Here is a 104,389-nt window from a genome sequence, read left to right as displayed (position 1 = left end):
TCATCGGTCACCACCAGCACAGCCTTCGGCCGACCCGTCCTCGCCATCCAGCAACCCTACAACTTAAAACACGAATTCCTGACTCAGGACACTAGAGGGTCTTGGTCATGACGCAGTGGTTCTTGCCTTTGGGGCGTTGGTAGGTGAAGCCGGCTTGTTCGAAGAGGGTGCGGGTGCCGTTGTAGAGGAAGGAGGCGGTGACCTTCTTGCCGCCGGTGTCCTGGGGGTAGGCCTCGATCAGGCCGCCGCCGGCGGCGGTGATCAGGGAGAGGGCACCCGACAGGGCGACGGCGGAGACGCCTTGGCGGCGGTAGTTGCGGTCGGTGAAGAAGCAGGTGAGGCGGTAGTCGGGCAGCCGTTCCAACCCGGCCTCGTACTCCTTGCGGTGGTAGATGTTCGGCAGCTCTGCAGGCGTGCCGTACTCGAGCCACCCCACCGCACGCTCCCCGTCGAACACCAACGCTGCATGCGCCCGCCCCTCGTCGACCAACTGCTGCTTCACCGAGCGGTTGCTGGAAGCATCGAACGTCTTCTGGTTGTGCAGTGTCTGGAACCACGTGCACCAGCACCCGCCCCACACCCCGTTGTGCCGCTCCGCGAGTGCCGCGAACGCGTCCCACGTCTCGGGCGACAGCGCCCGGACGGTCAGCCCTTCGACCATGAGCCGAGCGTACGACGGCATCCGGACGATCCGCGTCCGGAACGCAACCAATTCAAAGGATCGCGTACGTCGCCCCAGGCTCCGCGTACTCCACCGGCCCCTCGTACCGCGTCCCAGCCCGCGCAACAGCCTCGGCAGGCGTGATCCCCGGACCGACATGCGTCACGATCAACCGCCCCGCACCAGCCGCGCTCGCTCCAGCCTGCTCCGGTGTGTGATGCGCGGGATCCGCCCCGTCGGCCTCGCACAGCAGTACGTCGCACCCGTCCGCCAGCTCGGTCAGCGCCGCACACGGCGCCGTGTCGCCCGAGTACACGAGCGACCCGCCGCTCTCCATCCGCACCGCGAACGCAGGCAGCCCATGCTCCACAGCCCGCGACGTCAACCGAACAGAACCGACCGCAGCCGAATGCCCGTCCGACAGTTCGGTGACCGCGAACGCCGACTCGATCGGGCTCCGCGTCGGCCCGTTCGTCAGGAACCCGGCGAGCCGATCCGCGATCCCCGGCGGCCCGTACAACGGGATCGGCGCGCGCAGCGTCAGGTCGGCGTACAGCAGTCCGTAGTACGCCGTCAGCAGGTCCGCGCTGTGGTCCGCGTGCAGGTGTGAGATCCAGATCGCGTCGAGCTCGTCCAGCCGGGTATGGCGTTGCAGCGGCCCGAGCGTGCCGGTGCCCGCGTCCATCCAGATGCGCGTGTCGCCGGAGGTCACCAGGTAGCCGGAGCACGGGTTGTCGGCGGACGGGTACGGCGTCGCCGACCCGAGGACGGTCAGCCGGAGGTCGCTCATGGCTGCGATCGTAGGTCAGCCTGGAACGCACAGGGCCGCAAGCGGTTTGCTTGCGGCCCTGTGGGGGAGTACGGCGTCAGGCGGACGGGTTGTCCGGGATGTCGTCGTTCTGGCCGTCGAGGTTGTCCAGGCCTTCCTTGGCCTTCTCGACGCCCGTGTCGATCTGGTCGCCGTACTTGCCGCCGGTCTTCTCGTCGACGAAGTCACCGGCCTTGTCCAGGCCTTCGCCGACCTTGTCACCGTGGCCGTCGACCAGGTCGGCGGCCTTGTCCTTCAGGTTCTCGGCGGTGTCCTTGAACTTGTCGAAGATGCCCATCGCGGGGCTCCCATTCTCGAGTAGTGATGTGACTACTCTATGTCGCCACCGCTGTCCGTGGTCTCCCCACCGGACTCGATGTCGCCGCCGGACTCGGTCCCGGGCTCCGTGCCGGGCTCGGTGTCGGCCGCGAACTCGATGTCGCCACCGCTCTTGCGGGACTCGATGTCGCCGCCGCTCTTCTTGGCGGCGGTCAGGCCCTCGGCCTCTTCGGGCTGGTCCTTCGCCGACTCTTCGTCGAACGGATTCGTCACTTGGTGTCCTCCCGTAGAAATGTCACGAACTCACAGCAACTGACATGGTTACTACCGAACATTCCGGGTCATCCACAAGACCGGTCTGCACCTCTTGGCGAACTCTGAATCCGGCACTGCCAGACTGGAGCGATGCCTGCACCACTCGTCGTCGCGGTCGTCGGCCCCACCGCGGCCGGCAAGTCCGACCTCGCCGTTGTCCTGTCCGAGCGCCTCGGCGGCGAGGTGGTGAACGCCGACGCCATGCAGGTGTACCGCGGGATGGATATCGGTACGGCGAAGATCACCGGCGCCGAGCGCCGCGGCGTACCGCATCATCTGCTGGACATCCTGGACGTCACCGAGACCGCGACCGTCGCGGAGTTCCAGGAGCTCGCCCGCGCCGCGATCGACGAATGCCTGAACAGGCAACGAGTCCCCGTACTGGCCGGCGGTTCCGCCCTGTACGTACGGGCGATCCTCGACGACTTCGTCTTCCCCGGCACCGACCCGGACGTCCGCGCCCGGCTGGAGGCCGAGCTCGAGGCGCACGGCTCCGGCGCACTGCATGCGCGCCTCGAGGAAAGGGATCCGAAGGCGGCCGAACAGATCCTGCCCAGCAACGGTCGCCGGATCGTCCGGGCGCTCGAGGTCATCGAGATCACCGGCGGCCCCTACGTCGCGACGCTGCCCGAGCACCGCTACGTGTACGAGGGCGCGATCCAGCTCGGGCTCGACGTGCCGCGGCCGGTTCTCGACGAACGGATCGACCGCCGGGTGGACCGGATGTTCGACGCCGGGTTCGTGGCCGAGGTGCGAGGTCTGCTGGACAAGGGTTTGATTGAGGGGAAGACCGCCAACCGCGCACTCGGATACTCGCAGGTGATCGCGTTGCTGAACGGTGAGATCGACGAAGCCCAGGCAAGGGAGCGGACCGCGCAGGCCACCCGCCGGTTCGCGCGCCGGCAGGACTCGTGGTTCCGTAAGGACCAACGCATTGCCTGGCTGCCGTACGACGCGCCCGATCTGCTCGCCCGGGCACTCGAAGTGACAGCCCGAGGCAACCGCGAGCCCGCCACCGGCGTAGTCGAGGTGAACACCGGGATTGTCGATGCGAGGGGGTGACCGTGAGGCCGAGTTCCGCGAGTACCTGATCGCGGACCGCACCCGGCTGATGCGTACGGCGTTGCTGCTCACCGCGGGGGATGTGCACACCGCCGAGGATCTGGTCCAGACCGCCTGTACGCGCGTCTACGTGCACTGGCACCGGATCAAGCACGAAGGCGCCGGCCCGTACGCCCACCGGATCCTGGTCAACGCCTTCCTCGACGAACGCCGCCGGGCCGGCCGCCACCCGGAGGTGGTGACCGCGGAGACGCTCGAGCCCCGACTGAGCGACGTACCGGACCAGGCGGACACGCTGGCGATCCGGGGCGCGCTGCTGGACCTCGCACCGCGGCAGCGGGCGGTCCTGGTACTGCGGTACTTCCAGGACCTCGACGTCGCGACCTGCGCGCGGATCCTGGAGTGCACCGAAGGCACCGTGAAGAGCCAGACAGCGAAGGCGCTGAAACGCCTCAAGGAACTGATGACGGAAGAGACGGGGAGTAGCTGAGACCGCCGATGGACGAGGTCAAGAAACTGCTGGAGGGGTTCGCGGACCGTGCGGCCGAGGGGCTGCCGGACGCGGACATCGACGCGGACGTCACCCGCGGCCGGCGCGCGCTGCGCCGGATCAAGCGCCGTCGCCGGGCCACGGGCGTGCTCTGTGTGGCCGCGGCGTCGGCTCTGGTGCTCGCGATCGGCAACCAGGTGAACTGGTGGCGGAGCAGCGGTGAGGTCGCCGACGGACCGGTCGGCCAGGAGACCGCGGCCTCGGCGTCGGGTCCTTCGACGATGCCACCGGCGACGCCGCGGTCGGGCCACACGTTCTCGGAGTTCGGCGCGCCCGTCGTCCAACTGGTCGCCAACCAGCAGGCCTGGAGCACGATCGACTGCAGCCTCGCCCCGAAGGGCTGGTCGGCCGAGGCGCCGATCGCGGCGAACCACGTGGTGCTGTCGCAGCCGCAGATGCGGACCGCGGACACCGCGGCGAAGGTGATCCTGCAGGCGTCCCCGCAGGCGCGCGCCCTGTCCAAGCCGCGGGTCACCGACGCCGGCGGCAAGACCTTCCACATCGGCACCCTCGACGGTCGCCTGACCGCCCAGGTGCAGCTTTCGAACCAGTGGCTGCTGGTGTCGTTCCCGTCCGGCACAGTCGAATGGCCGGACGATGCTGTCAGACGCTTCCTAGACTCCTGCGCGGTGCGGTAGGAAGAGTCCGTGAAGAAGCTGATCGCCTCTCTGTCCGCAGGAACCCTCGCTCTCACGGCCTTCACCGCGACCACCAGCGCCCAGGCCCAGGCGCCGACCAGACAGCCGACCGCGATCGGGTACGGCGGCGCGGTGTCGTCGGTCGACCCGGACGCGACCAACATCGGCCTCGACGTACTGCGCCGTGGTGGCAACGCGGTCGACGCGGCGGTGGCGACCGCCGCCGCGCTCGGCGTCACCGAGCCGTACTCGGCCGGCATCGGCGGTGGCGGGTACTTCGTGTACTACAACGCCAAGAGCCACCGGGTGACCACGATCGACGGCCGCGAGACCGCGCCCGCGACGATGCCGTCGGACGCCTTTGTCGACAAGCAGACCGGCAAGCCGTACCAGTTCGCGAACGCGGTGACGTCCGGCGTCTCGATCGGCGTACCGGGCACGCTCGCGACCTGGAACAGCGCGCTGAAGCAGTGGGGTTCGTTGTCGCTCGGCAACGCCTTGAAGCCCGCCGCGGACCTGGCCGAGCGCGGATTCGTGGTCGACCCGACCTTCCGCCTGCAGACGCTGGAGAACAAGAGCCGGTTCGCGCAGGTCGTGCCGACCGCCAAGCTGTTCCTGCCGAACGGCGACGCGCCGCAGGTCGGTTCGTTGTTCAAGAACCCCGAGCTTGCCGCCACGTACAAGCTGATCGGGCAGCAGGGCCCGTCGGTGTTCTACAACGGTCAGCTCTCCGGTGAGATGGCCGCGGTCGCGAAGAACCCGCCGAAGGCCGCGGACGCGACGCTGCCGTTCTACCCGGGGTACCTCCAGACCAGCGACCTCTCGTCGTACCGGGCGATCGACCGCGAACCGACCAAGGTCCGGTACGACGGTCTCGACGTGTACGGCATGCCGCCGTCGTCCTCCGGCGGGATCACCGTCGGCGAGGCGCTCAACATCCTGCAGCCGCAGCACATCGCACGGATGTCCACCACCCAGGCGCTGCACACGTACCTCGAGGCGTCCGCGCTCGCGTTCGCGGACCGCGGTGCGTACATCGGCGACCCGGCGTACGTCGACGTACCGCAGAAGGAGCTGCTGTCGAAGGGGTTCGGGGCCGAGCGGTCCTGCCTGATCGACCCGCAGAAGGCCGCGACGAAGCCGGTGCCCGCGGGATCGCCCGACGGTTCGTACTCGCGGTGCGGCAAGGGCAGCGCCGTCGAGCAGCGCCCGGACACCGAGGGACGGTCGACGACGCACCTGGTGACCGCGGACAAGTGGGGCAACGTGGTCTCGTACACGCTGACCATCGAGCAGACCGGCGGCAGCGGGATCACGGTGCCGGGCCGCGGGTTCCTGCTCAACAACGAGCTGACCGACTTCTCGTTCGCGCCCGACCCGAAGGACCCGAACATCGTCATGGGCGGCAAGCGGCCGCGGTCCTCGATGTCGCCGACGATCGTGCTGCGCGGCAGCAAGCCGTACATCGCGATCGGCTCGCCGGGCGGTTCGACGATCATCACGACCGTCCTGCAGACGCTGACGAACCGGCTCGACCGGGGGATGACGCTGCCGCAGGCGATCGCGGCCCCGCGGGCGTCGCAGCGCAACACCGCGTCGGTGACCGCGGAGCAGTCGTTCATCGATCAGTACGGCGCTGCGCTGGCGCCGTACGGGCACACGTTCACGCCGGCCGGTGCGCCGGGGAGCTCGGCCGCTGAGATCGGTGCGGTCGCGGCGCTCGAGTTCCTGCCTGGTGGTGCGATCCTCGCGGCGGCCGAACCCACCCGGCGTGGTGGGGGAGACGCGGGGGTAGTCACAACGCGGTGATGATCGCGGCGACCAGGGCCGCTCGTTCGGCCAGGGTCGCCGCGACCACCTGTTCGTGGACGGCGTGGGCGCCCTTGCCGACAGGGCCCAGGCCGTCCAGCGTTGGGACGCCCAACCATCCGGTGAGGTTCGTGTCGGCGGCGCCGGACGCGGGCGCGCCGCCGATCTCCTGACCGACCTCCCGCCCGGCCTCGATCACCCTCGCCAGTAGCTCGTCCGTTGCACCGGACGGCTCCCAGGCAGGCCGGTTCGACAGGATCCGCACGGTCAAGCGGGCGTCTCGGCGCGGCTCCAACGCCTTCACCGCGGCCAGCACCGCATCCTCGGTCGCCGGATCCACGAAGCGGAAGCCGATCTCCGCCGACGCACTTCCCGGTACGACGTTCGTCCGCCCGCCGCCGCTGATCGTCCCGACGTTGCACAGCACGTTCGCGTGCGCCTCGACCACCCGCCGTACGGCGATCAGCTGGTCGACCAGCTCGTCGATCGCGGACACGCCACTGTCCGGATCCAGCGCCGCATGCGCCTCGCGGCCGGTGACCTCGACGCGGACCCGCGTACTTCCCCAGCGCGACGTCTTCAGGTCGCCGTTCGGATGCGGCGGCTCGAAGCCGAAGGCGGCGTACACGCCCTCGGCCTCGGCGGTCACGAGGGCGCGCGCCGACGGCGAGCCGATCTCCTCGTCGGCGACCACCACGATGCGCAGCGGCCGGTGGTCGCGGCCGGCGATCTGTTCGAGCGCGGTCTCCAGGACGACCAGGCCGCCCTTCATGTCGAAGGCGCCCGGGCCGTGGATGATCCCGTCCTGCTCGCGCCACGGCATCGCGCCGGCGAGCTGCCCGGTCGGCCAGACGGTGTCGTGGTGGGCGAGGAAGAGCAGCGGGGCGTCCGCGCGGCCCGGGAAGTCCGCGATCAGGTGGTCGCCGGTCGGGTGCGGGTCGCGCCGTACGGTCGCGCCCAGGCCGGCGTACCGCGTCGCCAGCCGGTCGGCGAACGCGTTCAGCGCGGCCGCGTCACCGGTCGGCGTCTCCACGCCGACGTACTCCCGGAGTCGCTCGATCATCATAGATAGTCAACGTATCATCAGCTGATCCACGGTTGGCCAGAGTTCACCGAGTGCGGCTATGGTCAGGATATGAATCGTATCTCTGAGGTGAGCTTTCGCGCGGTGTCGCTCACCACGGCGTCCCGGTTCGCCGAGGCGTCGGCGCTCTACCGGGAGGTTTTCGGGTACCTCGACCCGGCCTACGGGCTGAATCCGCGGCTGCTCGGCGCGCTCGCCGGCAACGGCGGTTCGGTGGTCGGGATCCTCGACGAGAGCGATCAGCTGGTCGCGTTCGCGTACGGCTTCTGCGCCACCGACCGGCGCGGGTTCTACCACTACTCGCAGTCCGCGGTGGTCGCCGCCGGGCAGCAGGGCCACGGCCTCGGGCGGATGCTCAAGCACGCCCAGAAGGAAGTTGCCCTCAGCCACGGGATGTCGCGGATGCGCTGGACGTACGACCCGGCGCAGATCCGCAACGCGCACTTCAACCTCGACGTGCTGGGTGCGCGTGGGCGCTGGTTCGCGCCGGACATGTACGGCCCCGGCACCGACCGGGTCGTGGTCGAGTGGGACCTGACCCGCGAGCAGCCGACTACGCCGACCCCCGTGGCTGAGTTGGCGGTGCCAACGACCGACCTGCGCGGCTCCTTCGAGGAACTGCTGGGCAAGGGGCTCGTTGCCGTGTCGTGCCGGCGGCGCCCGGACGGTGCGGGCGTCTACTACTTCGCGGCGGCTGACGATGCGTGACAACCGCGAGCTCACCAGCCCCCAGGAGCGGTACGACGCCCGCCTGCAACGCCGCTCGTCGACGCTGCTGCAGCGCCGCGTGGTCGAGCAGGAACGCGCCTCGATCGACGAGGCGCTGGACCAGATCCTCACCGACGGAGCGATCGCCCAGGCGGCCGCCCGGATCGTCGCGGCCCGCCGGCGGTTCATCGTCGGCTCCGCGAAGTCGTTCTCGTACGCGTCGCTGCTCGCCTTCGACCTCGGCGCGGGGCTGTCCCAGGTGACGCTGGTCGACGGCACCGTCGTCCGCGGCGTCGACGTACTCGCCGACGTCCGGTCGAACGACCTGATGGTGGCGTTCTCGTTCCGGCGGTACCGGCGCGACACGGTCGAGATCGCGCACCGGTTCGTCGAGGCCGGCGGGGAACTCGTCGCGATCACGGACTTCGAGGACGCGCCACTGGCGAAGGTCGCCGACCAGAGCATCTACGTCGCCACCGGGAGTGCGTCGTACGTCGACTCGCCGACCGTCGTCGCCTCCGTGCTGCACGTCCTCGCGACCCTCACCACCGCCAGCGCGAAGGGCGCCCGGCGACGGCTGGTCGAGCGGGACCGGCTGAACACGGAGCTGGGGCTGTATGTCAACTGAGCTGCAGGTGGTCGCGGCGCGGCTGCACCGGGTGCGGATGCCGCTGGTGCACGCCTTCCAGACCAGCTCCCACCGCAAGGCGTACCTCGACCACATCCTGGTCGAACTGGAGGACGCGTCGGGCGCGGTCGGCTGGGGCGAGATCGCGTCACCCTCCGACCCGTACTACGCGCCCGAAACCGTCGAGACGTGTTGGCACATCGCCGCTCGCTACCTCCTGCCCGCGATCATCGGCCGCCGGTGGACGCATCCCGACCAACTCCAGGCGGACAAGATCCGCGGCAACCAGTTCGCGAAAGCCGGAGTGGACGTTGCTGCCTGGGCCCTCTGGTCAGAGGCCCAGCAACTGCCTCTGGCAACAGTTCTGGGCGGACAGCGCACCGAGGTCGTCGCGGGTGTTTCGCTGGGTGTCGAACCGACCATCGACGACCTGCTCCTACAGGTTCAGCAACAGGTCGAATCCGGGTACCCGCGGGTGAAGTTGAAGATCGCCCAGGACTGGGATGTAGAACCGGTGCGGGCGGTGCGTACGGCGTACCCCGGGCTGGATCTGCACGTGGATGCGAACGGGATCTACACCGCGGACGAGCTGGATCGGCTGGTCGAGCTGGATGCCTTCGGGCTGACGATGATCGAGCAGCCGTTCGCGCCTCGTGACCTGCTCACGCATGCGGAGCTGCAGCGGCGGATCAGTACGCCGGTGTGCCTCGACGAGAGCGTCGAGACGCTCGCGGACCTGGAGACCGCGCTTGCGCTGGGAGCGCTGCGGGTGCTCAACATCAAGGTGTCGCGGATGGGCGGGCTGACCGCGGCGCGGGTGGCGCACGATCGGGCCCGGGACGCCGGGATCCCGGTCTGGTGCGGTGGCATGCACGAGTTCGGCGTCGGCCGGCTCGCGAACGTCGCGCTATCCAGCCTCCCCGGCTTCACCCTCCCATCGGACGTGTCCGCCTCGGAGAAGTACTACGCCCGGGACATCGTCGAGCCCGCCGTGACCGCCGTCGGCGGGGTCGTCCAGGTACCGGACGGGCCGGGGCTCGGGCATCAGGTCGACCGGGAGTTCGTCGTCGCGAACACGGTCGAGGAACTGGCTCTCGGCCCAGAACAGGGTCTCCGACGCCGAGGTGATTGATGCCACGGGCAACATTGTGGCACCGGGGTTCGTCGATCCGCACGCTCCTGCGGATTTCAGTCTCGGCACAAGTCCAGGTCGGTTATCGCTTGAAGCGCTTGGGCTCACTCGGAAGTGGAGGCGCCGGCGCAGGCGCCACATCGTCCGACGGCTCCAGCCAGCCGTCGTGCTCCGCGAGCAGTTCCTCTAGGTCGGTCCGGTCCACGTCCGGCAGTACGACGCCCCATGGGTGGTCCTCGTCGTCGTCCTCGCCGTGGAAGCGGCCGCGGCGTACCTCGCCACCGAGCCGCTCGGCGACGGCCGTGGCGTCGTCCCGCTCCCAGAAGTACGCGATGAGCTCCACAACCGCACACCGTACGCTGTGCGCATGAGTACGTTTCCCTGGCTGAAGGGCCACGGCACGGAGAACGACTTCGTGATCCTGCCCGACCCGGACGGTTCCGTGCACGGCGACCTCGACACGGCCGTCGTCCGGTTCCTCTGCGACCGGCACGCGGGCCTCGGCGCCGACGGCGTACTGCGGGTGATCCAGGGCGGCAAGCAGTCGTACGTCGAGGACGGCGGCGACTGGTTCATGGACTACCGGAACGCGGACGGTTCGATCGCGGAGATGTGCGGGAACGGCGTCCGGGTGTTCGTGAAGTACCTCGCCGAGGCGGGCCTGATCGACGGCAAACCGGTCCGGGTCGGTACCCGCGCCGGCGTCAAGGAGGTCGCGCAGAACGACGACGGCACGCTCACCGTCGACATGGGCGCCCCGAAGCTCCCGGACGCGGCCGGGATCGTGGTCGAGGCCAACGGTCACCAGTGGCCCGCGTTGCACGTCGACATGGGCAACCCGCACGCGGTCGCGTTCGTCGACAGCCTGGACGAGCCGGGCAACCTGTGCGACCAGCCCAGCTGGACCCCGGCGGCCGCGTTCCCGAACGGCGTCAACGTCGAGTTCGTCGTACGACGGGACGCGCACGACGTGCAGATGCGGGTGCACGAGCGTGGCGCGGGGGAGACCCGCTCCTGCGGCACGGGGACCTGCGCCGTGACCGTGGCCGCGGCGCGGCAGGCGCGGGACGAGCTGCCGGTGACGTACCGGGTCGGCGTACCGGGCGGTGAAGTGAGCGTGACCTGGCGTGCGGACAACCATCTGGAACTCACCGGGCCCGCGGTACTACACGCGCGGGGTGAGTTCGATCTAGCCTGGTTGCCTTAAACGAGTCGCCGGAGTTGGTGGCCCGTGCCACCATGGAAGGCATATGACGACCCATTCACATTCTTACGACGAGACCACCGACGTCGAACTTGACCTCATCGAGGGCGAGGACTCAGGCGATTCGTTGACGGGTCACGACTCCGAGTTGGGCACCGACGGTCTGGAGCTCGAGGAGCGGCAGGCGCTGCGACGTGTCGTCGGTATGTCGACAGAGCTGACCGACATCAGCGAGGTCGAGTACCGGAAGCTGCTGCTCGAGCGGGTGCTGCTGGTCGGCGTCTGGACCGAGGGCAGCGCCGAGGACGCGGAGAACTCGCTGGCCGAGCTGAAGCTGCTCGCCGAGACCGCCGGCTCCGAAGTACTCGACGGCGTGATCCAGCGGCGGAAGAAGCCGGACCCGGCGACCTTCATCGGCTCCGGCAAGGTGGCCGACCTGCGCAACCTGGTCGCGTCGCTCGGCGCCGACACGGTGATCGCGGACGGCGAGCTGGCGCCCGCGCAGCTGCGCAACCTGGAGGACAAGCTCAAGGTCAAGGTGGTCGACCGGACCGCGTTGATCCTGGACATCTTCGCGCAGCACGCGAAGAGCAAGGAAGGCAAGGCCCAGGTCGAGCTGGCGCAGCTGCAGTACATGAAGCAGCGCCTGCGCGGTTGGGGTGGAAACCTGTCCCGCCAGGCCGGTGGACGCGTCGGCGCCGCCGGTGGCGGTATCGGTGGCCGTGGTCCCGGTGAAACCAAGATCGAGACCGACCGGCGCCGGATCAACACCAAGATCGCCAAGCTCCGCCGCTCGCTCAAGGACATGAAGAGCACCCGCTCGACCATGCGCCAGGAGCGTCGCCGGAACCTCGTGCCCTCGGTCGCGATCGCTGGGTACACCAACGCCGGCAAGTCCTCGCTGCTGAACCAGATCACCGGTGCGGGCGTGCTGGTCGAGGACGCGCTGTTCGCCACCCTGGACCCGACGACCCGGCGTACGACGACCGCCGACGGCCGCGTGTACACGCTGACCGACACAGTCGGGTTCGTCCGGCACCTCCCGCACGACATCGTCGAGGCGTTCCGCTCGACGCTGGAGGAGGTCACCGACGCGGATCTGCTGCTGCACGTGGTGGACGGTTCGCACCCGGACCCGATCGCGCAGATCCAGGCCGTCCGCGAGGTGCTGGCCGAGATCAACGCGACCGACGTACCGGAGATCGTGGTGATCAACAAGGCCGACGCCGCCGACCCGCTCGCGCTGGCGCCGATCCTGCACCGCGAGCCGCACGCGATCGTGGTGTCGGCCCGGACCGGCGAAGGCCTCGACAAGCTCCGCGAGCTGATCGAGGGCGCGCTGCCGCAGCCGCACGTCATGGTCGAGGTCCTGCTCCCGTACGAGCGGGGCGACCTGGTCTCCCGGATCCACTCCGAGGGCTCGGTCGAGCAGCTCGAACACACCGCCGACGGCACCCGGATCACCGGCCGGGTCCACCCGGCGCTGGCCGGCGACCTGACGCCGTACCAGGTGGCCGCGGCCTCGTAGTAGCAATCTGTGAGAGGGCGTCGCCAAGGTCTTGGCGGCGCCCTCACTCTGTGTCATCCTCCGATCCAGGGGTGGGGGATGGCGATCACGATCGGCGTCGTCTGGGCGACGCATTTCCAGCGGCAGGGCCTGAACAAGCTCTGGTACCGGCGGTTGCGGTACGCGTACCGCGCGCCGTCGCTGTTCCTGGAAGGCATGCTGGCGGCCGGTGCGGAGGCGCACCTGGTGACGTTCGACGAGAACCTCGACGATGCCGACCTGGACCCGGGCGGCGGCGCCCAGCAGGTCGACATCCTGTACGTCGCGACGCACGGGATGCGCGGTGCGAGCGGATTCGAGCTCGCCCTGCACGCGAACGATTGGCCGTTGCTGGGCGGTGGATTCGGCGACCACGGCCCGGCGATCGTGATCTTCGACTGCTGCGACCTCGTCGACCTGACCGCCAAGGACTGGGATCGCCAGTGGCGGACGGACCGGCTGGGGCCGGAGCTGCGGCTGATCCTCGGGTTCGCCTCACCGGCGTCGGTCTCCCTGCAGGCGTCGATCCGCGGTACGGCGTTCGCGCGGGAGCTGGCGACCAAGCCGGTGACGGACGCGTGGTTCGTGTCGATCCAGGCCGGGAGCTACGCCGGCACCGACAAGCCGGTCGCGATCGCGTTCGGCGACGACGACCAGGACGCGCGGCACGTCCTCGACCAGCTGAGCATCGGCTCGCTGCCGGGCCCCCGGACCAGCGCGGTTCCCGGCATCGCGTGGAGGTCGTGAGATGGAGTGGGAAGACCTGTTCCTGCCGGACACGGCCGAGTGGGCCGCCGAGCTGATGGGCCGGTACGACCTGCCGCCGATCCTCACCTACGCGCCGCCGGCGGTGCAGGACGCGGAGGCGACGCGGAGGCTGCGCGACGTCTCGCTCGAACCGTTCGACCTCTCCGGGGGACTGACCCGGATCCGCCTCGACCAGGACCCGTACCGGCTGTGGGAGTCGGCGCTGGTCTACCTGTACCGGACCGTTCCCGAGCGGCAGGTGTACTCCGAGGAGGACGGGCCACCGTCGTACGTCGACCGCCAGGTGCTGACCCGGATCGCCGGTCTGCCGTCGATCGGCCCCGGCGGCCGGATGATCTGGTTCGACCTGCCGAGCGGTCCGTTCATCGACATCGGTGTCCGGCCGCTCGCGTCGCTGCGGCCGTCGGCCGGCTGGCGCGCTCCGGGGCAGATCCAGACCGCTGTCGACGGGCTGGTCGGCGCGGCCCGGGGGTTCACGCTGCGCGGCGCACTCGGCTACACGGAACCCTCGCGGTACGAGCCCGCGCGGGCGGCGCGGCCGATGTTCGTGTTCGTGCTGGACGGTCCGCCGCTGGACGGCGGGCCGCATTGGCGGGTGAGCATCGCCGTACCGGCGACTCTGGACGACGGCGACGGCAACGGCACGCAGGATGTGGATTGGTGCGTTTGAGGGGGTTGGAATGGAAGCGTTCCTGGGAATCGCGTTGGGGGTCCTGATCGCGATCGTGTACCCGGTGCTCAAGGGGTACGTGAAGAAGCAGTTCGGCCCGACGGCGAGACTCGGTCTGCCGGCATGGGTGCCGAAGTACGCCGCACTGCTGGTGTTCTGCGCGGTGAGCGCGCTGATCCTGCTCGCCGTCGTCAAGGCCGCGAAACCCGATCTGCGGATCACCTTCTGGCCGGCGCTCGTGATGGGCTTCGGCTACGAGGCCGCGATCGAGAAGATCTTCGCCAAACCGCTGACCGCCTAGACGACGAGTGGCCCGGGAGCGTCTGCTCCCGGGCCACTGGTTGGTCAAGGCATCACTTGCGCTTGCTGACCTGGACCTTCATCGAGGTGCCGGTCTTCGCGAGGACCTTGATGTTGACGCCGTTGTTCGGGACCTTGACGCTGCTCGCCGGCAGATCTGCCGACCAGTACGACTTGCTGTCGTTGAACGTCGGTACGGCGTTCTGGCCGCGGACGTAGCTCGCCTGCCCGTTGACGTGCAGGGTGAACGAGTCCGCCCGCTCGAGGCCGAACGTCGCGTCGTACGCCGACACGCGCGGCCGCCACAGGGTGCCGTCGATCCGGTTGATCGGCACCGGGTGCGCGTCGATCGGGAGGACCAGGCCGGACCCGGGGTGGGTGCTGGTGTTGTTGTCCGACTGCGAGGTGTCCCAGTACCAGATCAGCAGACCGTCCTGGTACGGGAAGTGCTCGACCTTGTCGCCCAGCGTGTTCAGCCAGCCGAAGTTGTACGGGCCGGTCTGCAGGAACTTGTCGTGGTCGACGTAGTTGATGTTCGACGCCAGGTAGTAGTTGTCGTGCTGGCTCGTGTACGACGACCCGACCGAACTGAACCCGTTCAGCGTCCAGCCGTCCGGCGAGGTCTCCGCGCCGGAGTCGAGCACCGTGGTGGAACCCGACGTCACCTTGATGTCGTCGGCGAAGAACCCGAACCCGCCGGACGCCGGGTCGGTGGCGTAGCGGAACTGCAGCGTGATCGTCTTGCCGGCGTACGCCGACAGGTCGAACGTGGCCGGCTTCCAGCCGTTGCTCTTGCCGTCGATCCCGTTGCCTTCGGCATCCTTGGTGATGTTGCCCTTGATCGGCTTCGCGCCGGAGCCGTCGTTCACGTCGACGTAGGCGTAGTCACAGGCGTCCGGACCGCAGTCCTCGATGTCCCAGTTGGCCTGGAACGTGAGGCTCGCGGGCTGACCGGCCGGCAGCGTGACCTGGCGGCTCATCGTGTGCGTGAAGTTGTTGCCCTGACCGCTCCACCAGTCCTACCAGCGGTGCGACCAGATCGCGTCCTCGCCCTGCCACGGGTCGCCGTCGGCCTGGTCGCCGCCGGCGTGCACGATCTGGAAGTGGTCGATGTAGCCGTCCGGCTCGTTGAAGTTGCCGTCGCCGTCGTAGTCGTAGCGGTCCCACTGGTCGAACGACTTCAGGTCCGCGGTGATCTCGGCCTTCGTCCGGCCCTTGGCCTCCTGGTCGGCGACCCACTGGTTGACCGCGTCCTGGATCAGGTTCCAGGTGTTGCTGCAGACGTTTCCGGCGCACGGGTAGCCGTTCGACCGGCCGTAGCGGGCCTCGTTGTACTTGACCTTGACCCAGTCGGTGACCTCACCGGACACCGAGTAGCGGCCGGACGACTGCTTCTCGTAGTAGCTCTTCAGCGAGTTGCCGGTGCCGAAGTACATGTCCTGGTAGTGCTGCCGGCTGTAGTCGGCCTGCCAGACGGTCGAGTTGTCGACCGAGCGGTCCGGAGCCGGGATCTGGTTGCGCACCGGTCCGTCGAACCGCGCCGGGCCGGGCGTGGCCGGCGACGTGTCCTGGTCGGGGTAGTTCGGGTGCCGCTCGTTGCCGAACTCCGCGAGTACGACGAAGATCCGGTCGGTCTTCTCGCGGGACAGCTCGACGTACTGGTCGACCTTGCCCTTGGCGTTCTTGGTGCCCTTCGCACCGGCCGCCTTCGCGCCGAGGTTGACGACCGTACTGCCGTTGCGCTGCTCCGGGGTGGCCTGCCCGTTGATGACCTTGGTCAGCGCCTCCTGCCGCAGCTCACGCCGCTTGTCCTCGAGCGGGCTGGACAGCTCGTCGGGCGCCGGGGCAGCTTCGCCGGCGATCGGCGCCGACCCTGACGTGGGCGGTGTGGCGGCGTTCCCGGCCGAGGCGGCGGTGATGCCGAGCCCGGTCGTCGCCGCCAGGGCCAGGCTGAACAGCCCGGCGGGTAGCTTGCGCACGATTCCCCTCCGTGTGTGATGACGCTGTGTGATCGATGCTCCCCCGAGCGTGAATTGCAGCGAGAGTACGGGGAAAATCCGGCGAGCTGAAGTGGAAACTGAGCAAAACCTGTGAATGGGCGGGGAAACCTGCATCGCTGAGTAGAAGGGCTCACGCGTGGGCGAGGCCGGGCTTGGCAGACTGTTCCGCGTGGAGCGCCCGACCGTCGACCTGCTGCAGCCGTTGTGGCGTGCGCTGGTCGTCTTCCGGGTGCTCACCTGGGTGTTCGCCTGCCTCGGCGTGTGGACCCGGTGGGACGGCATCGTCCGGCCGTACGGCGCGGTGCTGCAGCTCGCGGTGATGGGCGTGTGGACGCTGATCTCGTCGTACGGCTACAGCATCCGCTGGGGACGGCGGAACACGCGGCTCGCGTTCGCGGACCTGATCGTCACGGTCGGCTGCATGTACGCGACGCTCTGGGCGCAGCCGTTGCTCGACATCCGTGCGGGTGCCTCGGTGCTGACGTCGGTGTGGGCGGCCGGGCCGGTGCTCGCGCTCGCGATCTCGCGCGGGCGGGACGGCGGGCTGCTCGGAGCAGTCACGATCAGCCTCGCGTTGCTGTCGCTGCGCGGCGTGGATCACGTGCCGAAGATCCTCAGCAACGTGCAGTTGCTGCTGGTAGCCGGGCTGGTGGTCGGGTACGCCGCCACCACGATGCGTCAGGCGGGGGAGCGGCTGCGGTCGGCGATCACCGCGGAGGGCGCGACGGCGGAAAGGCTGCGGCTCAGCCGGTCGATCCACGACGGCGTACTGCAGGTGCTGGCGCAGGTCCAGCGGCGCGGTACGGCGATCGGCGGCGAGGCGCTCGAACTCGCCGAACTGGCCGCCGAACAAGAGGTTGCCCTGCGCACCTTGATGTCCACGCGCCCCGCCGTCGGCTCGGACGGCGACCGGGTGGACCTGTGCGGGCTGCTGTTGCCGTTGGCCACAACGCGCGTGGACGTCGTCGTACCGGCCGGTCAGGTCTTGTTGCCTGCGGCGACAGCCGCGGAACTGGTTGCCGCGGTCAAGGAAGCGCTGAGCAACGTGACCAAGCACGCCGGCGCGGATGCCCGGGCCTGGGTGGTCGTGGAGGAGCTGGGGGAGGAGGTCGCGGTGTCGATCCGGGACGACGGCCTCGGTACGACGCCCGCCCGCCTCGAACAGGCCCGCGTCGACGGCCACCTGGGCGTCAGCCAGTCGATCCGCGGCCGCATCACCGACCTCGGCGGCACCGTCACCGTCCGCACCGCCCCCGGCGAAGGAACCGAATGGGAGCTGAAAATATGACGCGGGTCATGATCGTGGACGACCATCCGATGTGGCGCGAAGGCGTCGCCCGAGACCTGGGCAGCCGCGGGTACGACGTGTGCGCGACCGCCTCGGACGTCGCGTCCGCCGTGAAGATCGCACTGGCGACGCGGCCGGACGTGGTGGTGATGGATCTGCAGCTCGGCACCGGATCCGGGGTCGACGCGACCCGGGAGATCACCACGGCGCTGCCCGACACGCGCGTACTGGTGCTGTCCGCGAGCGCCGAGCAGGACGACGTACTCGCCGCGGTCAAGAACGGGGCGTCCGGCTACTTGGTGAAGTCCGCGTCGCTGGACGAGTTCGACGACGCCGTACGACGTACCGCGGAAGGCGACGCGATCTTCAGCGCCGGGCTGGCGGGGTTGCTGCTGGGGGAGTACCGCCGGCTGGGTGGGACCGGTCCGGAGGTTCCTCAACTCACCGACCGCGAGACGGAAGTCCTCCGCCTGGTAGCCCGAGGCCTGACTGCCAAGCAGATCGCCACCCGCCTGGTCCTCTCCCACCGCACGGTCGAGAACCACGTCCAAAACACCCTCCGCAAACTCCAACTCCACAACCGCGCGGAACTCGTCCGCTACGCCATCGAACACGGCCTGAGCGAGTAAAGCCCCGCATGCTCCGCGACTCGGCGGAGCTGGGAGGACTGTTACGGTTGCGACACGGTCGCTTGTGTGATTGTGGGGCGTTCGTACACTGGGCGTTCCACGGCTGCGTGGATGCTCTGTGTCATGACACCTTTACCTTGGGTGCCCACCTCCGGAGGCTTCGGTGAACCGGTCGTCCCTTGTCCGTGCTCTGCTCGCGTTCCTGGTGCTGGCGGCGTCGACGTACGTCACGCTGACCGCCAAACCACAACTCGGTCTCGACCTGCGCGGTGGGACGCAGATTGTGCTGGAGGCGAAGGATTCGCCGACGGTGAAGGCGACCAAGGAGACCACCGACAAGGCGACGCAGGTGCTCCACCGGCGGATCGACGCGCTGGGGGTGAGCGAGCCGAACGTCACCCGGCAGGGTGAGAACCGGATCATCGTCGAGCTCCCCGGTGTCCAGGACCCGCGCGAGGCCGCGAAGGTGATCGGCAAGACCGCCCAGCTGACGTTCCACGAGGTCCTCGACCAGGTGGCGGCCAAGCCGGCCAAACCAGCGGCCGGTGAGACCTACCTGCCGCCCGATCAGGGCCAAGGCTTCCTGCGCCTCGCGAAGCCCGCGATGACCGGTGAGCTGGTCAGTGGTGCCGAGGGGATGCTCGACCCGCAGCAGGTCGGGCAGGGCTGGTTCGTCGAGATGAAGTTCAAGGGCAACGGCGGCAAGACCTGGGCGAACATCACCGGCAAGGCGGCCTGTAACCCGGTCGGTACGCCGCAGCGCCTGATCGCGATCGTGCTCGACAACGAGGTGATCAGTGCCCCGCAGGTCGACCCGAACGGTGGCAGCCAGCTCTGCAACCTGGGCATCTCCGGCGGTACGACGACGATCTCCGGCTCGTTCACCGAGGAAGAGGCGAAGGACCTCGCCGCACTGATCTCCGGCGGCGCGCTGCCCGTACCGGTCGAGGTGATCGACCAGCGCACGGTCGGCCCGTCCCTCGGGCAGGACGCGATCCAGGCCAGCGCGCTCGCCGCGATCATCGGCCTCGCGCTGACGGCACTGTTCATCATCGTGGTCTACCGCCTGGTCGGCCTGATGGCGGTCCTCGGCCTGATCGGGTACTCCGCGATCTCGTACGCCGCCCTGACCGCGATCGGCGCCACCCTCACCCTGCCCGGCCTGGCGGGTTTCGTCCTCGCGATCGGTATGGCGGTCGACGCGAACGTCCTGGTCTTCGAACGCGCCCGCGAGGACTACATCGCCGGCCGCACCGACGGTCTCCGGCGTTCGCTGCGCAGCGGTTTCCAGAACGCGCTGTCCGCGATCGCCGACTCCAACATCACCACGCTGCTCGCCGCCGGCCTGCTGTTCTTCCTGGCCGCCGGCCCGGTCCGCGGCTTCGGCGTCACGCTGTCGATCGGTGTGATCGCGTCCATGCTGTCCGCGCTGGTGGTGACCCGCGTGTTCGCCGAGTTCGTGGTCTCGCGCGGGTTCGTCCTGCGGCGTCCCGGGCTCAGCGGGATCGCCGGTCACGGTCGCGTCCGTACCTGGCTGGAAGCCCGGCAGCCCGCACTCATGAAGCACAGCAAGCGCTGGCTGGTGATCACCGCGGTTGCGATCGTGGTCAGCGTCGCCGGTGTCGCGGTCCGCGGCCTGAACCTCGGCATCGAGTTCACCGGCGGCCGGCTGCTCGAGGTGAGTACGGCGCAGCGGATCACGCCGGACCAGGCGCGCGCCGCGGTCGCCGAGGCGGGCTACCCGACCGCCGTCGTCCAGGCGTCAGGTACCGATGACTTCACCGTCCGGACCGGGACGATCAGCGACGACGAGGCGGAGAAGATCCGCGAGTCGATCTCCCGGACCGCCGGCGACACCGAGGTGATCCGGAACGAGAGCATCGGCCCGTCGCTCGGCAAGGAACTGCGGAACAAGGGCCTGATCGCGCTCGGCATCGCGTTGCTCGCCCAGCTCGCGTACCTCGCCGTACGGTTCCGCTGGACGTTCGGTGCCGGCGCCGTCCTGGCGTTGCTGCAGAACGTCGCGGTCGTCGTCGGGATCTTCGCCTGGACCGGGAAGCCGATCGACGGCATCTTCCTGGCCGCGATCCTGACGATCATCGGGTACACGGTGAACGACTCGGTCGTGGTCTTCGACCGGATCCGCGAGACCCGCAGCGCCCGCGCGACCGGCAACCTGGGCACCACCATCGACACCGCGATCGTCAACGTGCTGCCGCGGACCATCAACACCGGTATCTCGACGCTGTTCATCCTGGCCGCGCTGCTGTTCCTCGGCGGCGACTCGCTGGCCGACTTCGCGCTCGCGCTACTGCTCGGCATCCTCGTCGGCACGTACTCCTCGAACCTGACCGCCGCACCGCTGCTGCTCGAGCTGGAACGCCGCTACCCGGCCCCGCCGCCGCGCCCGAAGCGCGCGCAGGTCGACCGCGACGCCCAGCCGGACCGCGGCGCGGTCGTCTAGGTTATCCACAACCCCGCTCGCCGGAGGGAAATCTGTCCGCCCTCCGGGCTAGGGTGTGGCGGTGGGTGTTGATGTGCGAGAACTGCTGGAAGCTGCCGTGTCCGGGATCGCCGGACAGACCCGGCCCGGGCAGGTGGAGATGGCGCAGGCCGTCGACACCGCGATGCACGAGGGGTCGCACCTGCTCGTCCAGGCGGGCACCGGCACCGGCAAGTCACTGGGGTACCTCGTGCCCGCGCTCGTGCACGCGATCGAGGACCGCCGGGTGGTGGTCTCGACGGCGACGCTGGCGTTGCAGTCCCAGCTCGTCGACCGCGACGTACCGGCGCTGCTCGACGCGACCGAGAAGCTGCTGCCGCGGCGGCCGAAGTACGCGATCCAAAAGGGCCGGAACAACTACGCCTGCCTGCACCGGATCCGCGAGGGAGCGCCGGACGACGACGGCATGCTCGTCGACGTGCCGCCGGCCGGCGAGGTCGGCCGGCAGGTGGTCGAGCTGCGCGACTGGGCCGAGCAGCAGCTCGCGGACGGCGAGGCCGGTGACCGGGACCACGCACCGTCGCACCAGTACCAGGCCTGGCAGCAGGTCGCGATCGCCGCGCGCGAGTGCCTCGGCGCGCAGAAGTGCCCGTACGGCGAGGAGTGTTTCGCCGAGAAGGCCAAGGAGCACGCCCGCAAGGCCGACATCGTCATCACCAACCACGCGCTGCTCTCGATCGACGCCTTCGAGAACCGGACCGTCCTGCCCGAGCACGACGTGATCATCGTCGACGAGGCGCACGAGCTGCCCGCCCGGGTGACCGGCGCGGCCGGCGACGAGTTGTCCCCGCAGCTGGTGGAGCGGGCCGCCAGGCGGGCCCGCCGGTTCGTCGACGACGACAAGGCCGACGACCTGATCGACGCCTCGGACGCGCTCCGGGCCGCCCTCGACGGCACCCGCGAGGGCCGGATCGAGCCGGCCAACACCGCCGTCCTGGAGGCCGCCGGCCTGGTCCGTGACGCGGCCCGCGGGCTGTACTCGGACCTGAACAAGAAGTCCGACGACAAGGACGACGACCCGGACGGCGCCAAGCGGCAGTCCAAGGGTGCGGTCAAGGAGATCTTCGACGTCGCCGAGCGGGTCGCCGCGCTGAGCGACGCCGACGTGGTCTGGATGATCGACCGGGACCGGTTCGGCCGCGAGCTCCGGATCGCCCCGCTGACCGTCGCCGGCCTGCTCCGCGAGCTGGTCCTCCGGGACCGTACAGCGGTGCTCACGTCCGCGACGCTGACGCTCGGCGGCGACTTCGACGCGATCGCCCGCCAGGTCGGGCTGAAACCCGCTGACAGGCTCGACGACGACGCCGAGATGCCGGACCTCGACGAGGCCGACGAGCGCGGCCCGCTGCCGTGGCGCGGCCTCGACGTCGGCTCCCCGTTCGAGTACGAGAAGCAGGCGATCCTGTATGTCGCCAAGCACCTGCCGGCGCCGCACCGCGACGGGCTCGGGAAGAAGCAGTTCGAGGAGATCGTCGACCTGATCACCGCGGCCGGCGGCCGGACGCTCGGGCTGTTCTCCTCCCGCCGCGCCGCCGAGGCCGCGACTGCCGCCGTCCGCGAGGCGACGGAGCTGAAGGTGCTCTGCCAGGGCGACGCGCAGCTCGGCGAGCTGGCCCGCGAGTTCGTCGAGGACCCGGAGACGTCGCTGTTCGGCACGCTGTCGCTGTGGCAGGGGATCGACGTCCCCGGATCCACCTGCAACCTGGTGATCATCGACCGGATCCCGTTCCCGCGGCCGGACGAGCCGCTGATGGCGGCCCGGCAGCGCGCGGTCGACGAGGCCGGCGGCAACGGGTTCATGTCGGTCGCCGCGACGCACGCGGGCCTGCTGCTCGCCCAGGGCACCGGCCGGCTGATCCGCCGCAGCACCGACCGCGGCGTGGTCGCGATCCTCGACCCGCGGATCGTCACCCAGCGGTACGGCGGGTTCCTGCGCGCCTCGCTGCCGCCGATGTGGCCGACCGCCGACCGGGAGAAGGTGCTCGGCGCGCTGAAACGACTGCAGTCCTCATGAGCCCTGTGACCGGCCCGCCGGTGCTGCCGATGATGGCGTCGCTGGGCGAGCTGCCGTCCGGCGCGGGCTGGTCGTACGAGCTGAAATGGGACGGCATCCGGGTGATCGCCGACGTCGACGACGGCGTCTGCCGGCTGTGGTCGCGGAACAGCCACGACGTGTCCGGCGGATACCCGGAGCTGATCGGCCTGGCGGAGGCCGCCGGCCTGCGGCTGCCCGCCGTACTGGACGGGGAGATCGTCACGCTCGACGAGCACGGGGCGCCGTCGTTCGGCCTGCTGCAGCGACGGATGCACGTCCGCGACCCGCGTCAGCTCCGGCACCTGATCACCGAGGTGCCGGTGTCGGTGCGGCTCTTCGACGTGCTCCGCTTCGACGGCAAGTGGTTGCTCGAGGCAACGTACGACGACCGTCGCGGGCTGCTCGACTCGCTCGACATCGGCGACCCGTTCTGGGAGATCCCGCCGGCGCTGACCGACGGGGCCGCGGCGCTCGAACTCTCCGCGGAACAAGGGCTCGAGGGCGTCGTCGCGAAGCGCCGCAAGTCGCGGTACCTGCCCGGCAAGCGGAGTTCCGACTGGATCAAGATCAAGCCGGTGCGGACCCGCGACGTGATCCTCTGCGGCTGGCATCCGGGGGAGGGCAACCGGGAAGGCAAGATCGGCTCGTTCTACTGCGGCGCGTACGACGGCGACGAGCTGGTGCTGATCGGCAAGGTCGGCTCCGGCCTGGACTTCGCGACCCTGGACATGCTGAGCGCCGAGCTGACCGGTCTCGAGGTCGACCGGCCCGCGTTCGACCCGGCGACGATCCCGCTGACCGACCGGCGCCGGGCGCACTGGCTCGACCCGGTCCTGGTCGCCGAGGTGACGTTCTCCGGGTGGGGCGGCGACGGCCGGCTGCGGCACCCGGTGTGGCGCGGTCTTCGGCTCGACATCGACCCGGATTCGGTCCTTCTGGACCGCACCTGAATACATTTCACGACATGCAGCCGACCCCGAATTGTTCGGAATGCGGAGAATAGCGCGCGCCGCTGCGACAATTGCTGTTCAACTGTCGCAGGAATTGACGAATGTCAGTCGTTCGTTTTCGGCGACGGTGCCGGAACGGCGAGTGCGGCCTCGATCTTGTCGGCCAGCTTCTCGGGCGCGTGGGTGGGCGCGTAGCGGGCGATCACACCGCCGTCGCGGCCGACCAGGAACTTGGTGAAGTTCCACTTGACCCGGCCGCCGAGCAGGCCGCCCTGCTCGCGCTTCAACCAGTTGTACAACGGGATCGTCTTCGACCCGTTCACGTCGATCTTGGCGAACATCGGGAACGTGACGTGGTAGATCGTCGAGCAGAAGTTCGCGATCTCGTTCTCGTCGCCGGGCTCCTGATGGCCGAACTGGTCACAGGGGAAACCGAGCACTGCGAAGCCCTGCCGGCGGTAGGTCCGGTAGAGCTTCTGCAGGCCGGTGTACTGCGGGGTCTGGGCGCACTGCGATGCCACGTTCACCACCAGCAGCACCTGATCGCGGAAATCGGCAAGAGACTGTTCATTGCCTTCGATCCGCCGCGCGCTGAAGTCATAGACAGTCGTCATGACTCAATGCTGACACGTCACGCCGGACTTCGCTCGCCGTCCGATATGTCAGACTCGGCGCAGAACTGTTACGACCTTTCCGAGAATGGTCGCGTCCTTGCCGTCGATCGGCTCGAAGGCGGGGTTGTGCGGCAGCAGCCAGATCTCGTTCTTGGTCTTCTTGAACGTCTTCACGGTGGCCTCGCCGTCGATCATCGCGGCCACGATGTCGCCGTTCTCCGCGGTCGGCTGCTGCCGGACGACGACCCAGTCGCCGTCGCAGATCGCCGCCTCGATCATCGACTCGCCCTTGACCTTCAGCATGAACAGCGTGCCCTCGCCGACCATTGCCTTGGGCAACGGGAAGACCTCCTCGATCTCCTGCTCGGCAAGGATCGGGCCACCGGCGGCGATCCGGCCGACCACCGGCACGTACGCCGCGTCCGGGTGCGCGTCACCGGCACCGGTCTCGTCGTACGCCGTCTGCCGCACCGGGCCGAGTGCCGACCGGCGGGCCGCCGCGTCCACCTCGCCGGGGTAGCGGACCTCGATCGCGCGCGGACGGTTCGGGTCGCGGCGGAGCAGGCCCTTCTGCTCCAGCACGCGGAGCTGGTGCGACACCGAGGAGGAGCTGGTCAGCCCGACCCGCTCGCCGATCTCCCGCATCGAGGGCGGGTAGCCGCGGCTGTCCACCGAGTCCCGGATCACGTCCAGCACGCGGCGCTGCCGCGGCGTCAGACCGGTCGCGTCGGCCGGGCCGTCGGGAAGCTCGGCGACGGTCCGGTCGGCGTCCTTGGCCGGCTTGCCCGACGACTTGCCCGCTGCCTTGTCCACGCTGATTGCTCCTCGGGTCGGGCCGGCGAACCCGCACCGGCCGAATGCTTGCTCGACTGAGACGACGGTAGACCGAATCTTGAGATTCTTCAAACATCTGTTCGAAGGCGTGTCGGTTCGCAAATTTGTTCGGGTGTCGGGTTATAGGGCGTACGCGGGCCGCTTCGGCGTCAGGAATTTTCTGGGCGTGTCGTGGTTGGAAGTGGTTGCGCGACGGGCGGCTGTCGGTTAATCATTCGTACAGACGTTCGATCGAACAGGTGTTCGGATCGGTCGGACTGGTTGCTTCTCCAGAAACTGTCGGAGGCGGCCGATAGACAGGAACCAACACCGTAGAACGTGCACCAACCGAGGTCTGGAGGACTGATGAGCACAGCAGCCGTTGCGGCCGACGCCCTGGCCCCGCGCCGCTCGACGAAGGCCGAGCCACACCTCAAGCTCGTCCCGGCGGAGCGCCAGGTGGCGCCGGCCCGGCGCCGGATCGAGGGTGCGACCACCGACCGGATGCCGGTGCGCGGCTGCGCCGGTGAAGCGGTGGGCCTCCGGGTGCACGTCGAGCCGGCGACCCTCCGCCTCACCCGCCGCGGGCGGATGCTGCTGACGGCGGTCTCAGTGCTGGTCTTCGGTGCCGCCGTGCTGGTCCTCGGCCTCCGGGTTGCTGGCGTGCTGGAGCCCGGCCCGCACTTCACCCACACCGTCCCGGTCCAGGTCGCCCCCGGTCAGACGCTCTGGTCGATCGCCGAGTTCACCAACCCCGGCCAGGACCCGACGATCGTCGTCGAGAAGATCGCGAACCTGAACAAGCTCGCCACCCCCGCCGACATCACCCCCGGTCAGACGCTGCAGATCCCGGTCGCGGGCTGAGCCCGGCGCGCCACTCGTCCGCGAGCAGCGCGTACACGTACTCGTTCGCCCACTCGCCCTTGAACTGCAACGCCTGCAGGTGATGTGCCTCGCGCCGCATCCCGAGCCGTTCGAGCAAACCGGCGGACGCGGTGTTCCGGTCGTCGAGCACCGCCACGATCCGGTGCAGTCCGAGTTCCTCGAACCCCACCCGCAGCATCTCCCGCGCCGCCTCCGCCGCGAGACCCTTGCCCTGGTAGTCGGTGTGCAGCGCGAACCCGATCTCGCCCTGGCGATCCGCCTCGCTCGCCCACTTCAGCAGGACCTCGCCGATCACGGTGCCGGTCTCGCGCAACTCGATCGCCAGGACCAGCCACTGGCCGACCTCGGTCAGCTCGCCCTGCGGCAGCTTCCGCTCCAGTGCGACCCGCGTCTCCTCGCGGTCCCGTACCGGCCACGGCGTGTACCGCACCACCTCCGGCCGCGAGTGGAACGCGAACAGGTCGTCCAGGTCGTCCATCCGGTGCGGCCGCAGCTCCAGCCGCTCGGTCAGCAGGGGATACGTGGGTCGGAATCCGGTCACGGTCCATTATCGGCCGGAACCACGGTCCCCGCTCGTGGGTTCCACGCCAGCCATCCCGGACTAGCCGGCCTGACTCTTCCTGTACGGCGTTCGCGGGCGGCTGGTCAGCTGACGGTGGTCAGCCAGAGGCCGGCGTACCGCTCGGCGTCGACCGCTGTCGCGACGTGGATCACCGGCGCCGGACCCTGGACGTCGTTCGCCTGGTCGGACGCGGTTCGGGTGTCGACGATGGTCCGACCGCGCGACCAGCCGCCGGACAGTTCGACGCGGACCGGGTGCCGCTCGGTGGTCAGCCCGGACGGGTCGATCACCGCGCAGACCGCGCCGCCGTCGCCGATGCTTCCGCCGTCCGACTGGTACCGCTCGCTGCGCTTCTCGATCAGCTTGCGGGCCAGCTCCGCCGACGTCGACCCGGTCAGCTTGCGCGCCTGCTCGAGCGTGACCACGACGTCGTAGAACACGTCCAGCCCGTACATGGTGACCGTGATCCCGAGGTCGTTCGCCGCCGCCAGCACGATCGCCGTCGCCTCCGGATCGCTCCAGACGTTGAACTCGGCGGACGCCGTCGCGTTCCCGATGCCCGCCGAGCCGCCCATGAAGACGATCTCCCGCAGTCCGGCCGCGGCTTCGGGATACGTGCGCAGCAGCAGTGCGATGTTCGTCATCGGGGCGAGCGGAATCAGCGTGACGAGCTCACCCGTCGCCGCCGCGTCCCGCAGTACGTCCCGCAGCAGCTCGACCGCGTGCCGCGGATCGGTCGGCCGGGTCGACCGCGGCCAGTCGAGGTCCCCGAGCCCGTCCTCGCCGTGCACGTGCCGCGCCGGACGCACCGGCTGGATCAGCGGTACGGCGGCCCCGCGGCCGACCGGTACGTCCGGACGGCCCGCGGCGTCGAGCACCGTGAGCGTGTTGCGGACGACGTCGTCGATCCCGACGTTCCCGCCGGCGCAGGTGACCGCCTTCAGGTCGAGATCGGGATGCCGGGCCGCGAGCAGCAGCGCACAGGCGTCGTCCAGGCCGGTGTCGACGTCGAGCACCACCGGCTTCCGGGTGGTCACGAACGCACCAGCCGGGCGATCGCGGCGGACGCCTCCTTGATCTTCGCGTCGGCCTCGGGTCCGCCGGCCGCGGCGGCGTCGACGACGCAGTGCGCGAGGTGGTCCTCGAGCAGGCCCAGCGCGACGGATTCGAGGGCCTTCGTCATCGCCGAGACCTGCGTGAGGATGTCGATGCAGTACTTCTCGTCCTCGACCATCCGCTGCAGCCCGCGGGCCTGCCCCTCGATCCGCTTCAGCCGCCGCAGGTATGCGTCCTTGTCGCCGATGTAACCGTGCTGCGCATGCTCAGCGGCCGGTTCTGCCACGCTCACCACATCCTCCCGGGTTCCCGTTGAACCCTACCGCCCACGGACCGGTCTTGTGTTTCCGTGGATACCCCCCTATGGTATCCGCCGATACCCCATACCGGTAAGGAGTTCGAAATGAGTGAGACCAAGGCGTCCCGGCGGTGGTGGGCGCTGGCAGTCATCGCCACGGCGCAGTTCATGGTGATCATGGACACCTCGATCGTCGGCGTCGCGCTGCCGAAGATGCAGGCCGAGCTCGGCTTCGCGCCGGGCAACCTGTCGTGGGTGTTCAACGCGTACGTCGTCGCGTTCGGGGGACTGCTGTTGCTCGGCGGCCGGTTGTCCGACCTGCTCGGGGCGCGCCGCGTGTTCGCGGCCGGGTGGGCCGTGCTGCTCGTCGGCTCGCTGGTCGCGGGCCTCGCCACCGGTGCCGGCTCCGAGCTCGCCGGCCGCGCGGTCCAGGGCGTCGGCGCCGCGCTGATCGCACCGTCCGCGCTGACCCTGCTGATGATGCTCTTCGGGTCGAACCCGCGGGAGCTGACGAAGGCGATCGCCCTGTACGGCGCGGCCGCGCCGGCCGGAGGTACGGCGGGCGTGTTCCTCGGCGGCGTGATCACGGAGTACCTGTCGTGGCCGTGGGTGTTCTACCTGAACATCCCGATCGCGCTGGTCGCGCTGGCCGCCACGCCGGCGCTGATGCCGCGGGCCGAGGCACGCTCCGGATCGGTCGACCTGTTCGGTGCGCTGACCGTGACGATCGGGCTGGCCGCGGGCGTGTACGCGATCGTGCGTGCTCCGGAGGCGGGCACGGCGTCGACGGTGCTGGTCGGCGCGCTGGCCGTCGTACTGCTGGTGGCGTTCGTGGCGGTGCAGGCCAGGCGACGCGAGCCGTTGATGCGGCTCGGGATCTTCCGTGCGCCGAACCTCGCGGCGGCCAACCTGGCGCAGTTCCTGCTCGGCGCCGCGTGGATCCCGATGTGGTTCTTCCTGAACCTGTACCTGCAGCAGGTGCTCGGCCTCGGGGCGTTCCCGAGCGGCTCGGCGCTGCTGCCGATGACCACGCTGACGATGCTCGGCATGATCGTGGTCGCGCCGCGGGTGATCGCCAAGGCCGGCCCGAAGCGGACGCTGGTCGGCGGTCTGGCGGTCCTCACGGCCGGGCTCGCCGTACTGTCGTTGATCCGGCCGACCGGCTCGTTCTGGGTCGACGTACTGCCGGGATCGCTGCTCGCGGCGGGCGGGATGTCGCTGGCGTTCATCCCGAGCCTCGGGATCGCGCTGTCGTCGGCGCGGCCGGAGGAGGGCGGGCTCGCGTCGGGTCTGGTGAACACCAGCTACCAGATCGGCTCGGCGCTCGGGCTGGCCGCGATGACCGCGGTCGCGGCCGCGAACGGGGCCGACCTGCTGACGGACGTGGTCGCGTTGACGGACGGTTACTCGGCGGCGGTCGCCGGTGCCGCGGTGATCGCGGCGGCAGGCGCCGTACTGGCCGCGGTGACCCTCCGGACACCGGGTGTGAAGGCCCGCGAGAAGGTTCTGGAGAGGCCGTAGTTTGCGCTTCCGAGGGGCCTTCGTGGTGGCGCCACGCGGGAGTACACGGGGTCGCGCGGGTGTTGGAACAAGGGACACGCGCGGGCAATCGGAGCGTGCTTGCAAACTGTCGGAGCAGGGATCTAGGATCCCTAGATGTAGTGGTTACAAGGGTGTAATTTTCCACAGGTAGTGGTTAGTTGCACACAGGTTCTACACAGGTTGTCCCCAGGCTGATCCACATGCCATCCCCAGGATGGCCCACGGGAGGAAGTGATTCGTCGTGCACTGTCCGTATTGCCGGCATGCCGACTCCCGGGTTGTCGACAGCAGGGTGGCCGAGGACGGCGGAGCGATCCGCCGCCGGCGGCAGTGCCCGGTCTGCGAGAAGCGCTTCACCACCGTCGAGCAGATGCAGCTCACGGTCGTGAAGCGCTCCGGCGCGACCGAGCCGTTCAGTCGCGAGAAGGTCATCAACGGGGTCGGCAAGGCGTGCAAGGGCCGGCCGGTGAACGCCGACCAGCTCGCACGGCTCGGCCAGAAGGTCGAGGACGCGCTCAAGGGCGGCGGCTCGCCGGAGGTTCCCGCGCACGAGGTCGGACTTGCGATCCTCGGGCCGCTGCGGGAGCTGGACGAGGTCGCGTACCTGCGGTTCGCGAGCGTCTACCGGCAGTTCGAGTCGGCCGACGACTTCGAGACCGAGATCGCGCTGCTGCGGGCCGAGAAGGAGCCGCAGGGCACCGAGCCGCCACAGCCGGCCCAACAGACATAAACCGGGGGAACGGAAGTTCCAGGTAGTAACCAGCAGCACCCAACGGGGCGGTCCCGACAGACCGCGGTAGCAGACACAGGGCGAGGAGCAACCATGACAGAGACGGTGACCGGCCACTCGGGGTCGACCAAGCGGTCGACGGCCGGGTTCCGCGGGCGGAAGAACGCGCCCACGGGACTCACCATCGAGCGCGTATTCAGCACCGAGGGCGTGCACCCCTACGACGAGGTGACGTGGGAGCGTCGCGACGTCGTCCAGCAGAACTGGAAGACCGGCGAGACCGTCTTCGAGCAGCGCGGGGTCGAGTTCCCCGACTTCTGGAGCGTGAACGCCTCCACGATCGTCACCACGAAGTACTTCCGCGGCGCGGTCAGCCACGACAACCGCGAGTGGAGCCTCAAGCAGCTGCTCGACCGGGTCGTGAAGACGTACCGCAAGGCCGGTGAGGAGCACGGCTACTTCACCACTCCGGCCGATGCGGAGGTGTTCGAGCAGGAGATCACCTGGCTGCTCCTGCACCAGTACTTCAGCTTCAACTCGCCCGTCTGGTTCAACGTCGGTACGTCCTCGCCGCAGCAGGTGTCGGCCTGCTTCATCCTTGCCGTGGACGACTCGATGGAGTCGATCCTGAACTGGTACAAGGAAGAGGGCCTGATCTTCAAGGGCGGCTCCGGCGCCGGCCTGAACCTGTCCCGGATCCGCTCCTCGAAGGAACTGCTCCAGTCCTCCGGCGGCACCGCGTCCGGCCCGGTCAGCTTCATGCGCGGCGCGGACGCGTCGGCCGGCACGATCAAGTCCGGCGGCGCCACCCGGCGGGCCGCGAAGATGGTCGTGCTGGACGTCGACCACCCCGACATCGAGGAGTTCGTCGACACCAAGATGCGCGAGGAGGAGAAGATCCGGGTCCTGCGGGACGCGGGCTTCGACATGGACCTCGGCGGTCGCGACATCACCTCGGTGCAGTACCAGAACGCGAACAACTCGGTCCGGGTTTCGGACGAGTTCATGCGCGCGGTCGAGGAGAAGGGCGAGTTCGGGCTGCGGGCGCGGCTGGACAACTCGGTGATCGAGACGGTCGACGCGCGGAACCTGTTCGACAAGATCTCCCAGGCGGCGTGGGCCTGCGCCGACCCGGGCCTGCAGTACGACGACACGATCAACGACTGGCACACCACGCCGGAGACGGGCCGGATCACCGCGTCCAACCCGTGCTCGGAGTACATGCACCTGGACAACTCGTCCTGCAACCTGGCCTCGCTGAACCTGATGAAGTTCCTCCGCGACGACGACCTCTTCGACTCGAAGAAGTTCGTCCAGGCGGTCGAGCTGATCATCACCGCGATGGACATCTCGATCTGCTTCGCGGACTTCCCGACCGAGGCGATCGGCGTCACCACCCGCGCGTACCGGCAGCTCGGCATCGGGTACGCGAACCTCGGCGCGCTGCTGATGGCGACCGGGCACGCGTACGACTCCGACGGTGGTCGCGCACTGGCGGGCGCTATCACCTCGCTGATGACCGGTACGTCGTACAAGCGTTCGGCGGAGCTGGCCGGCATCGTCGGCGCGTACGACGGCTTCGAGCGGAACAAGGACGCGCACACCCGGGTGATGCGCAAGCACGCCGCGGCGAACGACGCGATCCGCACCGTGCACGAGATCGACAAGGACGTCCAGGAGCACGCCACCGCGGCGTGGGACGGCGTACTGAAGATCGGCGCCAAGAACGGCTGGCGGAACGCGCAGGCCTCGGTGCTCGCGCCGACCGGCACCATCGGCTTCATGATGGACTGCGACACCACCGGCATCGAGCCGGACTTCTCGCTGGTCAAGTTCAAGAAGCTGGTCGGCGGCGGCTCGATGCAGATCGTCAACCAGACCGTCCCGCGGGCGCTGCGGCAGTACGGCTACACCGAGGAGACCATCGAGGCGATCGTCGAGTACATCGCCGAGAACGGCCACGTCGTCGACGCCCCGGGCCTGAAGCCGGAGCACTACGAGATCTTCGACACCGCGATGGGTGAGCGGGCCATCAAGCCGATGGGCCACGTCCGGATGATGGCGGCCGCGCAGCCGTTCCTGTCCGGCGCGATCTCGAAAACCGTGAACCTGCCGGAGACCGCGACGGTCGAGGAGATCGCCGACGTCTACTTCCAGGGCTGGAAGCTCGGCCTGAAGGCGCTCGCGGTCTACCGCGACAACTGCAAGGTCGGCCAGCCGCTGGCGGACGCGAAGGCGAAGAAGTCCGCCGAGGCCGTCGAGGCCGAGGCTGCCGTCGCCGAGAAGATCGTCGAGAAGATCATCGAGTACCGGCCGACCCGCAAGCGCCTGCCGAAGTCGCGCCCGTCCCGGACCACGTCGTTCACCGTCGGTGGCGCCGAGGGGTACATGACCGCCGGCTCCTACCCGGACGACGGTCTGGGCGAGGTCTTCCTGAAGATGGGCAAGCAGGGTTCGACGCTCGCCGGTGTGATGGACGCGTTCTCGATCGCGATCTCGATCGCCCTCCAGCACGGCGTACCGCTGGAGACCTACGTCCAGAAGTTCACCAACCTGAAGTTCGAGCCGGCCGGTCTGACCGACGACCCGGATGTCCGGATGGCGCAGTCGATCATGGACTACATCTTCCGCCGGCTGGCGCTGGACCACCTGCCGTTCGACGAGCGGGCGGCCCTGGGCATCTACTCGGCGGACGAGCGGTCCCGGCAGCTCGACACCGGTTCGTACGAGCCGGTCCCGGTCGAGGTGTCCGAGGCCGAGTCGCTGAAGACGGTCGAGCCGGTGGCGGACGCCGCCGACACGGTCGAGAAGCCGGTCGACGCGGCCGCCGCCAAGCCGGTCAAGGGCGAGGCCCACACGACCGCGGAGATGCTGGAGCTGATCACCGGTACGTCGGTCGACGCCCCGCTCTGCTTCACCTGCGGCACGAAGATGCGCCCGAGCGGCTCCTGCTACGTCTGCGAAGGCTGCGGCAGCACCTCCGGCTGCAGCTGACCAGTAGCTGATCGCACTACGGCCCCCGGGAACTTCCCACTTCCCCCGGGGGCCGCGGTGCGTCTAGTGGCCTGACCTGTCCGAGTCAGCGGCGGCCTTCAGCCCCGCCTCGCATCGCGGTTCCGTCACTCAGTGTGACTGTCGGCACATGGCTCATCCGTGTCCTCCTTCGGCGTGCGCTGCCTTGCCACCGTAGGCCGATCACGGTCCGCACCCACGGTTTCCGGCCGTACGACGTACGGCCGTCTCACCCTGGCGATACCCCCGCGCGAACTGTCGGAGGTGTGGTTCATGATGGGTTCCGCGGGTCGTGAGGATTTGCTGAAAAGCGTTGGAGGGGTGGGCTTGTGAAGAATCGCCTGATCACTCTGGTGGACCTTGGTCTGGACAGTTCGTTCGACGCGTCGATGACCTTCGTGCAGGGCATCACCGGCAACATCAACGCCGGCTGGGACCGCCCGTACCTCGACGTGAACTTCGTCCGGACCCGGGACCACGAGACCGCCTTCTCAGCCCTCACCACCCCCTCGACGGTCCTGCACGTGATGGCACACGGTGATCACAGCGAGGAGCCGTCCTTCCTCTCCACCGACGGCGAGACCCAGGTCTCGCTGAAGTCCCTGGCCGACTGGTTCCTCGACCACCAGTGGGGCATCGCCAGCGGCGTCGTGATCGCCGACGGCTGCAAGACCGGCATCGGCAAGTGGCAGCGCGCCATCCGCGACTGCATCCAGGACGACATCACCTACATCGGCACCAGCAACGTCATCGGCTGGTACGAGGCCACCGTCTTCTGCTCCGCCTTCTACGGCGCCCTGGTCCGCAACCGGGGCCTGGGCCGCACCCCCGCCGAACAAGGCTGGGACGCCGCCACCCGAGCCATCAAGGCCTACGAAACCCTCACCGACCAACGCTGCCCCTACAAACCGGTCCTCCTAACCCCCTCCCGCCAAGCCCTCCGCTCCCTCACCGGCTAACCCGACACGCACCGCCCGACCACGGTTAGTGATCTATGTGAGGCTTTCCGTGGCGAAATTGGACGTTCGGTGGCGGCGGGGGCGACGATGGCTGATGCACGGCACGACTCGTTCAGCGATCTGATCGGTGCGGTGCTGTGGCGAGAGCTGCTCGCTCGCGGGTCCCTTCGCAGCTTCCACCCCGGACGCACAATCCTCCGCCAGGGCGGGCCGGGCGGCTTCGTCTACGCGCTTGAGCATGGCCGCGTGAAGCTCCTTGCGCATGCCGAGGACGGCGCACGGCTCATGCTCACCGTTCGTGGCAGCGGCCACCTGCTCGGTGAACTCGCCGGCGACGAGTCTGGTCGTCGTACGGCAGACGTCGAGGCGATCGATCGCTGTACCGCGCACTACTTCTCCCGACCGATCTTTGACCGCTTTGTCCGCGACCACCACCTGCGCGACGTTCTCGATCAGTATCAGCGGATCAAGTTCGGCCAGGCTGTGCACCGCCAGGTCGACCTTGCCCACCGACCGGCCGTACGGCGCATTGCACGGCTCCTGTACGACGTTGTCCGCGCGGCGCCTCCGGGTCTGCCGGACCCAGAACGTGTCCCGTTCACGCAAGAGGACCTGTCGGGATCGCTGGGTTTGGCTCGCAGCACGGTAGCCGAGCAACTCGGCAAGCTTCGGGCAGCTGGGGCGCTCGCTCCTGGGCCGCACCTCGTTGTCGCAGACCTCAAACGGCTCGGCGAACTCGCCGGTCTCTGACCGCTGCGTGCCTCAGCTCACGCCCGCACTGTCCGATTCCGGACAAACGGGCTGATCCGATCCCGGGACGCTGGTGTCACCGGAACCCGCCAACCAACTTGGAGGTTACTTTCATGACCAGACCACAACGCCCCGGCCCCGGAGTCAGCCCGCTGCCGCCGTACCGCTCGATGCTGGTCGTCGACATGAAGGACTACAGCGGCGCGCCCGGTCGGCACCATGCACACCTGAACGCCGTCATCCCGGAGATCCTGCAGAGCGCGTTTGCCCGCTGTGCGCTCGCGACCCTCTGGACAGAGATCTCCTTCTCCGACTCGACTGGCGACGGATACGCCATCGGCCTGCCCGCAGAACGCCTCCCGTTCCTCCTGAACCCGTTCCTCGGCTCCCTCCAGGACGAACTCACCGACCGCAGCCGAACGCTGGCCGACGCAGGGCTGTCGCCGATCCGCATGCGGGTCAGCGTCAGCGTCGGACCAGTGACCGACTCCGGCGCGAACGCGGTGTCCGACGGCGCCGGTGCGGCTCGGGTCGAGCTGCATCGGCTCCTGGACAGCGACCCGGTACGCGACCTGCTCGCCAGATCGGCTGAGGTGACTCGCGTTGCGGCCATCGTTTCCGCGCGAGCGTTCGAGGACGCCGTACTCACCGGCTACACCGAGGAGAGCCCAGACCTGTACGTCGCCGCGCCTGTGCAGGTCAAGCGATACCAGGGCGAGGCCTATCTCCGGGTGCCGGCGCCGTCGGGTGACCTGCTCACCAGCGGGTTCCGCACGGATCCCGATGCGCCGGGCGCTGACAGAAAGGCGCCCGGCGACTCGTCGCCTACGGCGGACCCCGCTGCCGGGCGGTCAGTCGACCGGAGCCGGAACCGGCGAGGCGGTATCGGCGCGATCAGCGGGACGGTGCATTCGATCATCACTGATCCGACCGGCCCGATCAACACGGGTTCTGGCCAGATCTACAACAACGGTCCGCAGGACTTTCGCGAGAACCGATAGCCGTGGAGAGCCCAACGGATGCTGAGGATCAGTACGGCGGTGACTCGGGTGCGGAACTGCTCGTCCGGCGCGGCGGACTCGGCGATCTGAGCGGTGACGTGGGCACCGTGCTGACGGACGCCCACGGGAACGTGAATTCAGGCAGCGGCTTGCAGATGAACTTTCACGTGCTGGGGCGGCCGGCACCACTGCGGGTTCGGCCAACGCTCGGTGTCAAAGGAATCTTCGGTGGCGTCGAGTTCCTGCACCGCGTGTTCGTCCGGCCGCCTGGATTTCACAAACTGCAGGAGCGTCTCAACCAGCCAGGCAGCACGGTGATTCTCACCGGCCCGCCAGGGTGCGGGCGGAGGACAGCTGCTCAGATGCTGCTCTGCCCAAGTGCCGATGACGCCCGATCTCTGCGGTTGTTGAGCAGCGCAGACTTGGTCGGCGATGAGCGCCTGTCTGCCGAGGATGTCTCCGAAGTCGACCGGCTGATGCTGGACGTGTCGGATCTGGACCTCGAGAGCTTCGCCGCGTGTCAGGTCGAGCTGGTGAACTGTGCCGCGATCGTCAATCAGCAGCGCGCCAGTCTCGTCGTCCTGGTGCCGGATCAGTCGCACCGGCTGCTGCACGACGACTTGCAGAGCCTCCGTGAGCGGATTGGCTACCCCGATCGCTGGCAGGTTCTCGACTCACACCTGAACAAGGAGTACCGCCTGCCGCTCAAGCGCTCATCAATTTCTTCGGAGATACACGCCTTCCTGGATCAGTTGCCGCTTCGGGATGTCGCACGCGTCGCGAAGTACCTCGATGAAACCCGTAGCCAGGGGTTGGGTACCGAAGCGTGGGTCAGTGGTGCACTCACCGGCCTCGAGGACCATGAGAAGGCGATCGCCACCTTGCTGGATCGGTTGCAGTCCGTGGAGGACCGTACGCTGCTGCTCACCGCTGCCATGCTGGAGGCGAGCAGTCTCGAGTCGGTCTATTTCGCTGAAGGCCGGCTGCAGGCCGCCCTGGGATATGAGCTGTCGAGCGAACCGCATCGACTTGCCCAGCCGGGAATTGCCGATCGTGTCCGGGCCGTCGGCGACGAGCTGCAGGTGTCCGAGGGAACGGTCCGCTTCAGCCGGCCGGCCTTCGGGACAGCTCTCCTGGATCATTTCTGGGACGGCTATCCCGACCTCCGGAGGCAGTTCGCGCAATGGGTGTCGACGTCATATGCCTGGGCGGACACGGACGCGCAGGATCGGGCTGCCGTCGCCCAAAGGTTCGCGGCGCAGACGGTGCGGACCTTGCAGCTGTCAGAGCTCTATGGGCTGGTGGAGAGCTGGGCCGACGCTGGCCGCGACGAGCAGCGGCGACTGGCAGTCGGCATGATGACGCAGGTCCTGCTGGACGATCGCAGCGGGCCGCTGGCGCGGCAACAGCTTTACAACTGGGCATACAGCCCGAAACTGTCGTCGTCGCTCGGCCAGATCGTCATCCAACTTTGCCGGCATGTCGTCGCCGCGAGCCATCTGAAGCAGGCGCTGATTCGGTTGCGTTGGCTCGCCGATCACAGTGCGATTCGCGAAGCCGCGTGTGTCGCGATTGTGGGGCTTTGCAACGAGGATCGGGCCCTTGAACTCTTCGCCCATGTCCTGATCGACCGGGACCGCTTCGATCGCGAGCTGTGCCGCCGCGTCCTCGCTCCAGAGCGACTTTCTGCGCGACCCGGCCAGCGTCCGGCGCTGATCGTTCCGCGGCTCCGACGCTCGGTCGTTGTGGCCTGGCGCCGTGCTGTCGAACGGTGGCCGACCGACGAATGGTGCCTCGATTGGCTGAACCAGCATGCGCTCGTCACTGCCGCCGGCGACCTGCCCGTCGCCTCTGCCTTGCGTGCAGTGCTGATCGACATCTGTGACCGCAACATCGCGAGGCTGGCGCAGGTCTACACCGCCAACCAGCAGTGGCATCGACGGGTTGACTCCTCGACCCCCGCGACTCTCCAGGCCGCCTCGGCGATCGAAGCCTCGGTCCGGCGCGCGATTGCGGATCTCGCAAACACCCCTCGACCTGAAGGAACGAACGATGAAACTGACTAGGAAGTCTGTGGTCGCGACAGCCGGGATCATCATCGGCGCTGAGGCCGTCGCCGCGATTCTCGGCCTGTCGACCGGGTGGCTCGTGGGCTTGCTTGCGGTCCTGCTCGGGATCGCGGCTGCTGTGTTCCGCGATACTGCGACGACTCCGACGCACCCCGAACCACCCGAACCGATGGTCGAACCTACGCCGGAGCCGCAACTGCCTTCGTCGCGGGTGATCTACGACGCGCGGATACCGAGTGCCGCGCCCGAATATCAGTTCAGCTTCTCCTGCACGGTGTACTGGACGCCGATCGGGCAGCCCTCCCGGCACGTTGATCTCGCAGCAGCGGCCGTAGCGTCGGTGATGCGCCGAGCAAGGCAGGCGCTGGCGCTGATGGAGCCGACTGAGGGCGTTGCGGCCAAACAAGAGATCGCCACAGCCCTCGGACGTGCCGAATCGGACGATCGTCAACAGGCGAGAGTGTGGGCAGACGCCGTTCAGGTTCGGTTGCCGGAGTCCTACGCGCGACAAGCTGAACTCCGGGCTGACCTCCGTCGCCGCCAGGAAGTCAACACGCTGGAAAGGCAACTGGAGAAGGATCTGCGGGAATACCTCTCAAAGGACGCGCTGGCGTCACCCGGATCCGCGACGGTGTGGTGGCTATCGAAGAACCCGGATCAAATCGAGCAGTGCGTGAGCCTCTACCAGACGCTGCGGAGGCTTTCGGATGCTGCGCACGATCGGATTCCGGCGGACTTGTTCGATGATCGGTTTCGCGGCGACGAGGCCGGGCGGACCGTGCTGTTCGCCGTACCGGAGCGTACTGAGGACCCCGAACCTCCGGCGCGACCAAGCTTCGCGGAAGCTGTTGAGATCCTGCTGGACGGTCTCGACCCCGCACAACGCAAGCTCAAGGCGTTTGAGCTGGCCAACCTGGAATCGGCGTTTAACAACCACGACGGTGCTGAGACGATCCGTACGAACTACGACGCGCTACCAGTTGGGCAAGAACGCAATGAGTCGATCTCCGGGCCGCCTGCGGCCGCGGAGGACACTCCAGCCGAGTCGAGAGCCCAGACACTTGAAGCAGACGGAGTCGACCTGACGAGCATGGAACCGCCGGCCGCTGAGCCGTCGGCTGGGCAGCCTTCGAGCACGCCACCTTCGAACAGTGAGCTGTCCGGCGCAGCCGTGCTTCGAGATCCTCGTACCTCGGTACCTGCCCCTGACTCCGTCGACCTGCCAGCGAGCTATCGGGAGGAGTTCTACTCGCCGACCGAGGAGTGATCAGTTTGACCTCCGCACGTCGGCGAACGGGTGCAGTTGGAACCGCCGACACGCGCGTGGCGGCTACGGGGCGTTAGGCGTGTGAAACTTTTGGTGGACTCGCCTGCGGTGAAGGAACGGCTCGTATGAAGCTTCATCGGAACTCGCTCCTGGTCGCGGCTGGGATTGTGGTTGTGTTGTACGTCGTTTCGCTCGTCGTGGGGTTGCCGGCGTGGGCTGCTGTGGTGCTGGTCGTGGTGATGTTGGTGTTGCTGGCTGTGGTGTGGAAGCAGCCGGAGGAACCCAAGCCGGTGGTGGCCAAGCCGGCGGCGCCGTCGCTGGTGTTGGCGGATCCGGATCCGGTGTTCTCCGGGCCGCCGTCGCGGACGGTGGCGGATGTCCGGTTGCCGTCGGCGTCGCCGGACTTCCAGTTCAGTTTCTCGGCTGTGGTGCAGTGGTCGACGGTGTTGTCGGGGTCCCGGCACGCCGATCTCGGGGCGGTGGCGGTGGACGCGTTGCTGGATCGGGCGCGGTCGTTGGCGGCGCGGCAGCAGGTGACCGAGGAATCGCTGAACCAGCATCGGCTGGCGGCGCTGCTCGGTGAGCCGGCGTTGGACGAGAAGGGGCAGGTCCGGAGCTGGGCGACCGAAGTGCGGTTGCGGCTGCCCGATTCGGATCAGAAGCACCTGCAGCACCTTGCGGCGTTGCACCGTCGGGAGCAGACCACGCTGATCGAGCGGCGGATGGAGCAGGACAAGCGCGCCTATCTGAAGGACGACGTCTTCGCCACGCCCGGGTCGGCCGCGGTGTGGTGGCTGGTGAACCATCCGGGTGAGGTCGAGACCGCGCTCGGGCTGCTCGAGACGTTGGCGGAACTGTCGGCCGCGGCGAACGACCTCCCCGGGCGGCGTGCCACCGCCGAGGAGATCGAACGCCCGCGGCCGACCCGTGCCGAACTCGCCTTCAGCACGGCGGTCGAAGAACTGACCGGGGCGGCTCGGACCGAGGCAGAACCGAACGGCGCCACGGAGAGCCGGACAACCCCGGCGGCGGAGTCGCACCAGCGCCCGGTCCCAAAGAAGTACCGGGAGCAGTTCTTCACCGAGTAGGCCGGCCAGGCGGGTTGGCAGGGTGTGCCCGCCGGGCCGGCGATCGATACGCATGGCTACTCGTCCAGCCAGCGGATCGTGGTCCGGCCGTTGTGCCCGTGGACGGTGAGCAGCGCGTCGATCCCGTCCTGCCAGACCGTCGTGGTCGGATAGCAGCCGCCCCAGCGCAACGCGACCGTCCCGTCGCTCCACAGCACGCCCTCCGCGACAACGCCCGTACCGCTCACTCCGGACACGTCCTCGTGCCGGAACAGCTGGAAGCAGCGCGGGCCGGAGCGGTTCGTGATGCGTAGATGACGCCGCTGGGCGGTGCGCTGCAGCGTCGCGGTTCGTCCGCTGGTCTCGTCCATGGCCCAAGTCAACGCGCGGCCGGCTGCCCGCACCAGGAACTCGACCGGTATCCACAGCGCACAAATTCGGCCCACCGACGGTCACCGAATCGCCATATTCTCATTGCACGGAGTAATCGACCTGCAAGGGAGCTGGACCGATGACGATCATCGACGAGTGGACGGGCCGGCACGCCCACGCCCTGCGTACGGCGCTGCGGCTGACGAACGAAGCGTTCGCCGAGCGACTGGGCATCTCGCCCCGGACGCTGACCAAGTGGCGGGAGAGACCCGAGTCGGTGCCCAGTCCGCTCCTCCAGGAGGCCCTCGACACGTACCTCAACCAGGCGCCGCCGGACGCGCACGTCCGGTTCGCTGCCAACCTCGGGCTGGACAACCACCAGGTGCCTGTCGACAGCGCTGTGCTGACCCAGCTGAACACAACACTCGGCGATCTGACACGCGCCCTGGCACGCCTGCAGCCGGGTGGGTCGGAGTGACTACTCCTCGGGAGCGATACCGACGAGGGCTGCCGCGGCACAGATGTGGACCGGCGTCAGGTCCGTGGGGGAGACGGGCGCCTGGAGGAGCGTGCCGCGTTCGTAGGGCGTGAGGGAGATGTCGATGCCGGGAGCGCCGGCCACCAGGCCGCGGATGTAGGTCAGCCAGCCCATCATCGGGATCCCGCGCCGGAAGACACCGGCGGCGGCGGCCAGTTCGGTGTCGGCGATGCTGGCCCACTGGGGTTCCCAGATCGTCACGACCGCGCGGAGGATCTGGGCGAACCGCTCCGACTGCAGCAGCGCGTCCTCGTCGCTCCAGTGCAGCGTGAGCTGGTCGGAGATGGTGGTCATCGTGCCGCCCATGGACAGGTCGAACAGCCACGGCAGCTCACCCGTGCTCTGCAGATGCAGCCGGGTCGTGCTCGTACCGTTCGCCAGGACCTTCGTGGTCGCCTCGACCATCTCCTCGAGCGGCGTCGACCCGTCGGCCTCGAGGACGTGGTACCCCCAGCGCTCGTCCTGAGTCCAGTTGTGGACGTCGGGGAACGCGACAGCGACCGCGGTCAGCGTGCGGCCGACGCGGAGCGCGCGGTGCTCGACGGACTCCTCACGATGCGACCACTGGGCGCGGAGCAGCCACGAAGCCATTCACGCCCTCCGATCATGAGGCGGCCGTTTCGGCGGGGATGCTGGCGACGGTACGCCGTCATACGACCGCTTGACCAGAGCTCCGTGCACTCGCTGCACGCGGGTACGGCGGCTCTCCGGAAAAGTCACCGGACCATACTGCTGCACCCGGAGGTCGGAGGTCTGCACCGGGGTCCGCTTTTGGTAACCACGTGTCGAAATCTGGACAAGTGTCAAGCTACGTCAAGGTCGGCGACGCCAGTTCCAGGGTCGGGGTGGAGCCTCGGTACGACGTCATCCACTCGCGGAGCAGCTCTACCCGGGCCGAGTTGTCCTCGTTGCCCTTCACCACCGGCGCCTGGTTGTACGGCATGGTGTCCGAGCTGCGCCGGAGCTTCACGTACAGCCGGGACGAGGCCAGGGCGTACCGCTCCATGTCGTCCTGCAGCGCGCCGATCACCGTGATGTTCCGGTCGCGGCCGATCTGCTCGAACAGCGCCACCGCCTCCCGCCGGTGCTGGGACCCGAGGTTGCGGCCGAGCTCGTCGAGGATCAGCAGCAGCGGACGGTCCGAGCCGCCGGCGAGCGCGGCCGCGCACACCAGCTTCACCGCCTTCTCGTCCATCTGGGCGGTGTTGCCCTTCACGTTGAACGCGGAGAACGGGCCGCCCTCCGATCGCCGCCACTTCGGCGTGACCGTCCAGCGCCACGGCTTGTCCGGCTCGGCCGGCGGATCCGGCTCCGGGAACTCGAGCTTCGCGCCGTACCCGCCGTACTGCTGGTCGAGCCGGTCGAACTCCTGGGACACCAACCGCAGCCGGGCCTTGATGCCGTCGGCCAGCGAGGCGCGGTGTGCGCGGGCCGTGCTCTCCGCCTCGTCGAGGCCTTCGCGGGCGCGTTCGAGGGCGGCGTTCCGCTCGGCGCGCTGGCTGGCGATCTGCTGTTGCTGCAGGCTGTCGAACGTCTCGTGCTGCGCGAGGTGGCTGCTCAGCGTCCGGTGCAGTGCCGGGACCAGGCCGACGCGGTCGCCGAGCGTGCCGTTCGTCCAGCCGTCCTGGCCGTTCAGGATCTCCCACAGCTCGGCCGGGATCTCCTCGCGGGAACGCGCGCTCGGGAAGCACCGGCGGATCACGTCGTCGAGCTGCGTGCAGGCCTGGTGGTTCCAGTCGGCGGTCGTCCGGCGCTGGGCGTCGTCCGGCAGGGCCAGCAGGAACTCGTCGGCCTCCTCGGGCGTGCCGCCCCACACCGTCGTCCGCGTGGTCAGGTCGAGCGCGCTCTGCTCTTCGCGCAGGGCGAGCCGGCGGCCGGTCAGCTCGTCGAGGATCCGGTTGTGGTCGCGGCGGGTGGCCTCGAGGTTCTTCAGGCGCTCGTCGCGGACGAGCTGCTGACCGGCGGCGGCCTCCGCGGACTCCTTGGCCGCCTGCAGTTGCGGTGCGAGCGAGTCGCGGTCCGTCTCGTGCCGGTCGACGGTTTCGCGGAGCGCGAGGATCTGCTCCTGCACCGATTCCGCGTCGGCCAGCGCGCGAGCGGCCGCCGTCCGGCGCTCTGCCTGCCCCACCCGCGAACGGGCCTGCTCCAGCGCGGCCGAGGCGAGAGTCCGGGCCTCGACCGCGGCCTCCACACGGCGACGGGCCGCCTCGATCCGCGCGGTCCGGCCGGTGATCGCCTCGTCGAACTGCCCGACCGCGACCACCCCGGCGACGTCGTCGATGGTGTCCTTGGTCGCCCGCTCGCCGATCGCCGCGAAGAACGTGTCCAGCACGAACCGCTTGTCCGCCGACTTCGGGCCGCGTTTCCGGGACGGCGCAGCACCGGGCCGATTCGCCAGCACCAGCAGGAATCCGGCGTACCCGGCGTCGGCCAGCGCGGTCGCGGCAACCGTCGCGTCGCCGAAGTCGATGACGACAGCCTCCCGGTACGGCGCCAGTCGCGGCTCCCACTCGGCCCGGTCGGAGGCGGGCAGCTCGGTGATGTCGGTGAGAGCGCCGCACTCGATGCCGGCGTTCTCCAGGACCTGCTGCTGCGGCGCCGACACGGTCTGACCGCTCTCCGCCTCACGCAGCTCGGCCGCCGCATAGTCGACCGCGGAGCGAGCGGCGTGGTCGCGGCCGATGTGCTCCTCAAGCACGGCGCGGGCCTCGTCCTGCTCCTCGCCGGCCACCGCCAGGTCCCGGCCGTCCGCGGAACGGCCCGCGTCCAGCAGCCGCCGGTGCTCCTGGCCGAGACGCTCCAGCTGCTCCCGCACCGAACGCTGCGCCAGATCGAGCTCCCGGTCGCGGGCGTCCAGCTTGTCCCGCTCCTGGCGGGTCAGCTGCACGCCGCGGAGCAGGTTCTCCTCGTTGCCGAACGCGTCGATCTCGGTCTCGATCGCTTCCTTGCGGGCCTCCTGCTCGGCGGCGCGCTCGTCCAGCGCCGCGATCTCCTGGAGGATCTCGGTGTTCCGCGCGGAGCCGTCGATCAGGTGCCGGGCCGAACGGGCCCGCCAGGACTCCTTCGCCGCCGCGAGAGCTTCGCGGGCCGCGGCACGCTGCAGGATGCCGGCCTCGACGGTCGCCATCTCATGCTCCCAGCGCTGCAGGTCGGTGGTTGCCTGCTTGGTCGCCTCGCGCTGCGTGTGCTCGGCGGAACGGTGCGCCTGCTCCTGCTCGAGCTCGTGGTCGAGACCGGTGAGCGTCGCGATCGCGTTGAAGATCCGCGCCGGGCCGAGCTCGTTCAGCGGCTCCGCGAGCAGGTTCGCGGTCGGGCTGGCCCGGACGGACGTCGACAGGAACGAGACGCACCGGACCTGTCCGCCGTACAGCACCTGGGAGAGCTTGTTCGCGTGGAAGTCGGTGCGCCCGTTCGAATGCGGCAGGGCTGCCCACAGCTCGTCGGCGCCCGCGGCGCGCTCGGCCTCGGTCGCGCCGTACGGGATGTGCAGGCCGTGTTTCCAGCGCAGGTCGATGTACGACGCCTTGCGGTTGATCCGGATCCACACCGTCACCGCGGCGGCCTCGATCTCGTCGAGGTCGGTCAGGTCCGGGTCGGAGAAGACGCCGACGATGTAGCCGCGGTCGACGTTCGACCAGTTGCCCTCCTGACCGGCCGCTTCGGCGGTGAACAGCAGCTCCGCCGCGCCCGGCGCGCCGCTGGTCAGCCGCCACTGGTCGTCCGCGTGCAGCAGGCTGAGCGCTGCGATCCAGGACGACTTGCCGGCGCCGTTGGAGTCGGTGGGACCCTGGCCGGCGACCGTGATCAGGCCGCGGCCGATCATCGGGATCGGGTGCGTGGACAGCCGGGACAGGTCGACGACCTGCACCCCGAGCAGCACCTTCGAGCCCAGGATGTCGAACGGCCCGTCGTCACTCATGCTTCTTCTCCCACTTCGACAGGGACCCCGTGGCGGGCGCGGATGGCTTCGGCAATCGGGCTGGCCGGGGCGGCGGCGAGGATCAGCTGGTCCTGGAGGCGACGGCGAGCGGCCGGCGTCAACCGCTGCAACTGTGGACCCGGGATGTACGACGGCCCGCCGGAGTGGTCGCCGGACAGCTGGATCAGCCCGGCGGCGCGCAGCCGCTGCAGCGCCAGCCGCCGCTCCTCGCCGCTGATCCGGGTGGTCCGCAGCTCGTCGACCGTGGTCGGCCGGGCGGACTTCCAGCTGTCGCCGGTGAGGATGCCTTCGCTGCGCGGGATCGCGACCGAGTGGATCAGCACCAGCACGAGCACCGCCCGGTCGATCACCGACAGCGGCTGCCAGCCCTGCGCGGCGAGACTGGCCGCGATGTCGTCGTCGTACCCGGCGGTCCAATGGGTGCCGTCGACGTGGACGAGCGTGCGGCCGATGAGCTTGAGCATCCGCTGCACCTGGCGGCGGAGCGTGACGTCGCGGAGGCCGGCCAGCTGTACTTCGGCGACCGGGTGGGCGGCGTACTGCACCGCGCTGAACGCGGCGAGCACCTCGTCGCGCGACCGGTCGCTGAGGTCCTGCAGCAGCGGGTCGAAGAGCGCGTGATGGTCAGTCATCCGCCACCTCCCGCGCAGGTGGATCCGGCAGGTGGCGGCACAGGTCACGGAGCGTCGACAGGTCGGCCGGGCTCCACGTGACGACGCGCGGTCCCAGGCGGACCTCGCCGGCGGTCTCGTCCCAGCGCAGCCAGTGCGTGGCGTGCAGGCGGCGCAGGCTGCCGATGATCAGCGTCATGTCGCTCGGCTGCTCCGGGCGGCCGCGCATCCCGGCGTACACCGATCTGATCTGCGCGATCGTCCCGGTCCCACCGGGCCAGGGCGACGCGCTGCGGTCCGTCCAGCAGCAGGCGACGCAGATCGCGAGCAGGCGGGCGGTCTCGTTCGGCAGCTCGACCGGGACCGGGGGAGCGCCGAGCTCCTCCAGCACGCTGTGGCCGGCGCCCGACGGGAGCGTCGGCACCAGCCAGACGCCGTCGGACGACGAGGCGCGGGTCAGGCCGGCGACCGCGGGGGTGTCCGGGTCGACCTCGATCGGTCCGGCGGACTGCACTTTCGCCCACCAGAGCGCGTTGTACAGCCGTCGCTCCACGGCCTCGGTGCTCACGAAACCACCCGGCGGAACACGCCCTCGGTCGCCCACGGCGTCCCGGCGTTCCGGTCGATGCGCATGCCGTCGGACCACACCAGCTCGTAGTCGAGCTCGTCGTGCAGATGCGCCGCCGTCAGTTCGGCGAGCACCCGGCGCGCGGTGATCCAGTCGCCGGCCTCGTCGACGACCTCGACGATGTCGACCGACAGGCGCCCCGCGAGCACCCGCTCCGCCTCGCGGCGCAGGTCCTCCCGGTCGGTCGCGGCGGCCGACTCCGGGGCGTCCTGGTCCGCGGTGGGCCGCGGCGGCGCCATCCGGGCCGTACCGCTCCGGCGCCCGGTCTCCACCGCCTCCACCATCGTCTGTGCGGAGAAGTCCGGCGCGGCGGCGTCGAACAGCAGACCGTCCAGTACGGCGGCGAGCGTCTCGGGCTCGCTGGTCCGGGTGAACGTCAGCCAGGTCTCGATCGGCAGCAGCCCGAGCGCCCGCGTCGTCCCCGCACGCTCGACCAGACGGCCGGCGGCGAGTTGTACGGCGTCGGCGTACGCGGCGAGCGCCATGCGCAGCGACGTACAGTCCCGATGCAGCTCCGGCCAGCGCCCGAGGACCAGGCGGTGCACCTTCTCGGCCTGCTCGATCAGGCGCTCGTTGCCCCACGCGAGCTGGGCGTTCTCCCGGAGCTGCGCCGTCGTACTGGTCGACACCAGGATCGCCAGCTCGTTGCCGAGCAGCCGGAAGACCTTGGTCAGCCGTCCGATAGACGCCTTGCCGTCGTCGGCCGTCGCCTGCGGGTCGCTGACGCTGTGCGCCTCGAGCGTGAGCAGCTGATGCAGCTCTGCCTGGCCGCCCTGGACGGACATCCGGCGCAGGAACATCAGCATCACGTACGGCGCGAACGCGGCGCGGTGACGCAGCTCGTTCGGCCGGTCGACGAGCTTGGTGATCGCGCCGTACTGCCGGAGCAGGTCGAAGCGGCGGACGATCACGTCGTGCGGGTACGCGCGGCACGCGAGCGTCGCCTGCTCCACGGTCAGGCCGTCGCTGCCGGCCTCGGCGAACGCGTCCAGGATCGCCTGGTCGACGTCCAGCAGCTCGGGATCGACGATCATGGCGCCGGACTCCCGGGCGAGCACGGCGAACACCTGACGGTAGACGCGCAGCACCGCTGCTTCGGCCTCGGCGTCGAGCAATGTCGCGTCCATCCGCACTCCCTCCCGTGAGAAAAGGACTCTAACCACCCGCACCGACAGACCAAAACCCGCCTGGCACGGGCCTGTGGAAAACCGGATGACGGCGGAGGTACGGCTGCCTACGATCCGGAGTGTGATGAGAATCCTTGGCTGACGCGGTCGGGAAGGCCGCGTCAGTACCACGGCACCTCCGGGTGTCGCCCCGCCGGAGCGGACCGTCGTGTCCCCGGCGCGCTTGCTGATTCTCTCCGTACGGAGCCTGCACATGACTGTGCATCCCGCTGCCCGCCCCATCGGCGCGCAGCACCCCCGTGTCCGTGACCTGCTCGCCCTGCGCAAGGACGGCTCGCCCGGCCGGATCATGGTCGAAGGAACGTGGGAACACGACCGCCTGCCGACCACGACCGCCACCATCGAGGCGTTCTTCTGGTGCCCGGAGGCCGGGATCCCCGACGTCGACCGGTACGCCGCCCGCGCCGCGGAGGTGTACCGCATCTCCGAGAAGCTGCTCGCCCGGCTGTCCCGCAAGAGCCGCCCCGACGGCCTGCTCTCGATCGCCCGGGTCCCCGAATGGCGCCCGCACGCGTTCTGCTTCTCCGACCGTTCGCTGGTCCTGGTCGCCGACGGCGTCGAGTACGCCGGCAACCTCGGCACCCTGATCCGTACGGCGGACGCCGCCAACGCCGACTGCCTCGTCCTGACCAGCCGCCGCGCCCGTCCGACGCACCCCGCCGTGTACTCCGCGAGCCGCGGCACCGTCCTTTCGACGCCGATCGTGGAGTTCGACGACATCCCGTCCGCGGCCGCCTGGCTGCGGAGTCACCGGTTCCGGGTCCACCTCGCCGACCCGGCCGCGACCGGGACGTACCGGGTTCCGCGCTACGACGGCCCGACCGCGTTCGTGGTCGGGTCCGAGGGCTCGGGGCTGTCGCGGGCCTGGCACGACCAGGGGTTCGACGCGGTGTCGATCCCGATGCTCGGCCAGGCGGACTCGCTGAACGTCGCGCTGTCCGCCGGGATCCTGCTGTTCGAGGCGCGGGCCCGGAAGGAAGGGTGGTGACGTCGTTGGCAGAATGACAGCTCCGTCGACGAGAAGGAGCAAGCCGTGCCGTTCGAACCTGGCGAGGTCATCGCCCCGTCCGATCCGCGCATCGTCCTGGAGGGACAGTGGGGCCACCAGCCGGGTGTGGCGATCACCGTCAACTCCGGCTCCCGGATCTCCTTCTCGTACGCCGGTGAGCGGCTGCAACTGCTCTTCGATACCGACGGGCTGACGGTCGCCCCGCACCTGTGGATAACCGTCGATGACAACGAGCCTTCGCTGTACGTTGTCGACCAGCCGGTCATCGAGCTCGCAGCGCCCGACGGCCGGCACCAGGTGTCGGTCGTGATCAAGGACGTCAACGAACACGCGAACCGCTGGAACCCGCCGTTCGGGTGCGCGGTCGTTTTCGCAGGCCTGGTGCTGGACGCGAGGTCGGTGCTCCGGCTCAGCGGGCGGCCGGGCGGTCCGCGGATGGAGTTCTACGGCGACTCGATCACGCAGGGCGTGCGGTCACTGAGCACGCACTCGGAGTCGGAGGGCGCGGACGGTACGACGTCGTACGCGTACCTGACTGCCCGCGCGTTCGGCGCCACGTCGTACCAGGTGGGGTTCGGCAGCCAGGGGATCAGCAAGCCGGGGAACGGCGAGGTGCCGTCCGGCGTCGACTCGTTCGGCTGGAACTTCGCCGGCTCGCCCGCCGAACGCGTCGAGCCGTCCGACGTCGTCGTGATCAACCTCGGCGTCAACGACCCGACGCTGGAGGTCGAGGAGTACGCGGACTACGTGCGCCGGGTGCGGGCGGCGTACCCGACGACCGCGATCGTGTCGCTGACCCCGTTCAACGGCAAGCACGCGGAGACGATCCAGGCCGCCGTGAAAACCCTCGACGACCCGAACCTCGTCTGCATCGACTCCACCGGCTGGATCACCGAGGACGACTGCACCGACCAGGTCCACCCGTCCGTCGCCGGCCACGCCACCATCGCCGACCACCTGATCGCCGCCCTGGAGGACCAGACGCCGCTACGCCGCTCTCCTTCTATCTAGCCCAGAAACGATCGCTGCGCAACAGACTGTTTTTCGATTTCTCGACACCGCACACTCGTGGGTGTCGAGAGGAGCTTTTTGTGCTGACGGCAGACGATGTCGAGACGGCGAGCGACTGTGTGGTCGAGGCGCTGCGGCCGGCGGCGGACGCCGACTGGGGTGTGCCGGCCGGGTCGATCGAGTGGAGTTGCCGGCGGACGGCGGAGCACATCGGGCAGGCGAACCTGCACTGGGCGTCGCAGCTCGCGGTCGGTGCGCGCACGCAGTACGTCCGCTGGTCCGCGCAGGCGCAGCCCCTCGCGCCGCCGGCCGGCGTACTGGATTTCGTCGAGGCGGCCGGGCGGATCCTGGCGCTGGTCGTCCGGGCGAGTCCGGCGCGGACGCGGGCCTTTCATCCGTGGGGGATCGGCGATCCGGAGGGGTTCGCCGGGATGGCGTGCGTCGAATGGCTGGTGCACGGGCAGGACCTGGCCGAGGGGTTGGGCTGCGTGCTGGAGCCGCCCGCTGATCTCTGCGATCGGGTGCTGACGCGGCTGTTCCCGCACGAGCCGCGGCTGGTGGACGAGCCGTGGCGGGAGCTGCTGCGGCTGACCGGTCGTACGGCGGGTGCGCCGGAGTCGTGGAAGTGGCGGCCGACGCCACTCGGCGAACCGTGGGACGGCGCGCCGGTGCCGGAGCCGATGCCGTTCACGCCGTTGAGCGCGGCAGGATAGTCGGATGGCCGACACCGTTGACGAATACATCGCGTCGTTCCCACCGGACGTGCAGGAGATCCTCGAGCAGGTACGCCGTACGATCCACGCTGCCGTACCGGGCGCGGGGGAGAAGATCAGCTACCAGATCCCCGCCATCACCCTCGACGGCACCGGCCTCCTGCACTTCAGCGCCTGGAAGTCCCACATCGCCCTCTACCCGATCCCCCCGATCGACGAGGACCTGACGCCGTACATCTCCGGCAAAGGCACCCTGAAGTTCCCGCTGAACAAGCCGATCCCGTACGACCTCATCACCCGGATAGCCCAGGCCTTCGTTGCCGCCCGCACCAATCAGGAGTAGGCGGGGGCGATCGCCCGCGCGAGCATCACGATCGGGACGGGTTTCATCTCGGCGTACGGCGCGGAGCTGACGATCACGAACTGGCCCCGAGCGGTCCGGAAGACGAGGTAGCCATCGTCCTGCTGCCAGCCTTCCGCGCCTACGGTGACGCGATGGTTCTGGACCGCCGGGTCGGCGCCGGCCGTCTGGACAAGGTGGAAGTCGATTGCCTCGTCGGATCCGCGATCGCCCGCGATCGCCCACACGGAGGCGGTTTCGTTGCCCCACTCGCACCAGAGGTGCCCGTCGACGAGCGTGTCACGCCGCGCCACGGCCGCCCCGCCGATGACGTGCTCGGCTGCGGCGGTGCCGCGTTCGCATTGGGGCCGGACGATCCTCGCCTTCGCGACCGGGAGGCCGCCGGGAACCGCCGTGATGGCGTGAGCGACGGACAGGAGCTCATCCATCGTGGCGGCACCGTCGGGCGCGGCCCGCAGCCGGACCTGGCGGTTGCCTGTGCGAAACACCAGCCACGGTGCGGCGGCTGCCGGGTTGAGTGCCCACGAGCCGTCGCCCATCCCGCCGTCGGTGACTTTGGCGGCGTAGCTGCGGTCTGCTGTCTGGATCTCGTCGAACTTCCGATACCTGGCTGCTTGCGCGGCGGTGACCGGAAGGATCGAGACGAGGACCTGGATCTGGTGGGTTGACTGCGCCGGAGCTACCAGGTTGCAGAGGTCCGAGAGCGGTGCCGTGGGCCAGGATTCGCCGGCCTTGGTGGTCCAGTTGCCGGGGAGGGTTGGGCGGATGCGATCGCAGAGGTTGCCGGTTGGGGTGGGTGCGGTCTGGTTGGTGGTGTGGGGGTCGCAGCCGAGCAATGCCAGAAGTAGGACTGCGGTGATTGTCGCTCGGCGGCGCATGGGGGTTCCTTCAGAGGAGGTCATTTGGGTCCGCTGCGGGTGGGCGGGTCAGGGTCCAGTCGTTGAACTGGTTGTCGAAGCGGTACCAGAGGTTGTCCCTGCCGAGGCGGAGTTGGAGTTTGCCGGCGGTGACGCGGTTGGCTTCGGTGGTGGCGTGGGGGAGGACGGTGACGGCTTCGGCGAGGGCTTCGGGGGTGACGTCGTGCGGGGCGTCGACGGTGACGGCGAGGCCGCCGGGGCCGCCGTGGTGCCAGGCGGTGGCCCAGGTGGTGAGGCGGCGGGCGGGGATGCCGGCGCGGTGCGCGAGGTCAGCGAGTTCCGGCGTACCGAGGGCTGCCGCGGCCCGGCGGGCGAGGTCCTGCTCGAAGGTGAATGGGTCGTGGGGCGCGCCGGACGCGAGCTCCCACGCACGGCGAGCGGCGTCGGTCGCGAGGGCAACCAGCTCCCGTACGTCGACCCCGGCCGACCGCGGCGGATCCAGCACCTTCACCGCCGCCGGCACCCCAGGCGCACCCAACGGCCGAGGCGGCACCGGAATCGGCACGACCGGCGCGACGGGTGCGGCGACCCGATCCACGGCTTCGCCCAGGGTGCCGCGATCGGCCGGGGTGCCGCGGTCGTCCCCGGCAGCGGGGATGGCGGGGTTGGCGGGGGTGCCGCGATCGACCCCGGCAGCGGGGGTGGCGGGATCTGCGACGTGGGGATCGTTGCCGCTAGGAAGGTGGCGGGTGAAGGCCGCTATCGCCGGGATGCCGGCGGGCGCGGGTGTGGGTGGGGGTGGTGGGGGAGTTCCGCCGCCCCGGCGGGCGCGGAGGCTGGCGAGGAGCTCGTCCCGGGGGCGCCCGCGGAGGAGCAGCAGCGCGAAAGGGTCGTCGTCCAACGCGTCGGCGACCAGGTAGCAGACGGCCGCGGAGTGCTTGCACGGTACGGCGAAGTCCGGGCAGTTGCAGTTCGTCAGCACCTCGCCCGCGCCGGGCAGGAGGTCCAGCCCGGTCGCCCGTACGTCGTCCACGACCTCCGGCGGAAGCTCCCCGTCGAGGAGCGCCGCCACCCGCCCGATCTGCGCCGACACGACGTCCAGCACGGCATCCCACTCGGCAGCGGAGAACGCCCGGATCCGCACAGTCACCTGGTACGGCGTGACCCGGCTGCCCTGCACCACCGCCTCGACCTCGCCCGGGCTGACCGTCAACTCCAGAACACTCCCGCGCCGCGCGTACGACCGCCCACGCGACAACCGTCCCGGATCGAGCCGCGCCCGCTGCTCCAGCGCCTCCAGCCACGCCCGCCCCCACCACGTCGCCCCGAACGACCGCCGGCTCCCGGGACCCCGAGCGGCCGGCAACCCGGCGTCCTCACCTTTACGACGCCAGCCCTGCCAGGGCGTGCGGTCCTCGTCAGCCATCGGATTTCCCAATGGCAGAAGGGTTGTACGCGCTCGCCGACCCCGACCGCGACGGCCCCGTCGACAGCTCCACCAGCTCGGTCAGCTCGGTGTCCGACAGCTCGCTCAGCCACGCCTCGCCCGAGCCGACGACCGCGTCCGCGAGGTCCCGCTTCGCGTTGATCACGGTCGCGATCCGGTCCTCCAGCGTGTTCTCGGTGACGAGCCGATGGACCTGCACCGGCCGGTCCTGACCGATCCGGTACGCGCGGTCCGTCGCCTGATCCTCGACGGCCGGGTTCCACCAGCGGTCGTAGTGCACGACATGCGTGGCCTGCGTCAGCGTCAGCCCGACCCCGCCGGCCTTCAACGACAGCAGGAACACCGGCGCCACGCCCGCCTGGAACTGCTCCACCATCTCCGAGCGTTTCCGCACCCCGATCCCGCCGTGCAAGAACAGCGTCGGCACCTGCCGCGCCGCCAGATGCGCCTCGATCAGCCGGCACATCTCGACGTACTGGCTGAAGATCAGCACCGACTCGCCCTCGGCCAGGATCACGTCGAGCAGCTCGTCCAGCGCGGCGAGCTTCCCGGAGCGGCGCTCCAGCGGGCCGGGCTCGTGCAGGAACTGCGCCGGGTGGTTGCACACCTGCTTCAGCTGCGTGAGCAGACTCAGCACCAGCCCGCGCCGCGCGATCCCCGACGCCTCCTCGATCTTGGCGAGCGTCTCCTTCGCGACGGCCTGGTACAGCGTCGCCTGCTCGGTCGTCAGTGGTACGACGACGTCGTGCTCGGTCTTCTGCGGCAGCTCCGGCGCGATCCCGGGGTCGCTCTTGCGCCGGCGCAGCAGGAACGGCCGCGTCACCCGGGCCAGCCGCGCGGTCGCCTCCTCGTCGTGGAACCGCTCGACCGGTACGGCGACGTCCTGGCGGAACCGGTCCAGCGTGCCGAGCAGCCCGGGCGCCGACCAGTCGAGGATCGACCACAGCTCGGACAGCCGGTTCTCCACCGGCGTACCGGTCAGCGCGATCCTGGTTGCCGACGGCAACGTCCGCAGCGCGCGGGCGGTCCGGGACAACGGGTTCTTCGCGTGCTGCGCCTCGTCCGCGACGGCCAGGCCCCACCCGATCTCACCGAGCAGCCGGTGATCCTGGCGGACCACGCCGTACGTCGTCAGCACGACCTCGTCCGCGGCGAGATCGCTGAGCGTCCGACCCGGGCCGTGGTACCGCCGGGTGGGTACGTCGGGGGCGAACCGCTCGAACTCGCGCTCCCAGTTGCCGAGCAGCGTCGACGGGCAGACGACGACTGTCGGACCGCGGCCCTTGAGCTGCAGGTGCAGCGCGATCACCTGGATCGTCTTGCCGAGGCCCATGTCGTCGGCGAGGCAGCCGCCGAGGCCGAGGTTCGCGAGCTGCGCCATCCACGCGACACCGCGGCGCTGGTAGTCGCGGAGGGTCGCGCGCAGGCCGGCGGGCTCGGCGTACGGCGCGGGCTCGTCGGCCGACCGGAGCTTCGCCAGCAGCTGCGCAAGCGAGCCGTCCGCGTCGAACGGAACCAGCTGGCCGTCGACGTCGATCGTCCCGGTCAGCGCGGCCCCGAGCGCCTCCGCGCCGGTCAGCGTGCGCGTCGATCGGTCGCGCAGGCGGCGTACGACGTCGTGGTCGACGCGGATCCAGCGGCCGCGCATCCGGATCATCGGACGCTTCGCCTCGGCCAGCGCGGCGACCTCCGCCTCGGTCAGGTCCTGGTCGTCGAGCGTCGGGCGCCAGCGGAACGAGATCAGCTCGGTCAGGGTGAAGTCGGGTCCGGTGATGGCGCCGGGCGTCGGTGTCGCGACGCTCGCCCGGAGCGCGAGCTGCCCGGCGAAGAGCTCGGTCGGCCACAGCACCTCGATGCCGGCGCCTTCCAGCTCGGGACTGCCTTCCGCGAGCTCCTCGAGTGCCGCGTCGTCGATCGGGATGTCCTCGGGCGCGGCGTCCCGCAGCGCCGTACCGAGCGGTGGCCAGACGCGGGCACCACGTCGGAGCGCCAGCAGCAGGTCGGTCTCGGCGCGCTCGCCGAGGGCGGTCAGTACGGCGGCGGGCGCGTTCCACAGGTCCGCGACGTCCACCAGCAGACTCGGATCCAGCCCGCTCCGCAGCTGCAGCACCGCCCGGAAGTCCTCGGCCGTCTCGGGCGGCTCGATCCGCAGCACCAGCCGGGTCCCGGCCTGCTCGGCCAACGCCGTCTCGTCCAGCCAGGCCGTCGGCCCTTGGAGAGCAACGGGTTCGACGGCCGCGAACGGGGCCGCGCCTGGACGAACCGAGACGGCCGCAGCCGGCGTACGGACGAGAGAGTCGGCCAGCGCGTCCCAGAAGGAACGGATCAGCTGCTCCGGCTCGACCAGCCGGACCGGCCGGGTGCCCGCGATCGGCAGCGCATGCCCGTACGCCGGCATCGCGGCGCCGAGGTTCCGCAGCCACGCGTGGTCGATCGGGTCCAGCGGAGCCACCCGCCACGCGCCGTACCCCTCCGCGCTCTTGTCCGGCACCAGCCGCCCGCGGCCGATCAGCACCAGTCCCGCGAGCCCGGCCGCCCGCCACGCGGCCCAGCTCCGCGAGGCCTCGCCCTCCGGCTCGGTCAGACGGCTGACGACCTCGTCCATGGACAGCAGCCGCGCGGGCACGGTCGTCCGGCGGACCGCCGTACCGCGGGGGAGAACCAGCTCGACACTGCCGTCGGCGGTCTCACCGGACAGATCGCCGTACAGCGCCAGCCGGCCCGCGCGCGGCGGATCGGCAGGCACGAACACGGCGTCGAACATGCCCCGCAGAATACTTGGCACCATGGACAGAATTTGACCTGAACCAAAGTTGAGGTTGCACGCTCTAGACCTCCGACCAGAAGGAACAGCGATGCGTGCAGCAGTGGTGACCGCGTTCGGCGGTCCGGAAGTGATCGAGGTCCGCGAAGTGCCGGATCCGGTGCCCGCCGCGGGGCAGGTGCTCGTGGAGGTGGAGCTCGCGGACCTGATCTTCGTCGAGACCGCGATCCGGCGCGGCGGCCACGGGAAGTTCTTCGAGGTCGAGCCGCCGTACGTTCCCGGTAGCAACCTCGGCGGCCGGGTCCGCGCGGTCGGCCCCGGCGTACCGGCGGACTGGATCGGCAAGACCGTGGTCGGCCGGCCACCGAACTTCGGCGGCCATGCCGAACTCGCGGTCCTCACCCCCGAGGTCGAACTACCGCCCGAGCTCGCCCTGGAGACCGCGGTCGCGGTGTACGGCGACGGCTTCACCGCGCTGATGCTCGAGGAGCTCGCGCCGTCGATGACCGGCCGGAACGTCCTGATCACCGCCTCCGCCGGTGGCATGGGCCTGCTCCTGATCCAGCTCGCGCACCAGGCCGGCGCGCACGTGATCGCGGCCGCCCGCGGCGAGGAGAAGCTCGCGCTGAGCCGCGCCCAAGGTGCCGACGTACTGATCGACTACAGCAAACCGGGCTGGGAGAAGTCGGTGCTAGAGGCAACCAACAACCAGGGCGCCGACATCGTCTTCGAAGGCGCCGGCGGCGAACTCGGCGCCACCGCGTTCACCGTCACCAAGGACGGCGGCTGGTTCTCCGCCCACGGCGCCCCCAGTGGCGGCTTCGCCCCCATCGACCCAGCCACCGCCGACCGCCGCGGCATCACCGTCAAAGGCATCATGGACCTCCGCGCCGACTCCACCACCACCAAGGTCACCGCCCACAACGTCCTGACCCGCGCCGCCAAGGGCGACCTCCGCCCCGTCATCGACCGCATCTACCCCCTCGCCCAACTCCCAGACGCCCACCAGTCCCTGGAAAACCGCACCCTGCGAGGAAAGGCCCTGATTCGGATCCGCTGACTAGTCGAGCAGCCTGAGGAGGTCGACGGCCTGCTGCTCCGCGTGTGGGGCGTAGACGCGGAGCAGCGCCGCCGCCTCCTGCCATCGGCCGCGGGCCTCCTGCAGCCGGCCGCGCGCGTACTCGATCTGACCAGCGACCAGCAGTAGTTCACCCTCCCGATGCCGATCCGCGCCCGAGCGGGCGTGGGCCAGGCCGGCGGTCGCGTACCGGGAAGCCGCCGATTCGTTGTCGCGGGCAAGTTCCAGACTCGCGAGCCGCAGCAGCATCTCCGCCTGACCGTTCTCGTCACCGGACGCGGCGAAGCTCTCGAACCCGCGGAGCAAGGCGGTGGCCGCGTCGTCGACCTGCCCGGCCGCCAGGTACGCGTGACCGATCATGCCGTACCGCTTGGCCAGCGACCGCTGGTTCAGTCTGGCCTCGGCGATGCCGATGCTGAGCTCGAACGACGACCTCGCCAGGTCGTGCCGGCCTTGTTTGGCCAGCGCCGTACCACGGATCAGCAGCCCGAGGCCTTCGACGTTCGGGTCCCCGATGGTGCGGCTGAGGTCGAGCGTACGGTCGGTCCACACGAGGCACTCGTCGAGGCGGTCCTGGATGCTGTACACGTAGCTGATCGACGAGCAGCACCGGGCCTGACCGACAGCGTCGTCCAGCTCCTCGAACAGATCCAGGGCCCGGAGCAGATGCTGCTCACCGGACTCCAGGTCATGGTGTTCGACGTCCGGGATGGCGCGATCGTGCTGCAGCCACGCGGCGAGCAGGCGGTGCTCGGCACCGGCCACTTCCTGCGCGGCGCTGATGATCGATCGCATCTGCGGCCAGCACGACCGTGCTTCGTGATAGCCGAACAGCGCCAGCGCCAGCTCGGGCAGCCGCCCGTGGAGCGCGGGCGTCCGCCGCGCCTGACCGAACGCCTCGATGAGGTTCGCCTGCTGACCGTCGAGCCATTCCAGGGCGGCGCCCGCGTCGCTGAATCCGACCGGATCGGACGTGGATCCGGCCAGTGCGACCCGTCTGCTGTGGTGATGGGTCAATCGTTGGCATGACCAAGCAATGTCGACGTACAGCTGGAGCAGCCGGTCGAGTGCTCCTTGCTGGAGGGTTTCGGGCAGCTCGGTCAGCCCGCGCTCGCGGGCGAACGTGAGGACGAGGTCGTGGAGCCGGTACCGCCCGGGCGCGACCGCCTCGAGCAGGTTGAGGTCGACGAGGCGCTCCAACGATCGCTCCGCCTGGTGCACCGGCTCGTCGAGCAGCGTGGCGGCTGTGAGCGTGATGAGCTCCGCGCTGCTGAGCAACCCGAGGTAGTCGATCGTCGCCGCCGCACGGCGGTCCAGTGCGCTGTCACTGGCGGCCAGGAACTCGAGCGACCCGGCGATGTTCGCCCGTACGCCGGACTCGCCGGAGCCGAGCTGGTCGAGCCGTCTGCGTTCGTCGCGCAACTGCTCGACGAGATGCGCGACCGGCCAGTTGGGGCGCGCTGCCAGCCGGGCGCCCACCAGCCGTACGGCGAGCGGCAGGTTGCCGGTCAGCCGCGCGATCTCCCGGGCATCGTCGCTGTCGACCGAGATCCGCGCGGCGCCCGCGACCGTGGACAGCAGCTCGACCGTCGCCGCATCGGGCAGCGGTACCAGTCCGATCTGGACGCAGCCGGGAAGCGTGATGAGCGCCCGGCGACTGGTGATCACGACCGCCGGGCCGGGCGCGCCGGGCAGCAGCGGCGCAACCTGCGCGGCGCTGTTCGCGTTGTCCAGGACCAGCAGCACCCGCCGGCCCGCCAGACAGCTGCGTAGCATCGCGGTCGCGCCGTCGACGTCATCGGGAACGACCCAGGAAGGCAAGCCCAGCGACCGCAGCAACTGGCCGGCGGCCGCGAGCGGTTCGACCGCGTCACCAGGCCCGTAGCCACGCAGATCGATGTAGAGCTGCCCGTCCGGAAAGCTCGGTGCGACGAGGTGCGCCGCCCGGGCCGCCAGCGCTGTCTTGCCGACTCCGCCCATACCGCTGATGGCGAACATCGGCACTGTGTCAGGGACCTCGGGAACGGTGGACAGAACGGACAGCAGCCGTTCCAGCTCCTCCTCGCGGCCCGTGAAGTCGGCGGGCGCGGACGGAAGTTCGTGCGGCACCCGAGGCGGTCCGGTCGCTCGTACTGCGTTCTGTTGCTTGGCGGCCCGCAGCAACGCTGCGGTGGCCGCGGCGTCCAGTTGTAGTGCCTTGCCGATCGCGTCCAGCGTCTGGCGGCGCGGCCGGCGGCGGGTACCGCGTTCGATCAGGCTGATCGCCTGCTCGCTGAGGCCCGCGAGTTCCGCGAGCGCGGCCTGCGTCAGACCCGCGGTTCGCCGGTGGCCGCGCAGCAGCTCGGCGACGCTGCCGGCGCTGTCAGTCGGTGACGGATTCGTCTGCACGATCGGCGATGCCGGGCCGGGCGGTGACGATCTTGTTCCGTCCGTCTCGCTTCGCGCTCAGCAGTGCGTTGTCGGCGGCCAGGATCAGCTGGTCCATCGTCTCGGCGACCTCGGGGTAGACCGCCGCGCCGATGGAGGCCGGTACGCCGGTGATCACGGTGCTGCTGGCGCTCGTGGTCTCCACCGCGACGCTCAGCTTGCTGAGCCGGTCGCGGATCCGGCCGGCCACCTCGAGCACCTCGCCCTCGGAGGCGCCGGGCAGCAGGACCGCCAGCTCGTCGCCACCGACCCGGGCGACCAGATCGCCCTGGCGGACCTCGGCGCGGATGCTCTCCGCCACCGCCCGCAGTGCCTGGTCACCGGCCGGGTGCCCGTACGTGTCGTTGATTTCCTTGAACTTGTCGAGATCCAGCATCAGCAGCCCGACAGTGCTCCGCAGCGACTGCGCCCGGGCCAGCTCCGCGGGCACTGCGCTGGCCCAGTACGCCGGTGTGGCCAGGCCGGTCTTCACGTCGGTACCCGCCGCGCGCTGGAACTGCGGCAGCAGCAGATCGCGGTGCAACGTCAGCACCGTCACCATCAGGATCGGAACCACCCAGGGGTACGACGCTTGCAGTGCGGCGACCGCTACGCCGAGCCCGAGGCCCGCGACCACTACGAGCTGGTCTGCCAGATCACCCAACGCACCACGCGCGGTGGCGTCCGGGGACGACAACAGGATCGCTCCGATGACCAGCGCGAAGTTCACCAGCCACCAGGTCGTTGCCGCGCCCAGCACGACCAGCAACGGCCACGGGCCGGTCGGTACGCGCGGCTCGTGCAGCAGGCCGCCGGCACGCAGTACGGCGGCACCTGCCGCGCTGGCCAGGATGAACGTGCTGGCCGAGAACACCTTCCGGTGCGCGATCGTCCGGCCGTAGACCCGGATCCAGGAGTAGCCGTACGAGATCACGACCAGCGCGACCACCAGGCTGAGGGGGAGCAGCAACAGCCCGGCGAACACCCAGAGGCTCTTGAGGTTCGTGTACGGCGAGGTATTGGCTGCCATCTCGCGTCGGCGCTCGATCCCGCGGGCAGACTCCAGGTGCAGGATGGACGCTGCCGTCAGCACGCCGAAGGCCAGCCACTCCTTGTCGCTGACGCCCCGGGACATCGTCGATCCGGCAGACAGGACGGTGATCATGATCGCGACCGCATCGACCCCGAGAACGTACGACAACGCGGGACGGGGGAGCGACCAGAGCTTCCACTGCCGGGGTGGCACCAAATTGCTCCGACCGATCAGAATCATTGTGGCCTCACCAGGATCGACCTGAACGGTTATTCCTGAATAGTAACTGCCTGTTCACGCGAGGTCAGCACCGGCCCGCGTTTGTTTCATCCCCTGGGATGACGAAGGAAGGATCTGCACCATGACGAAGACCAGCACCGGCAACGAGTGGTTCCGCGGCGGCAACGAGTGGTTCACCGGCACCGGCAACGAGTGGTTCCAGGGTGGCAACGAGTGGCTCCGCGAGCCTGGCAATGAATGGTTCCGTAGCGGCAACGAATGGTGACCCGAGAATTCTTTACCGACATTTAACGGAGCTGATCGGGAGATATTTGCGCGGATCTCCGGCGGCTCAGTTGGCAGAAAATTCGTTCGCGGCCCGGCGGGCACGTGCCCAGGCAGTGCCCGCCAGCAGGGCCGCGCAGGTACCGACAGCCCCCATCGTGCCCAGCGCCACCGACGGCGACCAGTTGTCGGCGAGCAGCCCGGCGAGCAGGATCCCGATCCCTTGACTGCTCTTCAGTGCTGTACTCGCGACCCCGAACGCCTGGCCACGCTGTGCGTCCGGCACTGCCTGCACGAACGCAGCGCTGGTCGGCAGGTGGTACGCCGACGCCAGCCCGGACAGCGCCCACAGCGCCACTGAGACCAGCAGGCCGGGCGCGTCGAGGCAGAACACCAGCGGCACGCAGGCAAGGACCGCCAGCGGCCCGAGCAGCCGCAGACGCTGCTCCGGCTGCCACTTGGTGATCAGCCACATGCCGAGTACGGCGCCTGCCGGGCTGGCGGCGAGCAGGAAGCCGGCCGCGGTGGTGCCGTGTCCGATCTCGTGCGCGTACGGGACGGCGAGGCCCTCCACGGTCACGTAGAAGCCGGCGATCGTGGCGAGCAGCACCAGCGTCCGCAGTTGCGGCGTACGGGCGACGAGGGAGAAGCCGGCCACGAGGTCGCGGAAGTAGCTCGTGGCTGGCGCATTCGTGCCATGACCGGCCTGGCCACCGTTCGGGGTCGGCCGGCGCTGCACGCCGAAGACGACCAGCAGGGCCGACAGTACGAACGTCGCCGCGTCCAGCAGCAGCCCGCCGGACGTCCCGGCGGCCACCACGACCGCGCCGCCGAACCCGAACCCGAGGACCTGGCTGAACTGCACGACCATGTCGTTCGCGGCCTTGCCGAGGACGTAATGGTCACCGGGAAGTACGGCGGGCAGCGTCGCCGCTCGCGCCGCGTTGAACGGTGAGCCGAACGCCTGCAGGGCGAGCAGCAGCACGATCACCGTGATCAGGGGGAGGGCGTGGATTGCCATGGCCGCAACGAGAATCGCGCGGGCCACGTCGGTGACGATCATCACGGTGCGGCGGGGGTAGCGGTCGGCGATGCCGGAGAGGAGGGGGCCGAAGAGGAGATCGGGGATGTAGGTGAGGGCGTAGGTGAGCGCCGTCAGGCCGGCCGAGGAGGTGCGGTCGAAGACCAGGACGGAGAGTGCCACGCGGGCGATCTGGTCGCCTGCGACGGACAGTACGCCGGCCAGGAACAGCGCCCGGAACTCCGCATGCCCGAAGACGTCCCGCCACCGCGCACGTTCGATCACCCCACCGGTCATACCTGGAACGTTAACCACATTCCGTGGTCTCACACCTCCTGACTGTGAGCAACGTGACGGAGTCGCGGCGCATCAGTGCCAAATCTTGGTCAGATCGGGGACCCGGTGGGGCAAGATTTGGATGAACGTTCTACTCTGGTGTTCTCCGGTGGCGGGGTCTGGGCGGGGCGGCCCCGACCCTGCCACCGGGCTCTTTTTGTGGGGGCCTGTGGTGTTCCTGGGCCATCCGGAAACTGTCGGTGGCGCCCGGTAGCGTTCTCAGTGCCAGGGGCGGCTCCTGGACGTGCTTCCTTCTCCTTCACCAGGCAAAGTAGCGCGTCCGCTCTCCGCCCCTGGCGCCTTCGTCCTGACGCTCACGGGGAGACGCCCATGCCCGATCAACCAGCGGCCGTGCTGCTGCGTCGGCGGCGGCTGGTCGATGCGACGGCGTTGACTCCGCCGGTACGGCGGTCCGCCTGGCAGTGGCTGCGGCGGCCGTTGACGATCCAGGCGGGACTGTCCGCGCTGCAGGCGGACCTGATCCAGCGCGGGCTGCTGCTGTCGGTCGGCCTGTACCGGTACTGCGCTTCGCTGTCCGCGCCCGCGCTGGCAGGGTTCGGCAACGCGCTGCTGGAGCTGCTCGACGCCGAGTCCGGGTTCGACACCGAGCACACGCCGTTGTTCCGCGGGTTCCCGGAGAGCGTGCCGGGCAACACCGAGACCTTCTACGTGAACAGGGTCTTCGCACGGCTACTCCAAGAGCCCGAGCAGCCGTGTGTGCTGTGCGGCGACACCAGCTCCGTGCATGCGGTCTCGCCGTGTGCGCACCTGGTCTGCCGGACCTGCTGGGACGGGGCCGACTTCAGCGCCTGCCCGCTGTGCCTGCGGCGCATCGACCCGAACGACCCGTTCCTCCGCCCGTCGGCCGACGAGGACGAAGAGGTCCACGTCCGCTCTGACCGTCTGCGGCTGCTGTCGCTGGCCACCGCCGACTCGGTGCGACAGACGATCGAGGGTCTGCTGGCCCGCCGATCCCCGTTGTCCGCAGCGGATCGCGCGGACCTGCAGCTCTTGCTCGACGGCGCCAGCTCGGCGTGGCTGCCCGACGACATCCCGGTCCGCGAGACCCGGGCGCTCGTGATCGCACACTTCCTGGCCGCCGAGCCCGCGATGATCGACCGCACCGACACCGCCACCGACGTACTGCGGCTGATCTACGTGCTGATGGACGCCGACCCGGGTCTGCGGACCCCACCCGCCCGGCGGAAGTCGTTGCCTCGGGCAACACGGCGGCTCCTGCTCCAGCGGCTGGACCGGATGCCGGTGGAGACATTGGTGGAGGACCTGTTCCGGCACGAGCGGGCCTGGAAGCGGATCGGCGAAAACCTGCATCCGTTCGAGTTCGCGGCGCGTTGTCCGGTCGCCGCGCTCGCGTTCGCGGTCCTCCGCCGTACGGATCTGGATCTCGGCACGGCCGTCGGGCGTGCGGTGGCGGGTGAGGCGTCGCGGCATCCGCTGGTGCGGGTCGCGGACGGGCGGCTGGTGCTGACCACGTTCGGCTCGCGGGTCGAGGGCGGGTTCACGTACGGGCGTCCCGACCAGGCGCTCGACCTGCTCCGGCAGCGCCCCGGCGAGCTGGTGCGCAGACTTGTACAGCTGGCGCGGGCGCTGCCGCCGGAGCATCACGCGGCCCTCGTCGACGCGCTGACGACTGCCGTCTCGGACGTGTCGCCGGTCGTCCTCACGGCCGCGCTCGGGCAGGTGCGCACGCCACCCGGTGATCTGCGGCTGTTCTTCCCGCGCGGCGGCACCACCCGGGTCTGGACCGCGGTCGACGAACGTGAACCGCTGCCGGCCGCGCTGGCCGCCGAGCTGTCCGGCGTACTGGTCGGCGAAATGTTGCGTAGGGCAACAGGTCTGCCGCGCTGGCGGCGGGCGTTCCTGGACGAGGAGCTGAGCCGGCTGGCGGCGCCCGGTTCGGAGCGGAACGCGTCGGCGAGCCTGCTGCGGATGCCGCGGGGGAGTGCGGTGCCGATCCCGCAGGACGAGCTGCTGCGGCTGTTCCTGCACTGGGTCGAGCCGGCCGGCCGCCGGGTCGATCTGGATCTGTCGGTCGCGGTGTTCGACGACGAGTGGGGTTTCGTCGGGCTGTGCGACTACACCCGGCTGCGGTTCGACGAGGACGCGCTGGTGCATTCCGGCGATCTGACGTCGGCGCCGGGGCCGGGCGGTTCGACGGAGTTCGTCGACGTCGATCTGCGGGCGGTGCGCCGGGTCGGCGGGCGGTACCTGCTGCCGGTCGTGTTCAGCTACAACGACGTACCGTTCGAGGAACTGGAGCGCGGGTTCGTCGGGATGCTGCGGCAGCCGTCGGGGCTGTTCGATCCGGCGGCGGTCGAGGAGCGGTTCGACCTGGCCGGGCCGGCGAAGATCCTGCTCCCGTTCGGCGTCGACCTGCACACGAAGGAGCTCCGCTGGTACGACGTCAACCTGAGCGCCGCCGGGTACGGCCACGACATCGCCCGGTACGCCGGTCAGCTCGGGCTGATGGCGGCGACGCTGGAGGAGGTCCACGGCTCCGGCGACCGGGTCAGCCTGTGGGAGATCTGCTGCTGGCACGCGGCCGCCCGCACCGACGAGATCGTGGTCCGGTGCGCGGACGGGTCCGCCGTCGGGTACCGGCGGACCGCGGGTGAGGACCTGGCGGCGTTCGCGCGCCGGGTGACCGCGCGGCTGGAGCCGGATCGTGCCTGGGACGTGGACGCTGCGGCCGGTGCGGAATTCGTTGCCGTGCTCACCGGAGACGTGGAAGCCCGGCCGGGGGCGGAAGTGTACGCGCTTCATCCGCGCCTGCTGGACAACGCGAGTGTCGCGCTGATCGATGCGCCGCACCTGCTCGCGGTGCTGGCCCCCGACAGCCGGGCGCGGGCGAGCGTGCGTGCGGTCTGAGCCCGGGCAACCCCTTCGCTCGGGCGAGTCTGGCAGGAGCCTGAGAGGATTTTGACAATTCCGTGACGGACGCGAGTCCGGTGCTTTGGTGCGCTCCGGGCCTGGAGTACAACGGAATTGGCGAAGGGAGCCACGAATGACGTACGACGTGGTGGTGCTCATCGAGCGCGAGATGAGCGAGGGCGACGCGCGACGCGTGGCCGCCCTGCACGCGAAGCGTGAGGAAGTCGTCAACTACCACCTGCTGATCTCCAGTCATCCGGAGAACGGCCCGGGTGGTCCGATGGCGTTGCTGGGTTCGACGTTCGCGGATGTGGCCGGGCTGACCGGTTCGGCGTCCGTGGTCGGCTCCGCGACGGCGCCGTCGGCGTGGACCGGTCCGCCGCCAGTGGCCCGAACACAGCTGGCGACCCTCGCGGACCCCGCGGTCGATCTCGCCTCGGTGATCGAGCACAGCGCACGTCAACTCCGGGCCGCGAGCGGGTTCCCGGTGCAGGTCTCGATCACGCACGGCGAGGTGCTGCTGGCGCTGATGCAGATGGTGAAGACGACGAGCAGCCAGGAGGTCGTGGTGGTCGCCTGGCCGGAGACCGCGGCGCGGTTCCTGTGCTCCGACTGGACCACGAAGGCGCGCAAGGTGCTGAAGGTCCCGCGGATCCGGATCCTCGAGCACGACAGCTGAGGAGGACCGGTACCGGACGGCAGGATGCAGGCGTTACGCCTCGAGCGGGCGGGCTCGGCGTACCAGGCGCTCGGCGCCACTGCCTCCTGTCGTTCGGCCCCGGTCCTCGGGGGTCAGTCCTGGATGAGCGCGAGCAGGGTCTCGCGCTCCGCCTCCGGTACGTAGCCGGCGTAGTAGTCGAACATGTTCTGCCGGGCGATCCGGGCGGCGGCGTGGCCGTTGCCGGTGCGGATCGCGTCGACCACCTCGGCGTGGTGGTGCAGCGACTCGAGCATCAGCGCGCGGCTGTTCGGTGCGTGCGCGATCTTGTCCGAGATCAGCCCGAGTACGACGCCGCGGACGACCTCGTTACAGGTCTGGATCAGTGAGTTCCGGCTGATCCGGGCGATCAGCTCGTGGAACGCCAGATCGGCCTCGCTGAACGCGTCGAAGTCGACGTCGATCGCGTCCCGCATCGCGACCAGGGTGGCCTCGAGCGCGTCCAGCTCCTCCTGGGTCCGCAGCCGGGACGCGACCTGGATCGCGGCGCCGTCCATGATCATCCGGAACCCGATCAACTCACTCAGCGTGACCTCGTCGACCCGGGCCAGCCGGGCCACCTGCTTGCGCAGCGCGGCCTGCGAGAACGGCAGGATCTCCGGCCCGTTCGGGTCGCCCGGCCGGGAGCGCACCACGCCGTTGCTCTCCAGCACCCGCAGTGCCTCGCGGACGGTCGACCGGCTGACCGCGAACTGTGTGACCAGCTCACGCTCGCTCGGCAGCCGCTGACCGGGGGTCAGCTCGCCGCGGGCCAGCGCCTCCTCGACCTGCTCGACGATCCGCTGGTAGGCGCGCACGGGTTGCACCGGCTGGAACTGCGGAGACTTCGGCATTCGGCACACCCCCAGTCGCTTGACAGGCACCTGAGCAGGGGACAAACCTAGTGGCCCATTGAGACCTAGTCCACTGGTCGGACCAGTTGGGTGCACTGGAGGAGTAGACGTGAAGTCGTTCCCTATGCGGGTGGTCGCACTGCTCGCCGCCGCGGCTCTACTCTCCGTGACCGCGTGCTCGGCCGGGTCCGGTACGTCGTCCGGCGGCAGCTCGCCGGGAGGCGGGCAGAACCTGTCGATCGGCCTGGTCGCGGAGCCGGCCAGCCTGGACTTCACCACCACCGACGGCGCCGCGATCCCGCAGGCGCTGCTCGGGAACGTGTACGAGACGCTGGTCAAGCAGGACGACTCCGGCAAGATCGTGCCGTCGCTGGCGAAGTCGTGGACGGTGTCCCCGGACCGCAAGACGTACACGTTCGACCTGGTCGGCAACGCGCAGTTCACCAACGGCAAGCAGTTCACCGCGAGCGACGCGGTGTTCAGCATCAACCGGGTGAAGACCGCGTGGACGATCTCGCTGAAGAGCGCGATGGACGTGGTCTCCGGCGCGAAGGCGGTGTCGCCGACGCAGTTGCAGGTGACACTCTCCAGGCCGAGCAACGACTGGCTGTTCCGGATGACGACCCGGATCGGCGCGATGTTCTCCGAGACCGGCGTCAGCGCACTGGCCACCGCGCCGGTCGGCACCGGGCCGTTCAAGTTCTCGAAGTGGAACCGCGGCGACTCGATCGTGCTGGCCCGCAACGACGACTACTGGGGCACCAAGCCGTTCTTCCAGCAGATCACGCTCAAGTACTTCAAGGACGCGACCGCGCTGAACAACGCGCTGCTGACCAGCACGATCAACGTGATCGGCACGGTGCAGGCGCCCGAGGCGCTGAGCCAGTTCACCAGCAACTCGAAGTACCAGGTGATCGAGGGGACGACGAACGGCGAGGTGCTGCTGTCGTTCAACAACTCGCGGCCGGTGTTCAAGGACCTCCGCACCCGGCAGGCGATCCGGATGGCGATCGACCACAAGGCGCTGCTCGACACCTGCTGGGCCGGGCGCGGCAAGCTGATCGGCAGCATGGTCCCGCCGACCGACCCGTGGTACGAGGACCTGACCGGGGTCGCGCCGTACGACCTGGCCAAGGCGAAGTCGTTGTTGCAGGCCTCCGGTGCGGCCGGGCAGACGCTCCGGCTCCGGCTCCCGACGTTGCCGTACGCAACGTCCTGCGGCCAGGTGGTGAAGAGCGACCTGGAGCAGGCCGGCCTGAAGGTGCAGATCGACCAGCTGGAGTTCCCGGCCGCGTGGTTGACCACGGTGTTCAAGAACGCCGACTACGACATGTCGATCATCGCGCACGTCGAGCCGCGCGACCTGGGCGCGGTGTTCAACGCGAAGTACTACACCCGGTACGACGACCCGACGCTGCAGGCCGACCTGGCCGCGGCCGACGCCGGTGACGAGGCCACGCAGGTCGCGGACATGAAGAAGGCGGCCAGGCGGCTGTCCGAACAGGCCGCGGGCGACTGGCTGTTCCTGCTGCCGAACCTGATGGTCGCGGACAAGGACATCAAGGGGCTGCCAACGAACGCGATCACCGAGAACTTCGATCTGTCCAAGCTCAGCCGATGATTCTCCGCCTGATCGAGCGCACCGGCGTGTTCTTGGTCAGTCTCGCGGTGAGCACGGTGCTGGTCTTCGCGTTCATGGCGGTGCTGCCCGGCGACCCCGCCCGGGTCGCGCTCGGCGTGAACGCCTCGGACGCGGCGGTGGCCGAACTGCGCCGGCAGTTCGGTCTCGACCGCCCGCTGCCGACGCAGTACTTCGACTGGGTCGGCGGTCTGCTGCACGGCGACCTCGGTACGTCGTACGTGTCGAAGGTGGCGATCGGCCCGCAGGTGTTCGACCGTCTGCAGGTCACGCTCTGGCTGGTCGTCGCCGGGATGATCGTCGCGCTGGTCGTCGCCGTGCCGGCCGGGACCGTGATGGCGGCGCGGCACCGGCAGGTCTCCGGGCTGGTGCTCTCCACGGTGTCGCAGCTCGGTGTCGCGATCCCGGCGTTCCTCGCGGGCATCCTGCTGATCGTGGTGTTCGCGGTGAAACTCGGCTGGCTCCCCGCCAACGGCTGGACCCCGCCGGCGCAGGATCCCGCGATGTTCCTCAAGCAACTGATCCTCCCCGCGCTGTCGCTGGGCCTGGTCCAAGGCGCTGTCCTCACCCGGTACGTCCGCAGCGCCGTATTGGACGTGTTGCGCGAGGACTATCTCCGCACCGCCCGCGCCAAAGGCCTCCGCCCGTTCCAAGCCCTGTGGAAACACGGCCTCCGAAACGCCGCTGTTCCGGTCGTAACAGTCCTGGGCCTCCAGTTGGCCACCCTTCTCATCGGAGCAGTCGTCGTCGAACGCGTCTTCGTGATCCCCGGCCTGGGCAGCCTCCTGCTGGACGGTGTCTCGAACCGCGATCTGCTGCTGGTGCAGGACGTGGTGATGGTCCTCGTGCTCGCAGTACTCCTGGTCAACTTCCTGGTGGACGTCCTGTACGTCGCCCTCGACCCCCGGCTGAGGTCGGCATGAGGCGCCGCAACCCGAGCCTCTTGGCGGGAGCCGTCATCGTCGGCGTGATCGTGCTGATGGCCCTCGTCTCGTTCGTCTGGACGCCGTACGACGCCACCCTCGTCACCCCGGCGTCGCGGCTGCTGAAGCCGTCGTGGTCGCACTGGTTCGGCACCGACAAGTTCGGCCGCGACGTCCTCAGCCAGGTCATGGTCGGCTCCCGTACGACGTTGTTCGTCGGCGTCGTCGCGGTCGGCGTGGCCGCGGTCATCGGCGTACCGCTCGGGATCCTCGCGGCGATGACGCGGCGGTGGGCGGCGGAGCTGGTGATGCGCGGGAACGACCTGCTGCTCGCGTTCCCGGCGTTGCTGCTCGCGATCATGTTCGGCGCGGTGTTCGGGGCCGGCACGCTCACCGCGATGGTTGCCATCGGCATCGCTTCGGTGCCGAGCTTCGCGCGGGTGATCCGGAGCGGCGCGCTGCAGGTGATGCGGACCGAGTACGTGCTCGCGGCACGGGCGGCGGGGCGCCGGCCGTGGCCGATCGCCGTACGGCATGTGCTGCCGAACGTGACGAGTCTGATCACCGTGCAGGCGTCGGTGTCGTTCGCGATCGCGGTGCTGGCCGAGGCGGCGTTGTCGTTCCTCGGGTACGGCACGCCGCCGCCGACGCCGTCGTGGGGCCGGATGCTGCAGGAGAGCCAGGAGTTCCTGTTCAGCGCGCCGCGGCTGGCGATCTTCCCGGGGGTGGCGATCGCGATCGCGGTGCTCGGGTTCAACCTGTTGGGCGACGGTCTGCGCGACCGGTTCGATCCGAAGCTGGAGGACCGGCGATGAGTGACGTGCTGACGGTGCGCGGGTTGTCGGTGTCCGTGCGGGACACGACGCTCGTGTCCGACGTGGACCTGACGGTCGGCGCGGGGGAGCGGGTCGGGCTGATCGGGGAGTCCGGGTCGGGGAAGTCGCTGACCGCCTTGAGCATTCTCGGGTTGTTGCCGGAGGACGTCCGGGCCGGCGGTTCGGTCCGGCTGGACGGGGTCGACCACGAGTTGGTCGGTGCGGACGAACGGCGGATGTCGCGGGTCCGCGGGCGGGACATCGCGATGGTGTTCCAGGAGCCGATGACCGCGCTGAACCCGACGATGCGGGTCGGCGACCAGGTCACCGAGGCGATGCTGATCCACAAGACGCTGGCCAAACCAGCGGCTCGTACGGCGGCGGCCGACCTCCTGGAGCGGGTGCAGTTGCCGCCGGAAACGCTCCGCGCGTACCCGCATCAGCTGTCCGGTGGCATGAGGCAACGAGTCGTGCTGGCGCTTGCCCTGGCCAACGATCCGGCGCTGCTGATCTGCGACGAGCCGACGACGGCGCTCGACGTCACGGTCCAGGCACTGGTCCTCGACCTGATCGTGCGCGGCGTGGTCGATCGGTCGTCGGCATTGCTCTTCATCACCCATGACCTCGCCGTCGTCGCCACCGTCTGCGAACGGGTTCTGGTGATGTACGGCGGCCGCGTCGTGGAGGCGGGTTCTGTCGCGGAGGTGTTCACGCGGCCCCGGCATCGGTACACGGAAGGTCTGCTCGCGGCGTCCGACCTGGACACCAACGACCGGCGGCTGACCACGATCCCGGGCAACGTCCCGCCCGCGGGGAAGTTCCCGTCCGGCTGTGTCTTCCGTACCAGGTGCGCGCACGCGACCGCCCTGTGCGAGGAGATGCCGCCGTGGTCGGGGTCGGAGACCGACGGTTTCGCCTGTCATCACCCGGCTGGAGGCACCGATGGCTGAGCACCCCCCGGCAGGCCGGTCCACGCCGGAACCGGTCATCCAGGTGGTCGACGTCGTCCGCGACTACCCCCGCCCACGTACGTCCCTCCTGAAGCCGGCTCCTGCCGTGCACGCGCTCCGCGGCGTCAGCCTGGAGGTCAAGCAGGGCGAGCGGTTCGGCATCGTCGGCGAGTCCGGCTGCGGCAAGTCCACGCTGCTCCGCATCATCGCCGCCCTCGACCGCGCGACCTCCGGCCACGTGTTCGTCGAAGGCACCGATATCACCCACCTCCCGGAGCGCCGGCTCCGGCCGCTCCGCGAGAACCTGCAGCTCGTCTTCCAGGACCCGATGAGCTCGCTCGACCCACGTATGCGGGTCCGCGACATCATCGCCGAACCCCTTGTCGTCCAAGGACATCCGGCGTCCGGCGCGCGCGTCCGCGAGCTGCTCGAAGCGGTCGGCCTCTCCGCCGACGCGGGCGACCGGTACCCGCACCAGTTCTCCGGCGGACAGCGCCAGCGGATCTCGATCGCCCGCGCCCTCGCCCCGCGCCCGCGGATCCTGATCGCCGACGAGCCGGTCAGCGCGCTCGACGTCTCGGTCCGCGCCCAGGTCCTGAACCTGATCTCGGACCTGGTCGACGAGCTGGACCTGACGCTCGTGTTCGTCTCGCACGACCTGTCCGTGGTCAAACACGTCTGCGACCGCGTCGCCGTCATGAACGCCGGCCAGATCGTCGAGACCGGCTACACCGCGGACGTGTACGCCGCCCCGCAGCATCCGTACACGCAGCGCCTGGTCTCGGCGATCCCGACGCTGCAACGCGCACTCTCCGGCGCGACCACCTCCGACCTGCTCGCGAAGGGAGATCCCGCATGAAGTTCCCCGCCGGCTTGCCGATCGGCGAGTCGTGGATCGAGACACCGGCCACCGCACCGGTGATCTTCCCGTACGACGGGTCGACGGTGGCGGATGCGCCGGTCGGTGAGGTTGCCCTGGCGCGGGCGGCGCTCGAGAACGCGCTCGCCGTACGTGAAGAGGTCGGCCGGTTGCCGTCGTACGTGCGTCGGAAGGTCTTGCAGGGTGTGCATTCTGCGGTGCTGGCGGAGCGGGACGCGTTCGTCGAGCTGCTCGTGCTGGAGACCGGGAAGCCGCTGGTCGACTGCCGGGTCGAGATCGATCGGACGCTGCTGACGCTGGAGACGTCGGCGGAGGAGGTCGCGCGGTTGCACGGTGAGACCGTGCCGCTGGATCTGCTGCCGAGCGGTGCGGGGCTGCAGGGGTTCTGGGTGCGGAAGCCGATCGGGGTGGTGGTCGGGATCACCGGGTTCAATTACCCGTTGTTGCTCGCGGCCCACAAGATTGCGCCGGCGTTCGCGGCCGGGTGCCCGATCATCGTGAAGCCCGCGCCGCAGACGCCGCTCGCGACGCTGTGGCTCGCGCACGTGATGCGCTCGGCGTTGGCTGATGCCGGCGCGCCATCGAGCGCGTTGCAGGTGGTCACGGGCGGGCCGGAGGTTGGGGCGACGCTGACGACCGATTCACGGATCGGCGCGGTGTCGTTCACCGGATCGGCCGCGGTCGGGCACCGGATCGCGCGGGACGCGGCGCCGACCAAGGTACTGCTCGAGCTCGGGTCGAACTCGGCGCTGGTCGTTGCCGGCGACGCCGATCTGGACGCGGCCGCGGACGCGATCGTGCGCGGCGGGTACTACGCGTCCGGGCAGGCCTGCATCTCGGTGCAGCGGGTGATCGCGGTCTCGGCGGTGCGCTCCGAGTTGCTGGCGAAGCTGGGTGCTCGGCTTCCGGGCGTCGTCGTCGGCGATCCGCGGGATCCGGAGACGCGGGTGTCCGCGTTGATCAACCCGGCGTCGACGGCACGGGTCCGGCAGTGGGTGGACGATGCCGTGCAGGCGGGGGCGTCGATCGCCTACGAGGCTCCGGGGGAGGTGCTCGGGCCGACGGTGCTGACCGACGTACCGGATGGTCTGCCGGCGTGGGACGAGGAGATCTTCGGGCCGGTGATCGCCGTACGGTCGGTTCCAGATGTGGAGAGTGCGCTGCGGGTCGTGAACGAGACGCGGTACGGGTTGCAGGCGAGTGTGTTCACGTCGTCGCTGGAGACCGCGTTCGCGGCGATCGATCGGCTGGAGGTGGGGGGAGTGGTGGTCAACGATGTGCCTGGTTTCCGGTCGGACGTGATGCCGTACGGCGGGGTGAAGGACTCCGGGACCGGGCGGGAGGGGCCGCGGTTCGCGATCGAGGAACTGACCACGACCCGGATGGCGATCATCCGCCCGCGCCCATGACAGGTGAGCCGATGGACTACACGAAGCTGTTCCGGCTGGACGGAAAGCACGCCGTGGTGATCGGCGCCGGCAGCGGCATCGGCCGAGCAAGCGCCCTAGCCCTCGCCGCCCACGGCGCGCGCGTCACCTGCGCCGACCGCGACCTGCCAGCCGCCCAAGAAACGGCCGCTCACCGCACCTCCTCCTCCGGCGGCGGTGGGATGACGGCCTACGTGTTGGACGTGCTCGACGATGCGGGAGTCGAGCAGGCTGCGGTCGAGTTGGATCCTGTGGATGTGCTGGTGTTCACCGCCGCGACGAACGTGCGGAAGCGGATCCTCGACTACACCTCCGACGAGTTCGACCGCGTCGTCTCGCTCAACCTGCGCGCGTCCTTCCAACTGATCCGCGCCTTCGGCCGAGGTATGGCGGAGCGCGGAAGCGGCAGCATCATCGGTTTCAGCTCGATCCGCGGTACGACGGTCGAGCCCGGCCAATCGGTGTACGCGGCAACCAAAGCCGGCCTCGTCCAGCTCCTCCGCACCGCGGCCGCCGAGCTCGGACCGTCCGGCGTCCGCGCGAACGCGATCGCCCCCGGTGTCGTCGAAACCCCACTGACCGCCCAGATCAAGGCAAACCAGGCCTGGTACGACGCCTATGCCCAGAAAGGCGCCCTCGGCCGCTGGGCCCAACCGCACGAGCTCGCCGGTGCCGTCGTCTACCTCGCCTCCGACGCCGCCAGCTTCGTCACCGGCAGCGTCCTGGCCGTCGACGGCGGCTGGACCGCGGTCGACGGCCGCTTCGAACCACCGAACTAGGAGGTTGTATGAGTCTCGCCGACCTGACCGCTGTCGAACTCCTGGCGAAGTACCGCGACGGCTCGTTGTCGCCCGTCGAGGTGATCTCCGACGTACTGGATCGCGTCGCCGCCGTCGAGCCCAAGATCTGCGCGCTGTACGCGTTGGACGCCGAGGGTGCACGGGCCGCCGCGCAGGAGTCGGAGCGCCGGTGGCGGGACGGTACGGCGGGGGCGCTGGACGGCGTACCGGTGACCGTGAAGGAGAACATCGCGACGCGCGGAACGCCCGTACCGCAAGGGACCGCGGCGACCGCACTCGTACCGGCCGCCGAGGACGCACCCGCGGCGTCGCGGTTGCGGGCGGCCGGGGCGGTGATCTTCAGCAAGACGACGATGCCGGAGTACGGGATGCTGTCGTCGGGGGTGTCGACGTTCCACCGGTTGACCCGGAACCCGTGGGACCTGACGAAGACCGCCGGCGGATCGAGCGCGGGCGCGGCGGCCGCGGGCGCCGCCGGGTACGGCCCGGTCCACATCGGCACGGACATCGGCGGGTCGATCCGCCTGCCGGCCGGATGGTGCGGACTCGTCGGGCTGAAGCCGACCCACGGGCGGATCGCGGTCGGCAACCCGTACGCCGGACGCGCGATCGGACCGCTGACCCGGACCGCGGGCGACGCGGCGCTGGCGTTGTCGGTGATGCAGGGGTACGACCCGCGCGACCACACGTCTCTGCCGGTGCCGTCCGACGTGTTCGACGTACAACTGAAGGGACTGCGGATCGCGCTGCTGCTGGACGCCGGTGTCGGACTTCCGGTGGATCCCGAGGTCACGGCCGCCGTCTCGTCGACGGCCTCCGCGCTGGAAGCGGCCGGCGCCATCGTCGAACCGATCCCGCCGATCATCACCCGCGACATGCTCGACGGCCTCGACCACTTCTGGCGGATCCGCTCCGCCACCGACATCGCCGCCCTCCCCGAGGAACGCCGTGCCAAGGTGCTGCCGCAGATCCGTACCTGGGTGTCGACGGCGTCGGACCTCACCGCCGCCGACGTCTTCCACGGCTACAGCCAGATGGCCGCGATGGCGTCCGCGGTCACCCAGGTCTTCACGACGTACGACGTGATCCTGTCCCCGGTCGCCCCGATCACCGCGTTCCCCGCCGAACTCGCCTACCCGACCGACGACCCCGCCAAGCCCTTCGAACACATCGCCTTCACCGTCCCCTACAACATGTCCCACCACCCCGCCACCACCGTCAACGCCGGCTGGTCCACCACAGGCCTCCCCATCGGCGCCCAACTCGCCGTCCCCCACCACCAGGACCTCACCGCCCTCGCCCTGGCCGCCCACCTCGACAACCACACCAAGAACTGGCCAACGAACTGATACGACGCATCTGTTAGCGAGGCGATCGCCCGACGTACCAGGGACCAAGGCTTCGCCACCCACCCCGACAACTTCGCCACCGGCCTCACCTGGCTCCTCGACACCATCGAACACACCTACAGCTGACCCAGTACTCCTACGATGGTGGTCTGTCCGATTGTGGGGGGAACCATGGTGGTGCTGGTCAAAGACGGGGATCGCTGGGCTGCCGCCGATCCGCGGTCGTGGGGCTCGGAAGCCGACCTGGAACAGGTGCTCGCCGACCACCCGTACTTGATCCCGGGTTGTGACAGCGCAGCCGTCGCCCGGCAGTTCGCGATCGCCGGCGTTGGGGTCGTCGACCTGGTCTGCACCGACGAGTTCGGGACGATCACCCTGATCGAGTGCAAGCTGGCGCGGAACGCCGAGATCCGGCGGGCCGTGATCGGCCAGATCTTCGCCTACGCGAGCGGTTTGACCGGTACGTCGGAGCCGGACTTCTCGACCGAGTTCGCCCGGCGATCCGGAAGCTCACTCCTCAGCGCCCTGCCGGAGGCAGACGTCGATGCAGACGAACTCTCCCACCGCATCGGCGCGAACCTCGCCGCCGGCCGGCTCCGCCTGGTCGTCGCGGTCGACGCGATCACCTCGGAGTTGCGGGCGATCATCGAGTACCTCAACGTGCACCTCGGTGACTCGGTCTCGATCATGGCGCTGGAGCTGGGACGCGTACTCGTCGGCGGAGCCGAGGTCCTGGTGCCGGCGACGTACGGGGCGGAGGTGGCCGATCGAAAGGCCGCGACCTCCGGGGTACGCCGGCGTTGGTCTGCGGAGGATCTGGAAGGTGCCGCGGAGAACGTCGTCGACGCACCGGCGCGGGACTTCGTCCAGGAGTTGCTGTCGTACGCGCAGACGTCCGGAGCTGTCGTACAAGGCGGAGGTGGGCGAGCACCGTCCGCGGGCTTCTACTACGTGATCGACGGAACCCGGGTCTCGGTCTGGTCGCTGTACGTCAAGGAAGACGACCCGATCCTGGCCTTCAATCTGGGATCCATCGCACGGGCTTCGAGGGATCTCGCGCTCACGTGTCTCGCCGCATTGCGACAGTCCAGAGTCCTTGCGGGCAAACTACCCGAGGACGAGAACCTCGCGCTCGGCCGATACACCGAGTTTCCTGCGGTCGGCATCGCCAACGACCCGGTCGCATTGCAGAGTGTCTGGAGCGCGATCGAGTGCGCGACCAGACGCCCGAGGGATGTGTGCGACTCAACCTTCCCGAGCGGTAGGTTGACGGAATGAGTCAAGCTGCGCCGACCCTGCCGCCGTGTGTTAGTTGTGGTGGTCAGCAGATCGGCAACCTGGAAGTGATCAGCCAGCAGGCAGTGGGCATCCACCCCATCGGTCGGTCGCTCTGGAAACGCCCGATGTCGTCGTTGAGTGCCGTTGTTTGCCTGAACTGTGGCCTGACCAGCCTCTTTGCGGGACAGTTGGACGCCATCCGCGAAGAAGTGCAGAAGAAGCCGCAGGACTTCCTCTGGTAGCTAGCTGTAGGCAGGTAGACCGAGGAGGCGGTCGACTGTGGTGAAGCTGTAGCCGCGTGCGCGCAGTTGAGGAGTCAGCAGTTTGACGGCCTCTACGGTTGCGGCTCTGTCGGCCGATTTTCCGTCCCAGCCGTCGTGGAAGATGATGATCGAACCGGGGCGGGTACTGCGGAGCGCCTGGTCGGCGATCCGGTGCGGGCTGGGCTGGGCAACCTCCAGGAGATGGCAGAACTCGCCGGACACCACCTGCAGACCGTGCTCGTGGAGAAGGCCCGGGAGCGCCGGGATGCGGAGCAGCCACGGCGGCCGGTACAGCGCTGGACGGATGCCCAACTCGCCGAACGCGTCCAGGCCGTGGCGCAGCTCGTCGGCGAGCGTACGGCGTCTCAGGTACTGCGTGAACTCATGAGTGTGACCGTGCAGCCCGATGACATGCCCCGCTGACCTGAGCCGTTTCGTCACCTCGGGATGACGCTGGACGGCCTTGCCGACTTGGAAGAAGGTCGCGCGGATGTCCTCCTCGTCGAGGTAGTCCGCGAGCTCCGAGGTGTACGGCTCGTTCGGCCCGTCGTCGAAGGTCAGCGCGACCACACGCTCGTCACCCGGCCCGCGAAAGGGGAACCGCCCGAGCGCCTGCGAGTAGGGCGACATCATGAACCAGTACGCCGCCCCGACCGCCGCCGCGCCCACTCCCACCGCCCCTCGTGGGTTCATCGTTTCGCCAGCCAGGTGTTCTCGACCAGACCGGCTGCCATGATCGCGCCCGCCATGATCGCGGCCAGCCACGCCAAGCCGATCGCCCGCGCCTTGACGCGCTGCCGCCGTCGGGACTTGACGGCTGTACTCCGAAACGCTGGTGCCGTACCGATCACCGGCCGCCCGGCGGCGCGGTTCAGCATGACCGCGAGCGCGTAGTAGAACAGGAACGAAACCGCCACGTTGTACGCCAACCCACGCGCCAACCGTCGCGCGGAGGTGAAGGTCGGGTTGCTCCGATCGAAGGCAACCCGCCCACGGGTCCGCAGCTGCCGCAACAGCCCCAGCTCGTCCGCGCCCTGGGTCCCGGTCAGGTCGTACCCCGACCACACGTCTTTACGGAACGCGATGTTCGTCGCCGTCACGTACATGACCCGCCCGGTCGCCCGATGCACGAGATGCACGATGTCGAACAGAATCCCGGCGTACACCCGTCCCCACCAGGGTCCACCGACGTACTGGCAGGGTCCGGCGACCGCGACCCGGCCCGGATCCTCCCGGAAGGTCCGGTCGATCCGCGACAACCACCCCGCGTCGAACACGGTGTCCGCGTCGCTCGAGACCACGATCTCGCCGCGCGCCGCCGTACTGCCCCGATGCCGGGCGGCGCAGACACCAGGTCGTTCCTCGCTCACCACGACAGCGCCGTACCCGCGCGCGATCTCGGCCGTCCGGTCCGTGCAGTTGTTGTCGACGACAACGACTTCGACCCCACCGGCGAAGTCTTGTCCTTCGAGCGACCGCAGGCAGTCCGCGATGAACCGCTCCTCGTTGAACGCGGGAATCACGACAGTGAACCTGGGCGCGCCCGGCTCTTCACTCACCATGCCGACAACGCTAAAGACCGCAGCCCGGCGCAACGATGGTGCTAGCCCCCGTATCGGTCGGTGGGTTAGCCCCCTGTCCGCGCCCCTTCGCGGCCCGGTAACGCGACGTTCTCGACCAGCCAGCGGGACAGCGGGCGCAGTGGCGTGAAGGCTTCCAGGACCCGGTCCGCCGCGGCCGCGGTGTGGATCCAGTCCCCGGCACCGAGCGGCCGAGTCGCGATCAGCGACTTGTGCCGCAGCAGCTCCGCCCGCGGATGGTCCGCCGGATACCCGCGCAGCGTCCGCTTCAGCCGATCGCCCGACACCACGTACCCGTCCCGCTCGAGTTTCCGCAGTACGCCGGCCAACCGCCGCCCGGACGCAGCATCGGCTACCGCGGCCCGGTACCGCTCGATCTGCTCCGACGGCGCGTACCACCAGGCCAGGGCGACCTCCAGCCCGTCAAGATCGAACCGCACCGTCAGCTCGACGTTCCGCGCCAGCCGCACGATCGCACTCTGACACTGCCACGCCCGCAACAACACCTCGCCGTACCCCCACACCGCGAAGTCCTCGTACGCCGAATCCGCGTCGGCCACCGCATTCAGCAACCCGACCATCGGCCGCCGAACCAACTCCTCCCGCTCCCGCCGGCACCCCCGCCGAACCTCCACCGAAGGCTCCCCCTCCAACCGCAACAAAACATCAAACGCCCCCCGCGGCCACCCCTCAAAACCCCCGCCCACCGTCAACCAACTACACGATCAAGCCGCGCCGCAGCCTCGCTGACGATCTGCGCAAAAACAGCATCGGTGAGCTTCTCGCCCCAGCCTTCGATGTGGATGACCGTCCCGCCTCGCGCGGCGTACCCGACGTACTGAGCGGAAACCGTGACGCCGTCGTCTGCGGTCGCGGTCTCGAAGCGGAGGGCGATCGCGTCTGCCGAACCACGGAGAGGCAGACGGGATCCGACCCATTCGTACTTCACCTGGTCCGAGGCCACCATCGTCTACTTCGAGCATTTCGCGAACCGACCAGCCAGCTCCGGCACGAGCGTCCCCACCTGCGTCGGCCACGACTGCACCCACTCGGTGACCGACTGCTGCGGGTCCCTGGTGAAGTACTGACCGAGAACCGCAGTGACCGGGTCACCCAGGATGTCTGTCGGGTGGCGGAACACCAGGCACTCCGGTGGGTCGTACTGGGCTCGATAGCCGGGGGTCGGGGTCGGATCGACGGCCACGCCGCCGTCCCAGCCCTTCGGCAGGTCGGCGACCGTCAGCGCGGCCTCCTTCGCTTGGCCGACCGTGAGCGGGACGACCGTCGGCGTTGGCGTCGGGCTGGGAGTCGGCGGCGTCGTCTGGGCGGTGCAGGCGGTCAGGGCTAGTACTGCGAGCAGGGTGAGAGCGCGTTTCACCTAGTACTCGCCGTAGATCTGGACCTTGGTGCCTATTGGGGTGTCCTCGAAGATCTGGTGGATCTCCGAAGACAACCAACGTCCGCTCGGGACTGCGCGGCTGTCAGTTAGATCTGTGCTGAGTCCAAGTAGCTTCATTTGTGGGGCTTTCTGGCTCGCGTCAACGCTCTTCATACAAGACCTGGGCCGTCGTCCTCGGCCGTCCAGGTCGGGTCCGAGCCTGGGCTGCTCCGTTCCTGCTCCGTTGCCCACGGAGCGACGCGTGCCAAACGGCGGTTGATCGCCTGTCGAGCTCGGTCGTGCGAGGACGGAAGCAGGTGGGTGTACATCTGGAGCGTGAACCCCGGGTCGGCATGTCCAAGGTACTCCGAGAGCTCCTTGATGTTGACACCGTCCGCCAATGTGATGCTGGCGTAGTAGTGCCGCAGCGCGTGCAGCCCGACCGTGCGGTCCCTCTTGTAACGAGGGTTGCCTCGTGCATTCTTCACCGGTGCAGGCAGGACCCCAGCGAACACGAGTGCCGGCTTCCACACCATGACGTTGTAAAGCTCCGCCCTTAGATGCCTGCCATCGGACCAGGTGAAGAGGAGGTCGTGGTCCTGGATCTCAGCATCCAATTCCTCCCAAGGCAACGAGATCGTCTTTGTCCCGAACCGCGTGGTGTGATCCTTGACAGCGGCAGCCAGGATCGAGGACATCGGGACGACGCGTTCCTTGTCGTTCTTCGGCAGTGCGAAGATGAACTTGTCCCGGAGCCGCTTGACCTGTCGTCGGACCCTGATGACTTCCTCGTCGAAGTCGAAGTCCTGGAGCGCGAGTCCGAACAGCTCGCCTTGTCGCAGGCCGGTTGAGGACCCGATAATTGGGATGAGTCGATACTGCTCGGGGTGAGCCTCGATGATGCGTCCGACTGTTTCGTCCGCCCAGGTAACAACCTCCGAGGACCGTCTGCTGGGCTTCTTGACGATCTTTGCCTGTGTTGGGTTCTTCTTGATGAGTTCGTCGGCAACCGCCAACTCCAGACACCCGTTCAGAACGAGGAAGGCCGACCGTGCCGTCGACGGCCCGTAGACGCTCAGCAAGTCCGTTAGCCAAGCCGCGACCTCCGAAGGCAGGATGCTCTTGACCATCCGCCGACCGAACAACGGTTCGACGTGGAGGCGCCACTTGGACTCGTACTGGAGCACACTCGTCGGGTCGACCTTGCGCGCCGCCATCCACCGCGGCCAGATCTCCGCCAGCCGAACCTTGCCGGCGTTCGGATCGAGATAGTCACCCCGATTCCGGTCTGTCTCCATAGCGGTCGCATACCGAAGCGCCGCGGCCTTCGTGTCGAAGGCCTTCGACTTCTCATCGCCGCGCGGATCCTTCCAAACCCCGAGCCACCGCTTCCCCCGCCCCCACCTCTCCTCGTTCCGTTCCCGCTTCACAGACCCATCGGGCTGCTTCACCGCCCGAGTCCATTGATCCTTCGCAAACGCCACCGCAAGACCTCCGAGCCCGTCGAACATGACGGAGCTCAACGTCTGAGGCGCTATGAGTTTCAGGAGCAGGCGATCGACCCTAGGGGCGGCCCACCGTCACGCAACTCTTCCTCCAGACGAACCTCGAAACCGCTGAATTCCGGCTGAGGTTGATCGACGTTTGCCGACGATGCGCGAAACCTCTTATAGACAAGAGGATTCGTGGTGTTGTGTTGCGCATAAGTTCTCATCGGCAACCATTCTCTCGCGTTGATTGAGGTGCGTAAAGAGGTGCGTAGGAGCCGTCAGCCGTACCAGGACTTCGGCTCCTGGCCTGGTTGCGAATCGCGCGTCAATTGATTTCAGGGGCCGACTCGGAGCCGCAGCGGGCGGTCACCCAGGTCAGGTTCGCCTCCGGCCTCTTGCTCAACGACCCGACCGCCTGGCAACCACCGTCGCATAGCCATCGTTACTCAGTCGGCGGGGCCGAAGGTTCTGGTGCGTCGACCCGGTTCGGGGCGACGCATTGACACCCTCCGTCGCGTCGTGAGTACCCTCGATCGAGGGGCGGAGGGGGTGCCGCGATGGGGGGATTGCCCGGTGGCGGGCCGGTGGAGGTGGCCGAGCGGATCGACGTTCGGTTGCTGCGTACGTACGACCTGATCGATCTCCGGCTGATGGCATACGGATGCACCGTCGAGCCAGGTCCTGAACTGGTGGCAGGCGCGGACGCCTGCCTGGTCCTGCAGTTCCCGCCGCAGCATCTGGGCGAGGAGGTCTGGCAGGCCGGGGCGCCACCGCCACCGCCGCCCGTCCCGCCGCGGCCGTCGAGCCATCTCGCGGCTGGTCCGTCCCGGCTGGTATACGACGTGCCCGAGGGGACCCGGATCCCGTACACGCTCGTCGGCGTGCTCGAAGCGGTCTCCGGCCTGAAGCTCCGGGTCTCGCCGAATGCGACGCCGGCCGGTGAGGCGATCCAGGCCGGCATCGAGCCGCCGAAGGACCTCGAGACCGCGATCGAGGCGCCGTACCGGCTGATCGTGTCGCCGAGTTCGCTGGGCGCCTTCCGGCATTCTCCTACGCCGCTAGGCCCGCCGAACCGGACCGAGCTGTGGCGGACCCGGCTCACCGTCCGGACCGGCGACGGGTTCGACGACACCGACGACAAGCAGCGGATCGTCCGCGCGTTGTGGACCCGCGACAACGAACTGCCGGCGCCGGCGTTCGACCAGCCGCTGATCCCGTTCGACCGGACCGCGATCGTCACCCAGACGTACGGCGGCGATCCGGCGAACGCGGACACGCCGTTGGAGGTCCGGAATCTCCAGCTGTCCAGCCTCGGGGCGTGGTTCGACTGGAAGCAGTCGTGGGAGTTCCCGGCGAACATCGTCGACTACCGGCACCAGGCGTCCATGGGACGCGATGCCTACGTGCGGGTCGCGTATCCGGGGTTCCTGTTCCCGTTCGGCCATCGGTGCTTCCTGGTCAAGATCACCGAACGCGAGGTGAAGCACCGAGAGACTCCGGTCGCGTACCTATGGCAGCGATGGTTCATCGTCCTGCGCCAGCCGACCCGCGGCTATCCGCCGACCGATCGTGACAACCCGTTCGATCAGGTGACGATCGGCCCGCTGGTCACGCCGGACATCGACAAGCCGCCGGAGGACCAGGAGCCGTTCGTCCCGACGAGGAGCGGCGTGCCGTTCCCGTTCACGCTCAGCACGGTCGACCGGGGTGGGCAGATCCGGAGCTGGCCGGCGCCGCTGGTGTTCGTGCAGGCGGGCAAGCACGGGCAGGAGTCGTACGTGTTCCATCCCGAGGACGCGTCCCCGCGGTACTTCCCGGTCCGCCAGATCCAGGGCCGCGGGCAGACCCTCGCGGCCGCCGAGCCGGTCGCGGCCGGTGACACGTCGGTCGAGGTCAGCCACCTGGTCTTCGACGGCGAGATCGACACCGTCAACGTCACGTCGCGCCCGTTCCTGACCGAAATGCGGGCCATCGTCCCGTCGATGCGCCACCTCGCCCCACAGGCTCCGGCCGTGGACCTGGTCTGGGCCAAGCCGTACCTTGCCAGCGGGCTGCCGGTCCGCGCTCTCGACGCCAAACCGATTCCGGGTACGCCGAACGCCGGTGAACTCGTGCTCGCCCTGAAGAACGCGCCGGCCGCGATCGACTTCAGCAGCGGGTCCGATCGGGCCGGCGGATTCGTTGCCCCGAACCTGGAGGTCCGCGGTCTCTCCCGCGTGCTCGGCGCCGTCGGCGTGAGCGGGGACGCCCCATCACCCTTCGACGCCGGCACGTTCGATCCGAAAACCTTCCTGGCCGGTGCATTACCGAAGCTGTTCGGCCTGTTCAGCTTGCTGGACCTGCTGAAGATCGCCGGCTTCGACGAGGCTCCGAAGTTCGTGTCCGACGCCCTCGACCCGGTGCGGAAACTGCTCACCGAGGCGCAGCAGTTGGCGGCCGGGCTGGACGCCGCGCAGGCTCGGCTCGCCGACGAGGTCGCGCAGGCGGCGCACGCGGGTGCGCGGGCCGTCGCCCAGCACGCGAAGGACGAACTCGATGCGGTCGCGGGGAATCTGAAGGCTCACCTCAACGATCTGATCACCGCCGTACGCGCGTTGCCCGATCACCCGGAGAACGTCAGCAACGCGGCCGTTGCCCTGGCCACCGACCTGCAGCCGCTGCTCGACGCGATCGGGGTTCCGGGGGTGCCGGCCGCCGTACGGTCGGCGCTGGACAAGCCGGTGCGGACACTGAAGACGCTGACCGACCTCGCCAAGGATGCGGCCGGACTCGCACAGCTGCTCAACGGTGTGGTCGGAGGCCAGGTCACGGCGCGGCTGGTCTGGCGGCCGACGATCGGGTCGTGGGGGCTGCCCGGCGCACCGAACATCTTCAAGCCGAAGGACGAGCACGCGCTGCAGATCGAGGTCGAGGTGGACGCGTCGGCGAGTGCGCCGCCCGCGGTCGACGTACTCGCGGAGATCGCCGGGTTCGATCTCAACCTGATCGGGGACGGCGACAGCGGGCTGATGAAGCTGATGTTCCGGCGGATCGGGTTCCATGCGAGCTCGGCCGGCAAGCCCGAGGTGGACGTCGTGTTCGGCGGGATCGGGTTCCTCGGGCCGCTGGCATTCGTCGACCGGTTGCGGGAGTTGATCCCGTTCGACGGCTTCTCCGATCCGCCGCATGTGGACGTCGCCCCGGACGGGGTGACGGCCGGGTTCGACCTGACGTTGCCGAATGTCTCGGTCGGCGTGTTCAGCCTCGAGAACATCGCCCTCGGGGCCGATGCGCGGGTGCCGTTCCTCGGTGACGCGTTGACGGTCGGATTCGCGTTCTGCTCGAAGGAAGCGCCGTTCCGGCTGACCGTGATGTGTGTCGGCGGTGGCGGGTGGCTCGGACTCCGGGCGGCGCCGAAGGGTCTGGTGCTGCTCGAGTTGGGGCTGGAGGCGTGCGCGTCGCTGTCGGTGGATCTGGGCGTGGCGTCCGGATCGGTGTCGGTCTCGGTCGGGGTGTATCTGCGGCTTGAAGCGGACAAGGGCACGTTGACGGCGTACTTCCGGATCCGGGGACAGGTCAACGTGCTCGGCCTGGTCAGTGCGTCGATCACCCTCGAACTCTCGCTCAAGTACCAGTTCGACACCGGCAAGCTGATCGGGCGGGCGTCGCTGACGGTCGAGGTCGAGGTGCTGTTCTTCTCCGCCTCGGTCGAGATCACCGTCGAACGCCGGCTCGCCGGATCCAAGGGCGACCCGACGATGTACCAGGTGATGCCGCCCGATGCGAGCGGCATGAACGCCGACTGGGCGCAGTACTGCGGGGCATTCGCACCGCTACCGGTCTGAGGTCAGGAGAAGCAATGCCCACCACTGTCCTGGCGACGGCTCTGCCGTACTCGCTGGCCGACGACGCGCCGTTCCAGCTCACCGTGTTCCTCACCCACAAGCTGGTGGGCGGCCCGTTGCTGTCCGACTATCCGGCCGCCGCCGACTGGGTCGGCACGTTGACCGGTTGCACCTTCGGTCTGACCACCTCGCTCGATCCGGGTACGTCGCTGCCGCTGCGGGTCGTGTCGACCGCCGACTCCGCGTCCTGGTCCGGCGTGCTGCCGCCGAGTACACCGGTGGCCGCGTTCCCGACGCCGGCTCTGTCCAACCAGACGTGGCGGTCGAACCCGGCCAGCCGGATGAGTGACCACGCCATCGACCTGCACCTCGCCGCGGTGATGGCTTCCCCGACACAGCGGCCCGCATCGACCCGCGATCCGGTGGCCGGTGGACTCCTGGAGACGTTGGCCGGCGTCGACCAGGACGGCCCGATCCGGCAACTGCTCGCCGAAGCGGCCGGACGGGATCGCCGCCAGGTGCAAATCGCAGCACAGCGGCTCCAGGACGCGCTGACCACGATCGGGCCGCTCACCGAACCCGATCCGACCGACCCGGAGCAGAGCCGCGGCGGCGAGATCCTGCCGCCTCCGCCGTACCAGTCGGAGATCCCCGATCGGCCGTCGCCGGTCCAGACACTGCTCGACGATCCCGAGGCGGACCTGCGCGTCACCAGCGAGTTGGACGCCCTGGTCGGACAGGACCTGTCGGGGAATCCGCAGCTGCAGATGATCGTCGACGCGCACGCGATGCGCCGGTACTACGAGCGCCCCGAGCAACCACAGCCGGAACCACGCCCCGAACCGGATCCGAACGCGCCGCCGACGCCGCGCCTGCCGCGTCCGGAGCACGACTTCCACGCCAAGGTGGCGTCGTTCGGCTCGACGCCCGCGTTGCTGCGGCGGCTGGGTCTCGCGGTCGACGCCGTACTGGACGGCCTCGATCCGGTTGCGGCACGGGCGGCGCTGGCAGGGGCGACGTGGGTGAGTGTCACGATCACCTCGGCTGACGAAGACCTGCAGGTGTTGCCACCACGGCGTACGTCGGTGCTGGTGGACGGGCCCGTTTTCACGGCGCAGTCGAGCAGCGACTGGGTGGGCGGCGCATTGCCGCTCGGCGAGGACGAATGGGTGGTCCTGGACGCGGATCCGGACGCGTCCGGACTCAAGCTGGATCAGTTCAGCCGGAACCTCGTCCGGCAGTACGCGAGCGAGGCGAACGGCGATCCCGGCACGTCCGCACCGGCCACGATCCGGGCGACCGGGTTCGCGTTGGCTCGTCGCGGCCGGATCGACCAGGTGCGGGCGAGAGTCCAGCAGGCCGAGCAACTTGCGGCCGACGCCAATCGGGCGTTGCTGCTCGACGACCTGGTCCGGGGCGTCCGGGTCGAGGTCTGGGACGACGCGTCCGCGGCGTGGCACAGCCTGCACCGGCGGCGCGTCACGGTTCGGGCCGAGCCGGGTGGCGGGGTCGTCCTTGACGATGTACCGGATGCCGGCTTCCTGCAGTTGTCGGCGCTGAACCGGACACCTGGCGACCCCACCAACACGTACTACCTGCACGAGGTCGTCGCCGGTTGGGACGGATGGAGTCTGTCCGCGCCGCGACCTGGACGGACGATCGTCCACGTCGAACCACCCGGGCCTGACGGGTCGACCGAGGAGGTCGTCGAAACGCCGCCCGATCAACCGATCGACGGGGCCCACGTCACCTCACGGGTCGAACCGGGATCACTGCCGCGGTTGCGGTACGGGACGTCGTACAGCTTCCGGGTACTCGCGGTGGATCTGGCGGGGAACTCCGTACCGCAGGTTCCGGGCGGGCCGCTGGACCAGCTCGCGATCGATGCCGTGCGCAACCATCTCGACCGGCTGCGGGCATCGTACGGGCAGCGGGACAGCTCCGGGATCGCGGCGGCGCTGCGGCCGGCGATCATCGAGCACCTGCGCGCTGAGCGGCCGGGACCCGCGGCCGGCTTGCCGGCGGAGCTGCGGTCCGGTGACGAGCGGATCGATGCCACGCTGGAGAAGTTGGTCGCCGAGGCGGCGCAGCCACGGCCCACAGCCGCGCAGAACCTGTTCGAGCAGGTGGCGACGGCGTCCCGGATCCTGGCGGAGTCGCGGGCGGTACCGCGAATCCGCCCGCAGCTGGACCTCACCCCGGAAGCCTTTGCAGGCATCCAGCTACCAGGACCCTGGCCGCCGCTCCGGCCCATCGTGACCACGCCCCGGCCATACCTGCGGTGGGAGCCGGTCCCGGCGCCCGCGGTGGTCATGCGCAAGGAGTTCGGCACCGGCGAGCAAGTGGCGTACCTCGTGGTCAGCAGCGGGGTCGCGGACGCCCGCGCCACGTCCGAGCGCCACCTCGCGCCGCCTAAAGCGACCCAGTTGGAGGCCGAGACGGCGGGCCTGTTCGACGCCGCGATCGGCACCGGTGACCTGGCGGAGATCCGCCGCCTGTACGCGATCGCGCTGGCCGAGCGGGGCACCTTCCTCGACCAGTACGTGCCGAGTCTCACTGATGCGACATCAACCGTGGAGCAGCCCGGGATCGCTTTGGAAGACCGCCCCGGAGCGGACACCGGGTCGCCGGATCGCGCGACGCTCGCGGAGATCACCGCGGAGCGCGGACGCCCGATCGGCGAGGGACAGTACGTCGTCCACGACACCGACGTACTGCGGTTGCCGTATCTTCCGGACCCTTATTCCACGGGGGTTTCGCTCGTGTTCTACGAGGCCGGGGCACCGCATGTGCTGCCGGAGCCGCGGGCGTTGCAAGCGGTCTCGGTCCCGTATCCGGGGGAGTGGCCGTCGCTGCAGCCACTGCGGATCGTGGTCGAGGCCGGCGACGTTCTGGATGCTCGGGTCGATGGGCATGTGGTCCGGGTGACCGTGCCGACGGGGGAGCAGGTGCGGATCGCGCTGTCGAGCACGGTCGATGTGCAGAAGCTGGACAAGTTCGGGTTGTGGCGGTCGCATCTGGCGAGCGTTGTCACCCCGGCCGACGGCTACACCACGGACGAGGTCGTCGCGGCCGCGGCGCTGATGCGGGCGGCGTCGTCCGGGTGGACGTGGTGGTTGACGCCGTCGGTCGACCTGAGGCTGGTCCATGCGGTACCGGTTCCGGTGCGACCGCCGCAGTTGTCGGCGCTGGAGCTCTTCCTGCGACCACCGGGGCGGTCAGTGGCTGCGTTCAGCGGGCGGGTCGACGTCCATGGCCCGAGTACGGACACGCTGGTTGTCCGGGCGAGTTGGACCGAGCAGGTCGACGACGTGTCGGCGCCGCGGCCGTCGGTGGTGACGAAGTCGGACGTCGTCGTACGGTCGGCCGTCGGCGAGCGCGAGCAGCGCGGAGTGCTGTTCCTGTACGACTTCCAGCCCACCGGGTTTCTGGCCCAGGCGCTGGGCGGGATCGGGTTCCATCGGATGCTGCAGACCTTCGAGGACACGCACTATCGCCGCGTGACGTACGTACCCAGCGGGACGACGCGGTACGCCGAATTCTTCGACCCGGCGCAGATCCCCGCGGAGCCACCGGCGGGCGCACCCATGGTGCTCGACATCCCCTCGTCGGCACGTCCGGCCGCGGCCGTCGTACTCGATGCGGTGCCGTTGTTGCGCTGGGAGGAATCGGCCGAGCCCGCGGAGCCCTTCGCGTGGCGACGGGTACGGCGTTCGGGCGTACGGGTGTGGCTGGCCAGGCCGTGGTTCTCCTCCGGGGACGGCGAACTTCTCGGGGTGCTCGTCTTCGACCCCGACCAATGGGTGCAGGCGCCGGACGGTTCGTGGTCGCGGCAGCCCAAGGCGCAGCAGGCCCCGGACGGCGCGACCAGCCTGTGGGCGGCAGATCCCGTCGTACAGCATGGTGGTGGTACGTCGAACCCGACCGTTCCGCCACTGCTGACGTTCGACCAGTTGGTGCTGGATGCGGTGGAGATCGCGAGCGACCCGTCCGTCGGTATCGAGCCTCCGCTCGGTGGGCAGGTCTACGGCGGGCGGGACCGCGGCTGGACCCGGGCGCCGGGCAACCCGGTCGCGGTGGCGGCTGCCGTTGCGTTGCGGGATGTTCGCGGCCATCCGGAGGTCCGGATACTCGGGTACCAGCCGGAGTTCGACGAGTCTTCCGGCCGCTGGTACGTCGACATCGCCCTGCAGGAGACGCCGGCGCTGTGGCCGTTCGTACGGCTCGCGATCGCCCGTTATCAGCCGAACTCGATCGAGAACTGCTCGTTGTCGCCGGTGGCGCTGACGAGCTGGGTTCAGCCACTGCCGACGCGGACGCTGACCGTCGGCCGGCCCGATGCGGAGCACGTTCAGGTGACGTTGACGGGTGTCGTCAACTGGTTGCACTGGGACCCGGCGTCGGCGCCTGGGCTGTCCGGCGACCAGTTGAGCGCCGACAGCCCGACCGGCGATGCCGCTGTCCGCGCGGCGCGGCTGCAGGAGTCGCGCACGGTCCGTGCCTCGGTGCAGACCCGGCCTGCGGGTGCCGGCGATCTGGAGTGGCAGACGGTGTCGAGCTCGCTCCTACTGGCGGTGAGCGTCGACGAATCGGCCTCGTTCCAGGCAACCTGGACCGGCTCGGTCACGCTACCCGCCGGGGCTGTCTTGCGGCGCCCCGGTGGCGAGGAGACCACCCTGCGCGTCCTCGTCGAGGAACACGAACTCCTGGATACCGACCCCACCGTCCCGGGCCAGGAGTCCGCTCCCGTCCCGCGCCTCGTGTACGCCGACACGGTAGCCCTGTAGCTTCAGCCCCCGAACCGGAGACGCGTAGCTGTCGGTACGGCTGTGACGCCGTGGTCGTTGATGAAGAAGGGCGACGCGCTACGGACAGTGAGGTGTTCGGTTTCGATCGTCTCGGCTCGCCCCACGGATAGAGTGAAGGGTCGGGTGCGATGGGAGGGTGATGGAAGAGTCCGGGAGGGGACGCTCGTTCAGTCGGCCGCATCGTGTTGCGGGGATGGTGGATCGGCGGGCCGAGCGTCGGGAGATCGATGCCTTCCTGGAGCAGGTCCGGGCGGGGAACGGACAGTCGGTCGTGCTGCGTGGTGATCCGGGGATCGGGAAGAGCACGCTGCTGGACTACCTGGCGGAGCGTGCCGAAGGGTTCAGGTTGGTGCGGGCGGCCGGCGTGGAGTCCGAGATGGAGTTGGCGTACGCCGGTTTGCACCAGTTGCTGACTCCGATGGTGCATCGGGCAGAGGAGCTCCCGGCGCCGCAGCGGGAGGCGTTGCGGACAGCGTTCGGGCTGAGTGACGGGCCGGCTCCGGACCGCTTCCTGGTGGGGCTGGCGACGCTCGGGCTGCTGGCGGAGGTGGCGGAGGAGTATCCACTGCTCTGCGTGATCGACGACCTTCAGTGGCTGGATCGGGCTTCGGCGCAGGTGCTCGGGTTCGTCGGGCGGCGGCTCGAGGCGGAGCCCGTGGGGATGGTCTTCGCGACTCGGGCGGACAGCGACGAGCTGGCGGGTCTGCACGAGATTCGGATGGCGGGTCTGGAGGACGCGGACGCGCGTGCGCTGCTGGCGACGTCGTTGGCCGCGCCGCTGGACGCGCAGGTGGCTGACCGGTTGGTTGCCGACTCCGGAGGGAATCCACTGGCGCTGTTGGAGCTGCCGCGGGGTCTCGGCCCGGCTGACCTGGCAGGCGGGTTCGCGCTGCCGAACGCGATCCCGCTGGCGGGGCGCATCGAGGCGAGCTTCCGGAGACGCTTGGAGGAGCTTCCGGACGAGACCCGCCGGTTCCTTGTGGTCGCCGCGGCGGAGCCGGTCGGTGATCCGGTGCTGGTGTGGCGGGCCGCGGAGCGGATCGGGCTGGGCGCTGACGCCGCGGCGCCGGCGGCTGAGGCTGGGTTGCTGGAGGTGGGTGCTCGGGTCTGGTTCCGGCATCCGCTGGTGCGGTCGGCGGCGTACCGCTCGTCCTCGGCACAGGTGCGTCAGGACGTGCATCGTGCGTTGGCTGAGGTGACGGACGCCGGCGTCGATCCTGATCGTCGGGCATGGCATCTTGCGCATGCCGCATCCGGTCCTGACGAGCAGGTCGCGGACGAGCTGGAGCGCTCGGCCGAGCGAGCGCAGGCGCGCGGCGGGATGGCGGCCGCGGCAGCGTTCCTGCGGCGGGCGGTGGAGCTGACCACCGATCCTGTCCAACGGGCGGAGCGGGCGCTGGCTGCGGCGCAGGCGAGCTTCCAGGCGGGTGCGTTCGACGCTGCGCTCGGCTTGCTCAGTGTGGCCGAGACGGGCGCGCTCGAGCACTACCAGCAGGCGCGTGTGGATCTGCTGCGCGGCGATTTTGCCGTTGTTTTGGGGACGGTAGGGCCTGGTCTTCTTGGGTGTGATGGTGAGTTCGGTGCAGGCGTCGCGCCAGGCGTGGGATTTGTAGGCCGAGCCGTTGTCGGACAGGACGCGTTCGACGGTGATGCCGTGGTCGGCGTACCAGGCCACGGCGCGGCGCAGGACGCCGATCGCGGTGGCGGCTTTCTCGTCGGTGTGGATTTCGGCGTAGGCGGTGCGGGAGTGGTCGTCGATCACGGTGTGCACGAACGCGGTGCCGATGTTGGGTGGCCTGTGGCGGTTCGTCCGGTGCGCAGCCCGGTGGTGGCTTTCTGTCGCCTTGCTGTTTGCCGACGTAGCGCCAGCCGCCACCGTCGAGGATGTTGCCGAACTTGGTGACGTCGACGTGGATCATGGATCCGGGATAGGCGTGTTCGTAGCGGCGAAGCGGTTCGCCGGTGACCCGGTCGATGCGTGACCGCCGGTTGATCCGGCACCGGACCAGTACGGCGTGCACGGTCGAGGCCGCGATACCGATCCGGCCGGCGATCTGGACCGGTCCGAGCCGGTGCCGCCACCGCAGCCACACGATCCGCCGTACGAGCCGTGGCGGGGTCTTGGCGGGGCTGCGGTGCGGCCGGGAACTGCGGTCTGTCATCCCGGCGACTCCTTCGGTCCGGTACCGCTCGGCCCACTTACGAGCGGTCTTGACCGCGATCATGAACATCTTCGCTGCCGCGGCATACGTCCAGACCTGATCAACAATCAGACGCGCCAGCCGCAGCCGGGTCCGTGGAGTCAAGTCGCGTTAACGTGGGACACGAAGGCCTCCGGTCAGGTGAAGCGGTGAACTAGACAGCTCCACTTCACAACCGGAGGCCTTCACCTGTCACACAGACTCACCGCCACCGAACGGGACAACCTCCCTGGACATCACATCTAGGCGTTCGAGGTCGTTGTCACCGGCGTCCCGCGATCGGAGTTCGTGTCCAACACCGCATGGAAGGCACCTAACCGTGCTGGGCTACAAGGTCGCTGACGAACTTCAGCCACGAGCCATGCCGCAGATCGGCCGCACCGCGTACGCAGGGGCCTCTCAGGGACATAATGACTTTCCTGAACGCCGAAGCTCGCTCCGTACGATGCTCGTGTGACCTGGCCAGGCGTTCGACGTGACTCAAGAGGGTGGCGACAGACGACATCCGGTGAGTCGCATTCGAGTCAGGTGAGCTGGGGAAAGGCCTCGTACTTGTGGCGACGGTTGTCGAAGGCGAGTTTGGTGCCTTCGAGGACATTCAGGGCGAACTGGGCGACGTCGAGTTCGGCGATGCTCCCGCTGGCGACGGTGAACCTGCCGTCCTTCAGCTGACAGTGAACGATCTGATCGGCGTCGCCGACGATTGCGAGGTTGGCGTTGTGAGTCACGACAATCGTCTGCCGGCGACCCGCGGACTCGTGGATTGCGGGTACGAGTTTGGACGCGATCGTCTCGTTGTCGAGATTCTCCTCCGGCTGGTCCAGGAGCAGTGGCGACTTGCGCCGGTCGACGACCAAGTAGAACAGCGCGAGTACCAGGCCGCGTTGACCGGGTGACAGCTGGGACAACGGCAGACCGTCACCGGTGAGGCCGAAGCGCACCTCGAGCCACGAGAGATCGAGCATGCTCGTCAGGAAATCGAGCAGTGTCGTTGTACTGCGGAGCGCGGTTGCGGGATCGCGGAACTCACCGGCGACATCGCCACGTTCGTGCTCGAGACGCGTGATGGCCTCGGTGAGCGCAGGAGCGAGCTGGGACCAGCTGGTGCCTTCGAGCCGTTGTGGCAGTTGGGTGAGCCAGTCAGAGAAGTCGCCGTTGCGTCGGCCGTCTAGGCCTGATGCCACACTGCGCCAGGTGGGCAGGATCCGTAGTTCGGCGTTGAAGGCGAGGCCGGCATTCTTGACGACCTCGGACGTGGTGATGAAGTTCGTCGCGGGCTGGTACAGACCTTTCACGGCGTCGAGCTGCTCGGCGAGCGCGGTGTAGATCTGGCCGGAACAATTGACGATCGCGGTCCGTAGCCTGTCGAGTTCAGCTGGGGCTTTGGTGATGCGTTCGAGCAATGATTGAAGGCCTTTCAGCGATTCCTCGTCATCTTCGTCGCCGATCAGGTCGTCGCGGCGCGCTTCGGCTTGGAGGACCCGCTGCCGCGCTCGCTCCCTGGCACTGTCGGCCGCGGCGAGGGCCTCGGTGTTCGTACGACGCGCCCGTTCCTGCGCAGCGATGTCGCGCAGCAGGGTGTCTTCAGCTGCGTTGAGGTTCACCAGGGTCTGTCCGAGCGACGCGCGCCACCTGTCGTAAGCGGCTTGGTCGATCGTGAGCGTCAGATAGGGGTCGCCGTCGGTGTTTAGCAGGTCGCTTGCCAGTTCGTTGAGCTCAGCGACATCAGAGCGGACAGCGTCGGCCCTGTTGGCCACGGTTCGCATCGCCGCAAGCGCTTGGCGGATGGTGGCCTGGCGTTGTTCGTTCTCGGTCCGCTCGCTCTGGAGCTTGGCCAGCGCGACGTCGATCTCTTCGGACCGGTGCCGGAGCGCTCTGAGTTGCCCGTCGTCATTGCCAGCGAGGTCGTGTTCCGTGAGCGTACGCCTCGCGTCAAGGAGTGCGTCCGTCGCCGCCGTCACCTCGCCGTCCTTGAGCTTCAGCCGCCCGCGGATCTCATCCGCATGGTTCTCCGCCCGGAACGAAGCTGCCCGGCTGTACGATGCGATGGCAGCGTGAAGCTCGGACCGCCGCCGGGCGAGGTCGTCCTGCGAGACGCGTGTCGTCTGCGCGAGGAGAGCATCGAAGGTCTTCTCACCGGCGCGCTGGCTATCGCTGATATGGGTGAACAGAATCGTCCGCAGTTCGTGTTCGAACTCGTCGGTATCGTCGAGTTGCGGGTCGATGTTGCAGACACGCTCGACGAACGCCTGCGGTAGGTACTCAACCGCGACCGGCGCTGACCGGTCGTACTCGCCGTTCAGCGGCAGCCTTCGCGAGAAGCCCGAGAACCAGCGGAGTTCCGTGGTGTACTCCCGAGCGACCCGTTGATTTGTCGCGCTCAGGAACCGTGATGGCCGCAGGAACGCGAACTCGCTGTTCCGGGAGGAGTTGCCGCCCAAAGCGATACAGTCGAGCAGTGCGGACTTGCCCTGTCCCTTGTTGCCGACAACCGCAACGAATCCCGGGTTCAGGCGCAGGTCATGGTCGAAGAGGTCGTGATCCGGGCGATCGGATGCTACACGAACGCTGGAGATGAACCATTCGGGGTTGGTCCGGACCCGGGACAGTGCGGGAGGTTCGAGGCCGACGTACACGCGTCGGTCGAACTCCGCGATCGCGTAGGCAAGGCCCGCCAGAGTCGGCACGGTGTTCATCCAGGTCTGGCACGCGCCGATCCGCATACTTTGCGAGGAGTCCGAGAAGTAGTGCGCATCGCTGCAGTCGAGGATCTGATGGTTCACCCTGTCGTCGCGAAGCGCCTGGACGTCACTCTGCCAGCGTGCTGTGTCTGGGTAGGCGGTGAAAATGAAGTCCGCGGAATTGATGACGGTCTTCTTCGCCGCGATCGACTGATCGTTCCACTTGATGTCACGCCACTCGGTCTTCCCGATGCCGACCAGTGCTCTGCCGTGGAAGAACTGCCTTTCGAGGACAGCCCGCACCGAGTCGAGTGAAACGTTGATGTTGTTGAAACCCTCGCGCAGATCGGAATCGTAGTTGTGAACCTGGTCCTTCGGCACCGACTCCTTGATCCGGCGGCCGAGGTCGATCAGCGACTCCTTCGTGATCACCCCCTGCCACCCGATGTGCGCCTGGCTGGGGGAGAGCTTGAGCTTCGGCTGTAAGGCGTTGACGAACTGCGCCTGAATCAACTCCGGGTCGAGTTCGGGATCGAAGACGACGTGCAGGTTGACCCTGGACAGCTTCCCGGCGGTGCCGCCGAACTGATCGAGCCGCATTTCGACGACCGGGAAGATGGCGTCCAGGTTCCGTAGTCGTCCGGATCGCTTCGCCTTGACGACACGCCGGTAGCCGTCGAAGAACCAGTAGTCGTTGATGCCGATGACCGCGACGTCCTCGGGGAGAGCCTCGAGCTCGTCGATGAACCGTGACCAGGTCTCGTCGGATTCATCGCCGTAATGCTGGACGATCGACGCCGGTGTATGAACGTGCAGATCCCAGATCCGCCACGCGCTTCCCCGACCATCGTCTGTGTTCGATCCTGCCACGACCCGTCCCCTCCAACCGGCTCCGGACGCCGGTTCCCCTGTCAGTGCGAAACAGAGCGTAGCCGGTGGCGTGTGACGGTGAGTAGCCATAGGATCTGCGCATGCTCGATGGAGATGGGGGGATCGAGAATGAACTCGACGTTTGGTACCTGGCGGATCTGCCAGGGCGGGAAACTGTACCGACGTATCTGGTCACCACTTACGCGGCGCAGTACCGCGTGATCGTCGAGGTGCTGCTGGCAGAGCAGGACAACAGCCTCACCGGTTTGTCGTACGACGAGATCGCCGCGGCGGTCGAGTCGTACCTGTCGGCGACGTTGTCCGCCGAAGTTGTCGCCCAGTTGCTGAACAGTGAGTCCTGGCATCTCGACAACCGGCTGGAGCAACTCGGAGATTGGCAGGTCGTGACGCGCTGGCAAGAGCCTGCGCGGTCGGGAGAGGACTTCCTCCGGAGACGCGACAAGTACCAGCTCACGCAGGAGGCGGCCCGGCTGCACGCCTTCTGGACTGCCCCGGGCCGGAAGGAGGACATCGGCGACGGCGAGCTGACATTGGCTCCGCATGCAATCGCGGATCGTTTGACGGCATTCGGTGCTGCCATCGGCAACCGCGACTACCTGGGCGCGGCCGGAGAGTTCCAGCAAATCACCGCGCTGCACGGTGCGATGGCGACTGCCGCCCGCCGGTGGCAGCGTGGACTCGCTCACGCCTTGTCCGGCGGACCTGACGAAGCCAAGCAGGACGTTCTGCTCAGAACGCTCCAGGCGTACGTCGCAACGTGGGGTGAGCAAGTTGACGTCAATAGCCCCCGGATCGCGGACCTGATCGCGGAACTCGACATCGAGCGACCGGTTTGGCGAGCGTGCGTTCGTGCATCACTATCCGACGATGCACCCGAGGATCTGGTAGAAGCTCAGTTGGAGCGATGGCTGCACACCTGGTCCGCCCTGGCGGCGTGGTTCGTCGGCCCGACCGCGCAGGCGCGACGGCTGCGCCGGCAGTTGCGTGACCTGGTCGCCCCGTGGGCGCGCAACATGCACATCCTGATGGACAGCGCAGGGGCAGTCACCAGGCGCCCGGAGTTGCTTCGGCTCGCGGCGGCGATCGAGCAGGCTCCGTCTGACGAGGATGCGTGGCGGATCTGGGACACCGCTCTGGGCCTGTTCTCGACGCGGCATCTGCTGCTGCCGGCTGAGGCGCCGGAAGACTCCGCGCTCGGCTGGGCTCAGGCACCGGCCGCTCCGGTGACCGCCAGGTTTCGACGCCAGGGGGCGCGATCGGCAGTCGGGCGGCGCGCCAGAACACCGGACTACTCCGAAGGCAGGGCGGCCGCCCGGCGGTCACGCGTCGCGGCCCTTGCCGAGCGGAGATCGGCCGAGGCCGCGCTTCGCCAGCGGACCGGCACGACCATCGCGAGTTGGGGATACCTCGAGGCCGCGGAGTTCGAACTGTTCCTCGAGTTGGTAGGCACCGCCCGGCGTACGGGGGAGACGACGTCCGGAGCACGGTCCGCCGTCACCGCCGATGGGCGGTGGCGAGTTCAGCTCGCGGGTCCAGTTCCGGTCGAGAGCTCCGCGGTGATTCAGACCCCCGACGGTTCGCTGGTCACACCGAACTGGTTGTTCGAGATGACGCCCGCATGAGCCGGGACGCGGTCGGTCGGCGACGTGCCTTCGTCGGGCTGCTCCGGCATTGCGTCGTCACGCGGTTCACCCAGCCCGAGCTTTGGCCGGCGGTTTTCCGGCATCGCTCGGTACTCACTGAGTGGTTCTCCGAACGCCTTGGCTACCGGCTGATGATCACGGACTCCGCGGCGAGACTGTACCGAATTCCTGTTGCCGGCGAGGTTGCTGCACCGCTGAGGACGGACATCGCATCGCGCCGGGTGCTGGTACTTGCCGTCCTGGTGGCGGCCGCGGCCGAGGACACTGACGACATCACCAGCATGCAGGACTTGTCGGACCGCGTGCGGGTACTCAGCCGACGCGACGATACTGGATTGGCGCCGTACGATCCGGATCGCTATGCCGAGCGATTGCTCTTCGTCAAGGCAGTGCGCATCCTTGCCGACGCCGGCACCCTGCGCCCGCTCAATGCCGCTGCGCTCGAAGCCGGCGAGGGCTGGGCGCAACGCAAGGACGCCGTCGGTGGAGCGTACGAGATCCGGCGGGAGGATCTCTTGCGGATGGTCGACCCGGCATGCCTGCAGGTCGCACTTGGTGAACCCGCGGGCCATGTCTTCTCGCCGCGCTACGGTGTCATGCGCAGGCTGCTCGAGCTTCCGGTCTGTTTGTACGACGATCTGACCGATCACGAGCGCACGTACCTCACCGGCCAGCGGCGGCGACTGCTGTCGTGGTGCGAGGAGATGACCGGGTGGACGCCCGAGGAGCGCGCCGAGGGGATCGCGCTGGTCGCCAGTGACGAGGACGAGACGGATCTGCCCTTTCCGCGCCTCCGCGCCGCGGACTTCACAACCCTGATGGTCCTGGACGAGTTGCTCCGCGAACCCGGTCCGGGGGAGCCGTTCGATGGCGAGCGGATCGAACTGGCTGCCGCCGAGGTCGCCGTCAGGTACTCCACCGCGTTGACCGTGGCGTTGCGGGAGCCGGCGGCGATGGTCGGAGCCGCCGTCGAGACGCTCGGAGCGCTGGACCTCCTACGGTCGGACGGAACGGTCTATCACTTGACTCCCGTGGCCGCGAGATTCCGGGACCCCGCGGTGGCGGATGTGACAGCGAGGTTCGGGACCGATGACTGAAGCGTCTTTCGACGGGCGCCGCTGGCTCGCGGCGGCTCGCTCGGGCGGGCTGCCCGAGTCGACGAGCAAACGATGGCAGCCACTGCGCGTCGGCATCATGAACCTCTGGGAGTACGACGACCAGGAGTTCTGGTTCGCCGACGGACGACTCGTTCTCCGGGGCGGGAACGGGGCCGGCAAGACGAAGGCCCTGGAACTCACCACTCTGATGCTGATGCGAGGCGAGATCACGCCGTCCGCGCTGGACCCGTTCGGATCGCAGCACCGCAGCATGCGCTTCAACCTGTTGCCGACCGGTGACGGGGATGATCCGCGCGCCATGGTCGACACCGGGCTCGGCTATGCCTGGGCGGAGTTCGGGCGGCTCGACGACGACGGACAGCCGCTGTACTACGTGTGCGGACTGGGTGCAAGTGCGAAGCGCGGGGCCGGGACCAGCACGGTAAATCGTTGGATGTTCCTCACTCACCTTCGGCCACGACAGGACTTCGAGCTCGCGGCGGCAGGGAGGCCGCTGGACCAATCGGAGCTGAACACGCTGTCCGGCATCGCGGTTTTCACCAATGCGGGTCAGTACCGTACGAGGCTCGCCGACGAGCTGTTCGGCATGGACGCCGATGCGTACGACAATCTGACCGAGCTTCTGAAACAACTTCGCAAACCGAAGCTCGGCGAGCGGCTCAATCCGGCGAGCCTGGCGCAGACAATGCGGGATGCTCTGCCGCCACTGTCCACCAACGAGATTGCGCGGCTTGCGGATGGTTGGGACCGGCTCGAGCAACTCAGGGTGGGTCTCGAGGCCACCAAGGCGGCTGTCCGCGAGGTCGCCGGCTTCGTTCGCTACTCGTGGCGGCCTTGGGCCGCGACCGTCGTTCGCCGTCGTGCTGATCGGCTGACCCGTGCAACCAGTGAACTCGACCGGACGACCAGCCTCCGCCGAACCGCGGACGAGGAGCTGGCCAAGGCGTCGACCGAGGTCGTTCGGGTGACCGACGCTCTCGACGACGCCAAGAACGAGCGGTCAGACCGCGAGGTCGAACAACGCGAGCTCATGGAGTCGAGCGCCTATCGGGACGCTGTGGCGGCTTCCGGCCGGGTCGATGGACTCAGGCGGGAGGTAGGGACTCTCGAGGCGCAGTCGGATGGTGCCCAGGCCCGCTTGGCGAAGCTGACCGCCGTCGTCGTTCGTGAGCAGGGCCGCGTGGAAGCCGAGGAGGCCAGGGTTGCCGGGATCGTCACGCGAGAGACCGAGCGGATCACCGTTCTCCGTTCCGCTGCTCAGACCGTCGGTCTGGCCACAGCGGTCGAGCGCGACCTCGAGGACCGTGACATCGACTCGATGCGTGTCGCCGTCGACCGGCACCGCGGAAGATTCCTGCGGCACCAGAACCTGCGCGCATTGTTCGACAAGGCCGCCACAGCGACGGAGCTCGTCGCCGGAAAGGTGGAGGATCGCAAGGTGCGGCTGACGGAGGCTACCGAAGCGGAGCGCCTCGCCGAGGCGGCGGTCAACAGTTCCATGAGCCGCTTGCGAGCCGAGATCCAGGACTGGTCACTTGGGCTGGTGATTGCCCGTGCCTCGGCCGAGCAGGTGAAGACGTGGTGCGATCTCGTGGAAGAGCTTTCGGCTGCCGAGCCGCGAGACCTTCCGAGCACCGCGATCGGCCGCCATCTATCGGCGGCGTCACAAGTCTTGGCCGACCGCGCCGCGGGGCTTCGTGAAGCGCAACGGCCGCTCAGAGCCGAGATACGCACACTCGAAACAGAGCGGACGCGGCTGCGGTCCGCCACCGACGAGCCTCCGCCCGTGCCGTCGTTGTGGAGCCGGAGGCGCCGACCGGAGCCCGGCGAGGGGCGGGGGGCGCCTTTCTGGGCCTGCGTAGTACCGAAGGAAGGACTGTCGTCGCATCATCTCGATGTACTCGAATCGACGCTTGCCGCGGCCGGCCTGTTGGATGCCTGGATCATGCCGGAGGGAGGTGTGTTGGATGCCGATGGCAACGAGCCGCTCGAGACGCAACTCCAGTCCGGTCCAGCAGGTGGGTCCAGCCTTCTCGATGTACTGGAGCCGGTGGCGGTCGGCGGAGTGGCAGCCGACGTCTCGAGGCGTGTGCTTGCTGGAGTCGGATGGCTGTCCCAGCGCGACGCTGAGGACTCGGGTGTCTGGGTGTCACAAGACGGACACTGGCGGGTCGGCCCGCTGACAGGTCGAACGGCTCCGGTGCAGTCGGCTTCCTTTCTGGGAGCGGCCGCGCGTGCGGCCGCGAGGAGACGTGCGCTCGACCTGTGTGAGCAGAAGCTGGCCCAGCTCGCGGAGTCCCTGGAACAACTGGCTGCTGACTCGGCCGAGGTCGAGGAGCGACGATCGCTGCTCGAGGCTGAGGCGCATCGTGTCCCCGGAGAGCGTCTCGTGGTGATGGCGGTCGCTGCCTTCGTAGCCAAACGGCAGCACCATGAGACTTGCGAGGAGTCGCTTGAGCGTATGCAGGCGGACTACCGAGAGAAGGAACGCGAGCAAACGTAGCCTGGGGTGCGTTCGCGGGGCAGGCAGCGCAGTTTGGGTTTCCGCTGGATGATCTTCCCAGCTATGCGGAGGCGATCGTCGCCTGCCGGAGAGCCGTGGACGATGTGGGCGCGACCGTCGAGTTGCTCGAGGTACAGCGTGCCTCGCTGGACGCCGCCGCGGCAGCGCTGGCCGACCACCGGCAGGACCTGGAAGATGCGGCAGCTCAGGTCGACGAGGTCGCCGCGAAGATCCGGCAGCTGAGAATTCAGCTGTCCACAGCTGAGGAAGTCCTGCAGTCGGGTCACCTCGCGCTGATTGAACGGGGCCGGCAGTTGAGCGGCCTGCTGGGGCAGGTGTCGGGGACGATCGAGCAGTTGAACACCGAGCTCATCGGCGCGCGAGTCAGCGTCACCAAGGTGGAAGCGGTACTGACCCAGCACGAGGAGCGACGAGCGTTGGCGGAGACCGAGCGCGATCTCGCGTTGGCGGCTTGGTGGGAGGTCGCCGATGCCGGTCTGTTCGGGCCGCTGCTCGAGATCGAAGAACCGGATCGCAGGGTGGTCGAAACCGGACGGGAGACTGCCCGCGCGGCTCGCCGGAAGCTTCGGGAGGGGGGTGACCAGGCGGCGGAGGACCGCGCCTGGCGCAAGTGCGTGATCGATCTCCAGCAACTGAGGCAGTCCTTGCTGCCGTCCCGCGACATCACCGTGCTGGACGACACGGAGGGCTCGATTCCCCAGGTGATGGTTCTCGCCGACGGATCTGTCGGCTGGCAATCGCCGCTCGACGCGAGTGAGGCCCTGGTCGATCGGGTCCGGCTCCAGGAGGAGAAGTACGACGCCGAGCAGCGGGCCGTACTAGCGACCTTGTTGGAGTCCACGTTCATCGAGCACCTGAAGGAGCGGCTCGACTATACGAAGGAGACCTTCGCGCTGATCACCAGGCAACTTGCCGAGCACCCGACCAGGCGAGGTCACGTCGTTCGCCTTTCCTGGGCCGCCGATCCCGGTGATCCGGAGGCCGGCGCAGTCGTCACCGCATTGGGACAGGGCTACAAGCAGCTGAGTCCCGAACGCCAGGATCAGGTGCGTGCGTTCCTCTCCCGCAAGATCGATGCGGCCCGGGCCGACGCGGCCGCCGACGGGGTCAGCGACTGGAGGGAACAGTTGACGGTGGCGCTGGACTATCGGCGCTGGCTGCGAATCGGAATCCAGATCCGTCTGGGGCCCGACAGTCCATGGCGGCAGTTCGACGGCGCGAGCCATGGGGCGAAATCCGGCGGCGAGAAGGTCGTCCTCCTGTCCCAGCCCCTGTTCGCGGCCGCAGTGGTCGCCTACAACGCCGCTGGCCCGTCTGCCCCGCGCTGGATCTGGCTCGACGAGGCCATGACGGGAGTGGACATCAGCGTGAAGCAGTCCTTCATGGGACTCACCGTCGACTTCGATCTCGATGTCATGCTGACCGCGCACGACGAATGGTGCACGTATCCAACGGTCCCGGCCGTTGCCATCTACGACCTGGCCCGCCATCCGCAGTTCCCCGGAGTAGACGCCGAGGCCTACGTGTGGAGCGGCGGGGAGCTGACCCAGGCGGAGCCGGATCGGTGAGCCAGCTTTCGCCTGGGCTTCGTGAGTGGAGCATGTTGAGCGGTCCCGCGGCATTACTGGATCTGGTCAGAAGGCGTGCACAGCTCGGCCAGGCAACCGAGACAGGGCGAATCACTTCGCTCGTTCCGTCCGTGGACCAGCGTCGGGAGCTCGGCCTGCTGCTCGGCACGGACTGGGTGACGTCCGGAAGACCAGTCCGGCTGGAGAAGCTCGCCCAGTGCCTCGCTGAGCACGAGCTGACAGTCCGCGCGCTGCTCGAGGCTGTTCATGGCCCGATTGAGCTGGACGCCGACGTACGCCGTCAGGCCCTGGAGACCGCTGCCGCTGAGCGGCTCGAGGCCTCGTTGGAGCTCGCGCGGGCAGGGGTTCCCCAAGGCGTCGCCGCTGACTGGCTGACCAACGATCCGATGCTGCCGCAGTCCGGGTCCGGCGAGCTGCTCAGTATCGTGTGGGAAGTCGCGGCGGTGTGGTCCTCATTGCCAGGTGGGGAAGCCCCACCGGTGCGGCTGGCGCAGTTCGCCGGCGTGAACCTGGACGATGCGCATGCGCTGGATGCGGATCGCTTGCTCGGGCGGTTGATCGCAAGACTAGCGGCAGCTGTGCGAGGGCTCGAACGCCCCGTGCGCGGAGGCAAGGCCTGGCGGCTCGCCTGGGCATCGGTCGGGGTTCTCTGTGACGAGGTGTCATCGCGTGTCCTGGTGCTGAACCTTCCGCTCGCGGGCGGGACGCATGCGGCCCGCCTGTGCCAGCAATCGCCGGGGGAGCCGGTCTGGTTGAGTCTCCGATCCCTGCGCGGCGAATGGTCGGCAACCGCTACCACCGTCTTTGTCTGCGAGAACCCGACCGTCGTCGAAGCCGCCGCCGACGCTCTCGGCGACAATTGCCCGCCGCTGGTCTGTACTGATGGCATCGCGACCACAGCGGCTCTGGATCTCATCGCCGGGCTTGCCGTCGGCGGTTGCCACCTGTGGATCCGCGCGGACTTCGACCAGGCCGGACTCGTCATCATGAACCAGCTCAGAACGGCGGCACCTGAGGCGAAACCGTGGCGATTCGACACCTCAACATACGCCGCGCTAACCAACGCAGCACTGGACCCGCAGCGCGAGCTCAGCGAAGTCCTCACCACCTCCGTTCACGAGGAGGTACTGCTGGAAACGTTGCTCGGCGACCTCGTGGAGCGCGTTCAGACCTGACGTCGCCGAACTGTTCAGAACGTCCAGTATTGCGCAGCCGTGCTGTTGCGGGTGACAACCTCGGCGACGTGTCACCGCGCCAATCGGCGTGCATAAGTCGAAGTCGGCGCCTCGACTGACTCCATCGCCTCCGTCGGCGACGCCGCCCTCGTGTTCAATCCCGAGCGGCGGAATCCTGCTCCGGCACTGCTCCGTCGGATGCTGACAAGCGTCGAGAATCGCTGAGCGGCGACGAGCAACAAATGCCCAGGTCAGAGCCCATATTGACCAATTCCGGCAGCTAGCGACGATCAGCGCCACAGAGATCCTCGACATCTTCGAAGGCACCCAACAAATCCAGCAGCTGATAGTCGCCCGCCGCCTCCTCGGCAAAACCTCCGCCGAACTCAAATAGCGTTACCTACAAGGGAATGCTCGCGCGCCACCACTCGCTCCGGCCCACTGCCTCGGCTCGACCCCGACAGTGCGGTGATCAAGGTCGGCAAGGCCGAGGACGCCTGGAACAGCCGCAACCCCGAGCGGGTCTCGCTGGCCTATACCCCCGCCAGCCGATGGCGGAACCGCTCCACTTTTCTCATTGGAAGGCCGCCGGGCGTGGGCAGGACGACGTGAAGGTCTCGCTCGGCGTCATCGTTCTCGTCGGCGAGACCGAGGACGACGCGCGCCGACGGGCCGACGAGTTGTACGGCACGCTGCCGATGGACAACCTGGC

The 104,389-nt window shown here is 69.0% G+C and carries 87 protein-coding genes and 3 pseudogenes; 55 read left to right on the top strand and 35 right to left on the bottom strand.

What is annotated here, in order from left to right:
• Positions 1 to 91: 91 nt before the first annotated feature.
• The 4 genes from ACFV9C_RS40955 to ACFV9C_RS40940 all read right to left on the bottom strand — a co-directional run bounded on the left by ACFV9C_RS40955 (position 92) and on the right by ACFV9C_RS40940 (position 2,021).
• Positions 92 to 661, bottom strand: coding sequence for a GNAT family N-acetyltransferase (locus ACFV9C_RS40955; protein ID WP_380202744.1), 570 nt, complete (start codon positions 659 to 661; stop codon positions 92 to 94).
• 52 nt (positions 662 to 713) lie between these two features.
• Positions 714 to 1,451 (bottom strand): MBL fold metallo-hydrolase, encoded by a 738-nt coding sequence (locus ACFV9C_RS40950; RefSeq protein WP_380202742.1) that lies wholly within the window; start codon positions 1,449 to 1,451, stop codon positions 714 to 716.
• Between the two features lie 76 nt (positions 1,452 to 1,527).
• Entirely contained in the window at positions 1,528 to 1,767 is a 240-nt protein-coding gene (locus ACFV9C_RS40945) for an antitoxin (RefSeq protein WP_380202740.1), read from the bottom strand.
• A gap of 32 nt (positions 1,768 to 1,799) precedes the next feature.
• The gene (locus tag ACFV9C_RS40940; protein WP_380202738.1) at positions 1,800 to 2,021 is read right to left on the bottom strand and encodes a hypothetical protein; all 222 of its coding nucleotides are present in this window, start codon (positions 2,019 to 2,021) and stop codon (positions 1,800 to 1,802) included.
• Between the two features lie 132 nt (positions 2,022 to 2,153).
• Here ACFV9C_RS40940 and miaA point away from each other — a divergent pair, with 132 nt between their 5' ends.
• The 4 genes from miaA to ggt are packed head-to-tail and all read left to right on the top strand — an operon-like array spanning position 2,154 to position 6,122.
• Positions 2,154 to 3,125, top strand: coding sequence for a tRNA (adenosine(37)-N6)-dimethylallyltransferase MiaA (miaA, locus tag ACFV9C_RS40935; RefSeq protein WP_380202736.1), 972 nt, complete (start codon positions 2,154 to 2,156; stop codon positions 3,123 to 3,125).
• The gene (locus tag ACFV9C_RS40930) at positions 3,112 to 3,615 is read left to right on the top strand and encodes a SigE family RNA polymerase sigma factor (protein ID WP_380202734.1); all 504 of its coding nucleotides are present in this window, start codon (positions 3,112 to 3,114) and stop codon (positions 3,613 to 3,615) included. The genes miaA and ACFV9C_RS40930 overlap by 14 nt, the downstream gene beginning before the upstream one ends.
• Positions 3,616 to 3,623: 8 nt before the next feature.
• Positions 3,624 to 4,313, top strand: coding sequence for a hypothetical protein (locus tag ACFV9C_RS40925; protein ID WP_380202732.1), 690 nt, complete (start codon positions 3,624 to 3,626; stop codon positions 4,311 to 4,313).
• 9 nt (positions 4,314 to 4,322) lie between these two features.
• Positions 4,323 to 6,122: a gamma-glutamyltransferase gene (gene ggt / locus ACFV9C_RS40920; RefSeq protein WP_380202730.1), complete on the top strand. Its 1,800-nt coding sequence runs from the start codon at positions 4,323 to 4,325 to the stop codon at positions 6,120 to 6,122.
• On the opposite strand, the gene ACFV9C_RS40915 is transcribed toward ggt, so the two are convergent.
• Positions 6,109 to 7,185, bottom strand: a complete 1,077-nt coding sequence (locus tag ACFV9C_RS40915) for a M20 family metallopeptidase (RefSeq protein ID WP_380202728.1) — start codon at positions 7,183 to 7,185, stop codon at positions 6,109 to 6,111. The genes ggt and ACFV9C_RS40915 overlap by 14 nt on opposite strands.
• Positions 7,186 to 7,257: 72 nt before the next feature.
• Here ACFV9C_RS40915 and ACFV9C_RS40910 point away from each other — a divergent pair, with 72 nt between their 5' ends.
• Genes ACFV9C_RS40910 through menC form a run of 3 tightly spaced genes read left to right on the top strand, consistent with a single transcriptional unit; the run spans position 7,258 to position 9,674 of the window.
• Complete coding sequence (locus ACFV9C_RS40910; protein ID WP_380202726.1) at positions 7,258 to 7,914, top strand: hypothetical protein; 657 nt, start codon at positions 7,258 to 7,260, stop codon at positions 7,912 to 7,914.
• On the top strand, positions 7,907 to 8,542 hold the full coding sequence (locus ACFV9C_RS40905) for a MurR/RpiR family transcriptional regulator (protein ID WP_380202724.1): 636 nt from the start codon (positions 7,907 to 7,909) through the stop codon (positions 8,540 to 8,542). The genes ACFV9C_RS40910 and ACFV9C_RS40905 overlap by 8 nt, the downstream gene beginning before the upstream one ends.
• Positions 8,532 to 9,674, top strand: coding sequence for an o-succinylbenzoate synthase (gene menC / locus ACFV9C_RS40900; RefSeq protein WP_380202722.1), 1,143 nt, complete (start codon positions 8,532 to 8,534; stop codon positions 9,672 to 9,674). The genes ACFV9C_RS40905 and menC overlap by 11 nt, the downstream gene beginning before the upstream one ends.
• A gap of 82 nt (positions 9,675 to 9,756) precedes the next feature.
• On the opposite strand, the gene ACFV9C_RS40895 is transcribed toward menC, so the two are convergent.
• Positions 9,757 to 10,017 carry a hypothetical protein gene (locus ACFV9C_RS40895; protein WP_380202720.1) on the bottom strand — a complete coding sequence of 87 codons (261 nt, stop codon included), beginning with the start codon at positions 10,015 to 10,017 and terminating at the stop codon, positions 9,757 to 9,759.
• A 24-nt stretch (positions 10,018 to 10,041) separates the two neighbouring features.
• On the opposite strand from ACFV9C_RS40895, the gene dapF reads away from it, so the two are divergent.
• The 5 genes from dapF (at position 10,042) to ACFV9C_RS40870 (ending at position 14,163) form a co-directional block, all read left to right on the top strand.
• Entirely contained in the window at positions 10,042 to 10,881 is an 840-nt protein-coding gene (gene dapF / locus ACFV9C_RS40890; protein ID WP_380202718.1) for a diaminopimelate epimerase, read from the top strand.
• A 43-nt stretch (positions 10,882 to 10,924) separates the two neighbouring features.
• Complete coding sequence (gene hflX / locus ACFV9C_RS40885) at positions 10,925 to 12,406, top strand: GTPase HflX (protein WP_380202716.1); 1,482 nt, start codon at positions 10,925 to 10,927, stop codon at positions 12,404 to 12,406.
• Between the two features lie 78 nt (positions 12,407 to 12,484).
• Complete coding sequence (locus ACFV9C_RS40880; protein ID WP_380202714.1) at positions 12,485 to 13,171, top strand: DUF6345 domain-containing protein; 687 nt, start codon at positions 12,485 to 12,487, stop codon at positions 13,169 to 13,171.
• A gap of 1 nt (position 13,172) precedes the next feature.
• Positions 13,173 to 13,862 carry a hypothetical protein gene (locus ACFV9C_RS40875; RefSeq protein ID WP_380202712.1) on the top strand — a complete coding sequence of 230 codons (690 nt, stop codon included), beginning with the start codon at positions 13,173 to 13,175 and terminating at the stop codon, positions 13,860 to 13,862.
• A 10-nt stretch (positions 13,863 to 13,872) separates the two neighbouring features.
• The gene (locus ACFV9C_RS40870) at positions 13,873 to 14,163 is read left to right on the top strand and encodes a hypothetical protein (protein ID WP_380202710.1); all 291 of its coding nucleotides are present in this window, start codon (positions 13,873 to 13,875) and stop codon (positions 14,161 to 14,163) included.
• Positions 14,164 to 14,215: 52 nt separating this feature from the next.
• Here ACFV9C_RS40870 and ACFV9C_RS40865 read toward each other — a convergent pair.
• Positions 14,216 to 15,166, bottom strand: a pseudogene (locus ACFV9C_RS40865) (protease); the annotation flags it as partial.
• A 15-nt stretch (positions 15,167 to 15,181) separates the two neighbouring features.
• Positions 15,182 to 16,141 carry an immune inhibitor A domain-containing protein gene (locus ACFV9C_RS40860; RefSeq protein ID WP_380202708.1) on the bottom strand — a complete coding sequence of 320 codons (960 nt, stop codon included), beginning with the start codon at positions 16,139 to 16,141 and terminating at the stop codon, positions 15,182 to 15,184.
• A 190-nt stretch (positions 16,142 to 16,331) separates the two neighbouring features.
• On the opposite strand from ACFV9C_RS40860, the gene macS reads away from it, so the two are divergent.
• The 5 genes from macS (at position 16,332) to ligD (ending at position 23,567) form a co-directional block, all read left to right on the top strand.
• The gene (macS, locus tag ACFV9C_RS40855; RefSeq protein ID WP_380202706.1) at positions 16,332 to 17,450 is read left to right on the top strand and encodes a MacS family sensor histidine kinase; all 1,119 of its coding nucleotides are present in this window, start codon (positions 16,332 to 16,334) and stop codon (positions 17,448 to 17,450) included.
• Complete coding sequence (locus tag ACFV9C_RS40850) at positions 17,447 to 18,079, top strand: response regulator (RefSeq protein ID WP_380202704.1); 633 nt, start codon at positions 17,447 to 17,449, stop codon at positions 18,077 to 18,079. The genes macS and ACFV9C_RS40850 overlap by 4 nt, the downstream gene beginning before the upstream one ends.
• A gap of 163 nt (positions 18,080 to 18,242) precedes the next feature.
• Positions 18,243 to 20,543 (top strand): protein translocase subunit SecD, encoded by a 2,301-nt coding sequence (gene secD / locus ACFV9C_RS40845; protein WP_380202702.1) that lies wholly within the window; start codon positions 18,243 to 18,245, stop codon positions 20,541 to 20,543.
• A gap of 55 nt (positions 20,544 to 20,598) precedes the next feature.
• Positions 20,599 to 22,596 (top strand): ATP-dependent DNA helicase, encoded by a 1,998-nt coding sequence (locus ACFV9C_RS40840; protein WP_380202700.1) that lies wholly within the window; start codon positions 20,599 to 20,601, stop codon positions 22,594 to 22,596.
• Positions 22,593 to 23,567 carry a non-homologous end-joining DNA ligase gene (gene ligD, locus ACFV9C_RS40835; RefSeq protein ID WP_380202698.1) on the top strand — a complete coding sequence of 325 codons (975 nt, stop codon included), beginning with the start codon at positions 22,593 to 22,595 and terminating at the stop codon, positions 23,565 to 23,567. The genes ACFV9C_RS40840 and ligD overlap by 4 nt, the downstream gene beginning before the upstream one ends.
• Positions 23,568 to 23,671: 104 nt before the next feature.
• On the opposite strand, the gene ACFV9C_RS40830 is transcribed toward ligD, so the two are convergent.
• Positions 23,672 to 24,181, bottom strand: a complete 510-nt coding sequence (locus ACFV9C_RS40830) for a glutathione peroxidase (protein ID WP_380202696.1) — start codon at positions 24,179 to 24,181, stop codon at positions 23,672 to 23,674.
• Between the two features lie 48 nt (positions 24,182 to 24,229).
• Positions 24,230 to 24,994, bottom strand: a complete 765-nt coding sequence (lexA, locus tag ACFV9C_RS40825; protein ID WP_380202694.1) for a transcriptional repressor LexA — start codon at positions 24,992 to 24,994, stop codon at positions 24,230 to 24,232.
• A gap of 366 nt (positions 24,995 to 25,360) precedes the next feature.
• Here lexA and ACFV9C_RS40820 point away from each other — a divergent pair, with 366 nt between their 5' ends.
• Complete coding sequence (locus ACFV9C_RS40820) at positions 25,361 to 25,858, top strand: LysM peptidoglycan-binding domain-containing protein (RefSeq protein ID WP_380202692.1); 498 nt, start codon at positions 25,361 to 25,363, stop codon at positions 25,856 to 25,858.
• On the opposite strand, the gene ACFV9C_RS40815 is transcribed toward ACFV9C_RS40820, so the two are convergent.
• The 3 genes from ACFV9C_RS40815 to ACFV9C_RS40805 all read right to left on the bottom strand — a co-directional run bounded on the left by ACFV9C_RS40815 (position 25,818) and on the right by ACFV9C_RS40805 (position 27,789).
• Positions 25,818 to 26,420: a GNAT family N-acetyltransferase gene (locus ACFV9C_RS40815; protein ID WP_380202690.1), complete on the bottom strand. Its 603-nt coding sequence runs from the start codon at positions 26,418 to 26,420 to the stop codon at positions 25,818 to 25,820. The genes ACFV9C_RS40820 and ACFV9C_RS40815 overlap by 41 nt on opposite strands.
• Before the next feature lie 104 nt (positions 26,421 to 26,524).
• A complete protein-coding gene (locus tag ACFV9C_RS40810) occupies positions 26,525 to 27,478 on the bottom strand; it encodes a nucleoside hydrolase (protein ID WP_380202688.1) in 954 nt (317 codons plus the stop codon).
• Entirely contained in the window at positions 27,475 to 27,789 is a 315-nt protein-coding gene (locus tag ACFV9C_RS40805) for a metal-sensitive transcriptional regulator (protein ID WP_380202686.1), read from the bottom strand. Before ACFV9C_RS40805 ends, ACFV9C_RS40810 begins: the two co-directional genes overlap by 4 nt.
• 111 nt (positions 27,790 to 27,900) lie before the next feature.
• On the opposite strand from ACFV9C_RS40805, the gene ACFV9C_RS40800 reads away from it, so the two are divergent.
• The 9 genes from ACFV9C_RS40800 (at position 27,901) to ACFV9C_RS40760 (ending at position 40,213) form a co-directional block, all read left to right on the top strand.
• Positions 27,901 to 29,316 carry an MFS transporter gene (locus ACFV9C_RS40800; protein ID WP_380202684.1) on the top strand — a complete coding sequence of 472 codons (1,416 nt, stop codon included), beginning with the start codon at positions 27,901 to 27,903 and terminating at the stop codon, positions 29,314 to 29,316.
• A 262-nt stretch (positions 29,317 to 29,578) separates the two neighbouring features.
• Positions 29,579 to 30,067: a transcriptional regulator NrdR gene (gene nrdR, locus ACFV9C_RS40795; protein WP_209694268.1), complete on the top strand. Its 489-nt coding sequence runs from the start codon at positions 29,579 to 29,581 to the stop codon at positions 30,065 to 30,067.
• Between the two features lie 93 nt (positions 30,068 to 30,160).
• On the top strand, positions 30,161 to 33,061 hold the full coding sequence (locus tag ACFV9C_RS40790) for a vitamin B12-dependent ribonucleotide reductase (protein ID WP_380202681.1): 2,901 nt from the start codon (positions 30,161 to 30,163) through the stop codon (positions 33,059 to 33,061).
• A gap of 347 nt (positions 33,062 to 33,408) precedes the next feature.
• Positions 33,409 to 34,038, top strand: a complete 630-nt coding sequence (locus ACFV9C_RS40785; protein WP_380202679.1) for a hypothetical protein — start codon at positions 33,409 to 33,411, stop codon at positions 34,036 to 34,038.
• Positions 34,039 to 34,125: 87 nt separating this feature from the next.
• Positions 34,126 to 34,788, top strand: coding sequence for a Crp/Fnr family transcriptional regulator (locus ACFV9C_RS40780; protein WP_380202677.1), 663 nt, complete (start codon positions 34,126 to 34,128; stop codon positions 34,786 to 34,788).
• Positions 34,789 to 34,901: 113 nt separating this feature from the next.
• Positions 34,902 to 35,789, top strand: coding sequence for a hypothetical protein (locus ACFV9C_RS40775; RefSeq protein WP_380202675.1), 888 nt, complete (start codon positions 34,902 to 34,904; stop codon positions 35,787 to 35,789).
• Between the two features lie 2 nt (positions 35,790 to 35,791).
• The gene (locus tag ACFV9C_RS40770) at positions 35,792 to 37,855 is read left to right on the top strand and encodes a hypothetical protein (RefSeq protein ID WP_380202673.1); all 2,064 of its coding nucleotides are present in this window, start codon (positions 35,792 to 35,794) and stop codon (positions 37,853 to 37,855) included.
• Positions 37,842 to 39,125 (top strand): hypothetical protein, encoded by a 1,284-nt coding sequence (locus ACFV9C_RS40765; RefSeq protein WP_380202671.1) that lies wholly within the window; start codon positions 37,842 to 37,844, stop codon positions 39,123 to 39,125. The genes ACFV9C_RS40770 and ACFV9C_RS40765 overlap by 14 nt, the downstream gene beginning before the upstream one ends.
• Positions 39,126 to 39,250: 125 nt before the next feature.
• Positions 39,251 to 40,213, top strand: coding sequence for a hypothetical protein (locus ACFV9C_RS40760; protein WP_380202669.1), 963 nt, complete (start codon positions 39,251 to 39,253; stop codon positions 40,211 to 40,213).
• Between the two features lie 56 nt (positions 40,214 to 40,269).
• Here the strand turns inward: ACFV9C_RS40760 and ACFV9C_RS40755 are convergent, their stop codons facing one another.
• Positions 40,270 to 40,563, bottom strand: coding sequence for a hypothetical protein (locus ACFV9C_RS40755; protein WP_344188059.1), 294 nt, complete (start codon positions 40,561 to 40,563; stop codon positions 40,270 to 40,272).
• 140 nt (positions 40,564 to 40,703) lie between these two features.
• Between ACFV9C_RS40755 and ACFV9C_RS40750 the strand changes: the two genes are divergently transcribed.
• Positions 40,704 to 41,042: a multiprotein-bridging factor 1 family protein gene (locus ACFV9C_RS40750; protein WP_380202666.1), complete on the top strand. Its 339-nt coding sequence runs from the start codon at positions 40,704 to 40,706 to the stop codon at positions 41,040 to 41,042.
• Here the strand turns inward: ACFV9C_RS40750 and ACFV9C_RS40745 are convergent, their stop codons facing one another.
• The 5 genes from ACFV9C_RS40745 to ACFV9C_RS40725 form a co-directional block, all read right to left on the bottom strand.
• Positions 41,043 to 41,693, bottom strand: coding sequence for a hypothetical protein (locus tag ACFV9C_RS40745; protein ID WP_380202664.1), 651 nt, complete (start codon positions 41,691 to 41,693; stop codon positions 41,043 to 41,045).
• 217 nt (positions 41,694 to 41,910) lie between these two features.
• Entirely contained in the window at positions 41,911 to 45,021 is a 3,111-nt protein-coding gene (locus ACFV9C_RS40740; protein ID WP_380202662.1) for a chromosome segregation ATPase, read from the bottom strand.
• Positions 45,018 to 45,674: a hypothetical protein gene (locus ACFV9C_RS40735; protein ID WP_325037819.1), complete on the bottom strand. Its 657-nt coding sequence runs from the start codon at positions 45,672 to 45,674 to the stop codon at positions 45,018 to 45,020. Before ACFV9C_RS40735 ends, ACFV9C_RS40740 begins: the two co-directional genes overlap by 4 nt.
• Entirely contained in the window at positions 45,667 to 46,221 is a 555-nt protein-coding gene (locus ACFV9C_RS40730) for a hypothetical protein (protein WP_380202659.1), read from the bottom strand. Before ACFV9C_RS40730 ends, ACFV9C_RS40735 begins: the two co-directional genes overlap by 8 nt.
• Positions 46,218 to 47,408, bottom strand: coding sequence for a hypothetical protein (locus ACFV9C_RS40725; protein ID WP_380202657.1), 1,191 nt, complete (start codon positions 47,406 to 47,408; stop codon positions 46,218 to 46,220). Before ACFV9C_RS40725 ends, ACFV9C_RS40730 begins: the two co-directional genes overlap by 4 nt.
• 253 nt (positions 47,409 to 47,661) lie before the next feature.
• Here ACFV9C_RS40725 and ACFV9C_RS40720 point away from each other — a divergent pair, with 253 nt between their 5' ends.
• The 4 genes from ACFV9C_RS40720 (at position 47,662) to ACFV9C_RS40705 (ending at position 50,544) form a co-directional block, all read left to right on the top strand.
• Positions 47,662 to 48,456 (top strand): TrmH family RNA methyltransferase, encoded by a 795-nt coding sequence (locus ACFV9C_RS40720; protein WP_380202655.1) that lies wholly within the window; start codon positions 47,662 to 47,664, stop codon positions 48,454 to 48,456.
• Positions 48,457 to 48,501: 45 nt separating this feature from the next.
• Positions 48,502 to 49,488 (top strand): GDSL-type esterase/lipase family protein, encoded by a 987-nt coding sequence (locus tag ACFV9C_RS40715; protein ID WP_380202653.1) that lies wholly within the window; start codon positions 48,502 to 48,504, stop codon positions 49,486 to 49,488.
• Between the two features lie 80 nt (positions 49,489 to 49,568).
• The gene (locus tag ACFV9C_RS40710; RefSeq protein WP_380202651.1) at positions 49,569 to 50,201 is read left to right on the top strand and encodes a maleylpyruvate isomerase N-terminal domain-containing protein; all 633 of its coding nucleotides are present in this window, start codon (positions 49,569 to 49,571) and stop codon (positions 50,199 to 50,201) included.
• Between the two features lie 4 nt (positions 50,202 to 50,205).
• Positions 50,206 to 50,544 (top strand): iron chaperone, encoded by a 339-nt coding sequence (locus ACFV9C_RS40705; protein WP_380202649.1) that lies wholly within the window; start codon positions 50,206 to 50,208, stop codon positions 50,542 to 50,544.
• Here the strand turns inward: ACFV9C_RS40705 and ACFV9C_RS40700 are convergent.
• Genes ACFV9C_RS40700 through ACFV9C_RS40690 form a run of 3 tightly spaced genes read right to left on the bottom strand, consistent with a single transcriptional unit; the run spans position 50,535 to position 55,630 of the window.
• Positions 50,535 to 51,440, bottom strand: a complete 906-nt coding sequence (locus ACFV9C_RS40700; protein ID WP_380202647.1) for a hypothetical protein — start codon at positions 51,438 to 51,440, stop codon at positions 50,535 to 50,537. The two genes, ACFV9C_RS40705 and ACFV9C_RS40700, sit on opposite strands and share 10 nt — an antisense overlap.
• Before the next feature lie 10 nt (positions 51,441 to 51,450).
• Positions 51,451 to 52,845 (bottom strand): SWIM zinc finger family protein, encoded by a 1,395-nt coding sequence (locus ACFV9C_RS40695; RefSeq protein ID WP_380202645.1) that lies wholly within the window; start codon positions 52,843 to 52,845, stop codon positions 51,451 to 51,453.
• Positions 52,838 to 55,630 carry a DEAD/DEAH box helicase gene (locus ACFV9C_RS40690; RefSeq protein WP_380202643.1) on the bottom strand — a complete coding sequence of 931 codons (2,793 nt, stop codon included), beginning with the start codon at positions 55,628 to 55,630 and terminating at the stop codon, positions 52,838 to 52,840. Before ACFV9C_RS40690 ends, ACFV9C_RS40695 begins: the two co-directional genes overlap by 8 nt.
• 91 nt (positions 55,631 to 55,721) lie before the next feature.
• On the opposite strand from ACFV9C_RS40690, the gene ACFV9C_RS40685 reads away from it, so the two are divergent.
• The gene (locus ACFV9C_RS40685) at positions 55,722 to 56,690 is read left to right on the top strand and encodes a zinc-binding dehydrogenase (protein WP_380202641.1); all 969 of its coding nucleotides are present in this window, start codon (positions 55,722 to 55,724) and stop codon (positions 56,688 to 56,690) included.
• On the opposite strand, the gene ACFV9C_RS40680 is transcribed toward ACFV9C_RS40685, so the two are convergent.
• Together ACFV9C_RS40680 and ACFV9C_RS40675 are read right to left on the bottom strand one after the other, a co-directional pair.
• Positions 56,691 to 59,096 (bottom strand): helix-turn-helix domain-containing protein, encoded by a 2,406-nt coding sequence (locus ACFV9C_RS40680; RefSeq protein ID WP_380202639.1) that lies wholly within the window; start codon positions 59,094 to 59,096, stop codon positions 56,691 to 56,693.
• Positions 59,071 to 60,360, bottom strand: a complete 1,290-nt coding sequence (locus ACFV9C_RS40675; protein ID WP_380202637.1) for a diguanylate cyclase — start codon at positions 60,358 to 60,360, stop codon at positions 59,071 to 59,073. Before ACFV9C_RS40675 ends, ACFV9C_RS40680 begins: the two co-directional genes overlap by 26 nt.
• 148 nt (positions 60,361 to 60,508) lie before the next feature.
• Here ACFV9C_RS40675 and ACFV9C_RS40670 point away from each other — a divergent pair, with 148 nt between their 5' ends.
• Complete coding sequence (locus ACFV9C_RS40670; RefSeq protein ID WP_380202635.1) at positions 60,509 to 60,652, top strand: hypothetical protein; 144 nt, start codon at positions 60,509 to 60,511, stop codon at positions 60,650 to 60,652.
• Between the two features lie 66 nt (positions 60,653 to 60,718).
• Here the strand turns inward: ACFV9C_RS40670 and ACFV9C_RS40665 are convergent, their stop codons facing one another.
• A complete protein-coding gene (locus tag ACFV9C_RS40665) occupies positions 60,719 to 61,969 on the bottom strand; it encodes an MFS transporter (protein WP_380202633.1) in 1,251 nt (416 codons plus the stop codon).
• A 369-nt stretch (positions 61,970 to 62,338) separates the two neighbouring features.
• On the opposite strand from ACFV9C_RS40665, the gene ACFV9C_RS40660 reads away from it, so the two are divergent.
• A complete protein-coding gene (locus tag ACFV9C_RS40660) occupies positions 62,339 to 64,897 on the top strand; it encodes an MXAN_6230/SCO0854 family RING domain-containing protein (protein ID WP_380202631.1) in 2,559 nt (852 codons plus the stop codon).
• 136 nt (positions 64,898 to 65,033) lie between these two features.
• Positions 65,034 to 65,579, top strand: a complete 546-nt coding sequence (locus tag ACFV9C_RS40655; RefSeq protein ID WP_380202629.1) for a hypothetical protein — start codon at positions 65,034 to 65,036, stop codon at positions 65,577 to 65,579.
• A 113-nt stretch (positions 65,580 to 65,692) separates the two neighbouring features.
• Here ACFV9C_RS40655 and ACFV9C_RS40650 read toward each other — a convergent pair whose 3' ends face one another.
• Positions 65,693 to 66,451, bottom strand: a complete 759-nt coding sequence (locus tag ACFV9C_RS40650; protein ID WP_380202627.1) for a FadR/GntR family transcriptional regulator — start codon at positions 66,449 to 66,451, stop codon at positions 65,693 to 65,695.
• A gap of 109 nt (positions 66,452 to 66,560) precedes the next feature.
• Here ACFV9C_RS40650 and ACFV9C_RS40645 point away from each other — a divergent pair, with 109 nt between their 5' ends.
• The 10 genes from ACFV9C_RS40645 to ACFV9C_RS40600 all read left to right on the top strand — a co-directional run bounded on the left by ACFV9C_RS40645 (position 66,561) and on the right by ACFV9C_RS40600 (position 76,754).
• The gene (locus ACFV9C_RS40645; protein WP_380202625.1) at positions 66,561 to 68,072 is read left to right on the top strand and encodes an ABC transporter substrate-binding protein; all 1,512 of its coding nucleotides are present in this window, start codon (positions 66,561 to 66,563) and stop codon (positions 68,070 to 68,072) included.
• A complete protein-coding gene (locus ACFV9C_RS40640) occupies positions 68,069 to 69,013 on the top strand; it encodes an ABC transporter permease (protein ID WP_380202623.1) in 945 nt (314 codons plus the stop codon). Before ACFV9C_RS40645 ends, ACFV9C_RS40640 begins: the two co-directional genes overlap by 4 nt.
• Positions 69,010 to 69,828 carry an ABC transporter permease gene (locus tag ACFV9C_RS40635; RefSeq protein ID WP_380202621.1) on the top strand — a complete coding sequence of 273 codons (819 nt, stop codon included), beginning with the start codon at positions 69,010 to 69,012 and terminating at the stop codon, positions 69,826 to 69,828. The genes ACFV9C_RS40640 and ACFV9C_RS40635 overlap by 4 nt, the downstream gene beginning before the upstream one ends.
• On the top strand, positions 69,825 to 70,778 hold the full coding sequence (locus ACFV9C_RS40630; protein ID WP_380202619.1) for an ABC transporter ATP-binding protein: 954 nt from the start codon (positions 69,825 to 69,827) through the stop codon (positions 70,776 to 70,778). The genes ACFV9C_RS40635 and ACFV9C_RS40630 overlap by 4 nt, the downstream gene beginning before the upstream one ends.
• Positions 70,771 to 71,637 carry an ATP-binding cassette domain-containing protein gene (locus tag ACFV9C_RS40625; protein WP_380202617.1) on the top strand — a complete coding sequence of 289 codons (867 nt, stop codon included), beginning with the start codon at positions 70,771 to 70,773 and terminating at the stop codon, positions 71,635 to 71,637. The genes ACFV9C_RS40630 and ACFV9C_RS40625 overlap by 8 nt, the downstream gene beginning before the upstream one ends.
• Complete coding sequence (locus ACFV9C_RS40620; protein WP_380202615.1) at positions 71,634 to 73,067, top strand: aldehyde dehydrogenase family protein; 1,434 nt, start codon at positions 71,634 to 71,636, stop codon at positions 73,065 to 73,067. Before ACFV9C_RS40625 ends, ACFV9C_RS40620 begins: the two co-directional genes overlap by 4 nt.
• Positions 73,068 to 73,078: 11 nt before the next feature.
• A complete protein-coding gene (locus tag ACFV9C_RS40615; RefSeq protein ID WP_380202613.1) occupies positions 73,079 to 73,864 on the top strand; it encodes an SDR family NAD(P)-dependent oxidoreductase in 786 nt (261 codons plus the stop codon).
• Between the two features lie 8 nt (positions 73,865 to 73,872).
• Positions 73,873 to 75,234 (top strand): amidase, encoded by a 1,362-nt coding sequence (locus ACFV9C_RS40610; protein WP_380202611.1) that lies wholly within the window; start codon positions 73,873 to 73,875, stop codon positions 75,232 to 75,234.
• A gap of 174 nt (positions 75,235 to 75,408) precedes the next feature.
• On the top strand, positions 75,409 to 76,512 hold the full coding sequence (locus ACFV9C_RS40605; protein WP_380202609.1) for a hypothetical protein: 1,104 nt from the start codon (positions 75,409 to 75,411) through the stop codon (positions 76,510 to 76,512).
• Positions 76,509 to 76,754, top strand: coding sequence for a hypothetical protein (locus tag ACFV9C_RS40600; RefSeq protein WP_380202607.1), 246 nt, complete (start codon positions 76,509 to 76,511; stop codon positions 76,752 to 76,754). Before ACFV9C_RS40605 ends, ACFV9C_RS40600 begins: the two co-directional genes overlap by 4 nt.
• Here ACFV9C_RS40600 and ACFV9C_RS40595 read toward each other — a convergent pair whose 3' ends face one another.
• The 6 genes from ACFV9C_RS40595 to ACFV9C_RS40570 all read right to left on the bottom strand — a co-directional run bounded on the left by ACFV9C_RS40595 (position 76,755) and on the right by ACFV9C_RS40570 (position 81,244).
• Positions 76,755 to 77,468, bottom strand: a complete 714-nt coding sequence (locus ACFV9C_RS40595; protein ID WP_380202605.1) for a polysaccharide deacetylase family protein — start codon at positions 77,466 to 77,468, stop codon at positions 76,755 to 76,757. It lies immediately after the preceding gene.
• Complete coding sequence (locus ACFV9C_RS40590) at positions 77,465 to 78,337, bottom strand: glycosyltransferase family 2 protein (protein ID WP_380202603.1); 873 nt, start codon at positions 78,335 to 78,337, stop codon at positions 77,465 to 77,467. The genes ACFV9C_RS40595 and ACFV9C_RS40590 overlap by 4 nt, the downstream gene beginning before the upstream one ends.
• Positions 78,338 to 78,402: 65 nt before the next feature.
• Positions 78,403 to 78,990, bottom strand: coding sequence for a DUF2461 family protein (locus tag ACFV9C_RS40585; RefSeq protein WP_380202601.1), 588 nt, complete (start codon positions 78,988 to 78,990; stop codon positions 78,403 to 78,405).
• 74 nt (positions 78,991 to 79,064) lie between these two features.
• A complete protein-coding gene (locus ACFV9C_RS40580; RefSeq protein ID WP_380202599.1) occupies positions 79,065 to 79,322 on the bottom strand; it encodes a hypothetical protein in 258 nt (85 codons plus the stop codon).
• Between the two features lie 3 nt (positions 79,323 to 79,325).
• Positions 79,326 to 79,733 (bottom strand): hypothetical protein, encoded by a 408-nt coding sequence (locus tag ACFV9C_RS40575; RefSeq protein WP_380202597.1) that lies wholly within the window; start codon positions 79,731 to 79,733, stop codon positions 79,326 to 79,328.
• Positions 79,734 to 79,903: 170 nt separating this feature from the next.
• Positions 79,904 to 81,244, bottom strand: coding sequence for a tyrosine-type recombinase/integrase (locus tag ACFV9C_RS40570; RefSeq protein ID WP_380202595.1), 1,341 nt, complete (start codon positions 81,242 to 81,244; stop codon positions 79,904 to 79,906).
• A 536-nt stretch (positions 81,245 to 81,780) separates the two neighbouring features.
• Between ACFV9C_RS40570 and ACFV9C_RS40565 the strand changes: the two genes are divergently transcribed.
• From ACFV9C_RS40565 to ACFV9C_RS40555, 3 genes and pseudogenes are all read left to right on the top strand, one after another.
• Entirely contained in the window at positions 81,781 to 85,047 is a 3,267-nt protein-coding gene (locus ACFV9C_RS40565; RefSeq protein WP_380202593.1) for a hypothetical protein, read from the top strand.
• A 14-nt stretch (positions 85,048 to 85,061) separates the two neighbouring features.
• Positions 85,062 to 89,834 (top strand): hypothetical protein, encoded by a 4,773-nt coding sequence (locus tag ACFV9C_RS40560; protein WP_380202591.1) that lies wholly within the window; start codon positions 85,062 to 85,064, stop codon positions 89,832 to 89,834.
• 160 nt (positions 89,835 to 89,994) lie between these two features.
• Positions 89,995 to 90,501: pseudogene (locus tag ACFV9C_RS40555) on the top strand (ATP-binding protein); the annotation flags it as partial.
• Positions 90,502 to 91,350: 849 nt separating this feature from the next.
• Here ACFV9C_RS40555 and ACFV9C_RS40550 read toward each other — a convergent pair.
• Together ACFV9C_RS40550 and ACFV9C_RS40545 are read right to left on the bottom strand one after the other, a co-directional pair.
• Positions 91,351 to 92,181: pseudogene (locus ACFV9C_RS40550) on the bottom strand (IS481 family transposase); the annotation flags it as partial.
• Positions 92,182 to 92,580: 399 nt separating this feature from the next.
• Positions 92,581 to 95,607 (bottom strand): TrlF family AAA-like ATPase, encoded by a 3,027-nt coding sequence (locus ACFV9C_RS40545; RefSeq protein ID WP_380202589.1) that lies wholly within the window; start codon positions 95,605 to 95,607, stop codon positions 92,581 to 92,583.
• 101 nt (positions 95,608 to 95,708) lie between these two features.
• Between ACFV9C_RS40545 and ACFV9C_RS40540 the strand changes: the two genes are divergently transcribed.
• Genes ACFV9C_RS40540 through ACFV9C_RS40530 form a run of 3 tightly spaced genes read left to right on the top strand, consistent with a single transcriptional unit; the run spans position 95,709 to position 100,892 of the window.
• Positions 95,709 to 97,250, top strand: a complete 1,542-nt coding sequence (locus ACFV9C_RS40540; RefSeq protein ID WP_380202587.1) for a DUF2397 domain-containing protein — start codon at positions 95,709 to 95,711, stop codon at positions 97,248 to 97,250.
• A complete protein-coding gene (locus tag ACFV9C_RS40535; RefSeq protein ID WP_380202585.1) occupies positions 97,247 to 98,368 on the top strand; it encodes a DUF2398 family protein in 1,122 nt (373 codons plus the stop codon). The genes ACFV9C_RS40540 and ACFV9C_RS40535 overlap by 4 nt, the downstream gene beginning before the upstream one ends.
• Entirely contained in the window at positions 98,361 to 100,892 is a 2,532-nt protein-coding gene (locus ACFV9C_RS40530) for a hypothetical protein (RefSeq protein WP_380202583.1), read from the top strand. Before ACFV9C_RS40535 ends, ACFV9C_RS40530 begins: the two co-directional genes overlap by 8 nt.
• Here ACFV9C_RS40530 and ACFV9C_RS40525 read toward each other — a convergent pair.
• Positions 100,862 to 101,179 carry a hypothetical protein gene (locus tag ACFV9C_RS40525; RefSeq protein ID WP_380202581.1) on the bottom strand — a complete coding sequence of 106 codons (318 nt, stop codon included), beginning with the start codon at positions 101,177 to 101,179 and terminating at the stop codon, positions 100,862 to 100,864. The genes ACFV9C_RS40530 and ACFV9C_RS40525 overlap by 31 nt on opposite strands.
• A gap of 27 nt (positions 101,180 to 101,206) precedes the next feature.
• Between ACFV9C_RS40525 and ACFV9C_RS40520 the strand changes: the two genes are divergently transcribed.
• The 3 genes from ACFV9C_RS40520 (at position 101,207) to ACFV9C_RS40510 (ending at position 104,289) form a co-directional block, all read left to right on the top strand.
• A complete protein-coding gene (locus tag ACFV9C_RS40520) occupies positions 101,207 to 102,481 on the top strand; it encodes an SbcC/MukB-like Walker B domain-containing protein (protein ID WP_380202578.1) in 1,275 nt (424 codons plus the stop codon).
• 32 nt (positions 102,482 to 102,513) lie between these two features.
• Entirely contained in the window at positions 102,514 to 103,677 is a 1,164-nt protein-coding gene (locus ACFV9C_RS40515; RefSeq protein ID WP_380202748.1) for a DUF2399 domain-containing protein, read from the top strand.
• A gap of 390 nt (positions 103,678 to 104,067) precedes the next feature.
• Positions 104,068 to 104,289: a DUF1348 family protein gene (locus ACFV9C_RS40510; RefSeq protein WP_380202746.1), complete on the top strand. Its 222-nt coding sequence runs from the start codon at positions 104,068 to 104,070 to the stop codon at positions 104,287 to 104,289.
• Positions 104,290 to 104,389 lie beyond the last annotated feature (100 nt).

Source organism: Kribbella sp. NPDC059898 (assembly GCF_042730855.1).
GTDB lineage: Bacteria > Actinomycetota > Actinomycetes > Propionibacteriales > Kribbellaceae > Kribbella.
The sequence above is the reverse complement of the archived record's forward strand: the minus strand, read 5'-3'. Positions and strand labels throughout refer to the sequence as shown.

What these genes read in the sequence shown, in the direction of transcription:
- ACFV9C_RS40745 (WP_380202664.1), bottom strand. Translation starts at nt 41,693, where the DNA reads ATGGCTTCGTGGCTGCTCCGCGCCCAGTGGTCGCATCGTGAGGAGTCC.
- ACFV9C_RS40915 (WP_380202728.1), bottom strand. Translation starts at nt 7,185, where the DNA reads ATGATCGAGCGACTCCGGGAGTACGTCGGCGTGGAGACGCCGACCGGT.
- ACFV9C_RS40720 (WP_380202655.1), top strand. Translation starts at nt 47,662, where the DNA reads ATGACTGTGCATCCCGCTGCCCGCCCCATCGGCGCGCAGCACCCCCGT.
- ACFV9C_RS40760 (WP_380202669.1), top strand. Translation starts at nt 39,251, where the DNA reads ATGAAGCTTCATCGGAACTCGCTCCTGGTCGCGGCTGGGATTGTGGTT.
- ACFV9C_RS40705 (WP_380202649.1), top strand. Translation starts at nt 50,206, where the DNA reads ATGGCCGACACCGTTGACGAATACATCGCGTCGTTCCCACCGGACGTG.
- ACFV9C_RS40870 (WP_380202710.1), top strand. Translation starts at nt 13,873, where the DNA reads ATGGAAGCGTTCCTGGGAATCGCGTTGGGGGTCCTGATCGCGATCGTG.
- ACFV9C_RS40560 (WP_380202591.1), top strand. Translation starts at nt 85,062, where the DNA reads ATGCCCACCACTGTCCTGGCGACGGCTCTGCCGTACTCGCTGGCCGAC.
- ACFV9C_RS40905 (WP_380202724.1), top strand. Translation starts at nt 7,907, where the DNA reads ATGCGTGACAACCGCGAGCTCACCAGCCCCCAGGAGCGGTACGACGCC.
- ACFV9C_RS40690 (WP_380202643.1), bottom strand. Translation starts at nt 55,630, where the DNA reads ATGTTCGACGCCGTGTTCGTGCCTGCCGATCCGCCGCGCGCGGGCCGG.
- ACFV9C_RS40625 (WP_380202617.1), top strand. Translation starts at nt 70,771, where the DNA reads ATGGCTGAGCACCCCCCGGCAGGCCGGTCCACGCCGGAACCGGTCATC.
- ACFV9C_RS40620 (WP_380202615.1), top strand. Translation starts at nt 71,634, where the DNA reads ATGAAGTTCCCCGCCGGCTTGCCGATCGGCGAGTCGTGGATCGAGACA.
- ACFV9C_RS40875 (WP_380202712.1), top strand. Translation starts at nt 13,173, where the DNA reads ATGGAGTGGGAAGACCTGTTCCTGCCGGACACGGCCGAGTGGGCCGCC.
- ACFV9C_RS40930 (WP_380202734.1), top strand. Translation starts at nt 3,112, where the DNA reads ATGCGAGGGGGTGACCGTGAGGCCGAGTTCCGCGAGTACCTGATCGCG.
- ACFV9C_RS40950 (WP_380202742.1), bottom strand. Translation starts at nt 1,451, where the DNA reads ATGAGCGACCTCCGGCTGACCGTCCTCGGGTCGGCGACGCCGTACCCG.
- ACFV9C_RS40640 (WP_380202623.1), top strand. Translation starts at nt 68,069, where the DNA reads ATGATTCTCCGCCTGATCGAGCGCACCGGCGTGTTCTTGGTCAGTCTC.
- ACFV9C_RS40850 (WP_380202704.1), top strand. Translation starts at nt 17,447, where the DNA reads ATGACGCGGGTCATGATCGTGGACGACCATCCGATGTGGCGCGAAGGC.
- ACFV9C_RS40880 (WP_380202714.1), top strand. Translation starts at nt 12,485, where the DNA reads ATGGCGATCACGATCGGCGTCGTCTGGGCGACGCATTTCCAGCGGCAG.
- hflX (WP_380202716.1), top strand. Translation starts at nt 10,925, where the DNA reads ATGACGACCCATTCACATTCTTACGACGAGACCACCGACGTCGAACTT.
- ACFV9C_RS40655 (WP_380202629.1), top strand. Translation starts at nt 65,034, where the DNA reads ATGACGTACGACGTGGTGGTGCTCATCGAGCGCGAGATGAGCGAGGGC.
- ACFV9C_RS40955 (WP_380202744.1), bottom strand. Translation starts at nt 661, where the DNA reads ATGGTCGAAGGGCTGACCGTCCGGGCGCTGTCGCCCGAGACGTGGGAC.
- dapF (WP_380202718.1), top strand. Translation starts at nt 10,042, where the DNA reads ATGAGTACGTTTCCCTGGCTGAAGGGCCACGGCACGGAGAACGACTTC.
- ACFV9C_RS40735 (WP_325037819.1), bottom strand. Translation starts at nt 45,674, where the DNA reads ATGACTGACCATCACGCGCTCTTCGACCCGCTGCTGCAGGACCTCAGC.
- ACFV9C_RS40800 (WP_380202684.1), top strand. Translation starts at nt 27,901, where the DNA reads ATGAGTGAGACCAAGGCGTCCCGGCGGTGGTGGGCGCTGGCAGTCATC.
- ACFV9C_RS40590 (WP_380202603.1), bottom strand. Translation starts at nt 78,337, where the DNA reads ATGGTGAGTGAAGAGCCGGGCGCGCCCAGGTTCACTGTCGTGATTCCC.
- ACFV9C_RS40535 (WP_380202585.1), top strand. Translation starts at nt 97,247, where the DNA reads ATGAGCCGGGACGCGGTCGGTCGGCGACGTGCCTTCGTCGGGCTGCTC.
- ACFV9C_RS40740 (WP_380202662.1), bottom strand. Translation starts at nt 45,021, where the DNA reads ATGAGTGACGACGGGCCGTTCGACATCCTGGGCTCGAAGGTGCTGCTC.
- ACFV9C_RS40725 (WP_380202657.1), bottom strand. Translation starts at nt 47,408, where the DNA reads ATGGACGCGACATTGCTCGACGCCGAGGCCGAAGCAGCGGTGCTGCGC.
- ACFV9C_RS40630 (WP_380202619.1), top strand. Translation starts at nt 69,825, where the DNA reads ATGAGTGACGTGCTGACGGTGCGCGGGTTGTCGGTGTCCGTGCGGGAC.
- ACFV9C_RS40670 (WP_380202635.1), top strand. Translation starts at nt 60,509, where the DNA reads ATGACGAAGACCAGCACCGGCAACGAGTGGTTCCGCGGCGGCAACGAG.
- ACFV9C_RS40570 (WP_380202595.1), bottom strand. Translation starts at nt 81,244, where the DNA reads ATGTTCGACGGGCTCGGAGGTCTTGCGGTGGCGTTTGCGAAGGATCAA.
- ACFV9C_RS40540 (WP_380202587.1), top strand. Translation starts at nt 95,709, where the DNA reads ATGCTCGATGGAGATGGGGGGATCGAGAATGAACTCGACGTTTGGTAC.
- ACFV9C_RS40685 (WP_380202641.1), top strand. Translation starts at nt 55,722, where the DNA reads ATGCGTGCAGCAGTGGTGACCGCGTTCGGCGGTCCGGAAGTGATCGAG.
- ACFV9C_RS40700 (WP_380202647.1), bottom strand. Translation starts at nt 51,440, where the DNA reads ATGCGCCGCCGAGCGACAATCACCGCAGTCCTACTTCTGGCATTGCTC.
- ACFV9C_RS40615 (WP_380202613.1), top strand. Translation starts at nt 73,079, where the DNA reads ATGGACTACACGAAGCTGTTCCGGCTGGACGGAAAGCACGCCGTGGTG.
- ACFV9C_RS40765 (WP_380202671.1), top strand. Translation starts at nt 37,842, where the DNA reads ATGAAACTGACTAGGAAGTCTGTGGTCGCGACAGCCGGGATCATCATC.
- ACFV9C_RS40565 (WP_380202593.1), top strand. Translation starts at nt 81,781, where the DNA reads ATGGGGGGATTGCCCGGTGGCGGGCCGGTGGAGGTGGCCGAGCGGATC.
- ACFV9C_RS40600 (WP_380202607.1), top strand. Translation starts at nt 76,509, where the DNA reads ATGAGTCAAGCTGCGCCGACCCTGCCGCCGTGTGTTAGTTGTGGTGGT.
- ACFV9C_RS40610 (WP_380202611.1), top strand. Translation starts at nt 73,873, where the DNA reads ATGAGTCTCGCCGACCTGACCGCTGTCGAACTCCTGGCGAAGTACCGC.
- ACFV9C_RS40820 (WP_380202692.1), top strand. Translation starts at nt 25,361, where the DNA reads ATGAGCACAGCAGCCGTTGCGGCCGACGCCCTGGCCCCGCGCCGCTCG.
- miaA (WP_380202736.1), top strand. Translation starts at nt 2,154, where the DNA reads ATGCCTGCACCACTCGTCGTCGCGGTCGTCGGCCCCACCGCGGCCGGC.
- ACFV9C_RS40595 (WP_380202605.1), bottom strand. Translation starts at nt 77,468, where the DNA reads ATGAACCCACGAGGGGCGGTGGGAGTGGGCGCGGCGGCGGTCGGGGCG.
- ACFV9C_RS40750 (WP_380202666.1), top strand. Translation starts at nt 40,704, where the DNA reads ATGACGATCATCGACGAGTGGACGGGCCGGCACGCCCACGCCCTGCGT.
- ligD (WP_380202698.1), top strand. Translation starts at nt 22,593, where the DNA reads ATGAGCCCTGTGACCGGCCCGCCGGTGCTGCCGATGATGGCGTCGCTG.
- ACFV9C_RS40790 (WP_380202681.1), top strand. Translation starts at nt 30,161, where the DNA reads ATGACAGAGACGGTGACCGGCCACTCGGGGTCGACCAAGCGGTCGACG.
- ACFV9C_RS40830 (WP_380202696.1), bottom strand. Translation starts at nt 24,181, where the DNA reads ATGACGACTGTCTATGACTTCAGCGCGCGGCGGATCGAAGGCAATGAA.
- ACFV9C_RS40530 (WP_380202583.1), top strand. Translation starts at nt 98,361, where the DNA reads ATGACTGAAGCGTCTTTCGACGGGCGCCGCTGGCTCGCGGCGGCTCGC.
- ACFV9C_RS40925 (WP_380202732.1), top strand. Translation starts at nt 3,624, where the DNA reads ATGGACGAGGTCAAGAAACTGCTGGAGGGGTTCGCGGACCGTGCGGCC.
- ACFV9C_RS40775 (WP_380202675.1), top strand. Translation starts at nt 34,902, where the DNA reads ATGACCAGACCACAACGCCCCGGCCCCGGAGTCAGCCCGCTGCCGCCG.
- ACFV9C_RS40580 (WP_380202599.1), bottom strand. Translation starts at nt 79,322, where the DNA reads ATGGTGGCCTCGGACCAGGTGAAGTACGAATGGGTCGGATCCCGTCTG.
- ACFV9C_RS40635 (WP_380202621.1), top strand. Translation starts at nt 69,010, where the DNA reads ATGAGGCGCCGCAACCCGAGCCTCTTGGCGGGAGCCGTCATCGTCGGC.
- ACFV9C_RS40755 (WP_344188059.1), bottom strand. Translation starts at nt 40,563, where the DNA reads ATGGACGAGACCAGCGGACGAACCGCGACGCTGCAGCGCACCGCCCAG.
- ACFV9C_RS40910 (WP_380202726.1), top strand. Translation starts at nt 7,258, where the DNA reads ATGAATCGTATCTCTGAGGTGAGCTTTCGCGCGGTGTCGCTCACCACG.
- ACFV9C_RS40945 (WP_380202740.1), bottom strand. Translation starts at nt 1,767, where the DNA reads ATGGGCATCTTCGACAAGTTCAAGGACACCGCCGAGAACCTGAAGGAC.
- ACFV9C_RS40650 (WP_380202627.1), bottom strand. Translation starts at nt 66,451, where the DNA reads ATGCCGAAGTCTCCGCAGTTCCAGCCGGTGCAACCCGTGCGCGCCTAC.
- ACFV9C_RS40515 (WP_380202748.1), top strand. Translation starts at nt 102,514, where the DNA reads ATGTTGAGCGGTCCCGCGGCATTACTGGATCTGGTCAGAAGGCGTGCA.
- ACFV9C_RS40660 (WP_380202631.1), top strand. Translation starts at nt 62,339, where the DNA reads ATGCCCGATCAACCAGCGGCCGTGCTGCTGCGTCGGCGGCGGCTGGTC.
- ACFV9C_RS40665 (WP_380202633.1), bottom strand. Translation starts at nt 61,969, where the DNA reads ATGACCGGTGGGGTGATCGAACGTGCGCGGTGGCGGGACGTCTTCGGG.
- ACFV9C_RS40780 (WP_380202677.1), top strand. Translation starts at nt 34,126, where the DNA reads ATGGCTGATGCACGGCACGACTCGTTCAGCGATCTGATCGGTGCGGTG.
- menC (WP_380202722.1), top strand. Translation starts at nt 8,532, where the DNA reads ATGTCAACTGAGCTGCAGGTGGTCGCGGCGCGGCTGCACCGGGTGCGG.
- ACFV9C_RS40695 (WP_380202645.1), bottom strand. Translation starts at nt 52,845, where the DNA reads ATGGCTGACGAGGACCGCACGCCCTGGCAGGGCTGGCGTCGTAAAGGT.